We start from the raw sequence: 115,343 nt of genomic DNA, 5'->3' as shown, positions 1-115,343 counted from the left end.
GGCGTCGAGCTGGCCGGCGGCGAATCGAAGGAGTCGGCCGCAGCGGCCGCCTACAAGACGACGAGCCCCGTCGTCGCCGGGCGGACCATCGTCGACGCGCTCGCCAAGGGGAAGTACCGGGCCACGATCGGCCCCGACGCGGCCGCGATGGACCGCATCTCGCGCATCAACCCCCAGTACGCGACGAAGCTCATCGCGAAGCAGATGGGCAGCCTGCTCGGCTGATCCGCGGCTGATCCGCTGCTGGGCCGATCCGCTGATCGGCCGAGCCGACGGGGTGACGGTGCGTCGTGCACCGCCACCCCGTCGGGTCCGTCAGCAGCTGTGGGCCGGATACGGCGCCACGACGGTCTGGGTCACGCGCTCACCCTCGACGGTCGCGGTGAGCTCGACCGTCGCCTCGCCTGCAGGGATGCTCGTCGCGCGGGTCGTGAAGCCGTGGAAGGCGTTCTTGCCCGGCGCGATCGCCGCGAACGACCGGTTTCCGAACGTCGACGTGATGCCGACGTCGATGGGCACCTCGTCCTCGTTCTTCACCGTGACGGTCGAGACGACCTTCCCGGCCACGCACCGTGCGGCGGCCGTCGCCGTGACGGCGAGCGTCGGCGTCACGGGCGGGAACGCGAGCGCCTGCCAGCCGCCGACCTCGGCCGCGGTGAGCGCGCGACCGAAGATCGCGAGCCGGTCGACGCCACCCGACTGCCGTTCGCCGCCGTCGCGGTTCGCCCCGATGTGGAGCGTTCGCGACGTGCACGCGTTGGCGGCCTGGTACCCGCTGATCGTCGCCGTGGCGGCCTGCGACCCGTCGACGTAGACCGTGATGAGCCCGCCGGTGGTGAAGGTCACGGCGAGCGAGAACCATCGCCCGGTCGGCACGACGGCCGTGGTGGTCGTGCCCGTGCCCGCCGTGATGATGCGGACGTTGTTCGACGGGGTCAGGTCGATCAGGATGCCGTCGGAGTCGCTGTTCGCGGCCCGGTGGTCGAACAGCCGTCGGTGGCCCGACTGTCCGGGATCGATCTTGAACTCCGCGGCGAACGTCGACTCCTCGAGGTACCCGAGCGAGAACGGCGCGACGCTCGTGACGTACCCCGCACTGCTCATCCGTTGCGCGGTTCCAGTCGGCCCCTCGGCGATGGACGGGAGCGTGCCCTGGATCCGCCAGTCGCGGTCGTAGGGCGACGCGTCGCCGTCGGCGTCGCCGCCGAGGTTCCAGGCGACGAGCGGGTTTTCGGCGTCCGGGACCGGGCACGGGGTCGGCGGCTTCACGTTCACGACCGTCGTCGTCGAGACCGACGCGCCGTCGCGGGTGAGCGTCGCCGTGATCGGCGACTGCCTCGACGCGTTTCCGGCGCCGACGGTGACGGTGACGGTCCGTTCAGCGGATGATCCCGCCGCGATCGGGTCGAAGTCCACGGTGGCCGGCGTCGCCGACCAGGCGGGAACGCCCGGTGCCGTGTCGGCGGGTACGCTGACCGCGACGCTCGCGCCAGTGACGGGCTCCGAGCCGATCGCCTCGACGCGCACCACGACCGGGATCTCGTCGCCGCTCACGGCCGAGGCCGGTGCGCTGATCGCGAGGGCGACCTCCGCCGTGACGGTGTACTCCTCGCCGGCTTCGCCGTCGAACGTGGCGACCCCGTCGTCGAGTGTCGGCTCGATGATCGTGCCGTCCGCGTCCTTCAGGGTGAAGAAGCCCGGCTTGAAGATCTGGTTCGCCACGCGCACCTCGCCGTCGCGCGACGGGGTGAGCGTGATCTCGCGGACCGAACCGTCCTGCCAGGCTGCGCCGACCTCGACGTCGCCACGTGCCTTGAGCCCCGAGTAGGAGCCGTCGGGCCAGGCCGACGGCAGCGCCGGAAGGACGTCGATGCGCCCGGCCTGGCTCTGCAGCAGCATCTCGGCGACACCGGAGGTCGCGCCGAAGTTGCCGTCGATCTGGAAGGGCGGGTGGTCGTCCCACAGGTTGTCGAGGGTCGAGCCCTTGAGCTGCTCGCCGAGGAGCTTGTGCGCCCGGTCGCCGTCGAGCAGGCGAGCCCAGAAGTTGATCTTCCAGGCCTTCGACCAGCCGGTGCCGCCGTCGCCTCGACCCTCGAGCGACGTGCGTGCCGCCGCAGCGAGTTCGGGCGTCTCGGCGGGCGAGACGGCCGAGCCCGGGAAGAGCGCGTACAGGTGCGACACGTGGCGATGCTGGTTGCCCGGGTTGTCGAGGGCCTGCTCGACCTTCCACTCCTTGAGCTGCCCCCACGAGCCGATCGCGAGACCGGGGTAGACGTGGTCGAGCTTGTCGCCGAGCTCTCCGAGGTAGGTGTCGTCGTCCTCGCCGACGAGGTCGGCGGCGGCCGCGGTCGAGGTGAGCACCTCGGTCACGATCTGCTGCGAGATCGACGCACCGACCGTGAAGTCGCCCTGCTCGGGCGAGTAGCTGGGCGTGACGACGTAGGTGCCGTCGGCGTCCTCGACGAGGAAGTCGATCCAGAACTCCGACACCGACTTCAGCATCGGGTAGGCGCGCTCGCGCAGGAACTCCTCGTCCTGGGTGAACAGGTAGTGCTCCCAGAAGTGCTGCGCGAGCCAGGCCGCGGCGTCGGGCTGCCAGAACGAGTACGCGTAGTTGTGCAGGCCGGTGAACCCGTACGGGTTCGTCTCGTTGCCGACGACCCAGCCGTCGGCGCCGTACATCTCGGTTGCGGTCTCGGTGCCCGCGGGCACCATCGACTCGACGTAGTCGAAGAACGGTTCGGTCGTCTCGCTGAGGTTCGTCGTCTCGGCCGGCCAGTAGTTCATCTGGAGGTTGATGTTGACGTGGTAGTCGGCGTCCCACGGGGGATTGTTGACCCGGTTCCACACGCCCTGCAGGTTCGCGGGGAGCGAGCCGGCCCGGGAGGAGGAGATGAGGAGGTAGCGCCCGTACTGGAAGTACAGGGACTCGAGCGCCCGAGCGCTCTCGGCGTCGATCGTGCCGCGGTAGGCCGCGAGCAGTTCGTCGGTGGGGATGTCGGGCAGCTCGGCACCGCCGAGGTCGAGTCCGACGCGATCGAAGAGCGACCCGTAGTCGTCCTGGTGCCGCTCGAGGAGGGCGTCGTACGTGCGCGCGGTCGCTGCATCGACGGCGGCCGTGACCGGCACGTGCGGATTCACGCCGCTGCGGTAGTCGTCGGAGTAGTCCATCGCGAAGTCGGTCGCGGCGCCGAGCACGAGGGTGACCTCGTTCGCACCGCTGACCGTGACCGTGCCGTTGCCGTTGTTCGCGACGGTGCCGCCGTCGTTGTCGACGGCCAGCTGCGACTCGAACCGGAGCCCGTTGTTCGACAGGGTGCCCGACGTGGTCAGGCGTCCTGCCTGGGCCTGCTGGACGACGCCGCTCCGACCACCGGGAAGGGCGACCTGAGCGGTGAACCCGATCCGGCCCGGCTCGTCCGCGGTCAGGCGCACCACGAGGACGTCGTCGGCGGCGGAGGCGAAGTACTCCCGCGTGTAGTCGACGCCGTCGGCGGTGAAGCTCGTCGTGACGAGGGAATCCCCGATGTCGAGCTGTCGTCGGTAGTCGGTCGCCGCGCCGATGCCGGTCATCGTGAGGTTCAGGTCGCCGAAGGTCTGGTACGAGCCGAAGTTCTTCTTCGGCTGGCCGAGCAGGCTCGCGATGGCAGTGGGCGCGACGCCTCCCGTGGGCGACGCGGTGATGAGGTCGCGCGCCTGCTGGATCGTCTGCGGCCCGCGGCCGTCGGTCCAGTTGCCGTAGTCGTAGCCGCCCTGCGAGCCGGGTCCGCCCGACCAGAGCGTCTTCTCGTTGAGCTGGATCCGCTCGTCGGAGACGCCGCCGTAGACCACGGCGCCGAGCGCGCCGTTGCCGATCGGCAGCGCGCGCTGCTCCCAGTTGCGCTGGTGGTCGCCGACGGTCGACAGCGGTTCGTCGAACCACACGACATCCGGCGCCCCGGCGATGCGCGTCGGCTGCTCGGGCTCCGCGGCCGCGGCAGGCATGGCCGCGGAGGCGTACAGGGGGATCGACAGCAGGGCGGCGAGCCCTGCGGCCGTGGCGCCGCGCACCCTGCGCGGCGAACTCGGTCTTCCGGTCTGGCGGTGCGGTCGCGCACCGGCCCCGGTCTTGTGGTCTTCGGTCATCATCGGCCTCCGGACGTCGTCGTCGCGCGGCGGGCTCCAGCCCACCGTCGACACTCTGTGTATCGACCAGACATCCGATGTGTCAAGGACGCTTGGCGCTCAAAAGGGGTACTTCGTCATGAATTTGGGGATTTCTTCAACAAATACGTCGGTGCAAACGTGATCCTGAACAGAACGCGCTGAATGCCGTCGGATGATTCCGCCTGGCGGAGGCTGCGCTGATAATTTCGAAGGATTGAACGAAAGTCGCGACCCGTTCAATCGCGACCGCATCCCATCGAGGCCGTCGGTTGACGGCGGGTATAGATCCGATGTTTACTGAGCCCCGGAGGCCAGCATGGGTGCAGCATTCTCTTATCTCACGAGTGAAATACGATTCGCTTCCCCATCCCGGCTCGACGGCGCAGGTGCCGCGAGCCGTGATGCCGATTGTGCTGCCGCGTACCTGACGATCAGCGACGATGCGATCGACGGCGCGGAGGGGCACGGTTTCGTCTTCTCGGCCGGCGGCAGCGGCGACGTGCAGCTCGCGGCGATCGAGGCGGTGATGGCGATCATCGAGGATCGCAGGCTCGACTCCCTCCTCGCCGACATGGGCGAGACCTGGCGCACGCTCGTCGACCACACCCGACGTGGATGGCTCGCGCCCGACGGCGGCCTCGCGCATCGGGCGGCCGGCGCGGTGATCAATGCGCTGTGGGACCTCAAGGCGAAACGAGCCGGGCTCCCGCTGTGGCGTCTGCTGGCCGGCATGCCGTCGGCCGAGATCGTGCGGCTCGTCGACTTCCGCTACCTGTCCGACGCGCTGTCGGCCGAGGAGGCGCTGGCGATCCTCGAAGCGGTGCTGCCGCACCGGGCGCAGCGCGAGCGACGGTTGCTCGCCGAGGGGTATCCGGCTGCCGCCGCATCGCCGGGGGAGCTCTGGTACTCCGACGAGCTGCTCGAGCGGCTCTGCCGCGAGGCGATGGCAGACGGCTTCACGCAGATCAAGCTCAAGGTCGGCGCGAACCTCGTCGACGACCGCCGTCGGCTCGCGATCGCCCGCGAGGTGTGCGGGCCCGACATCGCGATCGCGGTGGACGCCGATCGGCGGTGGGGGGTCGACGAGGCCGTCGGCTGGATCTCGGCGTTGAGCGAATTCGACCTGCACTGGGTCGAGGATCCGACCAGCCCGGTCGACCTCCTCGGGCACGCCGCGATCGCCCACGCGGTCACGCCCGTGCCGATCGCCACCGGGGAGCACGCGCTCAGCCCGGTCATGGTGAAGCAGCTGCTGCAGCTGAACGCCATCGGCTACCTCCAGATCGATGCGACGGCCGTCAACGAGAACATCGCGAGCCTCCTTCTCGCCGCGGGCACCGGCGTGCCGGTCTGTCCGCGCGCTGGCGGCGCGGGACTGTCCGAGGTCGTGCAGCACCTGGCGATGTTCGACTACATCGCCGTCAGCGGGTCGATGGAGGGGCGTGCGATCGAGCACGTCGATCGGTACCACGAGCACTTCGTGACTCCCGCCGAGGTCCGCGACGGGCGGTACCGCGCACCGCTCTTCCCCGGCTCGGGGGCCGAGATGCTCCCGACCAGCCTCGGCGACCACATGTGGCCGATGCTCTCCGCGCTCGACGGCGTCGCCTGACCCGTTCCGTCCGGGCTCCGGCGCCTCCCATCTGCGGGTCCCGTAGCCGCTTCTCGTGCATCGGGCGGGTGGACGGAGCGCGCCGATCCAGGTCTGTGCGGCCGAATTGTTGTGAATCAGGATGATTCGCCCTGCACCGTGCATCGGCGCGCGTTTCGGCGTCGGGATCGGCTTGAATTCCGGCATCCGTTAATTCTGCTTGACAAACAACAAAAACCCTCCATAGCATCGGGCCGAGCGCTGTCACTGTCGACCGAGGTCTGGTCGACGCTGGGGCGCGACCGACCGACGACACTCAGGAGCGCATCGTGCACAGAGCAGTCCCCATCCCACGAACCCGTCGGCGAACGACGGCGTTCGCGACCGCGCTCGCGGTCGTCGCCGGCCTCGCGTTGCCGGCACTCTGGAGCCCACCACCAGCGGCGCAGGCCGCCGATCTCGAGGCGACGGCGGACTTCCGCGTCCTCGTGTTCTCGGAGACGGCCGGCTTCCGCCATGGTTCGATCACCCCGGCGAACACCCTCATCGAGGACCTGGCCGAGGAGAACGGCTTCGAGGCCGTCTTCACCGAGGACTCGAGCGTCTTCGCCCCCGCGAACGCGGCCGAACTCGCGCTCTTCGACGCCGTCGTCTTCAACTCGACGACCGGCGACGTGCTCACCGCCGACGAGCAGACGACCTTCGAGGAGTACATCCGCGGCGGCGGCGGCTACGCCGGCATCCACTCCGCGAGCGACACCGAGTACGACTGGCCGTTCTACGGCGGCCTCGTCGGCGGGTACTTCAACGGCCACCCCGCGCCCCAGCAGGCCACGGTGAAGATCGAGGACAAGGTCAACCCGTCGACCATGCACCTCGAGGGCGACACCTGGGTCCTCAGCGACGAGTGGTACAACTACCGCAACTTCACGCGCGACAACGTGCACGTGCTCCTCTCGCTCGACGAGACCAGCTACACGGGCGGCACCCAGGGCGCCGATCACCCGATCGCCTGGTGCCAGGCCGACTACGAAGGCGGCCGCTCGTGGTACACGGGCCTCGGTCACATCGAGTCGAACTACGAGATCCCGGCCTTCCGCCAGCACATCCTCGGCGGCCTCGAGATCGCGGCGGGCGTCGTGCCCTCCGGTTGCTCGGCGACGCAGAGCGCGAACTACGAGAAGATCACGCTCGACGACAACACGCAGAACCCGATGGCGATGGACATCGCGCCCGACGGCAAGGTGTTCTACGCCGAGCGCAACGGTCGCCTGCAGCAGATCGACCCCGACACCAACGCCACGACGACCGCGCTGACGCTCGCCGTGACCCAGGCCAACGAAGACGGCCTGCTCGGCGTCGTGCTCGACCCCGACTTCGCCGAGAACGGCTGGGTGTACCTCTACTACGCCCCGAACAACGTCGGCGGCGACGGCCCCCACAACCGGCTCTCGCGGTTCACGTACGACTTCGGCACGAAGACGGCGTCGCTCGCATCCGAGAAGGTGCTCATGAAGGTGACGACGCAGCGCAACACCTGCTGCCACGCGGGCGGCGACATGCTGTTCGACAACGACGGCAACCTCGTGCTCGCCACCGGTGACAACACCAACCCGTTCGAGTCCGACGGCTACGCGCCGATCGACGAGCGCACGGGTCGCTCGGACTTCGACGCGCAGAAGTCGTCGGCGAACACCAACGACCTCCGCGGCAAGGTGCTCCGCATCACGCCGCAGGCCGACGGCACGTACACGATCCCCGAGGGCAACCTGTTCGACGAAGCGGAGGACACCGCGAACAAGACCCGCCCCGAGGTCTACGCCATGGGCTTCCGGAACCCGTTCCGGATCGGTCTCGACCCGCAGACGAACAAGCTGTTCGTCGCCGACTACGGCCCCGACGCCGGAGCGGCGAACGCGAACCGCGGCCCCGGCGGCACGGTTGAGTGGAACATCGTCGACGAGCCGGGCAACTACGGCTGGCCGCTCTGCGTGGGCATCAAGTGCTACCGGGACTGGAACTTCGCGACCTCGACCGCGGGTGCCGCGTTCGACCCGGCCGCGCCGATCAACAACAGCCCGAACAACACCGGCCTGACGACGCTCCCGCCCGTAATCCAGCCCGAGTGGTGGACCGAGAACGGCACGGCGGCGCTCTACCCCGAGATCGGCAACAGCGGTGCCCCCATGGGCGGCCCCGTCTACCGGTTCGACCCCGACCTCGAGTCCGAGACCAAGTGGCCGGCGTACTGGGACGGCAAGGCGATCTTCGGCGAATGGAACCAGGGCAAGCAGTACTCGATCCAGCTCGACGAGGAGACCGGCTCCGAGATCGTCGACATCAACCGGATCCTGCCCGCCATCTTCGACGGCGGCGGTGACTGGCACCGTTCGATGGACTTCGAGTTCGGCCCGGACGGCGCGCTCTACGTCATCGACTGGGGCTCGGACTTCGGCGGCTCGACGGCCGACTCCGGCGTCTACCGCATCGACTACGTCCAGGGCAGTCCCTCTCCGATCGCGCGCGCCTCGGCCGACGTGACGAACGGTCCCGACGAGACGCTGACGGTCAACTTCAGCTCCGAGGGCACGCGTCATCCGCTCGCCCTCGACTACACGCTCGAATGGAACTTCGGCGACGGCACGGCGACCTCGAGCGCTGCCAACCCGACGCACACCTACGAGGGCGCCGGCCGGTACACGGCACAGCTCACGGTGACCGACGAGCTCGGCCACTCGGCGGTCGCGAACGTGCAGATCGTCGTCGGCAACGCGGTTCCGACCGTGGAGATCACCTTCCCCGAACAGGGCGGGTTCTTCGAGTGGGGCGACCAGGTGCGCTACGAGGTGACGGTGAACGACCCGGATGCCTCGGGCCCCATCGACTGCTCGAACGTCACGGTCGTCGCGGCCCTCGGCCACGACTCGCACAACCACGACTTCGGCGAGCAGCACGGCTGCGAGGGGAGCATCCAGACGATCCGCGACGCGGGCCACGGCCTCGAGGCGAACCTGTTCTGGGTGATCAACGTGAACTACGCCGACGACGGCGGCGCCGCAGGCGTCCCGCTCACCGGCTTCGGCACGAACATCCTCAACCCCAAGTACTTCCAGGCGGAGTACTTCGACGAGACCGGCCGCATCGGCGGAACCGGTGGAGCCGATGACGGGGTGCGCACCGAGACCACGGGCGACTCGGCCGGCGGCGGACGCAACGTCAGCCACATCGAGACGAACGACTGGTGGGCGTACGAGCCGATCAACCTGAAGGGCATCGACTCGGTGTCGCTGCGCATCGCGAAGGGCTTCGCCGGCGACGGCACCATCGCGGCGCGCTGGAACTCGCCGACCGGGCCCACGCTCGGCACGGTGACCTTCCAGCCGACGAACGGCTCGAACGGGCAGCCCGCGTGGCAGACCTATCGGGACTTCCCGATGGCGCTGGACACGTCGGCGACGAACGGCGAGACGGGCAAGTTGTACTTCGTGCTGACCTCGGGCGGCGCGAACGTCAACAACCTCGTCTTCGAGGGCGACGGCGTCGACACCAACGCCTCGCCGACCGGCGAGCTCACGGTCGACGTGACGAGCGGGGAGCCGCCGCTCGCGGTGAACGCCTCCATCGACGCGACCGACCCCGACGGCGACTCCAGCCTCCTCACCTACAAGTGGGATGCCGGAACCGGCGGCGGCTTCGTCAGCGGCACCTCGGAGTTCGCGACCACGTACACCACCCCCGGCGCGTACACCCTCACGGTGCGCGTGACCGACGGTGGCGGCGCGTACCGCGACTTCAAGCAGACGATCACCGTCGACTCGGCGCCGATCGGCATCTGCTACAGCGGTCGCTCCGACGGATTCGACGGCACGGCGCTCGACACGACGAACCGGTGGAACCGCTCGGTGCGCACCGACCAGTTCGCGCAGGTCGCGAACGGTGCGCTCACGATCCCGGCCTCGCTGACGGACATCCACGCCGCCGGCACGGGAACGTCGAACATCGTCCTGCAGGACATCCCTGAAGGTGCGTTCTCGATGACCGCGAAGGTGAACTTCCCGGCCCGGGTGCAGTACCAGCAGGCGGGACTCACGATCTACGGCGACGACGACAACTACCTGAAGCTCGTGCAGATGGCACGCGGTCAGGCGTCGGACCCCGCGAACCGTGTGTTCCAGTTCCTGAAGGAGGACGACGCGACGCCGGTCGAACGCAACTCGGCTGCGCTCGGAGCTGACTTCCCCGACACGTACTACGTGCGGCTCGCCAGCGACGGCACCACCGTCACCGCCTCGTACTCGGCGAACGGAACCGACTTCACCACGATGTCGGACACGTTCACCCTGGCCGGCATCTCGAACCCGAAGATCGGCCTGCTCGCGCTCGGCTCCAACAGTGCGCCCTCGCAGGCGTACGGCGTGGTCAACGCGAAGTACGACTGGTTCCAGGTGACGCCCGACGACACCGCCACCGCCGACACGCCGAACGACGAGTTCGACGGTGCGGCGCTGGACGCCTGCCGCTGGGAGGTCGTGAACGAGGATGCCTCCGGGTACCGCGTCGCCGACGGCCGACTGCAGATCGACACGTCGCCGTTCGACATCTACAACACCGACACCGGTGTGACGAACTTCGTCCTCCAGCCCCAGCCGGCCACCGACTGGGTCGTGGAGACGAAGGTCGACGCCTCGGAGTTCGACCGGCGCTACCAGCAGGGCGGCCTGATCCTCTACAAGGACTCGGCCAACTACGTGAAGCTCGACATCCTCGCGACGAACGAGGCCGGTCAGGCGATCGCACGCAACCTCGAGATGCGCAGCGAGATCGGCAACGCCGTGCAGAACCCCCAGCCGAACGCTCCGGCGCCGGCGAACGGGCTCGTGTGGCTGCGTCTGGAGAAGGTCGGAACGACCTTCACCGGGTACTCGAGCACCGACGGCGTGAACTGGACGGCGATCGCGCAGACGGTGTCGAACACCGCGCTCGCGGACGCCAAGGTCGGCCTCTACGCCCTCGGCAACTCGGCACAGGGCCAGGTGTCGAACACCGCCTACTTCGACTACTTCAAGGTGGTCGAGGACCCGCTGGAGGTCACGGCGTCCGTCACCCCCGAATCGCCGACCGGCGAGAACGGGTGGTACACGGGTGACGTCACCGTCGCCGTCGATGCCCAGGGCAGCAGCGGCACCGTCTACCGCGAGGTCAACCTCGACGGTGCGGGCTGGGTCGAGTACACGGCGCCCGTCGTCGTGACCGAGGAGGGCGAGCACGAACTGCAGTACCGTGCCTCGACGTCGTCGGCAGGCTCGACCGAGGCGCAGTCGGTCTCGTTCAAGATCGACCGGACGGCACCCGTGCCGACCGCATCGGTCGCGACCGACGAGGCCGACCCGACGCTGCGGACGCTCGAGCTCGCAGCCGAGGACGCGACGAGCGGCGTCGACTCGATCGAGTACCGCATCGGCGACGCCGAGTGGGCCGCCTACGGCGACCCGGTCGAGCTGCCGACCGGTGCCTCGACGGTCGAGTACCGCGCGACCGACGTCGCCGGCAACACGAGCGAGGTGGCGAGCCTCGAGGTTCCCGCCCTCGAGTCCCCGCTCGACGTGACCGTCGTGGCCGGCGCCCGTTGCGTCGCCGGCAAGGCGGTGCTCACGCTGCAGACGACGAACAACGAGGAGGTTCCGCTGACCGTCGCGTACACGACGGCCTACGGCACCAAGTCGTTCGCCGCCGTCGCGCCCGGCAAGAACGCGTTCCACGCGTTCACGACCCGCCTCGTCGAACTGCCCGCCGGGACCGCCACGGTCACGGTGACGGGAGTCGTCGCCGGCGAGTCGATCACCACCACGACCGAGGTCGAGTACCCCGCGTACCGCTGCGGCTGATCCGATGGGCGGTCCGCCGGAGACGGCGGGCCGCCCATCACCCCACCCCCCAACCTCCGGCGATCCTCGCCGGTCCATGAGAAGGAGAACCCCATGCGTAGGAGAGAAGTCGTCGCGAGGTGCGCACTGGTCACGGCCGGCGTGTTCGTGCTCGCCGGCGTCGCCACCGCGGCATCCGCCGAGGAGCAGTACGGTGGCGAGGACATCGACGTGTCGGTCGAGATCGCGCAGATCGACGAGCCCGGCGTGCTCGCCCTGACGGTCGCCGGCGGCGCCGTCGACCTGACCGAGTCGGGATCCACCCCGACCGTCCGCCAGTTCACCGGCACCCTGCCGACCGTGACCGTGACCGACACCCGTACGGCCGAGGAGATCCCCGACGACGCGGCCTGGTACGTGCTCGGCAGTGCGACCGACTTCCTCGGCTCCGCGGGGCAGCCCGCGATCCCGGCCTCCCTGCTCGGCTGGGCGCCGGAGCTCATCGACGGCGGCGAGTCGGGCCTCGTGGCCGAGGGCGACCCCGTCGACGGCAGCCTGGACTCCGGACCCGGCCTCGTCGACGTCGAGCTGCTCGCGATGGCCGCCTCCTCCGAGGTGATCTCGCCGGAGGGCCAGTGGACCGCGACCGCCGACCTGTCGCTGCGCACGCCCGCGACGGTGACGCCCGGGAGCTACACCTCGACCCTCACCCTCTCGCTCTTCGAGTGACGGACGTGGGTTCGACGATGATCGCGACGACGGGTTCGCGCAGGAGAGCAGCCGCGATGCTCGTCGCCGTCCTGGTGATGCTCTTCGCACAGTTGTTCGTGCTCGGGGCCGGTCCGGCACGCGCGCACGGCGGGCCCTTCGAGGGGCAGATCGCACAGGACGGCGAGGGCGGCGTGTACGTCTCGTTCGCCTACACGGAGGACGGACACCCCGTCGAGGCACTCCTCGTCGGCACGGTCGAGGGCCGCTCGGCGGCCGGCGAGGTGCTCGATCCCGTCCCGCTGGTCTCCGCCAGCCAGGGGTCGGGCATCTGGGGGGTGCCTGCGGGCACCTTCCCCGAGGGGGAGTGGGACATCACGGTCACGGTGACCGATCCCGTCGCCTACGAGACGAGTGCGCCGATCGAGATCGTCATGGCCGAGGTCGTCGCCGAGGACTACGTGGCGCCTGCGGCGGCGGCATCCGATGTCGCTCCGGCCGCGGAGTTCGGCTCGTGGTTCGCGGTCGGCCTCGGCGTCGCCGCGGTCGCGGCCGTGCTCGTGGTCGGTGCGCTGCTGTTCCGGAGGTCGCGCGTCTCGGCGTGACCTGCGGCGGAATGAAAGGAGACGGGGATGCCGCGGCATCCCCGTCTCCTTCTGCGTGCCGGCCGCGCCGCCGTCAGCGACCGGCGGCGGCGTCTGCCTCGACCGATCCGGGGCGGCAGGCGAGCACGGCGCCGTAGACCGTGAGGGCGAGGGTCGCGATCAGGCCGACGTACACGGGAATCCAGCTGCCCGTGGCGGTGAGCACCCAGCCGACGCAGAGCGGGCCGATGCACGCGACGCCGTAGCCGACGCCCTGCATCGAGCCGGACAGGAACGTGCCGCCCTCCGGGGTGGTCGAGCGCCGGTGCACGAGCGCGAGGCAGAGCGGGAAGGTGCTCACGCCGAGCCCGAGCGCGGCGGTCGCGATCCACGCGTTCGCCGTGGCGTCGACGGCCAGGAGCAGGTAGCCGCAGGCGAGCAGGGCGGCACACGCGACGACCACCCACCGCGGGTTCGCCATGCGGAGCGTGAGCCCGGGGATCACGAATCCGGCGGCGATGCCGAAGACCGAGAAGAAGGCGAGCAGGGCGGCGCCGGCGCTCTCGCCGAGCCCGGCGTCGATCGCGATGTTGGGGAGCCACGTGACGATCGTGTAGGTGTGCAGCGCCGTCATGGAGAAGAGGATGATGAGCCCGCGCACGGTCGGCGTCGACCAGTAGCGACGTCGGGTCGCGGCGTCGAGTCGATGCGGTGCGGCGCGGGTTCCGGTCCCTGTCGAGCTCGCCGCCGGCACCACCCAGAGCGCCGCCGCGAGCGCGAGCGGGATCGCCCAGATCGCGAGGGACCAGCGCCAGCCGAGGGATTCGGCCACGGCCACCGAAACGATGGGGGCGATGACCTGGCCGACCTGGAGAAGCACGGCGTAGACGGTGCTCAGGGTTCCGAGCTTCGATGGGAACCAGCTCTTGATGAGCGGGATCGTCAGCACGTTCGCCATGCCGATGCCGGCGAACAGCAGCACGCTCGACGCGAGCAGGAGGCCGGTCGACGGAGACGCCGATCGCAGCAGCGTGCCGAGCGTCGACACGACGAGCGCGAGCACCATCGCCCGCTCGAGGCCGATCCAGCGCGCGACCGTCGGGGCCACGAGGCCGAAGAACGCGAAGCAGGCGGTGACGATCGTCCCGATGGCGCCGATCACGGGTGCGCCGAAGCCGAGCTCCTCGCCGATCCGGTCGGCGAGCGGACTGAAGCCGGTCACGCCCGTCCTCAGGTTGAAGGCGGTCAGGGCGACTGCGCCGACGAGGAGTCCGACCCGCAATGGCGAGGCGGTCGGGGCGAGTGGGGTCGTGGTCATGGGTGCTCCTGTCTGGTGTCCCGGTCGTCGGGGTCGCCCGGACGTCGCCGAGACGAACCGGCATTCGGGTCGAGCGTGTCGTCGGACCGTCGTCGCATCGACGCGACGACAGCAGGCTATGGGTAATATGACTGGAGTCACAACATACAGACATCCGGTCGAGGGTCGAGGAGTGGACGATGAAGTCCTTCAGCAGGTTCGCGCAACGCGTCGGACTCGGCGTCATGGCTGCGCTGCTCGCGTCCGTCGCGTTCCAGGCAGCCCTTCCGCAGGCCGCATCCGCCGCTGAAGACCCCGCGGTGACGTGGTCGGTGACCCCGGCCGACGCCGATGGGCCCGATGACCGCTCGTGGGTCGAGCAGTCGCTCGATCCGGGGGAGACCCGCGTCGAGCACCTCGCGGTGCGCAACCTCGGGGCGTCGGAGGTCACCTTCGCGCTGTCGGCCGCCGACGGCTACTTCACCGAGACCGGTCGCTTCAACATGCTGCCCGCCTCGACGCCCTCGACCGCGGCCGGGCTCTGGATCGAGCTGCCGGAGAGCGTCACCGTGCCGGCGAACGGCACCGCGGTGGTGCCCTTCACGATCGCCGTTCCGGACCGCGCCGTGCCGGGCGACTACGCCGCCGGAGTCGCTGCGTCGATCACCTCGGTCGGGTCCGACGACGGCGCGACGATCGGCATCGAGAGTCGGGTCGGGTTCCGCGTGCTCACGCGCGTCGTCGGGGAACTGGCGCCCTCGCTCGCCATCGTCGACGCGACCTCGGACTACCGCATCTCCTGGAATCCGTTCGCCCCCGGCCGGGCGACCGTCGCCTTCGCCGTGGAGAACACCGGCAACACGAGGCTGTCGGTCACCGGGCAGGTCGAGGCGGCGGGTGGCGCTGCGGCGTTCGCGCCCTCGGATGAGGCGATCGAGCTGCTGCCGGGCGATCGGAGGGAGATCTCGGTCGTGCTCGAGGACGTGTGGCCGCTGCTGCTCGTTCCGACGCGCATCGCCGCCTCGGTCGAGGTCGCGGATGCCGCGGGCAGCTGGGAGCCGGCACCGGGCGCCGCCGAGTCGGTGTCGCTCACGACCTGGGCGCCGCCGCTGCCGCAGCTCGTGGTCCTCCTCGCGCTCGGGCTCATCGTGGTCGCCCTCGTCGCGCGGCGCCGCCGAAGCCGGAGGGAGGTCGCCGACCTCGTCGAGCAGGCGAGGGAGGAGGGTCGACGCGAGGCGTGGTCGACGTCGCCCTCGTCGGATCGGGTCGACGCCTGACGGACGCCGCCCCGCGTTGCATCGGCCGGTCTCGGCGATCGAGGCGCGATTTAGACTGGAATTACAACAAAATCGCGATCCGTCGTCATCCGACGCAATCACCCCTCCTTTTCAGGATCGTTCGGGGATACACTGGGGCGACTCGATGAGAGCGCTCTCAAGCAGTGTTCCGGCGGCGCTGGATGCGAAGGACCCGTGTCCACGCCGCCTGTGCTTTCGGCCTCGATTCCAACAATCCGAGTAGCATTCGGAGACAGTCCTCGTTCGCCAGGCATCGAGCCGCAGACGAGATCACCCATTGGAGGTGGGATGAAGGATCCGATCGGAGGCACCTCGCGTGTCGGATCCAAGGGCCGGAACCTCGAGGATCTCCGTCGGCAGAACCTCAGCACGGTGCTCTCCCTGGTCCACGCGAACCGCTCCATGACCCGTGCGGACCTCACGCACGCGACCGGCCTCAACCGGTCCACGGTCGCCACGATCGTCACCGAGCTCGAGTCGCTCGACCTCGTCACGGTGTCGCAGCCGGTCGACACGAAGCGCGTCGGCCGTCCGAGCACCGTGATCGGTCCCTCGCCACGCCACATCGCGGTTGCGGTGCACCCCGACAAGGACGCGATCGCGATCGGCGTGGTCGCCATGGGCGGTCGCGTGCTGCGCGAGTTCCGATTCGACGTCGAGCATGCGCCGTCGGCCGTGCACACGGTCAACACCCTGCACGCCCTCGTGCGCGGCCTCGAGCTCTCCGACGGCGGAACGGTGCTCGGCATCGGCATCGGCGTGCCCGGACTGGTCGGCGCCCGCGACGGCGTCGTCCGCGTCGCCCCGCACCTCGACTGGCGCGACGAGCCGCTGGTCGACATGGTCGCGTCGGCGACCGGCCTGCCGACCTGGGCCGCGAACGACGCCACGTGCGCCGTGGTCGCCGAGGGGCAGTTCGGCCAGGGCGTCGACGAGGAGAACGTCGTGTACCTGAACGGCGGCGCCGGCGGCATCGGCGGCGGCGTCATCGTCGGCGGGCAGCTGCTCTCGGGCGAGAACGGCTACAGCGGCGAGCTCGGTCACATGCTCGTCAACTCCGACGGCGGCCTGTGCCACTGCGGGGCGATCGGATGTCTCGAGACCGAGGTGAATCGCGACGACCTGCTCGGCGTGGTCGGCCTCGGCGATGCCGAGGCGAACCTGCTCGAGCAGCGACTTCGTGATGCCTACGGCACCGACCAGGACGTCACGGAGCTGGTCGACCGTCAGCTGACCTACCTCGGCGTCGCGATGCGGAACATCGTCAACATCTTCAACCCGGGCGTCATCGTGCTCGGCGGGTTCCTCGGAGCGCTGCGCAACGCGACCGACGCGCGCCTGCAGGACGACGTCGAGCGGTCAGCCCTCGCGGGGCCCGCCTCCGAGGTGAGGATCGTGTCGTCGACCCTTGAGGACAACGTTCTGATCGGCGCCGGCGAACTCGTCTTCCGCACGATCCTCCGCGATCCGACCTCCGCGTCGACGGGCATCATGCCCGGCGCGGAGCGCGTCGCAGCCGGCTGAGACGTCGGCACCCCGGCACGCCGACACGGCTGCGGCCCGCCCGGCACGCCGACACGGCAGCGGCCCGCCCGGCACGCCGACACGGCTGCGGCCCGCCCGGCTCGACCGAGCCGTGACGGGCCGCTGCGCGCGGGCTGCTGCCCGGGCTACTCGCGAGCCCCGGTCGGCTTCGAGAACCGCTGCTGGAGCAGCACCGCGACGACGATGATGACGCCCTTGGCGACGGCCTGCACGGACGACGAGAGATTGTTCTGCACGAACACGTTCGTCAGCGTCGCGAAGATGAGCACGCCGAACACCGTGCCCGTGACGGTGCCGCGGCCGCCGACCAGCAGCGTGCCGCCGACGACGACGGCCGCGATCGCATCGAGCTCGTACAGCGTGCCGTGCGTCGACGTGCCGGCCGTCGTGCGCCCGAGGATCATGACGGCCGCGATGCCCGCGCAGAGGCCGGCGATGGCGTAGAGCCACATGGTGTGCCGCTTCACGTCGATGCCGGCGAGGCGGGCGGCCTCGCGGTTGCCGCCGATGGCGACCGTGCGACGACCGAAGGTCGTGCGGTTCAGGATCAGCCAGCCGGCTGCCGCGACGAGCGCGAAGATCCAGATCAGGATGTCGACGCCCAGGAAGTCCGCGTTCATGAACTCGATGAAGCCGCGGCTCTCGACGACGAGGGTGCGTCGTTCGGCGAGGATCTCCGCGAGGCCGCGGGCCGCGACGAGCATCGCGAGCGTGGCCATGAACGCCACGACCTTGCCGTAGGAGATGACCACGCCGTTCACGAGGCCGGCGGCGAGGCCGATCGCGAGCGCGACGACCACCATGACGATCCAGTGCGAGCTGCCGGCGAGGTCCTGCGTCACGGCCAGGGTCGCGGCGATCGAGGCGAGGCCCATGACCGATCCGACCGAGAGGTCGATGCCGCCCGCGGTGATGACGAGCGTCATGCCGACGCTGATGACGCCGATGATCGAGGCCTGGCGCAGGATCGTCAGCATGTTGGACACCTGGAAGAAGGTGTCGCCGGCCGTGATCGCGCCGACCACGACGATCAGGAGCAGGGCGACGACGAGCCCGGCGTTGCGCCCGACAGGACCGCCCAGCAGGCGGCGGAGCGAGGATTGCTGGGGGATCTCTGCGACCGAGGTGGTGGTGGTCTCGGGACCGGGCGGGGTGGCGATGTCGGTGCCGGGGGTGGTCTGCTCGCTCACGCGGCAGCTCCTTTCATGACGAGTTCGAGCACGCCGTGCTCATCGATTGCGGAGGCGGGGAGGGAGTCGAGCACTCGGCCGTCGGCGACGACGAGCACGGTGTCGGCGAGGCCGAGGACCTCTTCGATCTCGCTGGAGACGACGACGATGGCGTTGCCTTCGGCGGCGAGGCGTCGGATGAGGGCGTAGATCTCGGTGCGGGCGCCGACGTCGACGCCTCGGGTGGGCTCGTCGAGCAGGAGCACGCGGGTGCCGTGCACGAGCCAGCGGGCGAGGAGGATCTTCTGCTGGTTGCCGCCGGAGAGGGTGACGGCGGCGCGGTCGGGGTCGGCGGGGCGGAGTTCGAGCGCCTCGATCTGCGCCCTCGCCGCCTTGCGCTCGGCTCGCGCGTCGAGCCATCCGGCCCGCGCGAAGCGGGAGATCGACGAGAGCGTGACGTTGACGTAGATGGGCTCCTCGAGCACGAGGCCCTGGCTCTTGCGCTCTTCGGGAGAGAGTCCCATGCCCGCGGCGACCGACGCGACGACCGAGCCGCGGCGGAGTGCCGTGCCGGCGACGGAGACGGTGCCGGCGGTCGCGCGGCGCGCGCCGTAGATCGTCTCGAGGATCTCGGAGCGGCCGGAGCCGACGAGCCCGGCGAGGCCGACGATCTCGCCGGCGCGCACCGAGAACGACACGTCGGAGAACACGCCCGCCAACTGCAGGCCGTCGACGTCGAGCATGACGGGTGCGTCGTCGCGGATCGGCACCGCCGGCGGGAAGACGTTCTCGACGTTCCGGCCGGTCATGAGCCGGATGAGCTCCGAGGTCGGCGTCTCGGCGACCGCGAGCCCGTGGGCCATGCTTCGCCCGTCCTTGATGACCGTGATGCGGTCGCCGATCTGGCGGATCTCCTCGAGGCGATGGGTGATGTAGACCACCGCGATGCCCGCGTTCGTCAGCTCGCGGACGACCGCGAAGAGGTTCTTGACCTCTTCGGAGTCGAGCACGGCGCTCGGCTCGTCCATGATGATGAGCTTGATGTCGTGCGAGAGTGCGCGCGCCATGCTCACGATCTGCTTGTTGGCCGCGCTGAGCGAGCCCACCTCGGTGTTCGGCGAGATCGATCCGTGGCCGAGGCGCTGCATGAGCTCCTTGGTGCGTCGATGGGCCTGGCTTCGACTGGTGAATCCGGCCTTCGCGAGTTCGTGTCCGAGGAAGATGTTCTCGGCGACGGTGAGGCCGTCGACGACGTCGAGCTCCTGGTACATGGTCGCGATGCCGAGTTCGAGGGCGGCCTGGGGGTCGGGGATCGACACCGGGTCGCCGAGCCACAGGATCTCGCCTTCGTCGGGTTGGTGCACTCCGGCGAGCGTCTTGATGAGCGTGGACTTGCCTGCGCCGTTCTGGCCGAGGATGCAATGGACTTCGCCGGCCAGGATCTCCAGGCTCACGTCTTTCAGCGCGTGAACGCCTGCGAAGGACTTCCGAAGCCCTCGGGCGTCCAGCAACACCGGGTGGTCGACTTTGATCATGGTCGCAACATATCAGACCTTTCGTGCGGCCGAAATCGGCAAATCTCCCGGGAGAGTGCGGGTGTGCGCGTGGTTCCGGGCCTACGGAAAATGCTTGTGGACAGCCAATGCGTGGGTTGGTATGGTTCCCACGGCGTATTTGATGTGACTAAAAACAAACACGCCGAACGGCGATGCCCACCCCGCATCGCCACGCGATCACACCAGCAATCACCTCAAAGGAGAGAACTCATGGCACGGAATCACACGCTCGCCAAGCGCGCGCTGTTCGGTGTGGGGGCGTCCGTCCTCGCCATCGGACTCCTCGCAGGCTGCACCGGCGGAGCCGAGCAGGAGAGCGTCACCGATCAGGGCACCAGCAGCGAGGAGAACGCGGCATCCGGCGACAACGTCGTGATCGGCTTCTCGGGCCCGGCCGCCGACCACGGCTGGCTCGGCGCCATCAACTCCGGCGCCCAGGCCGCAGCCGCGGGCTTCAGTGATGTCGAGCTGAAGGTCGCGGAGGGCACGAACGACGCCAACGCGCAGATCGCCGCCGTCGAGACCTTCATCAACGAGGGCGTCGACGCGATCGTGCTGCTGCCCAGCGATGGTGCGGCACTGACCGAGGTCGCGATCAAGGCGATGGAGGCCGGCATCCCGGTCATCAACGTCGACCGCGAGTTCTCCAGCCCGTTCGCCGCGCGCACGACCGTGCTCGGCGACAACTACGGCATGGGCGTCTCCGCAGGGACGTACATCTGCGAGCAGCTGAGCGATACCCCAGACGCGGTCGTCGCGGAGATCGCCGGCATCGACTCGCTGCCGCTGACGCAGGACCGCTCGCAGGGCTTCGCCGACGCGCTCGACGACTGCGGCCTCGAGGTCTCGGCCCGCGTTGCCGCCGACTTCACCGTGCAGGGCGGCGAGGCCGCCGCATCGCAGCTGCTCTCGGCCAACCCGAAGATCGACGCGATCTGGAACCACGACGACGACCAGGGCATCGGCGTGCTCGCCGCCATCAACTCGGCCGGCCGCGACGAGTTCTTCATGGTCGGCGGCGCCGGCTCGAAGAACGCCATGGAGGCCATCCAGGCCGACGACAGCGTGCTGAAGGCGACGATCATCTACCCGTCGACGCAGGCCGCCGACGGCATCGCCCTGGCCCGCCTCATCGCACAGGGCAAGACCATGAGCGACCTGATCACGCCCAGCGTGCCCACCCGCATCGTGCTCGACGCACCCGTGGTCACCAAGGACAACGTCGACCAGTTCATCGGCCTCGCATTCGAGTCCTGATCGAGTGATCGAGGTGCCCGGCCCCGCGGCCGGGCACCTCGATCCCACCGAATCGGACTGCAGAGTCCACCGAACCCGAAACACAGGAAGGACGACATGTCGGACACGCTCCGCGTCGCGATGATCGGCGCAGGCTTCATGGGCGCGGCTCACTCTCAGAGCTGGCGCGTCGCCCCCAGATTCTTCGATCTCCCCGTGAAGCCCACGATGCAGGTCCTGGCCGGGCGCGACCTCGCGGCCGTCGAGCAGGCCGCCGAGAAATGGGGCTGGGCCGAGGCATCCGCCGACTGGCGCGAGGTGATCGCGCGCGATGACATCGACCTCGTCGACATCGTCACCCCGGGCGACACGCACGCCGAGATCGCGATCGCCGCGCTCGAGGCGGGCAAGCACGTGCTGTGCGAGAAGCCCCTCTCGAACACCGTCGCCGAAGCCGAGGCGATGGCCGAGGCCGCGAACGCCGCCGCCGAACGCGGGGTGATCAGCATGGTCGGCCTCACCTACCGACGCGTTCCCGCCGTGACGTTCGCTCGCGACCTCGTGGCTGCCGGGCGCATCGGCGTCGTGCGGCAGGTGCGGGCCGCCTACCGGCAGGACTGGCTTCGCGACGAGACCGGTCCGATGACCTGGCGGCTCGAGAAGCATCGCGCAGGATCCGGCGCACTGGGCGACATCGGCGCCCACGCCATCGACCTCGCCGAGTTCATCACCGGGCTCCGACTCGAACGCGTCTCGGGAATCCTCGAGACCATCGTGACCGAGCGGCCGCTGCTCGGTGAACGGGTCGGGCTCTCGGGCACGGCCACCGACCGGCTCGGCACCGTGACCGTCGACGACGTCGCCCTCGTCACCGGCCGATTCGCGTCGCAGGACGGCTTCGCGCCGATCGGCACGTTCGAGGCGACCCGCTTCGCGACGGGCCGCAAGAACGCCCTGACCATCGAGGTGTCCGGATCGCGCGGCGCCCTCGCCTTCGACCTCGAACGGCTCAACGAGCTCGAGGTCTACAGCGCCGCGGACCCCGATCTCGAGCAGGGGTTCCGCAGGGTGCTGGTCACCGAGCCAGGGCATCCCTACCTGGCGCCGTGGTGGCCGCCCGGGCACGGGCTCGGGTACGAACACGGCTTCTCGCACCAGGTCGTCGAACTCGTGACGGCGATCGCCGCCGGCACGGCCCCCAGCCCGTCGTTCGCCGACGGCCTGCACCTCCAGCGCGTGCTCGACGCCGTCGAACGCAGTTCGGAGCACGAGGCCGTCTGGACCCCGGTCGGCTGACGCCGCCCAGCAGCACATCGATCACTCAAGCAAGGAGCATGCGCAATGACGCGACCGATCACCCTGTTCACCGGCCAGTGGGCCGACCTTCCGTTCGAGGACGTCGCCCGGCTCGCGGGCGAGTGGGGATACGACGGACTGGAGATCGCCTGCTGGGGCGACCACCTCGACGTCTCCAGGTGGGACGACGACGCCTATGTGCAGAGCCGCAAGGACATCCTCGAACGGAACGGGCTGAAGGTCTTCGCGATCTCGAACCACCTGACCGGGCAAGCGGTCTGCGACGATCCCATCGACGAGCGCCACCGCGACATCCTGAGCGACCGGGTGTGGGGCGACGGCGACCCGGAGGGTGTGCGGCAGCGCGCGGCCGAAGACCTGAAGGACACCGCGCGATTCGCGGCGAAGCTGGGCGTCGGGACCGTCAACGGGTTCACCGGATCGTCGATCTGGAAGGCCGTCGCCATGTTCCCGCCCGCCTCCGACGAGTGGATCGAGGCCGGCTATCGCGACTTCGCCGATCGCTGGAACCCGATCCTCGACGTGTTCGAGGAGGTCGGGGTGCGATTCGCCCTCGAGGTGCACCCCTCGGAGATCGCCTACGACTACTGGACGGCGAAGCGCACCCTCGAGGCCATCGGCCACCGCCGGAGCTTCGGGTTCAACTTCGATCCGTCGCACTTCGTGTGGCAGCAGCTCGACAGCGTCGCGTTCGTCCTCGACTTCGCGGAGCACGTCTTCCACGTGCACGTGAAGGAGTCCGTGACGAACCTCGACGGCCGGAACGGCGTGCTCGGCTCCCACCTGCCGTGGGCGAACCCGCGGCGAGGCTGGACCTTCGTGTCGACCGGACACGGGGCCGTGCCGTGGGAGCCCGTGTTCCGCGCGCTCAACGCCATCGGGTACGACGGCCCGACCAGCGTCGAATGGGAGGACGCGGGCATGGATCGGCTCCAGGGCGCTCCCGAGGCCCTCGCCTTCGTCCGTCGACTGAACGCGATCACCCCGCCCTCGGCCGCGTTCGACGCGGCGTTCAGCAGCAACTGACAGGCTGGGGGCGAGTCGTTCCGCCAGGGCGGCGGGCTGCCGCGCAGCCCGCCGCCTTGGCGTGCTGCTCGCGGTGAATCCGAAAGGGGTGGGTATGGACGGGGCGAGGATGGATTCGCCGAGCTCGACGCTCGGCGCGACGATCGACGACATCCGACGGCAGAACCTCGCGCAGGTGCTGCGCCTCGTGCACCGCGACGGTCCGCTCTCGCGGGCCGAGATCACGCGCGCGACCGGGCTGAACCGATCGACGGTCGGCGGGCTCGTGACCGACCTGTCCCAGCGCGGCCTCGTCGAGGAGAACCCGGCGACGGCGGTTCGCAAGGTCGGGCGTCCGAGCCCTTCGGTGACGGCCTCCGACCAGGCGGCCGCGATCGCCGTCAATCCCGAGATCGACGCGATCGACGTCGCGCTCGTCGGCCTCAGCGGGCGCGTGCTGCACCGAGTGCGGTACCGCAACGAGCGGACGCCGACGGTGGGCGAGTTCGTCAACGTGGTCAGCGCGATCATCGAGGGCATGCGGCCGGCGTTCGGCGACGCAGCGGTGCTGGGCATCGGCGTCGCCCTGCCCGGCCTGGTCAGGGAGGCGGACGGATCGGTGATCCTGGCGCCGCACCTCGGCTGGCGCGAGGCCGCCGTCGGGCAGCTGGTCGAAGAGGCGACGGGCATGCGGGTGGTCGTCGGCAACGACGCGAACTGCGGCGTCGTCGCCGAGAGCACCTTCGGGGCCGGCCGCGGCGACGGCGTGATCATCTACCTCAACGGCGGCGCGAGCGGCATCGGCGGCGGCATCGTGATCAACGGCCGCCTCGTCACGGGGGAGGGCGGCAACGCCGGCGAGTTCGGGCACACCGCGGTCTCGACCCGCGGTAGCCGATGCCACTGCGGGGCGACGGGATGCCTCGAGACCGAGGTGCGCCGGGACCGGTTCGTCGAGGCGGCGGGGCTCGGCGATGTCGACCCCGAGGCCGTGCTCGACGCGATGGCCGTGGAGTGGCTCGACCGCACAGGCGACGGCGGCCTGGAGATCGACCGCCAGGTGAGCCGCCTGGCCGTCGCGCTCCGATCGATCGTCAACATCTTCAACCCGCGCACCGTCATCCTCGGCGGCCATCTCGCGCACCTGCTCGCCGTCGTCGGGGAGGACGAGATCCACCGTCGGATCGCTCCCACGCTGCCGGGCGGCGGCAGCGAGCCCGAGATCGTCGGCGCCCGGCTCGACGACGAACTGCTGCTCATCGGCGCGGCGGAACTGGTGTTCGCGCAGGCGCTCGGCGATCCGACGGTGATGCCGTCGCGTGCGGTCGCCTCGGCGTTCGCGCGCTGACCGATCGTGCGCCGACCGTTCGCGCGCTGGCCGTTCGCGGGCTGACCGGTCGGGAGCCCAGGGCGAGCGGATGCCGCGTGCGGGCGTCGCTCGTCGTGGGCCCTACCCGGCCTGCAGCACCGGGCCCGACGAGCGCCGCACGACGAGGAGCGGCGGCGGCACCGTGACCGGGCGAGGCTCCGACTGCTCGATGAGGGCGAGGAGCTGGTGCACGGCCGCGCGGCCCTGCGCCTCGAAGTCGTTGCGGAGCGTCGTGAGCGGCGGATCGAGGTAGGCCGCCTCGGGGATGTCGTCGATGCCGACCACGCTCACGTCTTCGGGGATCCGCAGTCCGCGCTCCTTCAGGGCGAGCATCGCGCCGATGGCCATCTGGTCGTTGGCCGCGACGTAGGCGGTGGCGCCGGGCAGTTCGGCGAGGCCGGCGATCGCCTCGTATCCCGACCTGGCCGACCAGTCGCCGTGCAGGATCGCCTCGGAGTGCATGCCCTGCGCCTCGACGGCGGACTCGAACGCCCGCATGCGGTTGCGCGACGCCGACCAGGTGTGCGGCCCGGCGATGTGCACGACCCGGCGGTGCCCGAGCTCGGCCAGGTGCGCGACGACGGCCGGAAGTCCGACGCTCGAGAGCTTGGTGCGGGGGTCGTCGGGCACGCCGTCGGATTCGGCGGCGACGTACGCCGGCACCCGGAACGCGGTCGTCTCGAAGGCGTGGGTCATCTCGTCGGTCGACGCGAGTGCGAGTACGCCCGCGAGGTCGTGCTGGGTGATGATCGCGAGCGACTCCTCGATGGCCCGCGGGTTGCGGGCGTCGAGCGCGATGATGTCGAGCACGTAGCCGGCCTCGCGGGCGGCCGCGCTGGCCCCCTCGACGATGCGTCCGGGGCCGACCTGCGAGATCTCGTGGGTCAGGGCGCCGATGCGGTGCGAGCGACCCGACTTGAGGCTGCGCGCGGTGAGGTTCGGCCGGTAGCCGAGTTCGTCGAGGGCCTGTTCGACCTTCTCGCGCGTCTCGGGGCGGATGCCCTCGAACCCCTTGAGGAACCGGCTGACGGTCTGGTGCGAGACGCCGGCGGCCTGGGCGACGTCGTAGATGGTCGCCGCCTTCGGTGCGCGCGGCGGTGCGGTCGTCGAGTCGACAGCGCCCGCCGTCGCGGTCTCGGCGTCTGGCGAGACGGGACTCGTGCTCATCTTGACCTCTCCGGTGCCACGTTCGGCAGCGGGCTGCGCGTCTGCAGCCTGCGGTGCTCTTCCGCTGAAAATAGTGCTTGACAGATCGATGTTATCGGCAACATGCTTACTTCCACCCAATGTTGTCGAAAACATTCGGGTGAGAATGATCAGAGACGGCCCTGCCGACCTACAACGGAGTACGAATCAGATGAAGTCACCGCTGCCCGTCACGTCCCCGAGCGGACTCCTCTTCGGCGTCGCCTACTACCCCGAGTACCACCTCACCGATCGCGTCGAGACCGACCTCGACCTCATGCGCGAAGCCGGCATCAACGTCATCCGCGTGGGGGAGTCGGTGTGGTCGACGTGGGAGCCCCGCGACGGCGAGTTCGAGCTCGAGTGGCTCGCCCCAGTGCTCGACAGCGCGCACCGTCGTGGCATCCGCGTGATCCTCGGAACCCCGACCTACGCGGTGCCGCCGTGGCTGCAGGTCGCGCACCCCGAGATCGCGGCCGAGCGCCGCACGGGCGAACCGATCCCGTGGGGCGCACGCCAGGAGATGGACTTCTCGCACCCCGTGTTCCGCACCTACGCCGAGCGGGTCATCCGCGCCGTCGTCGGCCGCTACGCCGACCACCCCTCCGTCATCGGCTTCCAGGTCGACAACGAGCCCGGCATGGAGCTCTTCCACAACGACCACGTCTTCGAGGAGTTCGTGAACCGGCTGCGAGCGCAGTTCGGCGACGTCGAGACCCTCAACCGCGAATGGGGCCTCACGTACTGGTCGCACCGCCTGGCCGACTGGTCGGAGCTGTGGCGGCCCGACGGCAACTCGTTCCCCCAGTACGACCTCGCGTGGCGCCGGTTCCAGACCGAGCTCACGACCGAGTTCATCGCGTGGCAGGCCGAGCTCGTGCGCGAGTATTCACGTGACGACCAGTTCGTGACCACGTGCCTGCAGTACGGTCGACCGGCGCTCGACGACGAGCGGGTCAGCCGTGCACTCGACATCACGTCGGGCAACCCGTACTACGGCATGCAGGACCGCCTCGATGCGACCCTCGAGCGCTCGCAGCTCAGCCAGTGGACGACGACGGGCGTTCCCGCCCTCTTCCGTGCGGCCGACCGCATGTACTCCTCGAAGCAGGGGCGCTACCTCGTCACCGAGACGAACGCCCAGTCGATCGGGCACTCCGACACGAACTTCCCGCCCTACCCAGGCCAGCTGAAGCAGTCCGCCTACACGTTCATCTCCCGCGGTGCCGCGATGATCGAGTACTGGCACTGGCACACGCTGCCCTACGGCATCGAGACCTACTGGGGCGGCGTGCTCCCGCACAGCCTCGTGCCCGGCCGGGTCTACCGCGAGGTCGCCGAGATCGGCGCCGAGCTCGCGGCCATCGGCACGACGCTCGACGGCTTCGAACCCGATGCGGATGTCGCGATCCTCTGGTCGAACGCGAGCCGCTACGCCCTGCAGTTCACGCCGCCGCTCCGCGTCGACGAGGCGCCCGACCCCGAGTCCTACGAGAAGATCTTCGACGCGTTCCACCGCGGCGCCGTCGACGCCGGGCGCCAGGCGCGCCTGCTCCATCTCGACCAGGCCGCCGAGCTCGGCGCCGAGGCGCTCGCCGAACGCTTCCCGGTGCTCGTCGCCGCGGGCGTGTACGTGACCACGGATTCCGAACTGGCGCTGCTCCGCGACTACGTCGCCGCCGGCGGGCACCTCGTCGTCGGCCCCCGCACCGGCTACGCCGACGAGGAGGCCCGAGCCCGCGTCGAGGTCTCCCCGGTGCGACTGACCGACCTCGCGGGGGTCCACTACGACGAGTACTCGAACCTCGAGCAGGAGGTCGCGGTCGTCGCGACATCCGATGATCTCCACCTCGACGGCACGGCCGCCGCACGCCTCTGGATCGACGGCCTCATCGCCGACGACGCCGACGTGCTCGCGCGCTACGTGCACCCCCGATTCGGCGACTTCCCCGCCGTCACCAGCCACGCAGTCGGCGATGGTCGCGTCACCGTCGTCGGCTGTGTGCCCAGCCCTGCCCTCGCGAGCGGTGTCATCCGCTGGGCCGTCCCCGAAGCGACCTCGCACGAGCTCGCGGGCGAGACCGCCGGGCCCGTCTCCGTGACCTCCGGCACGCTCCCCGACGGGCGGCGCGCCTGGTTCGCCTTCAACTGGGGATGGGAGCCGCAGAACCTCGTGCTCGCGGCATCCGTCGCCGACACCGTCACCGGAGCGCAGCTCCAGGCGGGAACAGACGTCTCACTGGCCGCGTGGTCGACGCGGACCTTCCTCAGCCGGTGAGCACCACCGGATCCTGCGATCCGAACACACCCACAGAAAGAGTGATCATGATCAAGAAGACACGGAGAACAGCACTGGCGCTGGTTGGCGGCGCCGTGTCCATCGGACTGCTCCTGACCGGCTGCACGCCGAGCTCCGGCGGCGGCTCGACCGACACCGTCAGCCAGGACGACATCGACAAGGCGATGACCACCCCCACCAAGCTCACGTTCTGGACCTGGGTTCCCGACATCGAGAACGAGGTGAAGCTCTTCGAGGACAAGTACCCCGCGATCGACGTCACCGTCGAGAACGTCGGCCAGGGCCTGCCGCACTACCAGAAGCTCCGCAGCGCCATCGAGGCGGGCGAGGGAGCTCCGGATGTCGCGCAGCTCGAGTACCAGTACATCCCCTCGTTCGTGCTCAACGAATCCCTGCTCGACCTGACGCCGTACGGCGCCGACGACCTCGCCGGCGACTACGTGGACTGGGCGTGGAAGCAGGTCGCACCCGACGCGGAGGTCTGGGCGATCCCGCAGGACGTCGGCCCCATGGGCAACCTCTACCGCGAGGACATCCTCGCCGAGGCCGGCATCACCGAGCCTCCGGCGACGTGGGACGACTACGCGACCGCGGCGAAGGCCGTGAAGGAGAAGACCGGGTCGTACATCTCGAACCTCGGCGCCACCCAGGCCGGGCAGATGATCGGCTTCTTCTGGCAGGCCGGCGTCAAGCCGTTCGGCTACGACGGCAAGGAGACCGTGAAGATCGACGTCAACAGCGACGACGCGAAGAAGGTCGCCGGTTACTGGACCGACCTCGTGCAGCAGGACCTGATCTCGACCGACGTCGACTTCAACGACACCTGGTACCAGGGCCTCGCGAGCGGCAAGTACGCGGGCTGGCTCACGGCGGCCTGGGGGCCGATCTTCCTCCAGGGCACTGCGGAGAGCACCTCCGGACTCTGGCGTGCGGCCCCGCTGCCGCAGTGGACCGAGGGCGAGGAGGTCTCGGGCAACTGGGGCGGATCCTCCGACGCGGTGCTCGCCTCCAGCAAGAACCCGATCGCCGCCTACGAGCTCGCGAAGTTCATCAACAACGACGAGTCCTCGGCCATGAAGCTCGCGACGGAGCAGTTCCTGTTCCCGCCGCAGGTCTCGGTGCTGGAGGACCCCGCGTTCGCCGACCAGGAGTCGGAGTTCTACGGCGGCCAGCAGGTCAACAAGCTGTTCGCCCAGATCTCGACGACCGTCGACACCGACTTCCAGTGGGTGCCGTTCATGGACTACGTCTACTCGACCTATGAGGAGACGATGGGCACCGTGATCGCCGACAAGGGCGACATCGCCGCCGCGCTCGACACGTGGCAGGACCAGCTCGTGAAGTACGCGGAGGACCAGGGCTTCACCGTCGAGTGACGCCTGCGGGGCGCCCGCCGCACGCACGGCGGGCGCCCCGTTCCCCTCAGCATCATCCGCGACATCCCCGACCGCCAAGAGAAGGAGCCGCCATGTCAGCCACTCCGGCGCTCACCGCCGAGCGCCCCGCAGCCCCGCCGCCCCGGCGGCGCACGAGTACCACGAAGCGCCGGCAGTACCGGGCCGCCTACCTGTTCCTCGTCCCGTTCTTCGTCGTGTTCATCACGATGCTGGTCGTCCCGCTCGTCTACGCCGGCTACCTGAGCCTGTTCGAGAGCAAGCTCATCGGAGGCCAGGCGTTCAACGGCCTCGGCAACTACATCCGGGCGCTCACCGACCCGCTGTTCCTCGAGGGCCTCGGCCGGGTGGGCCTGTTCTTCATCGTGCAGGTGCCGATCATGCTCGGGCTGGCGCTCTTCTTCGCCCTCGCGCTCGACACCTTCCGGGCGCGGGGGTCGAAGGCGATCCGGCTGCTCATCTACATGCCCTACGCCGTGCCCGCGGTGGTCGCGACGCTCATGTGGGGCTACCTCTACGGCCCCGACTTCGGTCCGCTCGCGCAGATCGCGCGAGCCGCGGGCCTCGGGACGCCCGAGTTCCTGTCGGCCGAGAACATGCTCGGCTCGATGATGAACATCGTCACGTGGGAGTTCGTCGGCTACAACATGATCATCATGTACGCGGCCCTGCGGTCGATTCCGGCGGAGCTCTACGAAGCCGCCGAGATCGACGGAGCGGGGCAGTTCCGCATGGCGTGGAGCATCAAGATCCCGGCCATCCGCCCGGCGATCATGCTGACGGTCATCTTCTCCGTCATCGGGTCGTTCCAGCTGTTCGCCGAGCCGAGCCTGCTCTCGATCATCGCGCCGAACGTGGTGATCAACTCCTACACGCCGAACTTCTACGCCTACAACCTGGCCTTCGTGAACCAGGAGCTCAACTACGCGGCATCCATCGCGTTCCTGCTCGGAATCGTGATCGCCGTCGTGTCCTACATCGTGCAGCTCGGCGCGCAACGGCGCGAGCGACGTGAACGGAGCCTGTCATGACCTCGACCGAGACCCGGGCCGCCGTGACCATCGGCGCCACCGGATCGCGCCGTTCCCGCAACCGGTTCGCGCCCGAGCGGCGTCGGAGCACGCTCCTCACGGTGATCCTCTGGCTGTGCGTGCTGTACTTCGTGCTGCCGCTCTGGTGGCTGATCGTCTCCGCGACCAAGGACAACGCCGCGCTCTTCTCGACGTTCGGCCTGTGGTTCGGCGGCGACTTCTCCCTCTGGGAGAACCTGCAGACGCTGTTCACCGTGCGCAACGGCATGTTCGCCCGCTGGCTCGGGAACACCTTCGTGTACTCGATCAGTGCGGCCCTCGGCGCGACGCTGCTCTCCACCATGGCGGGTTACGCGTTCGCGAAGTACGACTTCCCGGGCAAGAAGGCGTTGTTCAGTGCGACCCTCGGCGCGATCATGATCCCGCTCACGGCCCTCGCGCTGCCGACCTACCTGCTGTTCACCGCGGCGGGCCTGACGAACACGCCGTGGGCGGTCATCGTGCCCTCGCTCGTCAGCCCCTTCGGCGTCTACCTCATGCGGGTGTACGCGGCCGACGCGATCCCCGCCACCCTCATCGAGGCGGCGCGGGTCGACGGCGCGGGCGAGTTCCGCATCTTCTGGCAGGTGGGGTTGCGACTGCTCGGGCCCGGACTCGTGACCGTGTTCCTCTTCTCGCTGGTCGCGACGTGGAACAACTACTTCCTGCCGCTGATCATGCTGAACAGCTCGGAGCTGTACCCCATCACGGTCGGCCTCGCGCAGATGCAGGCGGCCGCCAGCCAGGGCGGCGGCTCGCAGGCGCTGTTCTCGACGGTGATCACGGGCTCGCTGGTGTCGATCATCCCGCTGGTGCTCGCGTTCCTGTTCCTGCAGCGGTACTGGCAGTCCGGGCTGGCCAGCGGAAGCGTGAAGGAGTGATCATGACGATCTGGTACGGCGGGGACTACAACCCCGAGCAGTGGCCGCGGCCCGTCTGGGACGAGGACGTGCAGCTCATGAACCGGGCGGGCGTCTCGCTCGCGACGGTCGGCGTGTTCTCGTGGGCGCGGCTCGAACCGCGCCCGGGGGAGTACGACTTCGCGTGGCTCGACGAGGTGCTCGACCTGCTGCACGCGGGCGGTGTGCGCGTCGACCTCGCGACGGCGACGGCCTCTCCTCCGCCGTGGCTCGCTGCGCGGCATCCCGAGACCCTGCCCGTGACCGAGGACGGCGTGACCCTCTCGGTCGGCAGTCGGCAGCAGTACTGCCCGAGCTCGCCGGTCTACCGCGAGCGGGCCGGGGAGCTCGTGCGTCGCATGGTCGAGCGCTACGCCGACCACCCGGCGCTCGAGCTGTGGCACATCAACAACGAGTACGGATGTCACGTCAGCCACTGCTACTGCGACGTGTCGGCCGCGGCCTTCCGCGAGTGGCTGCGCGAGCGGTACGGCACGGTCGAGGACCTGAACCGGGCCTGGGGCACCGCCTTCTGGTCGCAGCGCTACGACTCGTTCGACGAGGTGCAGCCGCCGCGGGCCGCCCCGACGTTCCGCAACCCGACCCATCTGCTCGACTTCGACCGCTTCTCGAGCGACGAGCTGCTCGCCTGCTTCCGGGCCGAGAAGGCGATCATCCGCGAGGGGTCGGCGGTTCCCGTCACGACCAACTTCATGGGATTCTTCAAGCCGGTCGACTACTGGTCGTGGGCGGCGGAGGTCGACGTCGTGAGCGACGACACCTACCCCGACCCGGCCGATCCCGACTCGCCCGCGTACGCCGCGATGGTGCGCGACCTCATGCGCTCGCTCGGCGGCGGCGCGCCATGGCTGCTCATGGAGCAGTCGCCGAGCGCCGTGAACTGGCGGCAGCAGAACGCCGCGAAGGCGCCCGGCCAGATGCGGGCGTGGTCGTACCAGTCGGTGGCGCGCGGGGCCGACGGCATCCTCTTCTTCCAGTGGCGGCAGTCGGCCGCCGGCTCGGAGAAGTTCCACTCCGGGCTCGTGCCGCACTCGGGCACCGACACGCGCGTCTGGCGCGAGGTCGAGCAGCTCGGCGGGGAGCTCGCCGCGCTCGCCGCGCGCTCGGGCGACGACGCCGTGGCGGGCAGCCGGGTGACGTCGCGCGTGGCCATCGCGCTCGACTGGCACAGCTGGTGGGCGATCGAGCAGCCCGCATCGCCGACGGATGTCTCGTACCTGCGCGCCGTCGGCGCCTGGCACGCCGCGCTGACCTCGCTGGGACTCGTGGTGGACTTCGTGCGCGCCGAGGGCGACCTTTCGTCGTACGACCTCGTCGTGGCACCCGCGCACCTCGTCACGACCGACGCCCAGGTCGCGAACCTCGCGGCCTTCGCCGAGTCCGGCACGCTCATCGTCGGATTCGGCACCGCCGTGCTCGACGAGAACCTGCACGTGCGGCTCGGCGGGTATCTCGGCGAGCCGCTCCGCCGCGCGCTCGGCGTGTGGATCGAGGAGTTCGCGCCGCCGGCCGCGCCCGACCTCGCGAACGCGGGCGGCATGGCGGCTCCGCCGTTGGCGCTCACGGGCGACGTGGTCGGCGGTGCCGCGCTCGGCACCGTCTGGGGCGAGTTCGTGCGGGTGGAGGACGCCGAGACGCTCGCGACCTTCGACGACGGTGCGCTGAGCGGATGGCCCGCGGTCACCCGGCGTCGCACCGACGGCGGCAGCGCCTGGTACGTCGCGACCCTGCCGGAACCCGAGGCCCTGCGGCTGATCGCCGAGTCGGCGGCACGCGAGGCCGGCATCGGGCTGCCGCCCGCGGCGACGCGCGGCGGTCAGGTCGAGGCGGTGCGGCGCGGGCCCGCGCTGTTCGTGATCAACCACGGAGTCGACGAGGCGGAACTGCTCGTCGAGGGCACCGACCTGCTCAGCGGCTCACCGGCCGCGGGGCTGCGCCTGGCCGCGCAGGGCGTCGCGGTCGTCGTGGCCGATGCGGCAGACGGGGTCGACGTGGTCGATGCTGCGGACGGGGGCGCCGCCTAGGCCGACTCGCGCCAGACCACCGAGGTCTCGACCATGATGCCGTCGACGGCGGGCTTCTCGCCGCGGATCTGCGCGAGCACGCTCAGCGCGGCGGCGCGGCCGAGGCCGGCCGCCGGTTGGCGCACCGTCGAGAGCGGGGGATGGGTGCGTGTGGCCCAGGCGCTGTCGTCGAAGCCGACGACGCCGACGTCTTCTGGCACGCGCAGGCCGGCTTCGCGCAGCGTCTCGAGCGCTCCGGCCGCGACCGCGTCGGACGCGGCGAACAGGCCGTCGAGGTCGGGATGCCGCGCGAGGAGCGCGCGCATGCCATCGACGCCGGCCGAGTACGAGTAGAGCGGCACGGACTCGACGAGGTCGGCGTCGAAGCGGTCGCCGAGGGCGTCGGTGAAGCCCTGCAGGCGGTCGACGCCGGAGTCGCGGTCGAGGGCCGCGGCGATCATGCCGATGCGGCGGCGGCCGGTCGCGATGAGCTGCTCGGTCACGGCGCGCGCCGACCCGACGTTGTCGATGCCGACCCAGGCCGCGGTGAGCCCGGGCGGGTGGCCGACGAAGGCCGCCGGCAGCTCGAGCTGTTCGATCACGCGCGTGATCGGGTCGTTCGTGCGCGCCGAGACCATGACCACGCCGTCGACGAAGCCGCCGCGGAGGAAGCGCGCGACGCGCTCGGTGTCGCGTTCGGAGTCGACCACGATGCTCGCCATCTGGTAGTCGGCGTCGGAGAGCGCGGCGTTCGCCCCGAGCAGGATCTCGCCGATGTTGGGGTCTTCGACGAAGAGCGGGCCGGGCTCGTGCACGATGAACGCGACGGCCTGCGTGCGCTGCATGACGAGGTTGCGGGCGGCGGTGTTCGGCACGTAGCCGACCTTGACGATCGCGGCCTCGATGGCCTTGCGCGCTTCGTCGGAGACGTAGCGCTCGCCGTTGACGACGCGGCTCACGGTGCCGCGCGAGACGCCCGCCTCGACGGCGACGTCGTGCACCGTCGCACGCTTGCGACGGGCGGGGATCTCGGGCATGTGGCCCACTGTACCGGCGGTGCGCAGCGGCGTCGTGTTTGACATCCGGCGAAGGCCGTGGTTAGTCTGTGCACGTTCACAGAATCTCAGCGCGGAGTTCTCGCTCTCGAATCTGTGCACGTTCACAGAACACGGCAACGACACAGTCGGGGAGAGCATGCAGTCGCACACCGGGAACACCGAGCACCGCGCGGAACGCCGCACCTGGCGTCACGACGGCATCGCGTTCGGCTGCGACTACAACCCCGAGCAGTGGGACCCCGAGGTCTGGCCGGAAGACGTGCGCCTCATGCGCGAAGCCGGCGTCGACCTCGTCGCGATCAACATCTTCGGCTGGTCGCAGATCAACCCGCGCAAGGGCACCTTCGACTTCACCGCGCTCGACGCGGTCATGGGCCTGCTGGCGGAGGCCGGCATCCGCGTCAACCTCGGAACCGCGACCGCGTCGCCGCCCCCGTGGCTGTCGACGCTGCACCCCGAGATCCTGCCGGTCGCCGACGACGGCACGACCCGGTACCCCGGCGGCCGCCAGGCCTGGTGCCCCTCGTCGCCGGTCTTCCGCCGCTACGCGCTCGCGCTCGTCGAGCAGGTCGCCGAGCGCTACGGCTCGCACCCGAACGTCGAGCTCTGGCACGTCTCCAACGAGCTCGGCTGCCACAACGCGCTCTGCCACTGCGCGGAGAGCACGGCCTCGTTCCGCCGCTGGCTCGAGCAGCGCTACGGCACGATCGCCGAGCTGAACCGCGCGTGGGGCACGAGCTTCTGGAGCCAGCGCTACGACGACTGGGCCGAGATCCTGACGCCCATGCGCAACCTCTCGACGCGCAACCCCGGCCAGGTGCTCGACTTCCACCGGTTCAGCTCCGACGAGCTGCTCGGCTACTACCGCGCCGAGGCCGAGGTCATCCGGGCCCGCAGTGCGGCGCCGATCACGACGAACTTCATGGTCACGGCGCACATCCGCAACCTCGACTACTTCTCGTGGGCCTCCGAGATGGACGTCGTCGCGAACGACCACTACCTCGACAACCGCCTCGCCGACCCGACCACCGAGCTCGCGTTCGCTGCCGACCTCACCCGCGGCATCGCCGGCGGCGAGCCGTGGATCCTCATGGAGACCTCGACGAGCGCCGTCAACTGGCAGCCGCACAACATCGCGAAGGCCCGCGGCGAGATGACGCGCAACGCCGTGCAGCACATCGCCCGCGGCGCCGACGGCATCTGCTTCTTCCAATGGCGCGCCTCGGCGCAGGGATCGGAGAAGTTCCACTCCGCGCTGCTGCCGCACGCGGGCACCGACAGCGACGTCTGGCGCGAGGTCGTCGACCTCGGCGGCCTCATCGGCCGCCTCGACGAGGTCACCGGCACCCGCGTCGCCGCCGACACGGCCGTGCTCTTCAGCTGGGACGCATGGTGGGCGACCGACGCCGACAACCGGCCGAGCCACGCCGTCGAGTACCTCGAGCAGGTGCACGCGGCCTACGCCGCACTCCGCGCGACGGGCGCCACGATCGACGTCGTGCACCCCGGCGCCGACCTCTCGGGCTACAAGATCGTCGTCGTGCCCGCGCTCTACAGCGTGACCGACGAGGCCGCGGCGAACCTCGACGCGTTCGTCGCCGCCGGCGGCACGACGCTCGTGACCTTCTACAGCGGCATCGTCGACGAGTACGACCGGGTGCGCCTCGGCGGCTACCCCGGCGCGTTCGCCGAGCTGCTCGGCATCCGCGTGCAGGAGTTCGCGCCGCTCGGCCCCGACGACGAGGTGCGCCTGGCCTCGGGTGCGAGGGCGCGGCTCTGGTCGGAGCACCTCGCGCTCACGACGGCCGAGGCGGTCGACACGTTCGTCGACGGTCCGGCGGCCGGCATCCCCGCCGTCACCCGCAACGCCCACGGCGAGGGTTCCGCCTGGTACCTCGCCACCCGGCCGGATGCCGCGGACTACCGCTCCCTCGTCGCCCGCATCGCCGACGAGGCCGGCGTCACGCCGCCCGCCGGAGCGGGCGCCGACCTCGAGCTGGTGCGTCGCACCGGCGACGGCCGCAGCTACCTGTTCGCGGTCAACCACGGCGCCGAGCCGGTCGTCGTCGACGGGGTCGGGTTCGACCTCGTGACCTCGACGACCGTCGACGGCGACGTCACCGTGCCGGCCTTCGGCATCCGCATCATCAGAGAGGAGGCGGCATGACGACCGCACCCGCCGAGGTCGCCGCGCGCGCGGCCGAGAACCGACCGGCGCCGCGTCGGCGCATCCCCGTGCCGCACAAGGCCGCGATCGCCGTGTTCATCGCGCCGTTCGGCATCCTGTTCGTGCTGTTCTACCTGATCCCGATCCTCCAGGCCGTCTGGCAGTCGATGCTCGTGATCGAGCGCGACGGCACGTTCGGCGAGGCGACCGAGGTCTTCGGCGGTCTCGCGCAGTACGTGCTCGTGTTCCAGAACGCGCCGTTCTGGGCATCCGTCGCCCGAGTGCTGACCTTCGGCATCGTGCAGGTGCCGGTGATGCTGGGCCTCGCCCTGCTGTTCGCGCTGCTGCTCGACTCGCCGCTGGTGAAGGGCAAGAAGTTCTTCCGCCTCGCCTTCTTCGTGCCCTACGCGGTGCCCGGCGTGATCGCGGCGATCATGTGGGGCTTCATGTTCAGCCCGAACCTCTCGCCGTTCACGGCGCTCACGAAGAGCGTCGACTTCCTCGGCGCCGACCTCGTGCTGTGGTCGATCGCGAACGTCGTCACCTGGGTCTTCGTCGGCTACAACATGCTCATCATCTACTCGTCGCTGCTCTCGATCCCCACCGAGATCTACGAGGCCGCACGGCTCGACGGCGCGAGCCAGTGGCGCATCGCATGGGCGATCAAGATCCCGCTCGTGCGGCCCGCGATCCTGCTCACCGCCGTGTTCTCGATCATCGGCACGCTCCAGCTGCTCGCCGAACCGCAGGTGTTCGCCTCGTTCTCGTCGGCCGTGATCAGCACGTACACGCCGAACATGACGATCTACGCGACGGCCTCGGTGCCGAACTCCAGCCTCGCGGCCGCGTTCTCGGTCGTGCTCGCACTCGCGACGTTCGCCCTCAGCTTCACGTTCCTCAAGATCACCCAGCGCAAGGGGGCCGACGAATGACCGCCACGACCGCGATGCCCGGCGTCGTCGGGCCCAAGGGCGCCGGCAAGGGCGCGAGCTCGGGTGCGCCCCGCGCCCGCGGACCCCGCGAGAGCCTGATGTCGCGCACGGCCGCCATGCTCGTGATGGCCGTGTTCACGCTGTACTTCCTCGTGCCGATCTGGTGGCTGCTCGTCGCGTCGACGAAGAGCCCTGGACAGCTCCTCACGACGCCGGGCCTGTGGTTCGCCGACTTCAACTTCGTCGAGAACATCACCGCGCTCTTCGAGTACCGCGGCGGGGTGTACTGGCGGTGGCTCGGCAACAGCGTGCTCTACGCCGGCCTCGGCGGGCTCATCGGCACCCTGATCGCGGCCATGTGCGGCTACGCCCTCGCGAAGTACCGCTTTCCGGGGCGCGAGGTCATCTTCAACGTCGTGCTCGGCGGCGTGCTCGTGCCCGCGACCGCGCTCGCGCTGCCGCTGTTCCTCATGTTCAGCCAGGTCGGCCTGACGAACACGTTCTGGGCGGTGTTCCTGCCCTCGATCGTCAGCCCGTTCGGCGTGTACCTCACGCGCATCTTCGCGGCCGCCTCCGTGCCCGACGAGCTCATCGAGGCGAGCCGCATCGACGGCGCCGGCGAGGTGCGCACGTTCTTCACGGTGTCGATCCGGCTCATGTCGCCGGCGCTCGTGACGGTGTTCCTCTTCCAGTTCGTCGCCATCTGGAACAACTTCTTCCTGCCGCTCATCATGCTGCGCAGCGAGGAGCTCTTCCCGGTCACGTTCGGCCTCTACACGTGGAACTCGCAGCTCAACCAGATTCCCGAACTGCGCAGCTACGTGCTCATCGGGGCGTTGCTCTCCATCGTCCCCCTCATCGTCGCCTTCCTCGCCCTCCAGCGCTTCTGGCGCAACGGGCTCGGAGCGGGCGCGCTCAAGTAACACCGGTTCGAAACACCCAGTCCGCCCGCACTCCCGCGGGCGGCATCCCCACCAAGAGAAGGATCAGCATGCAGCACAAGAAGAAGGCCATCGCAGCGCTCGCGCTCGTCGGCACGCTCGCACTGGCCGGATGCTCGACGGCGAGCGGGGACGGCGGCACCAGTGCCGCCGGCGATTGCACGCCGAGCGACGGCAAGGTCGACCTCACGTTCACGTCGTGGATTCCGGGCATCGAGGATGCCGTGCAGCTCTGGAACGACGAGAACCCCGACATCCAGGTCGCCGTGCAGACCGGTCCGAACGGCAACTCGGGCACCTACCAGAACTTCTTCAACCAGCTCAAGGCCGGCAACGCGCCCGACCTCGGCCAGATCGAGTACGACGCGCTGCCGAACTTCCGTGTGCAGGACGGCCTCGTCGACCTCGCGGCCTGCGCCGACGTCGTCGCCGCCGAGGACGATTTCGTGCCGTGGACCTGGGGTCAGGTCACGCTCGGCACCGAGAAGGAGATCTACGGCGTGCCGCAGGACTCGGGCCCCATGGCCCTGTTCTACCGCTCCGACCTGTTCGAGGCCAACGGCATCGCCGTGCCCACGACGTGGGACGAGTACAAGAAGGCCGCGAAGCAGGTGCGCGCCGCCGGCGGGTACATCACGAACTTCTCGCAGACCGACATCAACCAGTTCGCCGGATTCGTGTGGCAGGCCGACGGCCAGTGGTTCCAGAACGACGGCGACGAGTGGACCGTCGACCTGACGGGCGACGCCTCGAAGACGGTCGCCGACTACTGGCAGGACCTCATCGACGAGGACCTCGTCTCGACGTACCCGGCCTGGACCGACGAGTGGAACAACGCCTACAACTCTGGCGAGGTCTGGTCGTGGAACTCCGCCGTCTGGGGTGCGAACTCCATCGCGTCTGGCGCTCCCGACACGGCCGGCAACTGGTCGGTCGCCCTCGCGCCGCAGTGGAACGCGGGCGAGGCGAAGGCGGGCAACTGGGGCGGGTCCTCGACGGCCGTCTTCAAGGGCACCGAGCACCTCTACGAGGCGACGAAGTTCGCGCTCTGGCTGAACACGTCCGACGAGGCGCTCACCGCGCTGAACACCTCGGCGAACATCTACCCGGCCACGACCGCGGGCCTCGACCTGCCGTCGCTGCAGGAGGGCGTCGAGTTCTACGGCGGCCAGAAGATCTACGACGTGTTCAAGGAGGCCGCGACGCAGGTCAACCCCGACTTCGTGTGGGGCCCGACCATGACGCAGACCTACGCCGACGTCGCCGACGGCTTCAAGGCCGCCGCGAGCGGCCAGGGCACCCTCTTCGAGGCGCTCGAGAACGGTCAGACCACGACGATCGACGCGCTGAAGGCGCAGTCGATCCCGGTCAAGGAGTAGTCGCGGCATGATCCACCACCTCCGTGCCTCGGGCGTCAGTGTGCTCGTCGATGCCCGAGGCGCGGGGGTTCCCGCGATCGTGCACTGGGGCCGCGACCTGGGGCGGCTCGACGACGCCGACCTGGCGTCGCTGGCCGACGCGTCGGTGCCCGCCGTGTCGCCCAGCTCGATCGACGTGCCCCTCCGGCTCTCGCTCGCGCCGTCGCTCTCCGACGGCTGGAGCGGTCGCCCCGGCCTCTCGGTCGCCGGCGAACGCCCGGTCGACCTCGCGCTCTCACTGCGGTCGTGCGAGCGGGTCGACGATGCGGCGGCGCAACGGCTGGCGATCTCGGTGACGGATGCCGCGGCATCCGTCGATCTCCGCATCGACCTCGAGCTCACCGCCCATGGCGTGCTGCGCATGCGGCACGTGCTGACGAACGTCGGCGAGGCGACGCTGCACCTCGGTGCCGCGGCATCCGTCGCTCCCGTGCCGGATCGCGCCCGCGAGCTGCTCGACTTCTCGGGCCTGTGGGCGAACGAACGCCGCCCGCAGCGCCTCACCCCGGGGCACGGCGTGTGGGCGCGCGAGTCGCGGCACGGCCGGCCGGGCCACGACGACGCGTTCCTGCTCGCGGCCGGCACCCCGGGCTTCGACTTCCGCACGGGCGAGGTCTGGGCCGCGCACGTCGCGTGGAGCGGCGATCGCTCCCTCTGGTTCGAACGCAGTGCGCTCGGCCCGACGACCATCGGCGGCGGCGAGCTGCTCGGGCTCGGCGAGGTCGTGCTCGCCGAGGGCGAGACCTACGACGCGCCGTGGCTCGTGCTCGTCTGGTCGGATGCCGGTCTCGACGGGGTCTCGGCGCGGCTGCACCCATGGGTGCGCTCGTGGTCGACGATCGACGGCCCGCGCCCGGTCGTGCTGAACACCTGGGAGGCCGTCTACTTCGACCAGTCGCTCGAACGCCTGCAACCGCTGATCGACGCGGCAGCCAAGGTCGGCGTCGAGCGGTTCGTGCTCGACGACGGCTGGTTCCGGGGGAGAGCCGACGACCGCCGGGCCCTCGGCGACTGGTTCGTCGACGCCGAGACCTGGCCCGACGGCCTCGACCCGCTCATCGACCGGGTGGTCGCCGCGGGCATGGACTTCGGCCTCTGGGTCGAGCCCGAGATGGTCAGCCGCGACTCCGACGTCGCGCGCGAGCACCCCGACTGGGTGCTGCAGCCGGTCGGTTCACCGACCTGGCGGTGGCAGAACACGCTCGACCTCGCGAACCCGGCGGCCTTCGCGTACGTGCTCGGGCGCCTCGACGCCCTGCTCTCCGAGCACCCGATCGCGTACCTCAAGTGGGATCACAACCGCGACCTGCTCGCGACCGATGCGCACCGGCAGACGCGCGCCTTCCTCCGGCTCGTCGACGCGCTGCGTGCGAAGCACCCCGACGTCGAGATCGAGTCCTGCGCCTCGGGCGGCGCGCGCATCGACCTCGGCGTGCTCGAGCGCGTCGACCGCGTCTGGACGAGCGACACCAACGACCCGCTCGTGCGCCAGCGCATCCAGCGTCACACCTCGCTCGTCGTGCCGCCCGAGTACCTCGGCGGCCACCTCGGCGCGGCGCGCGCCCACACGACCGAACGCACGTCGTCGCTGTCGTTCCGCATGATCACCGCCCTGTTCGGATCTGCCGGCATCGAGTGGAACCTCGCCGAGGCCGCGCCGCACGAGCTTGACGCGATCGCCGCCTGGATCGAGCTCTACAAGCGGGAGCGCGGGCTGCTGCACTCGGGTGTCGTCGTGCGCAGCGACGACGCCGACCCGGGCGTGCTCGGGCACGGGGTCGTGGCGGCCGACGCCTCGCGGGCGCTGTACGCCCGGGTCGCCCTCGACTCGGCCGAGGCCGCGCTGCCCGCTCCGGCCAGGTTGCCGGGCCTCGACCCCGACCGCCGGTACCGCGTGCGACCCCTGCCGGTCGGCGGGGAGGCGCCGACGATCGCCGATGCCCCGCCGTCGTGGTGGGCCGCCGGCGAGGTCGTGCTGACGGGCCGCGTGCTCGGCGAGATCGGGCTGCCGATGCCGCTGCTCGCGCCCGAGAACGCGCTGCTGCTCGAGGTGACGGCGGTCTGAGCCGGCGGGCGGATGTCGCGTCGGGCTGCTTCCGAGAGCTCACTCAGTTCGCGAGCAGCAGCCCGACGACCCCGAGCGCGACGCCCACGAACACGAGCAGGTCGGTCCACGTGGCGACCGTCTCCTCGGCGTTCTTGCCCCGCTTCGCGATGTGGCGCACACCCGCGAGTCCGAGGTAGAGGGCGCCCGGAACGGCCCCGAGCAGTCCCCACCCGGGCACGAACGCGGCGAACAGGGCCACCACGCCCAGGCTGAGGTTCGCGAAGCCGAGCTCGTGCACCACGAGTTCGGCGCTCGGGTCGTCGATGCCGAGGATGCCCCGGCTCGTGCGCCCCGGGTTCGCGAGCTGGCTGATGCCGGCCACCGTCAGCCGCGTGCCGACGCCCCAGAACGCCCCCAGATGCCGATGACGACGAGCGGCTCACCCCCGAACACCGCGAGGTGGATCACCGTCGAGACGAGCGGCAGCACGAGCGTCTGCGCCACGACCAGTGCGATGTACATCGTTGCCCCGTTCCCCGTCTGTCACGTCGTCAAGAGCACCGTAGCGCCGCCGGCGTTCGGCCGGCGGGATCGACTTCGGCGTACGGATGCCGCGTGGCGGCGCCGGTGCGTCGGTAGCCTCGCCGTATGAGCGCATCCGGCGACGCGAAGACGTGGCGACCGGGCACCGTGCGCGAGGCCGCCGGAGGCATCGTCGCGCTCACGATCGCGACGTTCCTCGCGGTGACGACCGAGATGCTGCCGGTCGGGGTGCTGCCGGCGATGGGCGCCGAGCTCGGCGTCACGGAGTCGATCGCCGGGCTCCTCGTGACCGTCTACGCGTTCATGGTCGCGGTGCTCGCCGTGCCGTTGACGCTCTGGACCCGTCGGCTGCCCCGCAAGGGCCTGTTGCTCGCCACGCTCGCCGCCTACACGGCGGGCAACGTGGTGGTCGCGCTCGCGCCGACGTTCGCCGTTGTCGCGGCCGGTCGTGCGATCGGCGGCGTCGCGCACGCGCTCTTCTTCTCGCTGAGCATCGCGTACGGGTCGAGGCTGGTGCACGCCGACTTCACGGGGCGTGCGCTCGCGCTCGTGACGGCGGGCGCCTCGGCCGGCTTCGTGCTGGGCGTTCCGCTGTCGACCTCGCTCGGCACGGCCGTCGGCTGGCGGGTCGCCTTCGGCGTGCTCGCCGTCGCCTGCGCGGGCACGCTCGTGCTCGTGGCGCTGCTGCTGCCGGCGGTGCCGGTCGCGGCGCCCGACGGGGCGGATCACCCCGAACGGCGCGTGCGACGCGGGCGCCTCGCGATGGTCTCGGTCGCGAACGCGCTCGTCTACCTCGGGCAGTACACGGTCTACACGTACATCGCGGTGATCCTGCTCGCGGCCGGGCTCGCGGCGAGCGGCGTCGGCCCGATCCTGCTCGTGCTCGGCGGACTCGGCCTCGTGGGCACGTGGTTCGCCGGCGTCACGCTCGACCGTCGGCCGCGCGCGAGCCTCCTCCTCGTGCTCGGCGTCATGGTCGTCGGGCTCGTCGCGCTCGGACTGGCGTTCCCCGGCTTCACGGGTGTGCTCGCAGCCTCCGCGCTCTGGGGTGCCGCGTTCGGCGCGGTGGCATCGAGCTTCCAGACCGCCGCGATCCGCACGCGCGGTGCGACGCCCGACCTCATCGGCGCACTCGTGAACGCGACCGCGAACATCGGCATCGGCGGCGGAGCAGCGCTCGGCGGTGCGGTGCTGGCCGGCTTCGGACTGGGGTGGGTGCCGTTCTGCGGTGCGGCGCTCGTGCTCGCCGGGGCCCTGGTCGTGCTCCTCGCGCGGCGGGCATTCCCGGAGATTCCGGGATAGCGGCACCATGAGCGCCGGTCGCGCGCCCTCCGTCAACGCCCGGCGCGATCGCCGCGAGACCTGCGCGCCGCCTGCGAATCCGAACCCGGCACTCACGTTTCGACGGAATCGGGGGTATCTTGGCGACACGCGTTATATCGCGTTCGTGACGAGGTCGTCGAGTGAGCAGGGGGTGGTGCCCGTGACCGGCATCGAAGTCGTGCTGAGCGTGCTCGGAGGCATCGTGCTGCTCTCGATCTGCACCGTGGTGGTGTTCGTGCTCGTCGTGCGCTCGGTCGTGCGGCGGGTCCGCCGCGACCGGGCGGTCAGCGGCGCGACGCTGCGAGCGCGGGCCAGGATGAGCCGCGGCCCGCAGCGCTCGGTGCTGGCCCTGCGCGTGCGTCTCGACGAGGCGCTCCGCAGCGGCGGCGCGGCCGTCGAACTCGTGCCCGGCGCGTCCCGCAGCGAACTGCCGAGACTGTTCGGGCGCATCGCCGAAGAGGGCCGCGTGCTCGACCTGCAGCTGCGCCTCATGGAGTCCGAGCACGACGGCGCGGTGCTCGCACAGGAGCTGCCCGCCGCGCGCCACCGCGTCGACCAGGTCGAGCAGCTCGTGCGCCATGTGCGGTCCGCCGTGGCATCCGGCCTCTCCGGAACGACCGACGACTCGTTGGCCGCGCTCAGGTCGGAGGTCGACCGCGAGGTCGCGGCGCTGCGCGCGGGCATCGACGAACTGCAGGCGCTCAACCGGCGCGACGGCCGCGCCTCGGCGCCGCCGTCATCAGCTTCAACCGTTCGAAACGAGGGGAACCGACTATGAGCAGCAGCAGTAACGGCGCGCGGGTGCGCACGATCTTCCGCAGCAAGACGACCAAGGCGCTCGACCGCATGGAAGACCCGCGCGAGACGCTCGACGACAGCTACGACCAGCAGGTCAAGCTCCTGCAGCAGGTGCGCGTGGCCGTCGCCGACGTCGCGACGGCCAAGAAGCGCATCGAGCTCCAGGGCGAGGAGATGGGCGCTCGCTACCAGCGACTCGGGTCGCAGGCCGCCGAGGCGCTCGCGCAGGGTCGTGAAGACCTCGCGCGTGCCGCGCTCGAACGCCGGGCGATGCTCGAGAGCCAGGTCGCGGCGCTGCAGCAGCAGTTCACCTCGCTCGACCGCCAGACCGCCCAGCTCCAGGAGCGCGAGCGCCGGCTCACCGACCAGGTCGCCGCTTTCCGCATCGAGAAGGAGACCATCAAGGCCACCTACACGGCCTCCGAGGCGCAGGTGAAGGCCAACGAGGCGGTCTCGGGCATCAGCAACAGCATCACGGATGTCGGGTCGAGCCTCGATCGCGCCCGCGACCGCGTCGCGCAGATGCAGGCCCGCGCGGCCGCGACCGACGAACTGCTCGCGAGCGGGGCGCTGACCGACCTCACGGCCGCGCCCGACGCCGACATCGAGCGCCAGTTGGCCGTCATCTCGGCGCAGGCCGAGATCGAGCGTCAGCTGGCGGCGTTGAAGGGCGGTGCCAGCGCCGCCGGCGGCGCATCCGAGCAGGCCGGCTCGGGCAGCTGGACGAGCATCGGGCAGGCGGGGTCGGCCGGTCAGGGCTGAGCCCGCGGTGCCCGCTCGGCGAGGCGTCAGCGCAGGATGCCGCGCTGACGGGCCGCGGCGACCGCGGCCGTGCGCGACGAAACGTTCAGTTTCGAGAAGACGTGCGCCAGGTGCGACTTCACGGTGGTCTCGCTGACGAAGAGCTCGGCGGCGATCGCGGTGTTCGAGCGCCCGGCGGCGACGAGTTCGAGCACCTCGATCTCGCGTGAACTCAGGCTCACCGAAGGTGCCCGCATGCGGTCGAGCAGTCGTGACGCGATGACCGGGGCGAGTGCGCTCTCGCCCGCTGCTGCGGCGCGCACCGCTGCGAGGAGTTCGTGCGGCGGGGCATCCTTCAGCAGGTACCCGCTCGCGCCGGCTTCGACCGCGCCGAGGATGTCGGCGTCGGAGTCGTAGTTCGTGAGCACCAGCACGTACGGCGGGGCGCTCAGCGAGCGGATGCGCCGGGTCGCGTCGGCGCCGGTGCCGCCGTTCGCGCCGAACTGGAGATCCATGAGCACCACGTCGGGATTCTCGCGCTCGGCGGCGCGCACGGCCTCATCGCCCGATGCGGCCTCGGCGACGACGTCGACATCGGGCTCCTGGCCGAAGAGCGCGACGAGCCCGGCTCGCACGATGGGGTGGTCGTCGGCGATCACGATGCGGATCATGCGACCCCCTCGAGGGCGATGGTCACGGCGAGCGTCGTGCCCAGACCCGGTGCGGAGTCGATGACGAGCACCCCGCCGAGCTGCTGCACACGCTCACGTGTGGCCCGCAGTCCGAACGAATCCGATCGGCCGTCGGTGTTCGTGCTCTGACGCGGATCGAACCCGTCGCCGTCGTCGACCACGGTGAAGCGCAGTTCGTCGTTCTCGACGGTCAGCGTGATCGTCGCGACCGAAGCGTGCGCGTGCTGGATGACGTTCGCGATCGCCCCCTGCGCGATGCGGAGCAGTGCGGTCTGCAGCTGCATCGGCAACGTCACCTCGTCGGAGACGCGCACGCGCACCTCGAGTCCGTCGGTCGCCCACTGCGTCTCGGCGAGACGGCGCAGCGAACCGCCGAACCCGTGGTCGTCGAGGTCGGGCGGGGTGAGCTCCCGGATGAAGCGACGCGCGTCGGCGAGGTTGGCGGCAGCGGTCTCCCGCGCCAGCCGGATGTGCTCGATGCCGGGCCGCTCCCCGTCAGCGCGTTCGGCCGCGTGCAGGAGGATCTGGATGCTCGAGAGCCCCTGCGCCACCGTGTCGTGGATCTCGCGGGCCAGCCGTGCGCGCTCGGCGAGCACCCCCGACTCGTGCTCCGTCGTCGCGAGTTGGTGGCGCGTCGCGAGCAGTTCGTCCATGAGAGCCTCGCGCTGTGCGGCTTCGCGGCCCAGCGCCTGGTATCCGAGTCCGATGAGGAGCGCGACCCCGGCGCCCACGAGCGGGCCGATCACGCCGCCGATCGTCCACCCGCCGTGCAGACCCAGCGCGCAGATCGCGATGACGGTCGCACCGAGGATCGAGGCGGACCCCCACCACCGGCCGAGCAGATGCAGGTAGAGGAAGAACATCGGGAACACGAGGTAGGCGGCCTCGGGGATGAGCCACACGAGCACGACCCACTCGAGGGTGAGTGCCGCGAGCCAGATCAGCGGGGTGATCCGCCGGCCCGTGCCTGTGGGTGCGCCCTCGGAGGTCCCCTCGTGCGCGCGATCGCGCGGCCGCGCGACCACGCCGCCGAGGCCGTAGGTGAGCAGCAGCACCGCCGAGATCGCGATGACCAGTCCGCTGGATTCGGTCGGGGCGAGGATCGCGCGCACGATCACGAGCACGGTGAGGGCTGCGAACAGCACGTGCAGCCCGGTTCGCAGACCCACGAAGACCGGGGTCAACGCGGTGTGGGCCATGGGGCCGACTCTACGGGGAGGTCGCGGCGGCGGCACCCTTCGAAAGGACGATTCCCGGGTCATCCGTTCGCCCGCCGAATCGTGTGCGGAGTGCGGATGACGCGGGCGGGTCCCGCGAGAAGAGTGGGACATGCCACCTCGTCGGGTGGTCATGCCGCCCCATCGGGCGGCCGGAAAGGACTCCACATGTTCGTCGCGATCCGCGACTTGCGCTTCGCCAAGGGCCGATTCGTGCTCATCGGCTCGGTCGTCGCGCTCATCACCATCCTGGTCGGGTTCCTCAGCGGGCTCACCGGCGGCCTCGCCACGCAGAACATCTCGGCTGTGCTCGCCATCCCGGGCGACCGCATCGTGTTCTCGGCGCCCGCCGACGGCTCCGACGCCGCGAGCTTCTCGGACTCCGCCGTCACCGCGCAGCAGGCCGATGACTGGGCCGACGTTCCCGGCGTGAGCGGCGTCGAGCCCATCGGCATCAGCCAGACGAGCGCCGAGGCCGGTGACGTGCGCACGGCGATCGCCGTCTTCGGGGTGCAGCCCGGGTTCGACGCCACGGCCCCTTCCGCCGACGGACACGTCGGGCTCTCGACGCCCGCCGCGAACGACCTCGGCGTCGGGAGCGGTGACGAGATCTCCATCGCCGGCACCGCGTACACCGTCGAGACGATCGCGGGCGACGCCTGGTACAGCCACACCCCGGTCGTCGAGATGACGCTCGCCGACTGGCAGTCGTACGCTGCCGCGACCGGCAATCCGGGGGCGGATGCCACGGTGCTCGCCGTGAGCGGCGACCCGGACTGGGACGCCGCCGACGCCACGAACGGCACGGTCTCGAAGACGACCCTCGGATCCCTGCTCGCGCTCAGCGCCTTCAAGTCCGAAATCGGGTCGCTGCTGCTCATGGTCGCGATGCTGTTCGGCATCTCGGGACTCGTCATCGGCGCGTTCTTCACCGTCTGGACCATGCAGCGCAAGGGCGACATCGCCGTGCTCAAGGCCCTCGGGGCGAGCACGGTGTCGCTCGTGCGGGACGCCTTGGGGCAGGCGCTCGTCGTGCTCGCGCTCGGCATCGGGGTGGGCCTCGCCGTGGTCGCGCTGTTCGGAGTACTCGTCGGTGGAAGTGCCCTGCCGTTCCTGCTCAGTCCTCTCACCACCCTCCTGCCGGCCGTCATCATGATCGTGCTCGGCCTCGCCGGAGCCGGCTTCGCGCTCCGCTCCGTCACCTCCGCAGACCCACTGACCGCCCTCGGGAGCAACCGATGATCACCCTCGACACCATCACACTGTCCTTCCCCGACGGCGACGGACGTCTCACGGCCGTCGACCGGGTGTCGCTCACCGCGCACCCCGGAACCGTCACGGGCATCACCGGCCCGAGTGGGTCGGGCAAGTCCAGCCTGCTCGCCGTGGCCGCGACGCTCATCCGGCCCGATGCCGGCCGTGTGCTGATCGACGACGTCGACGCGACGCAGCTCGACGCCGGCGACGCCACCGAGCTGCGACGCAGCCGGATCGGCATCGTGTTCCAGCAGTCGAATCTGCTGCCGTCGCTCACAGCGACCGAACAACTCACGGTGATGAACGAGCTCGGCGCGAAGCACAGCCGCCGCAACCGCGGTGCCGCGTCGGCTCGGGCCGACGAACTCCTCGACGCCGTGGGCCTCGCCGATCAACGGGGCAAGCGACCCCACCAGCTCTCGGGAGGTCAGCGGCAACGTGTGAACATCGCCAGGGCGCTCATGAACGACCCGAGTGTGCTGCTCGTCGACGAACCCACGAGCGCTCTCGACCAGGAGCGCGGTGCGAGCATCATCGAGCTGATCCTGCGGCTCACCGACGAACGCAACACCTCGACGCTGCTCGTCACCCACGACCTCGTGCATCTGCCGCGCATGCACGGCGTCGTGCACCTGGTCGACGGGCGGATCACCGAGGTCGCACGCGCCGCCTGATGCCACCATGGCGTCGGACCGAGCCTCGCCCTCGCGCGCGACCGCGTCGCCCGGATGCAGGTGCGAGCGGCCTCGATCGGCGAACGGCTCGTGCGCGGGGCCGCTCACCGACCTCACGGCCGCGCCCGACGCCGACATCGAGCGCCGGTTGGCGCCGCGGCGCCGGGCACCGATAGGCTCGGCGCGCCGCGCTCGTGCGGACCCGAACCCCCTACGTCGACGGAGCCCCCGATGCCGGACGCACCGACCGAGCCCGAACGCGCTCGAACGCCGCTCAAGCAGATCCTGATCCGAGATGTCGGACCCGTGCTCGCCGTGCTGCTCATCACGTTCGGCCTGTGGGTCGGATTCACGATCATCGCGCCCGAAGACGCCCAGGCGGCCGACCCCGCGACCCCCGTCGTCGTGTACGCGGCGGAGCGCGACGCCGCAGCCGACACCGCCCTCGCAGGTGCGCGTCGTTCGGCGCTCGAGGCGGCGCTGCCGCTGCGCGCGGCAGTACGCGACCTCACCGGATTCTCGGATGCCGCACTCCTCGCCGAGGTCGGCGGGGCCGTCGCGGCGCTCGATGCGGCGATCGCCGACGGCGAGCGTCCGGAGGTGCTCGCTGCTACTGCCGCCGCGCGCGCTGCGGTGCCCGCCTTCATCGAGCGACTCGCCGTCGACGCCGACGCGCGCATCGCGGGCGCGACCTCGGCCGACCCGGTCGCGCTCCAGACTGCCCGTGACACCGTGGGCGCCGTGCGCCAGGCGGCGCAGCACGGCCGGGCGGGGCTCGCCGCGACCTTCACGCCGATGCGCGGGGCCGTCGAGGCCGCCGTGGCGAGCCACGCCCAGGCGCTCGCGCGCACGACGGCCGAATCCGAGGCGGACGATTCGGAGGCCGACGATTCGGGGGCCGATCCCGTTCCGGCTCCCACAGAGGAGTGCGCCGGATCGCCCCTGTTCTGTGTGAAGCCGCTCGTCGTGACGACGCTCGGAGCCTATGTCGGCACCTGCCCGGCCGGAACGATGCCGCACGTCTTCGACCTCTGGTCGAATCCCGGTTCGATCACCCTCGACTACCCGTTCGACTACGTCTACACGGTGATGGACGGACACAACCTCGCCGTCGAGCACTGCGACCCCGAAGGCGTCCCGGGCGCCCCGCACGGGCCGGGTCCCGAGTCGCTGCCCGGCACCTGACGGCTCAGGCGGGAGCGCCCTCGCGGCGGCGCACGATCTCGGCGATCCAGATGGGCGCGAACGGCGACGTGCAGTTGGGCGGGGTCGCGTAGTCCTTCAGCACCTCGAGGCGCTCGCCGATGTCGATCGCCCTGGCGCGGAGCGCGGGTTCGTGGATTCCGATGTTCGCGAGGGTCTCGTTCATGGCCCACTGCAGGCGGTCGGGCGCGCCCTGCATCTGCGCCTCGATGAGGTCGAGCAGTCCCTCGAGGTCGAGTCCGTCGGGCGACTTCGCCACTCGCTCGGTCGTGAGGGCCCACCCGGCGCTCGCGACGACGGGGTCGGCGTCGGCGAACCACTTCGCGCGCAGCGCCTCGGCGTGCGGGCCCTTCTTGACGACGTAGTTGACAAGCCAGTCCTGCGTCTTGGGCACGCGCGCCTCGCGCAGCATGGCGTCGAGCTCGGCCTCGCTGTACTGCTTCGGGCGGCAGATGAGCAGCGCGACGAGCCGCGCCGGGGTCTCGTCGGTCTCCCAGAGCCCGATCGCGAGCTCGTGGTCGGTCTTCAGGCGCTTGGCCACGCCCCGCAGCTTCGTGAGGTTCACGCCGTGGTCGTCGCCGTGGCGCTCGTTGATCGCGCGCGCCTTCGGGTCTTCGAGGGCCGCCAGCTCGGCCAGCACCTCGTCGACGCGCGGGTCGGGCGCGGTGCCGGCCGCGGAGGTCGACGAGGTCGACGAGGTCGCGCCGGTCACCGGTCCAGCACCTCGGCCAGGCGCTCGAGCTCGCCGAGGCGGTCGTCGCCGACGGGCGTGAGCACGACGCTCGTCGCCCCGGCGGCGAACCGCGCGGCCAGGCGCTCGCGCACCTGCTCGGCCGTGCCCGCGAGCGAGAGCTCGGCGACCCACTCGTCGGGCAGGCGCTCGGCGAACTCCTCGGGCGACGAACAGGTCGCGCGCAGGCGTGCGAACTCCTCGGCGAACGGCTGCCCGACGAGGTGCGGCGCCCAGTCGGGCTCCCCGTACCACGCGAGACCCGGGCGCACCCGGGCGAGGGCGGCCCGCGGGTCGGCGTCGACCGCGGCGACGTCGTAGGTCACGACCCGGCGGCTCGCGGCATCCGTCGCTCCGCTGTTCATGTGCTCGATGGCCGCCCGGATGTACGGGGGTGCCGCCGGCTCGGCGAGCACGACGCCGTCGGCGGTCGCGCCGGCGACGGCGAGGGACTTCGGTCCGCGGACGCCGAGCAGCACGGGAGGTGCCGAGGCCGCGGGCTCCACGAGCTCGACGCCCTCGATGCGCACGTAGGTGCCCGCGGCCGGCCCGGGCTCGCCGCGCAGCAGCGTGCGCACGGCCGTCGTGTACTCGCCGAGCAGCGTCAGCGGGCTCTTCGGCCACGCGCCGACCTGCCGCATCCACACCGGCATGCCGTGCCCGATGCCCGCGACGAACCGGCCGGGGAACATGAGGGCGAGCGTGTTGAGCTCCATCGCCGCGAAGGCCGCGTTGCGTGCGCCGGCGGGCAGGATGCCGACGCCCACGGTGATGCGCTCGGTCGCCGCCAGCACGGCGCCGGTCTGGGCGAGCCCGCCGCGGAACCCGAGGTCCTCGACGAGCCAGACCTCGTCGAAGCCGAGCTGCTCGGCGCGCCGCGCATACGGCAGCACCTGGTCGACGGGGAGGTCACGGGGCAGGAGGACGCCGACGCCGGCGGCAGTGGGAGCGTTCACGGTTCCATCCTTCCAGAGCGGCCGCTCCGAGCGGGGCCGGCCCGACGACGGATGCCACGAGCGCCGTAGGATCGACCGGTGCCGTCACTCGTCATCGCCGCCGCCCTGCTCTTCGTCAACGCCGCGTTCAATGCCGTCGTCTGGCCGCGCTTCAACCCGCGCATCGCGAACGACCCGCGCGCCCGCGACGCCGGCGGTCGCCGCACGCCCTTCTACACCGTGCACGTCGTGCTGATCTCGATCGCACTCGTGCTCGCCGCGGCATCCGTCGTCGTCGGTGTGCTGATCCTGCTCTGATCATGGCCAAGCCCGCTCGCACCATCGCCCCGCGTCTCGACCGCATCCTGCTGCCCGAACTCGACGAGGCGGATGCCTCGGTGCTGACGCCCGGCGCCGACCTCGAGGGCGTGCGGGTCGCCGGCGGCGACCTCTCCGAGCGAGACCTGACCGGCATCCGGCTGCGCGAGGTCGAGATCGCGGGCGTCTCGGCGCACGACGTGCACCTGCGCGGCGCCGACATCGCCGAGTCCGTGCTCGACCGCTGGGATGCGCCCGTGCTGCGTGCGCCGCGCGCGACCCTGCGCGACGTCGTCGTCTCGAACTCGCGCGTCGGATCGGTCGAGTTCTACGAGAACACCTGGCAGGCCGTGCACTTCGTCGGCTGCAAGCTCGGATTCGTGAACCTGCGCGGCGCCACCCTGCGCGACGTGCGGTTCACCGACTGCACGGTCGACGAGCTCGACCTCGGCGGTGCGCGGGTCGAGCGCCTGGCCTTCACCGATTCCGACGTGCGCTCGCTCGACGTCACCGGCGCGAGGCTCAGCGACGCCGACCTCCGCGGGCTCGATCTCGACGTGACCGGGGTCGAGGGCCTGCGCGGCGCGACCATGGACGAACTGCAGGTCGCGCTCATCGCGACCCGGCTGGCCGAGCACGTCGGCATCCGCATCGTCGGCTGAGTCCCGCCGTCGTCGGCGGCAGGCGCGCTCCCGACGGGTAGCCTGAGAGATGCGCCCGCCGGTGCCTCCAACCGTGTCGGGTTCGGCCGCGAAAGGACGCCCCCTGATGTTGTACTCCCAGACCCCTGCCGCCGAGAAGCGCCGTCTGTTCCGCGAGCGGCTCGCCTCGGGCGAACTGCTGCGGTTCCCCGGCGCGTTCAACCCGCTGTCGGCACGCCTCATCGAGCGCAAGGGGTTCGAGGGCGTCTACATCTCGGGCGCGGTGCTCGCCGCCGACCTCGGCCTGCCCGACATCGGCCTGACCACCCTCACCGAGGTCGCCGGCCGAGGACAGCAGATCGCGCGCATGACCGACCTGCCGGCGATCATCGACGCCGACACCGGGTTCGGCGAGCCCATGAACGTGGCGCGCACCATCCAGACCCTCGAAGACGCCGGCATCGCGGGCGCCCACATCGAGGACCAGATCAACCCGAAGCGGTGCGGCCACCTCGACGGCAAGCAGGTCGTCGACGAGAACACGGCGATCAAGCGCATCCGCGCCGCGGCCGATGCCCGCCGCGACCCGAACTTCCTCATCATGGCGCGCACCGACATCCGCGCCGTCGACGGGCTGGATGCCGCGGTCGACCGTGCGAAGGCCCTCGTCGACGCCGGCGCCGACGCGATCTTCCCCGAGGCGATGCGCGATCTCGGCGAGTTCGAGGCGATCCGCAACGCGATCGACGTGCCGATCCTCGCCAACATGACCGAGTTCGGCAAGAGCGACCTGTTCTCGGTCGACCAGCTGCGCGACGTCGGCGTGAACATCGTGATCTGGCCCGTCTCGCTGCTGCGCCTCGCCATGGGCGCCGCCGGCCGCGGCCTCGACACGATCATCGACGAGGGCCACCTCACGTCGAAGCTCGGCGAGATGCAGCACCGGGCCGACCTCTACGACCTGCTCGACTACGAGGCGTACAACCACTTCGACCAGGACGTGTTCAACTTCGAGATCGCGCGCTGAGGGCCGGCGCCGAGGTCGGGCGCCGAACCACACGTACAGACAAGACGGACGAGGGGCGGATGCCGCGGCATCCGCCCCTCGTCGTTCTCCTGTTCGTGCCGAACGCGAGCCCTACCCGACCGGCGTCGGCTCCTGCTCGCGCTGCTGGAGGGCCTCGGCGACGGCCGCTTCGATGCGGGCGGCCTCGCGGCGCTTGCGGCGCCGACGCAGTGCGACGAACGCGACCGCGGCGGCCGCGAGCACGAGCACGATGACGAGCAGCGTCCACGGCACGGCCCAGCCGGTGGCCGACGCGTGAACCTCTGGCAGCGGCGCATTGCCGGTCGTGCTGCCCTCGACCGGCAGGCGCGGCGTGAGGTCGACGGTCGCGGTCAGGAGTCCGGTCGGCACGACGCCGGGAACGGTCGCGGTGACGTCCCACGTGTCGCCCGGAAGCAGTTCGGGCAGGGCCTCGAGCCGGGTCGCCTCGACGCTGAGCATGCCGAACGGCCCGGCGACGGCGATCGCCTGATCGGCTGCGAGCCGCGCGTTGCCCGTGTTGTGCACGGTGTACGTGACGGTGGTCGATCCTGCGGCGAACGGGTCGGCGCTGCCGGAGTACTCGACCCGCAGGTCCTCGATCGCGAGCGCGGGGGCGAGCTCGCCGCCGACGCGGAGCTGCACGCGGATGCCGAGACGGCGGTCGACGCTGACGCCCGACGCGGCCTCAGGCGTGGGCAGGGCGGTCACGATGCCGCCGGCGTAGTCGCCCGGAGTGATGCCGGCCGGCACCTCGACGCGGAACGGGATCTCGGCCGACTCGCCGGCCTCGAGGTGCACGCTCGGCGCCGAGAGGGTGATCCAGGAGCCGACCGCGGTCGACGGGGTCTCGCTCGTCACGAGGTCGAGCACACCGGTCTCGGTCGTGAAGCCGTCGGCCGCCGAGAGGTCGAGGTCGACCGCCACGTCGTCGTTGTTCGTGACGACGATGGCGTCGTCGAGGCCGGTGCCAGGGTCGAGCACGTAGGCGTAGTTCGCGCGCTCGGCGCCCTGGTCGTTCGCGGCCGTGCGCACGCCCCAGCTCACGGGGTCCTCGGCTGCGGCGGCGGGGCCGGCCGCGACGCCGGTGAGCGCGGTGAGCGCGGCCGCGAAGGCGACCACGAGGGCGACGGCGGGACGGCGACCGCTCGCGTGGCGCGGCCGGCTCGACCTGCGGGCGAGCGCGGCAGCGGGGGAGGGCAGGTGCAGTTCGGGCATGTGGTCCTCGATGAATCCGGTGGATCTGGTGGAACGGGGGTGGCCGGGGCGGGGATCGCCCGCCCCGGCCGGGAGACGACTAGCTCAGCGCCGTGAGCGTGAGCGTCGCCGTGTAGGTGCCTTCGGCGATGTTCGAGGGGACCTTCAGGAACAGGTCCGCCCCGAGCTTGGCCGCACCGAACGCGTGGCCGGCCGTGGCCGAGCCGAGCGTCGAGGCGACCGAGAGGCCGTCGCCGCCGTCGAAGCCCGAACCGACGGGAGCGCCGGCGTTCGCGCCGCCGCCCGCCTCGGTGACCTTCGGGCTCCAGCCGAGGTACTTGCCCGAGAAGGTCTCGCCGCCGGCCGCGAACTCGCCGGCCTGCGCCGAGATCGACCAGACGGGAGCGCCGCGACGGGTGTCGGAGACGCGGATCGGGTTGATCGCGCCGTTCGCCTCGAACGCGTCGGCCTTCTGCACGGCCGTGCCGAGGTCGACGAGGCCGTTGGTGCCGTCGATGCTCCACGCGAACTCGCCTGCAGCGGCCTCGGGCACGGTGACCTGGACCTGCTGGGCCACACCGGAGTCGTCGCCCTCACGCGTGAGCGTGACCTGGTCGACGACGCTGTTCACGGGGTTCGCGTCGCCCTTCGCCTGCGAGCGAAGCGTCTTCACGGTGATCGCGGCGTCGCTGATCTCGACGGCGGAGTAGTTGCGCACGTTCTCCTGGTTCGAGACCGAGAGCCACGGGAAGCCCGACGCCTGCAGGCCGTAGTACTTCGAGCCCGACGCGGAGTTCGCGGTCACGTACAGCACGCCGCCGGGGCCGGCGACGACCTGGTCGGCGCCCGCGGCCTCGTCGGCGTTCGCCTTCTCGCCGTTGCGCAGCAGGTAGCTGCGCGCGTAGCTGTGGTCGTGGCCCTGGAGCACGAGGTCGATGCCGAGGTCGGAGATCACGGTCGGCAGGTTGGCGCGGCGGTCGGCCACGTCGCTGTCGGTCGCGTGCGGTCCGGCCGAGTAGATCGAGTGGTGGAAGGCGAGCACCTTCCACTTCGCGTCGTCGCCGTGCTCGGCCACGACCTGCTGCATCCACGGGATGTGGGTGCTGTAGTCGCGGCTGTTCGAGTTCAGGTTCATGAACAGGACGTCCTTGTAGATGAACCAGTAGTCGCCGCCCGAGGCGCTCCCGGTGCCAGCGCCGGCCGTGCGGTCGGTGTTCGGCGTGTTGAAGTGCTGCTCGTAGGCCTTCGAGCCGACGTCGTGGTTTCCGTTCGTCGCGACGAACGGCACCTCGCGCAGCTGGTCGGGGCCGAGGAACGCCTGGTACTGCGCCTCGCTCGAGGCAGACTCGACCTGGTCGCCGGCCGAGAAGAGCAGCTCGGCGTCGGGGTAGGTCTGCGTCGCCACGTTGACCGTGTCGAGCCATCCGGCTGCGTCGTTCGCGACGTTGCCCGACGAACCGATCTGCGGGTCGCCGAAGAACAGCAGGTCGAACGCGCCCTCGAAGTCCTGCGTGCGGAACGACTCGACGGCCGACCAGGCGCCCTCGGCGCCCACGCGGTACACGTAGGCCGTGTTCGAGGCGAGGCCCGAGATCGTGGCGAACCGGTTGAACTCGCCGCTCGTCGTCGGTCCGCCGGTCGCGGCGACGCTGGTCGCCGAGGCCGGGAAGGCGCCGCCCGTGTACGCGGCGGCCGGTGCGAACTGCACGACCTGCGCGGTGTCGGCCGAGGAGTACCACGCGAGGTTGCGCTGCGTCTCGTCGGATCCGACGCCGAGCACGAGGTCGGAGAGCGAGGCCGCACCGACCTGCTCGGCGACGGGCGCGAGCGACTTCAGGTCGAGGTAGACGTCGCTCGAGGTGGCGCGGTCCTGGTAGAGCGCGATCGCGACGGTGTTCGTGCCGGAGTGCAGCACCGCGTTGGGCACCGTGAAGGCGCTCGTCACGGGGTCGCTCAGGCCGTTGCCCGCGTAGGTGAGGTTCTGCGTCGCCGGGTCGGCGGCGTTCACGCGGTCGTCGGCGAAGCCGGCGACCTTGGTGCCGTTGATGAAGATCTGCACGGCGTCGTCGTAGACGACCGAGCCGGAAAGGCCCGAGATCGCGCCGAGCTGGTCGTTCGTCAGGTCGAACTTCGTGCGGAAGTGGTACGTCGGAACGTCGACCTTGGTCGCCGCGGTCGGGTCGAGGTACTGGTTCACGACCGTCGTGACGGGGAACCCGCTGCCGAGGTTCGGCACCGCGGCGCCGTTCTTGGCGCCGAAGGCCCCGGCGCCCGACTTCCAGGCGCTGTCGTCGAAACCGGCGACGGTCCAGGCGAGCCGGTTCGCGTTGCCGGCGGCCGGGTCGGTGCCGTTGTCGGAGAACTTCCAGGTGGAAGCCGTGGTGAGCAGGGTCGCGGGCAGCTCGGCCGCGTTGGCCGAGACGGCGCCCATGGCCACCGATCCCGCGACGAGCGTGATCAGCGTGCCGGTCGCGATCGCTCTGCGTGAGGGACGGGACATCCGCCCGCCCGCTTCGCTTGTCATCTTCATGAAGGGGTGCAACACCTTTCGGATGCGTGTGAGGTGCGCGGAGTGCGCGGCCCAACGGTCGTCCCGCGGCGTGAACCGGACCTGAACATCCGTCCGACGGTCGATGGCCCGCAACCGAATCCCGGGCGGATGCCGCGTGGCGTCAGCCGAGCCCGAGCAGGCGCTCGACGAACCAGAGGAGCCCCATGAGCGCGACGCCGGCCGAGACGATGACGCCCACCCAGAGCCCGGTGCGCGGAGCCCGGGAGCGGGTCGTCGCCAGCAGCGGGAACACCACGAGGATGATGGCGATCTGCACGGCCTCGATGCCGACGTTGAACACCAGGAGCGAGCCGAGCAGCGACCACGACCACGGCTCGTCGATGCCGAGCGCGCCGGCGAAGCCGAGGCCGTGGATCAGGCCGAAGCCGAACACCACGGCGAGCCGCAGCCAGTCGGTGCGCGTGAGCCCGAGGCGGCCGGTCGGCGCGGTCGGCGTCACGAGCGCCTGGCCGCGCTGCCGCCAGACCTGCCAGAGGTACACGAGCGCCACGACGGCGATCGACAGCGCGATGATCGGTTCGACGACCGAGGCCGGCACGTTCACGATGCCGACCGCGGCGAGCAGGAACGTCACCGAGTGCGCGATCGTGAAGCTCGTCGCCGCCAGCACGACGTCGCGCAGGCGCCGGGAGCCGACGATGAGCGCGAGCAGGAACAGGATGTGGTCGGCGCCCGAGAGCAGGTGCTCCGCGCCGAGCACGAAGAACTCGCCGAAACGCTCGGTCCACGCCTGCCCCGTCGAGAACTCGGGGTCCGCGGCGTCGAGCGCCGCGCTGCCGACGGCGTCGCCGAACGCGTAGTCGAGGATCGTCTCGGTGCCGGTGACGTACCCCTCGTCATCGGCGAAGAGGGTGCTGCGCACCGCGATGGTCGGCTCGTTCTCGGCGGCATCGGTTCCGGATGTCTCGGGGCACGCGTACTGCAGCGTCAGCTGCGCGTACGGCACGCCGTCGCGCTCGTGCGCGCCCAGCTCGCCGACGCGCCTCGGCGCGCAGGCGGTGCCGCCGGACGAGACCGTGAACCGCTCGGCGACGTAGCGCACGACCGTGTCGGCGTGCTCGTTCAGCGCCTCGGCCTCGCTGCCCGTCTCGAAGAGCGACATCCCGTCGTCGAAGAATGCGTCGTCGTGCTCGTTCTCGGCGGCCGAGACCACGAGCAGGTCGTATTCGAGATCGAGCTCGGCGCGGATGCCGCCGCCCTGCGCCTCGGTCGCGTCGACGTAGACCGTGGACGAGAACCCGTGCGCCGCAGCCGGGGTCGCGCCGACGAGCACGCCGGCCGTGCCGAGCGCGGCGAGCGCGACGGCGATGCCGGCCGCGGCGAACCTCGAGACGGCACTCCTCTGGACGGCGCTCCTCGAGGCGTCGCTCCTCGATGCGGCTCGTGCGGTCGGGCTGGGGGTGGCGTGGCGCATCGGGCAGTGCTCCTTCGGGGTCGCCGGGTACCCTGCCGCAGCGAGGTGAACGTGCGGCGACCGCGAGACGAACGGCCGAGCGTTCGCTCGCCGTTCACCTCCGCTGCACCGCGGGGTCGGCACCGGGTCGGGTGGAACGGGCACGATCGCCGGGTGCCTCGTTCCCTCCCTCGCAGTCCATTGCCCGGCCTCGGACGTCCGGCGGCCGGACCCGTCGCGGTCGGCCTCCTGCTCGCGGTCGGCCTCGGCGTCGCGCTCGGGGCGAGCGCGTGCTCGATCGCAGGCACGGCCGTCGGCGGTTCGGGCGCGACTGCGCCGGGAGTCGGCGGCTCGATCGGGGTGCTCGACGCCGGCTTCCTCGGCGATGACGTGAGTCCGTCGCCCGAGGCGACGATCGCGCCGGAGCCGGGCTCATGGGGGCGGGTCGAGGTGCCGGCCGGCTTCCGGGTCGTCGTGGTGCGGGCGAGGGATGACGCGGCGACCGACACGATCGTCGGTGCGGTCGAGGCGTGGGCCGTTCGCGTGGGCGCCGAGTCCACCGTCCTTCCCGCCGCCGCGGACGCCGAGGAGCTCATCGCGACGTTCGAGCAGGCCACCGCCGCCGACGCCGACCTCGTGATCGGCGCGGGCGACGGCGTGGTCGACGAGTTCGCCTACGGCACCGCCCAGCACCTCGACCAGCAGTACCTCGTGCTCGGCGCGCAGCTCGGCGAGCCCACCGAGAACGTCACATCGGTCGTCTGGCCGGGCGCGACGTTCCGCGGCACGGGCATCACCGACGACGTGCAGGATGCCGCGGCGGTCACGCCTGCACGGGCCGGCGACGCGGTCGCGGCGGGCGTCGCCGCGGTGCTGCACGGCGTGACCGGCGTCGTGGTCTCGCTGCCCGAGCCGCGCGCGTAGGCGGGCCTTCGGAGCACCCGCCGGATGAGCGGCGGCGACTAGTCGGTCGTCGGCCTCGCCGTCGATCCGGGTGATCCGGGCTCGGGCGCCTCATCGGTCGTCGCCCCGGCCTCGCCGTCGGCGAGCGAACTCGATGCGGCGGCCTTGGCGGCCTTGGCCTCGGCCTTCGCCAGCTTCGACGCGGTGTTGTCGCCGAGCAGGGGCCTGATCCACGGCATGCGCGGATTGGTGTCGACGAGGAGCATGCGCACGAGCAGCGTGAGCGGGATCGCGAGGATCGCGCCGGTCGGCCCGAGCACGATGGCCCAGAAGAGCACCGAGAAGAAGGTGATGCTCTGGCTGAGGGCGACCGCGTTGCCGACCACTCGAGGCTGCACGATCGACTGCACGCCGGCGTTCACGACGCCGTACAGCACGATGACGGCGATGACCGTCGGCCATCCGCCCGTGAGACCGCCGAAGATGATCGGCGGGATGATCGCGATGAAGTAGCCGACGTTGGGGATGAAGCTGCAGATGAACGACAGCAGTCCCCAGATGAAGGCACCCGGCACGCCGAGCAGCACGAGCACGAACCAGTTGATGAGACCCTGCGCGACGCCGAGCGCGGTGGTGACGACCATGTAGCGTCGCACGTTCCTCGCGTAGTCGCGGAGGGAGTGCACGAGCAGGGCCCGGTGCGGCTCGATCTGCCGGAGCACCCCGGGCAGCAGGGCCGAATCCATGGCCATCAGCAGCACCATCGTGAAGATGATCACGAACGTCGTCGTGGCTCCGGCGAGCCCGCCGATCAGCCCCCACACGACATTGACGATCGAACCCGCGTCGAAGCTGCCGATGACGGAGGAGATCTGGTCGGAGCCGATGCCGATCTTCGCGAGCGCCGCGCCCAGGCTCTCGACGGCGGCCTGGATCTGGGGGGCGAACTGCGGCAGGAGGCTGGCGAACTGGCTGAAGGCGACGGCCACCGCGTAGCCGAACACCACGATGAGCGCGAGCACCGTCACGATGGCGACCCCGGTGGCGATGCCGGTGGGCACGCGGCGACGCTCGAGCGCGGTGCGCACGGGGTTCGCGCAGATCGTGAGCACGAGGGCGAGGAAGACCGGGGCCACGATCGACGAGATCGCGGCGAGCCCGAACACCGCGAGCACGCCGCCGCCGAGGCCGGCGAGCAGGAGGGCGTTGCGGTTCACGGTCGAGGGCACCGCGTCGGCCGTGGGCGCCGCCTCGGGCGCGGGTTTCGGGTTCTTCCGATTCCACCACATCGAGGTCAGGCTAGCGCTCGGCGGGCCTCCGGTGGCGGATTCGATGAGGATTCGTCAGGCGCGGCGTCGTGCGTCATGGGCGGCGACACGACGAAACGGGCGGGGCCGCATCTGCAGCCCCGCCCGTTCGGGTGGTTCGTCCGGTCGGCCGTCGACTATGCGGCGAGCGGGAACCCGCCGGTCCAGGAGATCTTCTCCTGCACGGCGAGGGTGAGCTGGAGGAACCCGAGCGACTCGAGCTCGCGGGCGCGCTTGAGCGAACCCGCGTCGACGGCCTTGACGCCGCCGGCGCTGACGACCGAGGCGAGCAGCGCCTTGGCGTCGGCGTCGTCGCCCGCGATGAGCACGGTGGTCGCAGCCTCGCCGATGGTCTTCGACGCGAGGGTGCTCGCGAAGTTCGTGTTGAAGGCCTTGAGCACGCGCGACTGGGGGAGCGCGGCGGCGAGGTCTGCCGCGGCCGAGCCGTCGGCGTCGACGACGAGGCCGTCGAAGGTCGAGAAGTCGAGGGGGTTCGTGATGTCGACGACGACCTTGCCGGCGAGCTGGTCGGCGCGCTCGGCCACGATCTGCGCGAGAGCGGGGTGCGGCACGGCCAGCACGACGATGTCGCCCGTGATGTCGGTGGTGGCGCGGTCGACGTACTCGACGGTCGTGCCGCCGTCGGCCAGCAGGCCGCCGATCGCGGTGCCCATGTTGCCGTTTCCGATGATGCTGACCGTGGTCATGTGGTTCTCCTCGTGATGCCGATTCGGCGGTTTACTTGTTGGAACAACTAAACCGTAGCACGACATTGGTTGTCATGACAACCAATGCGCTAGAATCGATCCATGACCTCGACCCAGCCCTTCTCTCCGGCCGAAGCCACGGCATGGGCCAGGCTCGTCGCCGTGAGCGAACTGCTGCCGACCATGCTCGACGCGCAGCTGCTGCGCGACGTCGAGCTCACCCACTTCGAGTACCTCGTGCTCTCGGTGCTCGCGGCCTCGCCCGAGCAGACCAGCCGCATGACCCGGCTCGCCTCGCAGACCAACGCCACGCTCCCTCGGCTCTCGCACGTCGCCCGGCGCCTCGAGCAGAAGGGCCTGCTCGAGCGCTTCCCGTGCCCCCAAGACAAGCGCGCGACGAACGCGCGCCTCACGGCTGCAGGCAGCGCCGTGCTCGAGAAGGCGGCTCCGGGTCACGTGGCGACGGTGCGCTCGAACGTGCTCGATGCCCTCGCACCCGACGAACTCGCCCAGCTCGCGGCGATCAGCGCGAGCATCCTTGCCCGGCTCGACCCAGAGGGGCGCATGTCGGCGACGCAGTGCCATGCGGGCCTGAGCGAGGCCGCGGCATCCGATGCGAAGACGACACCCGACGCGGCCGCGTAATCGACCAGCCGAGTGCCCCGAAGCATCCGCCGCCTCTGAACTGCACGAACGCGACCTCGCCCGAGGGATTCGGTCGAGGTCGCGTTCGTGTGAATGCGGCGCGGAGCACCTACGGGCGCAGCAGCACCTTGCCCACGCGGCCGGCGGTCGTGCTCGCCTCGAAGGCACCCGCGATGTCCTCGAGCGAGAAGATGCCGGCGACCGGCAGGGTGAGTTCGCCCGAGAGCACGTGGCCCATGAGCTGGCCGAAGAGCGCGGTGCGCGTTTCGGCATCCATCTCGCGGCTGACCGTGCTGCCCCAGAATCCCTTGATGGTGACCTGCTTGAAGATGATGTCGCCCGAGGCGATCTTCATCGTGGGCGACTCCATGGCGCCGAACACGACGAGCGTGCCGTTCGCGGCGAGCAGCGACAGCACGTCGCCCGCCGAGGTGCCGCCGACGGAGTCGACACCGGCGATGATCGGCGCGCCACCGGTGATGGCGGCGACCTGCTCGCGCCAGTCGGGGGAGTCGGTCGCGACGATGTTCACGATGCCCTGCTCGCGCAGTTCGGCGACGCCCTCGGCGCGCCGCACGAGCCCGACGACGTTGAAGCCGCGCGCGGCGCCGATCTGGGCGACCATGCGGCTGACCGCGCCGTTGGCGGCGTTCTGCACGAGCCAGTCGCCCTCCTTCAGGTCGAGGGAGTGGAGCAGGCTGAGCGCGCTGAACGGCATCGACACGAGCTGGGCGGCCGCCTCGTCGGAGAGGGCGTCGGGCACCGGGATGAGTCCGGCGGCGCCGGCCACGAAGTACTCGGACCAGACGCCGAACGTGCCGCCCGTGGCGACGCGCTGACCGACCTGCAGGTTGGTGACGTCGGCGCCGAGCGCATCGACGACGCCGACGGCCTCGGTGCCGGCGCGTGCGGGGAGTTCGGGCTTGAACCCGTAGGTGCCGCGCACGGTCCACAGGTCGTGGTTGTGGATCGGCGAGAGCAGCGTACGCACGCGAACCTGGTTCGGCCCGGGCTCGGGTAGCGGAACGTCCTGCACCGCGAGGACGGTCTCGGGGGCGTCGAAGGTGGAGTGCATGAGTGCGCGCATGAGGCGGCTCCGTTCGTTGGTCTTCGGATGCCGACACGAACGTGTCGGCGAGGTCAGCGGTCGCGCGTGGGTGCGCCCGCAGTGCCCGCCGCAGCGCCGGTCGGAGCGCCGGTCGCGCCAGCGGCCGCCTCGGTGGCGGCCTGCATCGTGGCGGTGAGTTGCTGCAGGGTGCGGATGAGCGACGCTGCGGCTTCGGTGGTGCCGAGCCCGGTTCCGGCGGCGATCTGCGCCGGGATGTGCTCGAGTTCGGCTCGCAGTTCCGTGCCGCGCGAGCCGATGACGACGTTCACGATGCGTTCGTCGGTGGCCCGTCGCTCTCGGCGCACGAGCCCGGAGACCTCCATGCGCCGCAGCAGTGGCGACAGCGTGCCCGAGTCGAGCTGCAGGTGCTCGCCGAGCGAAGAGACGGTCTGCTCGCCCTCGCGCCAGAGCGTGACGAGCACGAGGTACTGCGGGTACGTCAGGCCCCACGGCTCGAGCAGAGCGCGGTACGCCTGCGTCGTGGCGCGGGAGGCGGCGTAGAGGGAGAAGCACACCATTTCGTCGGTCACGGCCATCCCAAGAGTATTGCACGCAATTCAGTTGTGCACAATTCTATGCGCGGATGACGCTGCCCGGGGATGCGAGCGGCAACGCGCGTCGCGGATGCGCGACGCGCGTGAGGCGTGACGGGACTCAGCCGATGGGGGCTGTGGAGGTCCGCTCGATCAGGGCGACGCGAAGCTCCGGCCCGGCGGTCGGTTCGGGCCGGTCTTCGACGGAGCTCAGGGCGAGTTCGGCGAAGAACCGGCCGAGGCCGACGGTGTCGACGCGGATCGTGGTGAGGCGCGGTTCGAAGGTCGATGCGAGCGGGGTGTCGTCGTGGCCGATGATCGAGAGGTCGCCGGGAACCGTGAGGCCCAGCCGGAGGGCGGCGCCGGTGAGGGCCGCGGCCACGTCGTCGTTGTAGGCGACGATGCCCGTGACGCCGGCGGCGCGCCAGTCGGCGATGGCGGCGCCGGCGGAGGCATCCGTCAGGTCGAGATCGGCCGTGGGCAGTTGGTCGAGCCCCAGGTCGCCTGCGGCGGAGTTCGCGAGCGCTCGCCGCATCGTGACGAGGTCGGCGATGCGGGGGTCGGCCGATCCGGCGAACGCGATGCTGCGGTGGCCGAGATCGACGAGGTGCTGCACCTGCAGGACCGGCCCCTCTTCGTGCCACTCGGCAGCGGGTGGCGCCTCGGGGTCGGGGAAGATGCGGGTGACGCCCGCGGCGCGAAGCGACTCGACCTGCCCGGGGGCCCAGGTGGTCATCGCCATCACGACGTCGGCCTGCAGGGTCTCCCAGAGTGGTCGGGCGCGACCGGTGGGGTGGGGCGTGTAGGTGATGAGCGCGTACCCGGCCTCATCGAGGGCGAGCGAGGCCTCTTCGATGTTGCGGCGCAGGTTGAAGTCGAGCGGCCAGTCGGGCAGCACGAGCATCACGATGCGCGTGCGCCCGCTCGCGAGCGCGCGCGCGGCGATGTGCGGGCGGTAGCCGAGCCGGGCCGCTTCGTCGAGCACGCGGGTGCGGGTCGCGGGCGAGATCGTCTGGCCCGGGGTGTCGTTCAGCACGAACCCCACCGTCGCGCGCGAGATGCCGAGCGAACGTGCGATGTCGGCGGCGGTGACTCGGCGAGTCTTCGTCGTCTGCGGCATCCGCATCTCCTTCGATTTCGTGCACTTGCGCGCGCTAGCCACCCTAATGTAGCATCGCCGTCATCCGCTAGCACGCGCTAGTGATCGCAGGCCGAACCAGCCGAGCCGACCAGGCGAGCCCGAGCGGATGCCCCACCCCCACGCATCACTCATGACAATGGAGTCCGCATGACCACGAACGAGACCACGACCGTCGATGAACCAGATGCGGTGACCGACCTGCCCAAGGTGAACGCCAGATACATCTGGTTCATGGTCCTGGCGCAGTTCGGCGTCTTCATGGCCTTCATCACCCCGCTCGCCATCTCGCTCTCGATCCGGGTGAACGAGCTCGCCCCGGGACACGAGGAGACGCTCGGCTACATCACCGGCGCCGGCGCCCTCTTCGTGATGCTCACCTCGCCCTTCATGGGCATCTGGAGCGACCGCACGCGAACCGCGCTCGGTCGTCGTCGCCCGTTCATGATCGGCGGCATGGCCGTCGGCGTGGTCTCGCTCGTCGTCATGGCGCTCGCGCCCACCCTGTTCGTGCTCGGCCTCGGCTGGGTGCTCGCCCAGTGGGGCTGGGGCACGGTGCTCAGCAACCTGCAGATCTCCACGGCCGACCGGCTCCCCGAAGCGCAGCGCGGCAAGGTCGCGGGCCTCACCGGGTTCGCGACCCAGGTGGCGCCCGTCTTCGGGGTCATCCTGACGTTCGGCGTCACCGGCAATGCGCTCCTGTTGTTCCTCATCCCCGGCATCGTGGGCGTCGTGCTCGTCACGCTGTTCGTGACGCTCGTGCACGAAGACGACAGCCGCGGCATGGTCAAGGACACCATCACGCTCGGCGGTGTGCTGCGCAAGTACCTCTACAACCCCAAGCTGTACCCCGACTTCTCGTGGAACTGGCTCGGACGATTCCTCTTCTACTTCGGTCTCACGCTCAACACCACGTTCACGGCCTTCTTCTTCTCGGCTCGGCTCGACATCTCGCTGGCCGAGGTCGCCGGCATCATCGCCGCGCTCGGCGGCGCCGGAGTGCTCGCGGTGACGGTAGGGGCTCTCGGCGGCGGCTTCCTCTCCGACCGCTTCCGCCGGCGCAAGGTGTTCGTGCTCGCCGGCGGCGTGATCATGGCTGCGGGCATGCTCCTCATGGCACTGTCCGCCGACGTCACCGCGCTTATCGCCGGCTCGCTCATCGTCTCCGTCGGCATCGGCCTGTTCTCGGCCGTCGACCAGGCGCTGTTGCTCGATGTGCTCCCCGAGAAGGCCACGGATGCGGGCCGCTTCATGGGCATCACCGGGTTCGCCACCTCGATTCCCCAATCGGTCGCACCGCTCGTGGCGCCCGCCGTGCTGCTCATCGGCGTGACCGGAGGCGAGAAGAACTACTCGCTGCTCTACCTCATCGCGGCGGCCCTCGTGCTCGCTGGTGGGCTCGTGATCCTCCGCATCCGCTCGGTGCGCTGAGCACCGGCACTCCGAGGCAACCCCGACCGCAAGCTGAAGGCACTCCATGGGCACCACCGCACCGCACACCGCATCGCCGACCGAGTCGTCCGCCACCATCGACGACCTGATCGCGCAGCTCAGCCTCGACGAGAAGGTGCTGCTGCTCGAGGGCGTCGACTCGTGGAACACGAACGGCATCGAGCGGCTCGGCATCCCGCGGCTGTACGTCACCGACGGCCCGCACGGGCTCCGCAAGGTGCGCGATGCGGCGGGCGCCTTCGGGCTGGCCGACAACGAGCCGACGACGGCCTTTCCGACGTCGGTCACGGTGGCGAACACGTGGAACCCCGAACTGGCCCGGCGTATGGGCCAGGCGATCGCCCGCGAGAGCGTCGACCACGACGTGCACGTGCTCCTCGCCCCCGGCGTGAACATCAAGCGCAACCCGCTGTGCGGGCGCAACTTCGAGTACTCCTCCGAAGACCCGCTCGTCTCGGGGGCGTTCGGGAGTGCCTTCGTGCAGGGCGTGCAGGGCGAGGGCGTCGCGGCATCCGTCAAGCACTTCGCCGCGAACCAGAACGAGAACTTCCGCTTCGTCGGCGACAGCCTCGTGGACGAGCGGGCGTTCCGCGAGATCTACCTGCGTGCGTTCGAGCGCATCGTGAACGAGGCGAAGCCGGCGACGGTCATGTGTGCCTACAACGCGATCAACGGCACCTTCTGCTCCGACAATCGGATGCTGCTCACCGGCATCCTCCGCGAGGAGTGGGGGTTCGACGGGGTCGTGATGACCGACTGGGGTGCCACCCACGACCGCATCGCGAGCCTGAACGCCGGGTGCGAGCTCGACATGCCGGGCGAGGTCCGGTACAACCGGGAGCAGCTGCTCGCCGGCGTGCGCGACGGACGCATCGCGCCCGAGACGCTCGATGAGGCGGTGCGGCGGATGCTGCGGCTCGTCGAGCGCACGACGGGAGCCGCGAGGGTGGCGGGCGCGGCTGCGGGGAACCGTTCCGCGCCACTGAGCGACCCCGCCGCGCACGCCGATCTCGCGCGCGAGATCGCGACCGAGGGTGCCGTGCTGCTCGCCAATGACGGCACGCTGCCGATGAACGCCGCGGCCGTCGCGGGTTCGCTCGCGGTCGTGGGCGAGATGTTCGAGAAGATGCGCTTCCAGGGCGCGGGCTCCTCGCTGATCAGCCCGCCCGAGGTGATCGCCCCGAAGGACGCCTTCGACCGCCGCGGCATCGAGTACGCGTACGCCCGGGGGTATCGCAGCCTGTCGAAGACCGCTGATGCCGCGCTCGAACACGAGGCGGTGGCGCTCGCCCGGTCGGCGGGCACCGTGCTGTTCTTCGGCGGTCTCGACGACCTCGAGGAGAGTGAGGGCTTCGACCGCGAGCACATGCGACTCGGCGAGCACCAGACGGCACTGTTGCGCCAGGTCCTCGACACCGGCGCGCGCGTCGTGCTCGTGCTCTTCGCGGGGGCGCCCGTCGAACTGCCGTTCGTCGACGAACTCGCGGCCGTGCTCAACCTCTCGCTGCCGGGCATGTACGGCGGCGAGGCGACGGCCGCGCTGCTGTTCGGCGAGGCGAACCCGTCGGGCAAGCTCGCCGAGACCTGGACCCGAACCCACGCCGAGTCGAGCTCGTGCGCCGACTTCGATCGTGAGCGCATCTCGCAGTACGCCGAATCGATCTACGTCGGCTACCGCTTCCACGACCGGGCCGGCACCGCGGTTCGCTTCCCGTTCGGCCACGGGCTCTCGTACACGTCGTTCGCCTACCGCGACCTCGACGTTCGCGTGAGCGACGACCGGGTCGAGGCCGCCGCGACCATCGCGAACACGGGGGAGCGCGACGGCGCCGAGGTCGTGCAGCTCTACGTGCGCAACAACGACGGCGCCGTGTTCAAGGCCGAGAAGGAGTTGCGCGCGTTCACCAAGGTGCGACTCGCGGCCGGTGAGTCCACGCGGATCGCGCTCTCGTTCGACCTCGCCGACCTCGCCTACTGGGACGTCGCGCAGCATGGCTGGGTGCTCGAGAACGGAACGTACGAGGTGGTGCTCGCGGCATCCGCAGCCGAGGCCCGACTCGCGGCACCGCTCGTGGTGACGACCGGGCAGGACTCGCGTTCGCCTTACTCGGCGGCGGTCGATGCCGACTACGCGATGCCTCCGGCCACGATTCCGGCGAGCTTCCCCGAGCTGCTCGGATCGCCCGTGCCGACCCCCGATCGTTCGCGGCGGCTGAGCCTCGAGACGCGATTGGTCGACGCGAAGCGCTCGGTCATGGGCGCCATCATGCACGCGGTCGTGGTCGGCGCGGTGAGCCGCGGCTACCGGTCGGCGATGGCGATGCCCGAGTCGCTCGAACGCGATGCCCGGCTGAAGAGTTCGCACTTCGTGATGCGGATGATGCCGTTCATGTCGCTGCGGAGCATGACCATGTCGTCGTCGGGCGGCCTGTCGCACGAGGTCGCGGCCGGCATCGTCGACATCGCGGCGTGGCATCCGGTTCGCGGACTTCGGCGCATGCTGAAGCGAAGCCCAACCACCGCAGCCCGAACCACCGAACGAATCGAAAGCTGAACCATGCAGATCACCCGCCTGACCGTCGATGGACTCGAATCCGGCTGCGTCACCGACGAGGCACCGGCCTTCGCCTTCGCGCTGGCCTCGACGACCCCCGGTGAGGCACTCGCGTCGGCCGTGATCCGCGTCGGCGACTGGCAAGTGACCACGCACGAGCAGGTCGGCATCCGCTACGAGGGGGCACTCGCGCCGCACACCGACTACCCGGTGCGCGTCGAGGTGACCGGTACGAGCGGCGCGACCGCGGTCGCCGAGACCTCGTTCCGCACCGGCCGCCTCGAACGGCCGTGGATCGCCCGTTGGATCACGGATGCCGCGTACCGCACGCCGAAGAAGCAGTCGCCGGTGCCCATGGTGTTCCGCACGAGCTTCGAACTGCCCAAGCCCGTGCGGCGCGCGTGGATCGAGGCGACCGCGCTCGGCGTCTACGAGCTCGACCTCAACGGTGCGAAGGTCGGCGAGGACTACTTCGCGCCCGGGTTCACCTCGTACGCGAACCAGATGCAGGTGCAGACCTACGACGTGACCGACCGGCTCGCGAGCGGTGCGGATGCCGCGAACACCCTCATCGCGACGGTGGCCGGTGGCTGGGCCGTCGGGTCGTTCACGTTCGCGCGCAAGAACATGATCTACGCCGACCGGCAGGCGCTGCTCCTGGAGGTGCACCTCGAGTTCGAGGACGGATCCCAGGACGTCCTGGCGACCGGGCCCGACTGGCAGGTCAGCACCGACGGCCCCGTGCGCATGGCCGAGTGGTACGACGGCGAGACCTTCGACGCGACCATGACGCCCGAAGCCATGACGTGGAAGTCGGTGGACCTCACGTCACCGCGCACGACCCCGAAGCTGCTCGCCCAGTACGGTGCGCCGGTGCGCGTGCAGCGCGAGTTCACGCCCGTGACGCAGACCGTGAGCCCGAGCGGCGAGCTCGTCTACGACTTCGGCCAGAACTTCGCGGGCGTCATCCGGGCTCGCATCAGGGGCACGCACGGGCAGACCGTGGTGTTCCGCCACGCCGAGGTGCTCGTCGACGACGAACTGTTCGTGAAGTCGCTGCGCACGGCGAAGGCGACCGCGACGTACACCTGCGTCGACGGCGAGCAGGAATACTCGCCGCGGCAGACGTACATGGGCTTCCGGTTCGTGGGCGTGCGCGGCATCGACCCGGCCGACCTCGAACTCACGGCCCTCGTGCTGCACTCCGACCTGACGCCGACGGGCGAGTTCTCGTGCTCGAACGAGCTGCTGAACGGGCTGCAGAACGCGATCGAGTGGGGCGGCCGCTCCAACCTCGTCGACATTCCCACCGACTGCCCCCAGCGCGACGAGCGCGAGGGCTGGACCGGCGACTACGCCGTGTTCGCGACGACCGCGAGCTACAACTTCGACATGAGCCGGTTCCTCGACAAGTGGCTTCGGGACGTCTCGGCCGAGCAGTCGCGCGGTGGCGGCATCCCCATGGTGGTGCCGCGGTCGGGCAACGGCTTCCCGGTCATGGCGACCTCGTGCTGGGGCGACGTGTGCGTGCTCGCGCCGTGGGCCGAGTACCTCGCGCGCGGCGACCTCGGGCTGCTGCGTCGCCAGTACCCCACGATGACCAGGTTCCTGAAGGCCGCCGAGTGGTGGTCGGGTCTGCTCTCGGTCGGTGATCAGCGCAACATCTGGCAGTACCCGTTCCACTTCGGCGACTGGACCTCGCCCGATGGCTCGGCGAAGGACTGGATCAAGAAGGGCAAGTGGATCGGCACGGCCTACTTCGCGAACTCCTGCGGCCTGGTCGCGCAGATCGCCGACCTGCTCGGCGAACACGCGGATGCCGCGCGCTACCGCGCCCAACGCGACGAGGTCGTGAAGGCGTACCGTTCGGTGTTCACCGATGGCCACGGCCTGCTGAAAGAAGAGTTCCAGACGGCCTATGTGCTGCCGTTGCACTTCGGCATGACCGAGGGCGACGAGACCGAGGCGATGGCCGCGAACCTCGTGCGGCTCATCGACGAGGCAGGCGGCCACCTGCGCACCGGATTCCCCGGAACGCCGTACATCCTCTTCGCGCTCTCCGATCACGGTCGCGTCGATGAGGCGTACGACCTCCTGTTGCAGACCGGTGCTCCGTCGTGGCTCTACATGATCGAGGCCGGCGGCACCACGATCTGGGAACGCTGGGACGCGCTGCGCCCCGACGGCACGGTGAACATCGCCGACCTCGGCTCCGGCAAGGACGGCGAGGACTCCAGCGGCGGCATGGTCTCGTTCAACCACTACGCGGCCGGTGCGGTCGGCGACTGGCTCTACCGCCGCGTCGCCGGCATCGAACCCGTCGAGGGCGGATACCGGTCGTTCCGCGTGGCGCCGATCCCCGGCGGCGGCCTGACCTCGGCGAGCGGCGCCGTGCAGACGCCGTACGGGCGGGCCTCCTCGGCCTGGACCGTCGACGGCACGAGCTTCGAGCTGCATGTCGAGGTTCCGGTCTCGACGCGGTGCACGATCGAGCTTCCCGACGGCAGCCGGCACGAGCGCACGAGCGGCACGCACGTGTTCACGTGCGAACTCGTGCGTGACACGGCCGGCGTGATCGGCTGACCTGACCCGCCGACCGGCTGATCGCCCGGAGCGCGTCTCCGCGAGGCGGAGCCGGAGTCGGTAGCGTTGCCGTGTCCGACGACGGAACCCCGGAGACCACGAGCGTGTCATCGCAGCAGCCGAACCAGCAGCACAGGGTCGACCGAACTCTGCATGACGGATGGCGCGTGCGCGCGGCATCCGGACCGGTGCCAGATGACGTCGGGGCAGGCGAGATTGCCGCCGAGATGCCGGGCGTCGTGCACCTCGACCTGCTGCGCGAGGGGCTCATCCCCGATCCGTACCTCGACGACAACGAGGCGGCGCTGGCGTGGATCGGCCTGGTCGACTGGACCTACGAGACCACGTTCGAGCCGACGCCCGACGAGCTCGCCGCGGCATCCGTGCATGAACTCGTCTTCGACGGGCTCGACACCGTGGCGACCGTGACGCTGAACGGCGCGGTCGTCGCCGAGGTCGCGAACCAGCACCGCACGCACCGGTTCGATGTGTCGACGCTCGTGCAGGCCGGCGCGAACGACCTCGTGGTGGCGTTCCGCAGTCCGGTGAAGTACGCGAACGCGCAGAGCGTCGTGCTCGGCGCCCGCCCGCGCCCGTACCCGACGCCGTTCGATGCGATCCGCAAGTCGGCGTGCAGCTTCGGCTGGGACTGGGGCATCGCGACGGCCACGAGCGGCATCTGGCGGCCGGTGCGGTGGGAGCGCTGGTCGACGGCGCGGTTCGACCGGGTGCTCGTGCGCGCCGAGACCGCTGGGGAGACCGCGGCGGAGGGTGCGGGCGGCAGCGTCGTGGTCGAGGTCGCCATCGCGCGTGCGCCCGGGGTCGTCGAGAGCTCGCCCCTCGTCGTATCGGTCGCGGTGAACGGCCCGGGTCTGGCCGAGGCGATCCCGTCGACCGTGGTTGCGGTCGTCGGCGATCGCGCGAGTGTGCGCCTCGAACTCGACGAGGTCGAGCGATGGTGTCCGGCGGGCTACGGCGAGCAGCCGCGCTACGTCGTCGACGTGCGGCTGCATGGCGAGCAGGTCATCGATTCGACCCACCGGGTAGTCGGCTTCCGCGACCTGCGCTGGAACACCGAACCGGATGCCGACGGCACCCCGTTCCAGCTCGTCGTCAACGGGCAGCCGATCCTCGTGAAGGGCGTCAACTGGATTCCCGACGACGCGTTCCCCGTGCGGGTCGACGCCACGCGGTATCGCGAACGGTTGACGCAGGCGGCATCCGCAGGGCTCAACCTCGTGCGCGTGTGGGGCGGCGGCATCTACGAGTCCGACGACTTCTACGACCTCTGCGACGAGTTGGGACTGCTGACGTGGCAGGACTTCCTGTTCGCGTGCTCGGCGTACGCCGAGGAGGAGCCGCTGCGTTCGGAGGTCGCCGCCGAGGCGCGGGACAACATCGTGCGCCTCGCGCACCATCCGTCGCTCGCCCTGCTGACGGGCAACAACGAGAACCTCTGGGGCTACGAGGATTGGGGCTGGAAGCTCGCGCTCGACGGCCGCACCTGGGGCGCGTACTACTACCACGAGCTGTTTCCGAAGCTCGTGGCCGAGCTCGCACCGCACGTGCCGTATGCGCCGGGCAGCCCGTTCAGCCCAGGCGGCGAGCACCCGAACGCCGAGGCGCACGGCACGATGCACGTCTGGGACCTGTGGAACCAGAAGGACTGGCCGCACTACCGCGACCTCGAGCCGCGGTTCGTGGCCGAGTTCGGCTGGCAGGGTCCTCCCGCGTGGTCGACGCTCACCAGGGCGATCGGCGACGACCCGCTCACCCCCGAGTCGCCCGGCATGATCGTGCACCAGAAGGCGATCGACGGCAACGCGAAGCTCACCGCGGGTCTCGTGCGCCACTACCGGGTGCCGAACGATATGGAGACGTGGCACTGGGCCATGCAGCTCAACCAGGCCAACGCGATCTCGTGCGCTCTCGACCACTACCGGTCGCACTGGCCGAAGACCGCGGGCGCCGTCGTGTGGCAGTTGAACGACTGCTGGCCGGTCACCTCGTGGGCCGCGATCGACGGTGACGGGCACGCCAAGCCGCTGCTGCACGCGATCCGCAACGCGTTCGCGCCGCGCGTCGTGTCGATCCAGCCGCGGGGCGACGGCTCGGGGGCGCCCGGCCTCGCCGCGATCGTCGGCAACGACACCGACGACGCCTGGTCGGGCGAGGTCGTGCTCGAGCGGCGCGGCTTCGACGGGTCGGTGCTGGCGCGAGCCGCGGCATCCGTCGAGGTGCCCGCACGTTCGGCGCTCACCGCGCCGGTGCCCGTCGAGGTCGCCGAGGCGACGGATGCCGCGGGCGAGCTGCTCGTGGCCTCGCTCGGCGACGTGCGCGGGCTCTGGTGGTTCGCCGAGCCGCGCGACAGCGCGCTCGCGGCGGCCGGCCTGACGGTCGAAACCGCCTCGACCGGTGCCGGGGTCGTCGCCGTAACCGTCACGGCCGGGAGCTCCGTCGTGCGCGACCTGACGCTGCTCGTCGACAAGCTCGACGCGCACGCCTCGGTGGACTCGGGCCTCGTGACGCTGCTGCCGGGGGAGTCGTGGGTGTTCACCGTGAGCGGAGTCTCGTCGCCCGATGCGCCCGGCGCGCTCGGCGCGTTCTCGGCCGAGGCCGTCGCCGACCCGCGCGTGCTGCGCAGCGGCAACCAGCTCGTGGCCCCGGTGCCGCCCGCCTGAGCGGCACTCCGCTCCTCCCTCGGTTGCGCCACGGGGGTTCGCCGAATCCGGGCGCGGTTCATCGGGTCCCGGATGCGTCGAACACCCGTGACGCGGGCGACCCGTCGCGCGTCCGCCCCCCCTTGACAAGGAATTGTGTTTGTTCCAAACTCAATTCACCACTTGCAAGGAGGCAGCGTGAAGATCGTCATCATCGGAGCCGGCATCGGCGGGCTCGCGACCGCCCTGAGTCTCGGGCGTGCGGGGTTCGAGGATGTGACGGTGATCGAGCGGGCCTCCGAGCTGCGCCCACTCGGCGTCGGCATCAACCTGCTGCCGCACGCCGTGCGCGAGCTCACCGAGCTGGGCCTCGCCGATCGGGTCGCCGCGATCGCCGCAGCGCCCGGGCGCCTCGCCTACTTCAACCGCTTCGGCCAGCCCGTGTGGAGCGAACCGCGCGGGCTCGACGCCGGCTACCGGTGGCCGCAGCTGTCGGTGCACCGCGGCGAGTTCCAGCTGCTGCTCGTCGAGGCGGTTCGCGAGCGCTTCGGCGCCGACGCGATCCGGCTCGGCTGGCGCGCGACGGGCGTCGAGCACGGCGTCGAGGTCGCCGAGGGCGGGGCGGAGGGCGCGGGCGGCGCGGTCCGTCGCGTCGAGCGCGTGCGGTTCGCGGATGCCGCGGGCGACGAGCTCGTGCTCGACGCCGACGTCGTCGTGGCCGCCGACGGCATCCACTCCGCGATCCGCGCGCAGGCGAACCCTGGCGAGGGCGCGCCCCCGTGGAACCGGCTCGTGCTCTGGCGCGGCACCGCGGTGGTCCCGACGTACCTCGACGGCCGCACGATGATCATGGCGGGCGACGCCGAGCAGAAGTTCGTGGCCTACCCGCTGGCCGCCGGCGCGACCGGCGAGGCAGCGCCCGAGGGGTTCGCGCGCGTGAACTTCATCGCCGAGCGCCGTGCACCAGAGGGCGTCGACGAGACCGCCGACTGGAACCACGCCGTCGACCCCGCGCCCATCGTCGAGCTCTTCGCCGACTGGCGCTTCGACTGGCTCGACGTTCCGGGCGTGATCGCGGCGGCCGACGAGATCCTCGAGTACCCGATGGTCGACCGCGACCCGCTCGCGAGCTGGACGGTCGGCCGCACGACCCTGCTCGGCGACGCCGCGCACGCGCTGTATCCGAACGGGTCGAACGGTGCATCGCAGGCGATCCTCGACGCGCGCACGCTCGCGTTCCACCTGGCGGGGGCGGCCGGCGAGGCCGCCGACGACACCGCGATCGACGCCGCGCTCGCCGCATACGAGGCAGACCGTCGCCCCGCGACGACGAAGCTCAGCGACATGACCAGGCAGCTCGGCCCCGAGCGCGTGATGCAGCTCGCCCATGAGCGCGCACCGCAGGGGTTCGCCGACATCCACGACGTGATCCCCGAGGCCGAGCTGCGGCAGATCGCCGACTCCTACAAGGTGGCGGCCGGATTCCACCCCGAGCTCCTCAACCAGCGCTCGTCGTTGACGCCGCAGGTGCACGCATGAGCGGCCTCGACGGCGCCCGACCCGAGGGCCTCGACGTCGCGCGCCTCAGCGGCCTGATCTCGCCGCTCCGGCGGAGCCTCCTCCGCGCCGCGCGCGCGGCCGAGCACCTGCCCGACATCCCCGACGCGCAGATCGAGGTGCTCCGCGCACTGCCCGCCGGCATCACGCGCAGCCCGGTCGAGCTCGCCGACGACCTCAGCCTCAATCGCACGACGGTGAGCAACCTGCTGAAGTCGATGGAGGCCGCCGGGCTTGTCACGAGGGCGACGGATGCCGCCGACCGCCGCCGCGTCGAGGTGCGCGCCTCGGCCAAGGCGCACCGACTGCTCGAACGGTTCGACGCAGCCAGCGCCGACCTCGTCGGCGACGCGCTCGCCGACCTCGATCCGGCCGACGCGGCGGCGCTCGCCGCCGCGCTGCCCGCCCTCGAACGGCTGCGCGACACGTTGCAGGAACGATCACGGGCCGACCGCGGCATCCGCCCGACCTCCGAAGCCGGTTAGCCGAACACTGCAGCACCCGAACACTGCAACACCCGAAGCACCGCAACACCCGAAGCACCGCAGCACCCGAACACCCCAGCCTGCACGCCCCACCCCCATCCCGAGCCCGCCCCACCCGACCGTCAAGGAAGACGAATGACCCGACGCACCCTCTCCGACCGCATCGCCGACGCGACCATGCGCCGCACCCTCAGGGGGTTCGAGCCGGGCGACCGGCACGTCGAGATCTCGCGCGTCGAGACCCCGATGCGCGACGGCACGGTGCTCGTCGGCGACCTGCTCATGCCCGATCGCATCGAGCCGGGCACGCCGACGGTCGTGATGCGCACGCCGTACGGCCGTTCGTCGACGTTCCGCGCACGGCTGCCCATGCCGCTCGCGAGCCGCGGGTTCCCGGTGCTGCTCCAGAGCGTGCGCGGCACGCACGGGTCCGGCGGCGAGTTCGTGCCGCAGCGGAGCGAGGCGTCCGACGGGCTCGACACGCTGCGCTGGGTGCGCGCGCAGTCGTGGTTCACGGGACACCTCGTGTCGGCGGGCGGCAGCTACCTCGGATTCACGCAGTGGTCGGCGACCGCCGCGGCGATCAGGGCGGGTGAGCCAGAGACCGCCGCCGAGTCGATGTCGCTCGCCGTGACGATGCCCGACTTCGGCGCGATCACGTGGGACCACGGCGCGTTCGCGCTGCGCAACTCGCTCACGTGGAGCCGCATGATGACGGTCATCGAGAGCCCGAAGATCATCCTCACGATGATCGGCCCCGACACGAGGTTCACGCGTGCGCTCGGGCACACGCCGCTCGTCGAGGGCGACCGGGCCGCGACCGGCGAGACGATCCCGTGGTACCCCGACTGGCTGCACCACGAGGACCTGCGCGACCCCTACTGGGCCGAGCAGTCGTACCGGGCGGATGTCGCGAGCGTGACGGCACCCGTCAGCATGACGACCGGCTGGTACGACATCTTCCTGCCGTGGCAGATCGGCACCTATGAAGACCTCGTGGCGCAGGGGAGGCAGCCGCTGCTCACGATCGGACCGTGGGGCCACGACTCGGCCGACTCGTCGATCGCCGACATCGAGAACGCGATCGCGATGTGGGACGAGCAGTTCCGCGGCGTCCCGAACCCGCGCGCGGCCCCCGTGCGGTTCTTCCTGCAGGGCGCGGGCAGCGGCAGCGGCAGCGGCAGCGGCAGCGGCAGCGGCGGCGGCTCGGGCGCGGGGGAGTGGCACGACTCGTCGGCCTGGCCGCCGGTCGGCACGCGGCCCGTCGAGTGGTACCTCGGGGCCGGCGGACGCGTCGGGCCCGAGGCGCCGACCGCGCCCGGTGCGCCGACGGCGTTCCGCTACGACCCGGCCGGCGACCCGACGCCCTCGACCGGCGGTCCGGTGCTGCGCGGCGACGGCGGCGCGGTCGACGACCGCGAGCACGAGCAGCGGAAGGATGTCGCGTGCTTCACGAGCGAGCCCCTCGCCGCGGATCTCGACGTCACGGGCACGCCCGTCGCGAAGGTCTGGCTGCGCAGCGACCGCCCGAGCGTCGACGTGTTCGTTCGGATCACCGAGGTGCACCCCGACGGCCGTTCGCTCAGCGTGACCGACGCGATCCGTCGCATCGGCGCTCCCGGCACGCGGCACACCGACCCGCCGCGCACCGACGACGGCGCGTGGGAGGTCGAGGTGCCGCTCTGGCCGACCGCGCATCGCTTCGCCGCCGGCAACCGCGTGCGCGTGCAGGTCAGCTCCGGCGCCTACCCGCGGTACGCGCGCAACGGCGGAACCGGCGGCCCGGCCGCGACCGAGGTCGAACTGCTGCCCGCGAACCAGGAGGTCTTCCACGAGCCGGTCCGCCCGTCGTCGATCACGCTGCCCGTCTGGACCCGGGCATGAGCGGCGTCGAGCCGCCGGCCACCCGGCTCGTGAAGCTGTTCCGCGCCGAGGTGCTCGTCGACGGCATCGAGGACCACGGCGTGACGAGTGCCGGCCACCGCCGGGTCGTGCCGATCCTCGGCGGGCGCCTCAGCGACGGACTCGACGCCGAGGTGCTCCCGGGCGGTGCCGACTGGCAGGTCGTGCGCCCCGACGGCACGATCGAGATCGACACGCGCTACTCGGCGCGCACGGGCGAGGGCGACCTGCTGCACCTGCGCACGCACGGCATCCGCTCGGGGTCGCCCGAGGTGCTCGCGGCGCTCGGGCGCGGCGAGGTCGTGCCGCCCGAGCGGTACACGTTCCGGCTGCACGTCGAGGTCGAGACCTCCGCCCCCGACCTGGCTCACCTGCAGCGGCAGCTCATCGTCGGCGTCGCCGCGCGCGGCCCACGCGAGGTCGTGTACGACGCCTACCGGGTCGACTGACCGCCGCCGCACATGGGCCCGACGGCGGAGCCCGCGGCCGGGCCGACGGCGAGCGTGGCGACGGGCGCCGCGCCGCGGCATCCGCTCGCCCGACTCAGAGCGGCTCGCCCGGGCCGACGAGCACGCGCCACACCCACTCGGCGGCCGTCTCGACGCTCGGGCGCGGTTCGAGCTCGAGCCACGCCTGCACGACCGCGAGGCACGACCCGGCGATGCCCGCCGCGACGATGTCGATCGGCAGCCCCTCGAACGCGGTCGTGCCCGACGAGATGACGCCCGCCCGGGCCTGCGCCTGGAACCGGCCCCGGATGCGCGCCGTGACGATGGGGGAGCCGCGCTCGCCGAGGAGTCGGCGGTAGAGGTCGGCGTCGGCGTCGAAGTGCGCGAGGAACGCGACCATCGACGTCGGCAGCTGCGTCGGGATGGCGGTCGGCACGTCGAGGCCCGCGACGGCCTCGATCTCGGCGGCCTCGATCGCGTCGGCGAGCAGCGTGTCGCGGTCGTCGTAGTGCTGGTAGTAGCTCGAGCGGTTGACGCCCGCGGCGTCGGTGATCTCGGCGACGGTGGCCTCGTCGAAGCGGCCCGCGCGCGCGAGCTCGAGCGCCGCCTGCTGGAGGGCGCGCCTCGTGCGCTCGACGCGTGCGTCGACGCGCTGCTCGCCTCGGTCGTCGGTCGCTTCACTCACTCCCGCATTGTCGCACTGGATCGACGTCGAAACCGTGACTTCGCCGACAATTGTCGGATATCCGACAGATGTTGTTTAGGCTGGAGGTGTCCAGTTCGGAGCAGAAAAGGAACACCTCATGGCCCTCACCGCCAACTCCACCATCGCCGAGTGGCTCGCCGACCCCGCAGGTGCGGCAGCCCTTCAGGGCCTCGTCGGCCAGGGCGGCGGCTCGACCGACCAGCTCGCGCCCATCGCGGGCCTCCCGCTCCAGCAGCTCGTCGTCATGAGCCAGGGCCAGATGCCCCAGTCGGCCGTCGACGAGCTCGTCAAGGCGGTCAACGGCGGCGTCATCCCCGAAGACGACGGCGACTCCAAGGTCTGGGCCGAGAAGATCACCTCCGGCCGTTTCGCGGGCAAGACCGTCATCGTCACGGGCGCCGCCTCCGGCATCGGCCGTGCCACCGCGAGCCGCATCGCACGCGAGGGCGGCCGTGTCGTCGCCGTCGACATCTCGGCCGAGAAGCTCGACGAGTTCGCCGCCTCGATCCCCGGCGCCGAGATCGTGCCCGTCGCGGGCGACATCACCAAGCAGGAGTCGATCGACGCGATCGTCGCCGCCGCAGGCGACTCGATCCACGGCCTCGCCAACGTCGCCGGCATCAACGACGACTTCTCGCCGATCCACGAGACCCCCGACGCCATCTGGGACAAGGTCATCGCCGTCAACGTCACCGGCACGTTCAAGCTCACGCGTGCGGTCGTGCCCTTCATGCTCGAGGCCGGCAAGGGCTCGATCGTCAACGTCGCCAGCGAGGCGGGCCTGCGCGGCAACGCGTCGGGCAACGCCTACACGGCCTCCAAGCACGCGGTCGTCGGCCTCACGAAGTCGGCCGCCTTCATGTACGCGCTCCAGGGCGTGCGCGTCAACGCCGTCGCCCCGGGCGGCGTCGCCACCGGCATCCCGTTCCCCCCGCACGTGTCCGAGGTCGGCTCGGCCCGCCTCGCGCCGTTCCAGGGTGCGATCCCGACGGTCGCGACCGCCGAGGCCCTCGCCGCGTCGATCACGTTCCTGCTGAGCGACGACGGCGTCAACATCAACGGCGCGATCCTCGCCTCCGACGGCGGCTGGTCGGTGCAGTAACCCGGACAGTCGCGACGCCTCACGGCGTGCACGAGGGCGGGGCGGATGCTGCGGCATCCGCCCCGCCCTTTTTCGCGCGCCCGGCACCGGGTCGCGCGCGCGGCCGTCGGCCCGCCCGCGGCATCCGGAGCCCGCTTTGCCACTTTCTGCGGCTTGCTTGACAGATGGTCAGACCAATGCCTACACTCCTTGAAACGGTGATGGTCTGACCATCATTCCGATACGAAGTTTCCGCAAGATCCGCAAGTTCCGCCTGGCATCGCCCTCGTCGGGAGCACTACAAAGGAGTGGTTCGTGAATCTCTTCACGCTCATGCAGCAGCGCACGGCCGAGGCCGGCCCGATCCGAGTCGGCGTCATCGGCGCAGGCAAGTTCGCCTCGATGTTCCTCACCCAGGCCGTCGGCAGCGCCAACATCCACGTCGTCGGCGTCGCCGACATCAACGTGCCCAAGGCGAAGGACGCCCTCGCCCGCACCGGCTGGCCGGCCGAGCGCTACGCGGCCGGCTCGCTCGACGAAGCGGTCCGCACCGGCGGCACCGCGGTCATCGACGACTCGACCGCCCTCATCACCCATCCCGGCGTCGAGGTCATCCTCGAGATCACCGGCAACCCGCTCGTCGGCACCTACCACGCCGTCACCGCGATCGACCACGGCAAGCACGTCATCATGGTCAACGTCGAGGCCGACTGCATGGTCGGGCCGATCCTGCAGCGTCGTGCGCAGGCCGCGGGCGTCATCTACGCAATGGCCTACGGCGACCAGCCCGCCCTCATCTGCGAGCTCGTCGACTGGTGCCGCACCGTCGGCTTCGACGTGGTCGCAGCGGGCAAGGGCACCAAGTACCTGCCCGAGTACAACTACTCGACGCCCGACACCGTGTGGAACTACTACGGCTTCAGCGACGAGCAGCTCGCGAGCGGCGACTACAACCCCAAGATGTTCAACTCGTTCCTCGACGGCACCAAGTCCGCCATCGAGATGGCGGCGGTCGCCAACGGCACCGGCCTCATCCCGCAGGACGAGGGCCTGCTCTTCCCGGCGGCCAGCAAGGACGACCTGCCTACCGTGTTCCGCGAGAACAGCCTGCGCGGCGGCAGCCTCACGCGCCGCGGCACGGTCGAGATCGCGTCGAGCATGTACCGCGACGGGCGCGAGGTGCCCGACAACCTGCGCTGGGGTGTCTACGTCACGTTCGAGGCGACCACCGACTACGCCGTGCAGTGCTTCAAGGAGTACGGCGTGCACACCGACGAGACCGGCCGTTACGGCTCGCTCTACCGGCCGTACCACATGATCGGCCTCGAGCTCGGGGTCTCGATCGCGGCCGCGGTGCTCCGCAACGAGGCCACCGGCGCCCCCACCGGCTTCCGCGGCGACGTCGTGACCACGGCCAAGAAGGACCTCCGCGCGGGCGACACGCTCGACGGCGAAGGCGGCTACACGGTCTTCGGCAAGCTCGCCCCCGCGCACATCTCGCTCGACCGCAAGGCGCTGCCCCTCGGGCTCGCGCACGGCGCCAAGCTCATCCGCGACGTGCCCAAGGACCAGACGGTCTCGTGGGACGACGTGCAGCTCGACGAGTCGCAGTTCGCGGTGCAGATCCGCCGCGAGCTCGAAGCCGAGTTCCGCGCCGAACACGCTGTCGTCGCGGCCTGAACCGGTCTGACCGTCCGACCATGGAAACTACGATGGAGTCACCGGACTTCACCGCTCGTGGCCTCCGGCAATCGGAGGGGATGACGCATGGCATCGAACGACGCGTGGGAGCCCGTGCAGCGGATTCGAACCTACGAGCAGGTGATGGGTCAGATCGAGGAACGCATCCTCGACGGTCGGCTGAAGGCCGGCGATCACCTGCCGAGCGAACGCGAGCTCGCGGTCTCGCTCGGAGTCTCCAGGCCCTCGCTGCGGGAGTCGCTCCGAGTGCTCGAAGCGCTCGGGGTGGTGGAGATCCGTCGAGGCGGCGGACCCGACGGGGGAGCGGTGCTCCTCTCCACCCCCGGCGACGGCATGGTGAACCTGCTCAAGCTGCAGATCGCCCTCGCGCACTTCAGCTGGAACGACGTGCTCGAGACCCGGCTCACCCTCGAGGTGTGGAGCGTCGAGGAGGCCGCCTACCGATCCACGGATGACGACCACCAGGAGCTCCAGGCGATCCTCGACCGCATGGACGACCCCCGCATCGACTCCGCGGAGTTCAACCGCCTCGACGCCGCCTTCCACCTGAGGATCGCCGAGGCCACGGGCAACGCACTCACCGCCCACTTCATGGGCTCGCTGCGCACCGCGATCCATCGCCAGATGGTGCAGGTGTACGCCGAACTCGACGACTGGCGCGAGACGGCCAAGACCGTCCGTGCCGAACACCGCGAGATCCTCGCCGCGATCGTCGCGGGCGACGGCCGCGCGGCGGCCGACCACGTACGGCGCCACATCACCGATTTCTACAAGATCACCGCTCACGGCGGGGCACCCCGAACCTAGGTCACCCGGTTCGGCTCCCGCCGGAACGAGGCCGAATGGCTTCAGTATCAAGGGAGATATGAACCGACCATGACGACCATGACCATCGAACCAGCGCAGCGGGCCAAGGACGGCTCGCCCGACAAGCTCAAGACCGCCATCGGCAGTGCCGTCGGCACGACGATCGAGAACTACGACTTCCTGGCGTACGGCACCGCTGCGGCGCTGTACTTCAACACCGTGTTCTTCCACGCCGAGGACCCCGTCGTCGGCATCCTGCTCGGCTTCGCCACGTTCGGCATCGGCTTCGCGATGCGCCCCCTCGGCGGCGTGATCGGCGGCTACCTCGGCGACCGCATCGGCCGCAAGCCCGTGCTCGTCGGCGCGCTCCTGCTCATGGGCATCTCGACGGTGCTCATCGGCATCCTGCCCACCTACGAGCAGGTCGGGTTGCTCGCGCCCATCCTGCTCGTGCTCATCCGCGTCATCCAGGGCATCGCGTTCGGTGCCGAGTGGGGCGGCGCCATCCTCATGACGTTCGAGCACGCGCCGTGGAAGAAGCGCGGCAAGTACACCGCCATCCCCCAGGCCGGTGTGCCGCTGGGCCTGCTGCTCGCCAACCTCGTGTTCCTGTGGTCGACGAACCTCGACAGCGAGCTCGCGTGGCGCCTGCCGTTCCTGCTCTCGTCGGTGCTCATCGTCGCGGGCCTCATCATCCGGGCCAAGGTCTCGGAGTCGCCCGAGTTCGTCGAGACGAAGACCGCCGGCCTCACGGTGAAGAACCCGCTCAAGGAGGTCTTCAAGAACGACTGGCGCACGATCCTGCGCGTCATCGCCCTGCGTCTGGCCGAGTCGGGCGGCTTCTACGTGATCGTCACGTACATGCTCTCGTACCTCACGACGGGCGACGAGCCGATCACCGACCGCGCGACCGCGCTCACCGGGCTCGTCACCGCCGCGGCCCTCGGCCTGTTCACGACGATCCTGTTCGGAGCCCTCACCGACCGCGTCGGCCGGAAGCCCGTGTACCTCGTGGGCACGATCGCGCTCATGGCGTTCGCGTTCCCGATGTTCCTGATGGTCAACACGGGCGTGCCGTACCTCATCGTGTTCGTCTACATCATCGCGATGTCGATCATCCACGACGCTCTCGCCGGCACCCAGGGCGCCTGGTTCTCCGAGCTGTTCAGCACGAACGTGCGCTCCTCGGGCGCCTCGATCGGCTACCAGTTCTCGGCGGCGATCTCGGGCTTCATCCCGCTCATCGCCACGGCCGTCGCGATCCCGCTCGGCTGGGGCGGCGTCGCATGGGTCTACCTCGCCTGCGGCCTGCTGGGCTTCATCGGCACCCTGCTCACCCGCGAGACCTGGGGCAAGAAGGAGCGCGCCGAGGTCGACGCGATCATCGCCCGGTCCTCCTGAACGAGCGGTGGGGCGGATGCCGCGGCATCCGCCCCACCCGCTCCTCTCCGCGCACCCGCCACACCGAAGGAAGCACCGCCATGAAGACCATCGTCCTCGACGACGACCCCACCGGCACCCAGGCCGCGACCGGCGTCGCGGTGCTGCTCGAGAGCAGCGCCGATCTGCTGACCGAGGCGCTCGGCCGGGCCGACAGCGTCTACGTGCAGACGAACAGCCGCGCGCTGCCCGAGGCCGAGGCGGTCGAGCTGACGCGTCGCATCCGGGCCGACGGCGAGGCCGCGGCCGAACGTCTCGGCGCCGACGTGCGATTCGTCCTGCGCGGCGACTCGACGCTCCGCGGTCACGTGTTCGCCGAGACCGAGGTGTTCCTCGACGGCGACGCGGTCATGCTCTTCGTGCCCGCGTTCCCCGACGGCGGGCGCACGACGCGCGACGGCGTGCACTACGTGCGCGTGGCCGGCGTCGACGTGCCCGCCCACCAGAGCGAGTACGCCGCCGACCCCGTCTTCGGCTTCACGACCGGCGTCATGCTCGACTACCTCGCCGAGAAGTCGCCGCGCGCGGCCCGCACCGTGGGCCTCGACGAGGTTCGCGCGGGCGCGCTCGCCGGCGTGCTCGCCGGGGCGACGCCCGGTACCGTCATCGCCCCCGACGCGGTCACGGCCGACGACATCTCCGCGATCGCCCGAGCCGTCGAGGCGGCCGCCGCCGGCGGCGCGAACGTCGTCGTGCGGAGTGCTGCTCCCCTCGCGGCCGAGCTCGCCGGCGTCGCGAGCCGGGGCCTGCTCGAGACCCCGCTCGTGGCCGAGCCCGGCCCCGTGCTGCTCGTGTGCGGTTCGCACACGGCCGGCGCGACCGCGCAGCTCGAACCCGTCGTCGCCGCCTGGGGCGAGGCGTCCGTCATCGACACGGACGCGGCACTCGCCGACGCCGTCGCCGCCGGGCACACGGCCTCAGCCGCGGCGCACGCCCGCCTGGCGACCCGACCGCTCGCGATCGTCACGACCGAGCGCGAACGCTCGGCGACGCACAACACCCTCGATCACGGCGAACGCGTGATGCGCGCCCTGACGACGGCGGTGCGCGACCTGCTCCCCGAGGTCTCGGTGGTCGTGTCGAAGGGCGGCATCACCTCGGCCGAGGTCGCGCGCACCGGCATCGGCGCGACCTCCGCGGTCGTGCTCGGCCAGGTCGTGCCCGGCGTCTCGGTGTGGAGCCTCGAGGCCCACGACGGGCGCGAGGTGCTCTACGTCGTCGTGCCCGGCAACGTCGGCGACCCCGACACCCTCGTCACGGTGCTCGACGCGCTCTCGCTGCGCGCGCCCGTGCGCGCCTGACCACCCGCGCCCCGCACGGACGCCCCTGACCCCAGGGCGGATGCCGCGGCATCCGCCCTCCCGTTCGCTACTGTCGAGAGCGTGAACCCCAGACCGAGCGAGCGCGACGACGAGGTCGACCTGCTGATCGACGCCTGGTCGCGCCGTCTGCCCGACGCCGACCTCTCGCCGCTCGACGTGATGTCGCGGCTGCGCCGTGCGGCGAACCGGCTCTCGAAGCTGCGCGCCGCCGCGTTCCGCGACGCGGGGCTCGCCTCATGGGAGTTCGACGTGCTCGCGGCCCTGCGCCGCCAGGACGAGCCGCACGAGCTCAGCCCGGCGCACCTCATCGCCGCCACCATGATCGGCAGCGCCGCGATGACGAACCGGCTCGACAACCTCGCCGTGCGCGGACTCGTCGAGCGCCGCCCGAATCCCCGCGACGGGCGCAGCGTGCTCGTGCGCCTCACCCCCGAGGGCGCGACCCGGGTCGACGAGGCCATGCGCGGACTCGTCGCGCGCGAGGCCGTCGAGCTCGAGACCCTCACGCGCGACGAGCAGGCGACGCTCGCGCGGCTCCTGCGCCGGCTCAGCGACGATCCCGCCTGACCTCGCGGCGCGCGGTTCCCATCCGGGCCGCCGAACCGGGACAATGGGTGAGGAATGCAGGAGGAGCACACGCATGAGTGACCAGACGGATGCCGCGACGAACGGCCGCGCCGAGGCCGCAGGAGTGAGCCGCACGGCCGCCCACACCCACGTGCACGAGGCCGAGGGCTGCCCCGAGTGCTTCATCGAGCTCCAGCCCGACGGCGAATGGTGGAAGGCGCGCCCCGAGGGCTCGCGCCTCGTCGGCCTCGTCGTCGCGCGCCCCGACATGCCGTCGGTGACCGAGCAGCGCGACGACCTCGCCGCGTTCGGCGTCGCGATCTTCGACTTCCGCCACCCGGCGCCCGAGAGCGTCGAGAACTGGGAGCAGCGTCTCGAGCGCTTCTTCGGCACGCTGCGCGCGGGCGACGTGCTCGTCGTCTCCAACCAGCACGCCCTCGGACGCACCGCCGACGAGGAGGTGCGCACGATCGCGGCGCTCCGCCGGCGCGGCATCGTCGTGAAGGTGCTGAACCACGGCGCCCGGCACCTCGCCGACGCCGCTGCGGTCACCGAGTAGCCGGGTCGTCCTGGGCGATCGGGCCCTCCGATCGAGCATCGTCGTGTGCCTCGACGCGCGCTGAAACGGTGCGTCGATTCGGCGCTGATTCGCAGCAATCCACGCCGCTGAGCAGCATCCGCGCAATGCAACCGCTATCCAAGCGAAATACGTCGCCGATATGGTGAGCGCACGGATGGCCCGAAGTGCGGCCTCTGCGACGAAGGAGAGCTGATGACGTTCCGACCCCTTCCCGACACCAGGCCGAGGCGACTCGTCGCGCTCGCCCTGCCCGGCCTGCTCGCGGCGGCGCTGCTGACGACGGCGCCGGCCATGGAGGCATCCGCCGACGAGCCGATCGACGGGGCGCGCACCTCGACCGATCCGATGTTCCCGAACGTCGGCAACGGCGGGTACGACGCGCTCGACTACGACGTGGCGATCGCGTGGACCCCGAACGCCACGCAGTCGGGCTCGACGATCGCCGGCACGATCCAGGCCACCACCACCATGACGGCGACCGCGCCGCAGCCGCTGAAGAGCTTCTCGCTCGACTTCGAGGGGCTCGAGGTCGACGCCGTCACGGTCGACGGCGTTGCGGCCGCCTGGGTGCGCGAGGTCGACCCGAGTGCGATCAAGTACAAGCTGATCGTCACCCCGACCACCCCGGTCAGCGGCGAGTTCTCGGTGGCCGTGGCGTACCACGGCACCCCCAGCTCGCACACCGATCTCGACGGCTCGTCCGAGGGCTGGAACCGCACCTCCGACGGAGCCACGCTGCTCGGCCAGCCGATCGGCATGATGACGGGATACCCCCACAACAACACGCCGGCCGACAAGGCGACGTACACCTTCACCATCGACATCCCGACGATCCTGAACACCGTCGCCGGAACCGCGCCCGCCGAGGCCGCGGCGGTGAGCAACGGCGAGCTCGCGTCGAAGACCGCGTCGCCCGACGGCACGCGCACCACGTGGGTCTGGGAGCAGACGAAGCCCATGGCCTCGGAGCTGGCGGTCATCTCGATCGGCCGCTACGACGTGATCCAGTCGGAGGTCGCGCTCAGCGACGGCAGCACGATCCCGTCGTGGTCGTTCATGGACTACGCGCTCGCCGCGGCGAACAAGAACACGATCCGCACGCGCGAGGCGCAGCTCGGCACCATCATCCGCAACCTCGAGACGCTCTACGGGCCCTATCCGGGTAAGAGCACCGGCGTGATCGTCGACACCGTTCCGAGCGGCATCAACTACGCGCTCGAGACGCAGGACCGGTCGTTCTTCCCGTCGGCCGGCTCGGTCGGCGGCAACACGCTCATCCACGAGCTCGTGCACCAGTGGTACGGCGACAACGTGTCGCCGGTGACCTGGACCGACATCTGGATCGGCGAGGGCATGGCGACCTGGGGCCCCGCGTTCTACAACACGGCGGAGGGCTTCGGCGCCGGCGCGACCCCGACCGAGACCACGTACTACAACTCGTGGAACGCCTCGGCGCCGACCAGCGCGAACTGGTCGACCGCACCGGGAGCCCAGACGAGTTCCGCCAACCTCTACGGCTACCAGACCTACACGCGCGGCGCCCAGTTCTGGGCCGCACTGCGGGTGGCGATCGGCGACGACGCGTTCTTCGAGCTGATCGAGGAGTGGCAGACCCGCTATGCGGGAACGAGCCGCACCGGAGCCGACCTGAAGGCGCTGGCCGAGGAGATCTCGGGTCGCGACCTCACGGCGTTCTACACCGACTGGATCCTCGAGCCCGGCAAGCCGGCCTGGCCCGAGAAGCTCACCGCCGCCCTCACGAGCGATCCCTCCACGGGCGTCGTGCGTGCCGGCGACGTGGTCTCGTACACGCTGAGCGCGACGAACACCGGTCGCGTGCCGCTCGCGACCTCGGTCGTGAAGGTCGACCTCGCGGGGGTGCTCGGCCAGGCGACGATCGACCCGGCCTCGCTGCCGGCCGGCGTCACGCTCGACGGCTCGACGCTCGTCTGGGCGGTGCCGGCCACGGCCGTCGGTGCGCCGGCGGCGACAGTCTCGTTCGCGGCGACGATCTCGGGTGCCGCAGCCGGAGGGCCCCTCACGGCGACCGCGTCGGTCGCGACGCTCGGCGGCACCTGTGCGAGCTGCGCCGTGACCCTCGACGTCGCCCGCGACACCGAACGCCCGACCGCGACGCTCGTCACTCCGACGACGTCGGGTCCGTTCTCGGCGCTTGCCGTGCGGGTCGACGCGACCGACAACGCCGGGCTGAAGCGCATCGTCGCCAACGTGTACCGCGGAACGACACTCGTCAAGAGCACGCAGACCGCGGTCGCGGGCGGGGCGAAGAGCGGAACCCACACGGCCACCGTGGTGCTGCCCGACGGCGACTACACGGTGAAGTACAACTCGCAGGACCTCGTCGGCAACATCTCGGCGACCTCGACGTTCGCGTTCACCATCGACGCGACCAAGCCGACGGTCACCGTGAAGGACGGCGCGTCGTTCACGGTGCAGACCGGTAGCTCGTACGACCTCGTGAGCTACAAGCTCTTCGACGCCGGCAAGATCGACCGGGTGGTGATCAACGGCGTGGTCAAGAACCTGACCGACAACCAGTGGTCCGACGTGAACTTCCTCAAGCCGGGCGTCTTCGGCGCGGTGAAGGGCCAGAACACGATGCTCGTCTACGACGTCGCGGGCAACGCCCAGACGGTGCTGTTCACGCTGAATTAGCGCGACGTCACCCGTCAGTGCAGCAGTGAGGCCCCTCCGTTCGGAGGGGCCTCATCGCGTTCGCACGGTTCCGTTGCGAAAGGCTACTCGGCCAGTGCCGCCGCGAGGCTCTCGCGGACGATCGCGAGGCCCTTCAGGAGTTCGTCTTCGGAGATCGTGAGGGCCGGCAGGAACTTCAGCACCTCGTCGTGGGCGCCGGAGGTCTCGATCACGAGGCCGCGCGTGAAGGCCTGCTTCGAGATGCGGGCCGCCAGGCCGCGGTCGGCGTCGCACGCGAGGCCGTACATGAGTCCGCGGCCGCGGACCACGAACCCGAGCTCGGGGTTCTCGGCGGCGATCTGCTCGAGCTCGCCGCGCAGCAGCGCCGACTTCGCGGCGACGCCGTCGACGAGCGCGGTGTCGGCCCAGTAGTTCTCGAGCGCCGCACGGGCCGAGACGAACGCGAGGTTGTTGCCGCGGAAGGTGCCGGTGTGGGCGCCGGGCTTCCAGACGTCGACCTCGGGGCGCAGCAGCACGAGCGACATGGGCAGGCCCGAGCCCGAGATCGACTTCGAGACCGTCACGATGTCGGGCACGATGCCCGACTCCTCGAACGCGAAGAACGCGCCGGTGCGGCCGACGCCGGCCTGGATCTCGTCGAGGATCAGCAGGATGCCGCGCTCGGCGGTGATCGCCCGCAGGCGCTGCAGCCACGCGGCGCTCGCGACGTTGATGCCGCCCTCGCCCTGCACGGCCTCGACGATGACGGCGGAGGGCAGGTCGACGCCCGAGCCCGGGTCGTCGAGCATCTTCTCGAGCAGGTCGAGCGTGTCGACATCCGCCCCGAGGTAGCCGTCGTACGGGAGGCGCGTGATGTTGTCGAGCGTGATGCCCGCGGCGCCCCGGTAGTGGCTGTTGCCCGTGGCGGCGAGCGCCCCGATGCTCAGGCCGTGGAACGCGTTCGTGAACGCGATGACGTTGGTGCGGCCGGTGGCCTGACGTGCGACCTTGAGGGCCGCCTCGACGGCGTTCGCCCCGGTCGGGCCGGTGAACTGAAGCTTGTGGTCGAGCCCGCGCGGTTCGAGCACGAGGCGCTCGAACGCCTCGATGAACGCCTTCTTTGCCGAGGTGGCCATGTCGAGGCCGTGGATGATGCCGTCGCGCTCGAGGTACTCGACGAGCGCACGCGTGAAGAGGGGGTTGTTGTGCCCGTAGTTGAGCACGCCGGCGCCCGCGAAGAAGTCGAGGTACTCGCGGCCGTCTTCGCCCACCAGGGTCGAGCCGACGGCCCGATCGAACACGACCGGGAACGCGCGCACGTAGCCGCGCACTTCGGATTCACGGCGGTCGAAGACTTCGAGTGCATCGCTCATGGCAGGCAGGACCTCTTTCTGTTCGGCGTCGGCGGTGCTACGAGCCTAAGCCTCTTGGCTGGGCGTCGACGCCGAGGCATCCGGCAGGCACGGGGCCGCCGTTCGCGAACGCGCTCGGACCGACGAGCGGGCGGCGCTACACCTGCGTCGCGCGCGCCTCGGCCTCGATGAGGCAGGCCTCGAGCGCGACCCACGAGAGCATCGCGCACTTGACGCGCATGACGTACTTCGAGACCCCGTGGAACGCGATCGCATCGCCGAGCAGGTCTTCGTCGGGCTCGCCGGCACCCTGCGAACGCAGCATGGCGCGGAACCCGTCGATGAGCTCGCGCACGTGCGCCGTGTCGGTGCCGACCACGAGCTCGGTGAGGGCCGAAGCCGACGCCATCGAGATGCTGCATCCGTCGCCCTCCCACCCGAGGGCCTCGACCTTCGTGCCGGATGCATCGAGGCGGATGCCGAGCGTGATCTCGTCGCCGCAGGTGGGGTTCAGCTCGTGATGCGACGCGTGCGGCGCCTCGAGGGCGCCGTCGCCGACGCGACGCTTCGAGTGGTCGAGGATCAGCTCCTGGTAGAGCCCGGACAGGTCGCTCATGCGGTGACTCCGAAGAAGGGGCGGACCTCGGCGAGGGCGGCGGTGAAGCGACGCACCTCGTCGGCGGTCGTGTAGACGTAGGCGCTCGCGCGGGTCGTGGCGCGAAGGCCGAGGCGGCGGTGCAGCGGCTGCGCGCAGTGGTGCCCGACGCGCACGGCGATGCCCCGCGAGTCGAGGAACTGGCCCACGTCGTGGGCGTGCACGCCCGGCACGTCGACGCTCGCGAGTGCGCCGCGCTCGACGCCGGCCCCGCTGCCGACCAGGCGGATGCCGGGAATGCGCGACACCTCGTCGACGAGCAGTTCGGCGAGCTCGACCTCGTGCTCGTGCACGCGCTGCATGTCGAGGCGCTCGAGGTAGCGCACGGCCTCGGCGAGGCCGACGGCCTGCGACACCGGCTGCGTGCCCGCCTCGAAGCGCTGCGGCGACGGCAGGAACTGCGCGGACTCCATGGTCACGGTCGTGATCGTCGAGCCGCCCGTGCGGGCCGGCGGCAGCGCGTCGAGCAGGTGCTCGCGCCCGTAGAGCACGCCGATGCCGTTCGGGCCGAGCATCTTGTGCGCCGAGAACGCGGCGAAGTCGACGCCGAGTGCGGCGAAGTCGGTCGGGCGGTGCGGCACCGACTGGCAGGCGTCGAGCAGCACGAGCGCGCCGTGCCGGTGGGCGAGCTCGACCACGTCGGTCACCGGCGCGATGTGGCCGGTCACGTTCGAGACGTGCGCGAAGGCCACGAGCTTCGTGTTCGGGCCGATGACGGATGCCGCGTCGTCGATGCCCCACGTTCCGTCGTCGTTCACGGGCACGAACCGCAGCGTCGCGCCCGTCTTCGCGGCGAGGCGCTGCCACGGGATGAGGTCGGCGTGGTGCTCGGCCTCGGTCACGACGATCTCGTCGCCCGCGGCGAGCCGGAACACGTCGGCCTCGGGGCCGCCGAGGCCCGCCGCGGCATCCGCCATGCCGAGCGCGACGATGTTGATCGCGTCGGTCGCGTTCTCGGCCCAGACGATCTCGCGCTCGCCGGCGCCCACGAAGCGGGCGACGGTCGCACGGGCGTCTTCGAAGGCCGTCGTCGACGTGCCCACCAGGGTCGAGGCGCCGCGGTGCACGGCCGCGTTCGCGTGCTCGAGGAACGCGCGTTCGGCGTCGAGCACCGCCACGGGTCGCTGGGCGGTCGCGCCCGAGTCGAGGTACGCGAGCGGGAAGCCGTTGAGCTCCTGCGCGAGGTACGGGAAGTCGCGGCGGATCGCGGCGACGTCGAGCCCGCGGCTCGGGGCCGGTGCGGACTGCTTGGAATCGAGGGTCACGGTTTCTCCTGTGCCGATCCGGAAGTCGATCTCGACGGCGCGCGACGCGCGCGGGGCACCCTTCGATTCTCCCGCACTCAGCTGGGCGGGCGCCCTGATCAGGCCAGATCGGCCGTGCGGCATCGATCAGGATTCGAGAAGCGGGGCGGTGCGGCACGTTCGTAGTGTGGGCGCATGAACACGGAAGCAACGACCACCACCATCGACCATCTCGTCGTCGAGACCGACGACACCGAGCGCGCGCGGGCGTTCTACGCCGCCGCGTTCGACCTCGGCGACCGGATCCGCGTGCGGCGCTCGGAGGCGCCGACGAGCGGATTCCGCGGGTTCACGATCTCGCTCCTCGCCTCGCAGCCCGCGAACGTCCACGCGCTCTACGACTCGGCGATCGCCGCCGGGGCCACGGCCGTGAAGCCGGTCTCCAAGTCGCTGTGGGGCGTCGGCGGCACGTTCCGGGCCCCTGACGGCTCGGTCTGGACCATCGCGACCTCGTCGAAGAAGGACACGACGCCCGCCGAGCGCGAGATCGACTCGATCGTGCTGCTGCTCGGCCCCGCCGACGTCGGTGCGGCCAAGCGCTTCTACACCGAACGCGGCCTGCGCGCGGGCAAGAGCTTCGGCGCCTATGTCGAGTTCGAGCTACCCGGGAGCCCCGTGCAGTTCGGCCTGAACGCCCGCAAGGCGCTCGCAAAGGCGGCGGGCGTTCCGCTCGACGGCGACGGCTCGCACCGCCTCGCCATCGGCGGCGGCGCCGCGGCGTTCTCCGACCTCGACGGCTTCGCCTGGGAGCCGGCGGCGGACGCCACGTCCGTCGCGCCCGTCTCGCCGGTCGAGTAGGCGCCCCGGCGCCGTATCGAGACCCGCCCGCCGCTGGTCTCGATACGCTGCGCTACTCGACCGGCGATCGCGCCGGAGCCACCTGCGCCAGGCGCGCCTCGACCGCCGGTCGGAACGCGTCGGCCCAGATGCGGTACCCGCGGTCGTTGGGGTGGAACAGGTCGCCCGCGAACTGGGTCGTGACGCCCCACATGCCCTGGCGGTTCGTGCGGGCGAAGAGCGGCACGACCGTGAGCCCGCGCTCGGCGGCGGCCGCCCGCAGCAGCCGGTTCGCCGTGCGCACCTTCGCCTGCGCGGGCGGGAAGTAGTAGCTCGGCAGGTCGGCGACGATCGCGTGGTCGGGCAGCGCGGCGAACAGCTCGCGGATCTCGCGATCGAACCGGGCGGCGTCGAAGTCCGCGATGTCGTTCGCGCCGATGCAGACGGTCAGCACGTCGGGCGCGAGGCGCGAGAGCACCGGCAGTTCGTCGTCGAGGGCGATGCGCAGCGTGGCGCCGGAGATGCCGAGGTTCACGGTTCGGACAGGGTGGGCGGATGCCGCGGCCAGCGCCTGCGCGATGAACCCGACGTAGCTGTGGCCCGGCCTGCTCGCCCCGATGCCCTGGGCGGCCGAGTCGCCGATCGCGACGTAGAGCAGCTCGCCGGGGCCGGCGCGCTGCTCGCGCCAGTACGCGGAGTTCACCGGGATCGACTCGGCCAGCGCGGCGCGCCAGTGGTGCTGGCGTCGCGCGAGCCAGCGCCACCAGAGCGCGACGCCGCCGGCGGCGAGGGCGAGCAGGGCCCCGCTGATGAGCGTGCGAAGGGAGCGTCGGGACACGGAACTGAGGGGGGTCTCGATACGCCGCGCTACTCGACCGGCCCGCCCGACGGGCGCGCCCACTCGAGCACGCGCAACGCGCGCAGCGTGTTCCACGGGCTCGGGTCGCCGGCCTTGGCGTCGATCGCGAAGAACACGGCGCCGTTCCACGGGTCGCCCGCGGCCCAGCGGCCGTCGGCGCCCCGATGCTCGAGCAGCAGGTCGACGGCCGGCCCCAGACGAGGGTCGGGCGGCGTGCCGTCGGCCAGGCCGGCGGCCCTGAAGTGGTCGAGCGAGCGCAGCACGTCGTACACCCAGTACGGCGGGAAGATGAAGTTCTCGTACCGCTCGCGCACGATGCCGCCGGTCGACTTGCGCCGGTACAGGTTGCGTTCGAGCAGATACTCCTCGCCGCGCAGCCGGGCGTCGACGACCGCGGCATCGGTCGCGTCACCGACGGCGACCTGGTAGGCGAGCAGCCCCTCGAGCACGCACAGCGTCGAGTCGAACGAGGAGCGGTCCGACTCCTCGGGCGGTTCGCAGTTCCAGCCGCCGTCGTCGAGCTGCCCGTCGAGCAGGAGGCCGATCATGCGGTCGGCGCCCTCGCCGAGCACGCCGAAGTAGGAGGACGCGGCGAGCACGCCGCCGTTCACGCACGCCTCGACCTCGCCGTCGAAGAACGCCGGTACCTCCGGCGCGAAATCGTCGAACCGCACGCCGTCACGAACCCGCCCGATGGCGGTGCGCGTGGCCGCGGCATCCGGATCGACGCCGAAGAAGCGCAGCGCCTGGAGGGTCCACATGACGCTGCGGCGGTCGCCGTTCTGCCCGTAGGCCTCGCCGCCCCAGTAGCCGTCGGCGGTCTGCAGGTCGAGCAGTCGTGCACCGTCGCCCTCGACCGCGACGCGGGAACGCTCGGTCGCGACGACGTCGTCGGGCTCGCCGGTCAGGTCGCGCATCACCTGCCAGCGCACGGAGGGGTCGGACTCGAGCAGCCAGTCGGTGACATCCATGGGTCAATGCTGTCGGTCCCGGATGCCGCTGCCAAGGGGTTGCGACGGCAGACTGGTGCGCATGCTCGCCTCGCTCGACCTGCCCACCGCCCTCGACTCGCGTCTCGGGCCCGTCGTGCTGCGGCGCGCGGGCGTCGCCGACCTGGCGGCGCTCATGGAGCTCCTCTCCGACGACACCATCAGCGCGTCGCGCGGCGACGTTGCCTCGGCCGACGACGAGCCCGCGTACCGGGCGGCGCTCGAGGAGATCCTCGGCGACACGGGCAACGACCTGCTCGTGGTGGGCGACGGCGACGGCCGGCTCGTCGCCACGATGCAGCTGACCCGCATCCCGGGCATGGCGAGGCGCGGCAGCACGCGACTGCTCGTCGAGGCCGTGCGGGTGCGCAGCGACCTGCGTTCGGCCGGCATCGGGGGAGCGATGATGCGCTGGGTGACGGAGGTCGCGGCGCCGACGCTCGGCTCGAGCCTCGTGCAGCTGACCTCCGACGCAGCGCGCGTCGACGCGCATCGCTTCTACGAACGGCTCGGCTTCGCCGCGTCGCACGTGGGATTCAAGTACCGGGTTCCGCGGGTCGAGCAGGGCTGACCGGCGGCCGGGCGTCCGGGGCGGCTGGGGCGTCAGCCCGCGGTCAGGTCGAGCCGCATGAGCACCCGGGGGAACCCGTTGATGACCGACGTCGTGTCGGCGGCCTTGCGAAAACCGGCCTTCTGGAACAGCGTGCGCGTGCCGACGTAGGCCATCGTCAGGTCGACCTTCTCGCCCTGGTTGTCGACCGGGTAGCCCTCGATCGCCGGGGCTCCGCGCTCTCGCGCGAACTCGACCGCGCCCGCGAGCAGCTCGTGCGAGATGCCCTTGCCGCGATGCCCGGGACGCACGCGGATGCACCACACCGACCACACGTCGAGCTCGTCGACGTGCGGGATCTTGCGGTTGCGGGCGAAGCTCGTGTCGGCACGTGGATGCACGGCGGCCCACCCGACGACCTCGTCGCCGTCGTAGGCGAGCACTCCGGGCGGCGGGTCTTCGGCGCAGAGCTCGCGCACGCGCTCGCCGCGGGCCGGGCCCACGAGCGCGAGGTTCTCCTTGGAGCCCACCCGGTAGCTCAGGCAGAAGCACACGTTGGCGTCGGGCCGTTTGGGCCCCACCATCGTGGCCACGTCGTCGAACACGGACGCCGGTCGCATCTCGATCCCCATGCGCCCACGATGCCACCGGCCGCCGACATCCGGGTTCCGCCCGTCAGCCGCCGATCGCGGGTCGGCGCTCGAGCCGCACCACCGGGATGGTTCGGTCGACGTCGGACTGGTGGGCGGCGAAGAAGGGTGCGATCTGCAGGATCGAGTTCCATGCGGACGCGCGCTCGGCGCCGCGCAGCACCACGGCCACGGCGTCGTACTCGCCATCGAGCACCTCGACGTGCACGTCGGGGTCTTCGACGAGGTTCAGGAGCCACTGCGGATGCGTCGGCGCGGCGTTCGCCGAGGCCACGACGTGGTCTGCGTCGGGCAGCGCCAGCCGCATCATCGGCGTCGTGCGCCGCTCGCCGGAGGTGCGGCCGGTCGTGGTGAGCAGCAGCAGCCGTTCCCGATGCATGCCGGGCGGCGTCTCGCCCGCCCGGAACGCCGCCACGACGCCGTCGTCGATCTCGGTCATGCGTCCATCATGCCCCTCGGGCGATCGCCGAGCGGAGGGCGGGCGCTACCGGTTCGGGTTCGTCGCGGCGCCGTCGAGCCAGAGCAGGTTGCTCGGGTCGCTGTGCGCGGTGCCGGTGCCGACGTGCTTGTCGCTGATCTGCGGGCCCTTGGTGATGACGTGCACGAGCGCCATCGCGTGCCCCTGCCCGAGGCCGTAGTCGGCCTTCAGCCAGGCGACGATCGGGGCGGACTTCGTGGTCTCGTCGAAGCCCTGCTCGTGCGCGAGCTCGATGAACTGGCGCGGGGTGATGCCGGTCTTGGTCTCGATGTTGTCGAGGTAGGCCTGGAAGGTCATGCGTCGATCCTCTCGGCGGATGCGGTGGGCGCGGGCTCGTCGGCCCACGTCTGGATGATGACGGCCGAGGCGTGGATGCACAAGACCTTGAGCCGTTCGGCGCCGGCGTTGACGAACTGGTGCCAGGCGCCCGTCGGCACGGTCGCGGTGTCGCCCGCGGTCGCGGTCAGCTGTCGATCGCCGATGGTGAGCGTCGCCTCGCCCTCGAGCACGACCCAGGTCTCGGGGTACGGATGCCAGTGCAGGCCGGTGCCCTGACCCGTCTCGTAGTCGACGAGGAAGTACGAGACCGCGGCGCCGTGCTCGATGCCGACGAACCGACGCGTGCGGCCGGTGCCGATGACGAGGTCGGCGCCGTGCACGATCTCGGAGGTTCCGGCGTGCTCGGACGGCGCGAGGAGGATCTCGGCCGGCGTGGATGACGTGATCATGTGGTGCCTCGATTCTGCGTTCCGGTGTGTCTCAAGGCTCCGCCCGCGGCATCCGTCGGCGTTAGAGTTTCGATGTGGATCGAAACATCGTGGAGTTCCGCCTCGCGCCCGGCGACATCTCGGCCATCCGGTTCGGCGTCTCGCCCGGGCACGAGCTCTGCAACGCGATCCGCGTGATGCAGCGCCCCGACGACCATCCGCTGCAGTGGGGCTGGCTGCGCAGCGTGAGGTCGCGGATGCCGCGGGAGCCGTTCGACCTGCTGCGCACCGTCATCGGGGCCGAGGGGTACTTCCCCGACTTCTTCACGACGACCCCGTCGTGGGACATGCAGCCCGAGGACGAGTTCGCGCGCCTGCGGGAGGTGCCGCCGGAGCTCATGCGCGTCGACCTGGCGAAGATGATCGCGCGGTCGACCGGCGAGCGGCAGCGGGCGATCCGCCATATGCACGACGACCCCCTGCGGGCGCGCGCGATGCTCGCCGACGCGTTCGAGGCGACGTGGCACGCGGTGCTCGCGCCGGTCTGGCCGCAGCTCGAGCGCATCCTGCGGGCCGACATCGCCGTGCGATCGCGTCGCATCGCGACCGACGGCCTCGGCGGCATGGTCGGCGCGCTGCACCGCAGCGTCGAGTGGAGCGACGATGCCGTGAAGGTCGAGCTGCGCATGCACCGCGAGGTGCTGGACTGCCGGGGGAGCGGGCTCGTGCTCGTGCCGACGGTGATGAACTGGACCCACGGATGCTCGGTGCTCAGCGAGCCGCCGGCCCAGCCGACGCTCTTCTACCCGGCGCAGGGCGTGACGGAGACCTGGGCCCGTGATCCGCGGTCGGCGGCCGCTGCGCTCGGCGCCCTGCTCGGGCCCGCCCGCGCCGGGATCCTGCTCGCCGCGCACGTCGAGCGCACGACGTCGCAGGTCGCGGCCGACGCGGAGCTCGCGATCTCGACGGCCTCGCATCACCTCGCCGTGCTCCGCGAGAGCGGACTGGTCGCGAGTCGCCGCGACGGTGCCCGCGTGCTGCACCTGCGGACGCCGCTGGGCGAGGCGGTGGTCGGCGCGGCGCTGTAGTCGCGATGCCGGCTGGGGGAGCGGGCGCAACTCCGGATGGCGGGCGGGACACGCCGCGTCGACCGGTCGCGTCGTCGGCGTGCCGCGCCCGCCATCCGGAGTTGCGCAGGCGGTGGTTGACGCTTCGGAGTGCCGAGCGTATATTCACCCGCATGGGTGAATATCAGTTGGACGTCGTGCTGAGCGCCGTGGCCGACCCCACGCGACGCGCGATCCTCGATCGACTGCTCGTCGGCGATGCGCGGGTCACCGACCTCGCGAGCGCGTTCCCGATCTCGCTGAACTCCACGAGCAAGCACATCAAGGTGCTCGAGCGCGCCGAACTCGTGCGGCGCGAGGTGCGCGGGCGCGACCACGTGCTGTCGCTCCGGGGCGAGGCGCTCGGCGAGGCGGTCGCGTGGATGGAGCAGTACCGGGCGTTCTGGGAGGACCGGCTCGCGGCCCTCGAGGCGTTCGTGCTCTCGGACCCCGTCGGCGACGTTCCCGACGACGAAGATCCCGCTGACGGCGGTGGCGCACGATGACCGCCGTCGTCACGGTGACCCGGCGGATCGCGGCATCCGCAGACCGCCTCTTCGACGCCTGGCTCGACCCCGAGGCGCTCGCCGTGTGGATGCGCCGCGAAGGCGGCGAGGCCACGACCGCGCTCACCGACCCGCGGGTGGGCGGCGATTTCACGATCACCATGCGCGACGCCGCGGGCACCGTCGTGCACTCCGGTACCTACACGGTGATCGATCGCCCGCGCACGCTCGAGTTCACGTGGCGCTCGCACGCCACGCACCGCGTCGACTCGATCGTGCGCGTGAGCTTCGAGCCCGACGGCGACGCCACGCGCGTCGAGGTGCGCCACGAACGGCTTCCGGATGCCGAGGCGGTGCGCCTGCACACCGAGGGCTGGACCGAGATCATGTCCCGATTCGCGGGGCTTTACACAGAGGGGGAGGCGGCCTGATGCTGCTCGAGGGGAAGGTCGCCGTGATCCACGGCGGCGGGGGATCGATCGGTTCGGCGACGGCGCGGGTGTTCGCCCGCGAGGGCGCACGTCTGCACCTCGCTGGGCGCAGCCGGCCACGGCTCGAGGCCGCGGCATCCGCCGTTCGAGAGCTCGGCGGCAGCGTCGAGATCGCAATCGTCGACGCGATGGACCAGGCCGAGGTCGACGCCCACGTCGACGCCGTCGCCGAACGCGAGGGCCGCATCGACATCGCGCTGAACGCCGTCGGCTTCGATCACGTGCAGGGCCTCGCGATCGCGGACACCTCGCTCGACGCCTACCTGCATCCCGTCACGGGCTACCTGCACACGAACTTCGTGACCGCGAAGGCCGCGTCGCGCGTCATGATCGCCCAGGGCAGCGGCGTGATCCTCACGATCTCGACGCCCGGGGCCCGTCTCACCGGTCGCGGCCTCATCGGCAACGCCGCCCAGAGTGCGGGGCTCGAGGGGTTCTCGCGGGCGCTCGCCGGCGAGCTCGGACCCGACGGCGTGCGCGTGGTGTGCGTGCGGCCGCACGCGTTCCGCAACGCATCGGCGTCGTATACCGCCGACATGTTCGGGCGCATCGCGGATGCCGGTGGCACGAGCCTCGACGACTGGTGGAACGGCCTGGCCGCCACCACCCTGCTCGGGCGCCTGCCCGAACTCGCTGAGGTGGCCGAGTATCTCGCGTTCGCGGCATCCGACCGTGCGGCGTCGATGACGGGAGTCGTCTCGAACCTGACGGCAGGCGCGCTCGTCGACTGAGCGGGGCGCCTGCCGTTCTCCGGAGATTCCGAGCGGCACGCCGCAGCGACGCTCGTGATTGCGGCGTGTCATGGTGCGGATCCGGAGTTCGGTCGGCGCGCTCGTCGATTGAGCCGCCCGCGCCGGCGGCGCGTCAGCGCTTCGGGCTCGGCGGCCGGCGCCGCTCCCATGCATCGAGGATGTGCGCCCGCATGGCGGCCTCGGCCTCGTCGGGGTCGCGGGCCTCGATCGCGGCGAACACGCGTTCGTGTTCGCGCAGCGTCACGTCGAGCTGACTGTGCAGGTGGAAGCGGGCGCTCTCGCGCGCTTCGGCGAAGAGCGTGCGCACGATGCTGTCGGCGAGCCGGTTCGAGGTGATCTCGCCGACGCGCTGGTGGAATTCGACGTCGGCCTGACTGAACCGGGGCTCGTCGTCGACGGTCGCCCGCATGAGTTCGAGGGCCTCGCGCAGGCGTTCGAGTTCCGCTGGTGTGCGCCGCGCGGCGGCGTCGCGGGCGATGACGGCCTCGAGCGCCGCGCGCACGGCGCTCAACTCGTCGAGCACGCCGAGCGTCGCGTCGTTGGCGACGAGTGCGGCGAGCACGGTCGCATCGACCATGTTCCACGAGGCCGGGGGCAGCACGAGCGTGCCCCTGCCCTGGGCCACGGTCACGAGGCCCTTCTCCTCGAGGCGCTTGGCGGACTCGCGGATGACGGTGCGGCTCACGCCGAACTGCTCGCAGAGCACGGCCTCGGGCGGCAGCGAGCTGCCGGGTGCGAGGTCGCCTCGCACGATCGCGTCGACGAGCGCGCTCACGACGGTCACCCCGAGGCGCGGCGCGCGCGTGCGCGCGGCAATCGTGGGGTACTCGGCGACCGGCCCCGGCGCGGCGAACGTTTCGGACATGGGTCACAGCATACCGACGAATATTCGTAATACCTATGACGTCTCTTGTGGAGTTGATAAGACGTATGATGTAATCACTTCTGCCCCCGCCCCTGGGTGCATTGTCGTCAGAGACGCCGACCAGAACAGGATGCGAAATGTCACAGCACTCGTCCTCCCACCGCCGGGCCGCTCGGTTCGTCGCGGTGGCCGCCGCAGCCACCGCGGGCCTCCTCGCGTTCAGCGGTTGCTCCACAGACGCATCGGGCGGCGGTGACACGTCACTCGGCTTCACCCAGGCCGAGCAGGTCGCCGACAGCCCGATCACCGTGTGGGTCGACGCCTCGCGCGAACCCGCCGTCACCGCTTTCCAGGCCGCGAACCCCGACATCGAGGTGAACCTCGAGACCTACGACGGCAACGCCGGTGGCAGCGGTTCGTTCCAGAGCAAGATCTCGCTCATGGACCAGGCCGGCGAGGGCTGGCCCGACGTGGTGTTCTCGACCCAGCAGAACGACGCGATCTGGGCGTCGAAGCAGACCACGAGCGGCGAGCAGGGCTTCGCCGCCCCGCTCAACAAGGGCTTCATCGAGCAGGACTTCCTCGACGGCTTCGCCGCGGGCTCGCTCGACTACACGACGATCGACGGCACGGTCTACGGCCTGCGCAACGACCTCGCGCAGACCGTCTTCTACTACGACCAGACGCTGCTCGACGAGTTCGGCTACGAGGTGCCCACCACGTGGGAGGAGTACGGCGAACTCGGCGACAAGCTCGCCGCCGAGCACCCGGGCTACATCCTCGGCAGCATGGGCGACAGCTTCATGACCTACGTCTACTACGGCGGCTCCGAGTCGCCCGTGTTCCAGTCGCCCGAGGCGAACGTCTTCCACTCCGACACCGCCGACGCGAACTCCGAGGGCATCTCGAAGATCATCGACGGCATGCTCGCCAACGGCACGCTCGTGCAGGACAGCTTCTTCAGCGCCGACTTCGCATCGAAGTACGCGGGCAAGCTCGTCGGCGTCCCCGGCCCCGTCTGGTACACCGGTGCGATCTTCCAGGGTGCGCTCGCCGTTCCCGCCGGGCAGATCGGCGTCAGCGCTCCGCTCAAGTGGGAGGGCGGCGACGTCGCGGCCGGCAACGTGGGCGGCGGCGTCTGGTACGCCTCGAGCCACTCGAAGAACCTCGATGCGGTCAAGACCTTCCTCGAGTTCGTCACGAGCGCCGACGAGTTCCAGGTCGACGCGTCGTCCGGCTACCCGGCGTACTCCTCGGCCGCCGAGAAGTGGCTCGACAAGCAGGCCGAGGCCGGCTACTTCGTGAACGACGACTTCAAGACCGTGATGTCGGATGCCGCGGGCCAGGTCTGGTCGGGGTGGAACGTCACCTCGTGGAGCCCCGAGACCGCGTGGGCCAAGATCGTGATCCCCGGCATCGCCGACGGCCAGACCGTCGAGTCGCTCCTGCCCGCATGGCAGAAGGAGCTCGAGAACGAGGCCACCGTCAACGGGTACTCGGTCGACTGATCGTGACCGTCACTGCACCTCCGGTTCCGGTCGACGCCGTCCCCTCGGGGCGGCGCCGGCCGGAGCGCCGGCGCGCATCTCGCGTGAACGCGGGGCAGTCGCGCTACGGCTACGTCTTCGTCAGCGGGTACACCCTGCTGCTGCTCGCCTTCGGCCTGCTGCCCACGCTCTACGCCCTGTACCTCTCGTTCACGCGCAACGGCGCCTTCGTCGGCGTCGACAACTTCGTGCGGGTCTTCGGCGACTACCGGTTCCTTCCGGCGGTCATGCACGTGGCCCTCTACGTGCTCTTCTGGCTCGTGAGCCTCATCGTGCTCGTCGTCGTGCTCGCCATCGTCGTGCACGGCATCCGGGTGCGCTGGCTCGGCAACACCGCGCGGTTCCTCTTCTACATCCCGGGCGCCATCGCCGGCGCCTCGAGCGTGCTGCTCTGGCTCTTCGTGCTCGACCCCTCGGTCAGCCCCGTCTCGGCCCTGCTGCACGCCATGGGCTACGAGTCGCTCATCAACGTGGTCGCCGTCGGCAACCTGCCCGTGGTCTTCACCGTCATCGCCTTCTGGGCCGGAGCGGGCTCGTGGATCGTCATCATGTACGGCGCGCTCAACAACGTGCCGGTCGAGGTCATGGAGGCCGCCCGCATCGACGGCGCCGGCCCGGTGCAGACGGCCTGGCACATCCAGCTGCCGATGCTGACCAAGTGGATCAGCTACATGGGCGTCATGTCGCTGGCCGCCGGCACCCAGCTCTTCGTCGAGCCGAAGATCCTCGCGCAGGCGACGAAGAACATCGTGCCCGAGGACTACTCCCTGAACCAGCTCGCCTACCTCTACGCCTTCCGCCAGAACGACTTCTCGGGGTCCGCAGCGATCTCGGTGATGCTGCTCGTGGTCGCGCTGGGGCTCTCGGCGATCTTCATCTTCCGAGGAAAGCTGTTCGAACGTGACTGACCAGACCACTCGCGCCATCGTGACCAACGGGGCCCCGCGGCGCCGGGAGCGCCACGCCCTCACGCCGGGGCAATGGATCGGCCGGGCCGTCGTCGTGCTCGTGCTGCTCGTGTTCGCGGCCTTCTTCATCCTCCCGATCATCTGGCTCGTGCTCGCACCGACGAAGACGAACTCGCAGCTGCTGCAGGAGGGCCCGTTCAGCTTCGGGTCCTTCGACCAGCTCGCGGCCAACTGGAACGAGCTGTTCGCGTTCGGCAGCGGCGTCTTCACGACCTGGATGGGCAACTCGGCGTTCTACTCGTTCACCGCGCTCGTGATCACGCTGATCGTGAGCGTCCCGGCGGGGTACGCCCTCGCACTCATCGAGTTCAAGGGCCGCCGGCTGCTGCTCGTCACCACGCTCATCGTGATGCTCATCCCGAACACGGCGCTCGTGCTGCCGATCTTCCTCGAGCTGAGCGCGGCGAAGCTCATCGGCAGCCCGCTCGCGGTGATCCTGCCGTTCTCGTTCTTCCCGTTCGGCGTGTACCTGACCTACATCTACTTCTCGACCGCCGTCTCGCGCGACCTGCTGAACGCGGCCCGCATCGACGGCGCGGGCGAGGTGCGGGTGTTCGCCCAGGTCGCCATGCCGCTCGCGACGCCCGTGATCGCGCTCGTCGGCTTCTTCAGCTTCGTGGCGAACTGGAACAACTACTTCCTGCCGTTCCTCGTGGTCGGCGGAACGAAGATCCCCGTGCAGGTGGGGCTCGCGAACCTGCTCGCGAACGTGCCGGCCTTCAACCCGACCACGGCGTCGAGCATCGTGATCCAGTTGCCGACGCTCGCGCTCGCGACGCTGATCTCGGTGGCCCCGATCCTGCTCATCTTCCTGTTCGCGCAGCGTTTCCTCGTCGAGGGAATGACGGCCGGCGGAACCAAGGAATGACGGCGAGGACGACATGAAGATCACCGGATACCGCACCGTCACGGCCCAGCACCACTGGCGTCGCTCCATCGGCGACGTGAACGGCCACATCACCGAGGCCGTCACCGAGGTGCCCATCGTCATCCTCGAGACCGACGAGGGCATCGAGGGCATCGGCATCGGCTCGCACGCCGACCTCCACCGGCTGTTCCCCGCGATCGAGGGCGAAGACCCGAGGAGCGCCGCGGCGCTCTTCGACCGCATGCTCGCCCAGGTGTTCAAGAGCGGCCACGCGGGCGCGACCTACGGCGGCGTCGCGACGCTCGACGCCGCGCTCTGGGACCTCAAGGCGAAGGCCGCGGGCGAACCGCTCTGGCGCCTGCTCGGCGGGCGCGACCGGTTCGTGCCGGGGTACGCCTCGGGGCTCGACATCGCCCTCGACGACGACGAGCTCGCGGCGTTCTACGCCGAGTTCGCCGAACGCGGCTTCGTCGCGGGCAAGCTCAAGGGCGGGCTCGACCTCGACGCCGACCTGCGCCGTCTCGGCATCCTCGCCGAGGCGCTGCGCGTGAACACCGGCCGCCCCGGCCTCATGCTCGACGCGAACGAGTCGTGGCAGCTCAAGCAGGCGGTTCGCTACGTCTCGGCCATCGAGGAGCAGGTCGACCTGCTCTGGGTCGAGGAGCCGCTGCGCCGATGGGATGCCACCGGGCACGCCCGGCTGAGCAGCGGCATCAAGGCGGCCGTCGCGACGGGCGAGAACCTCACGGGCGTCGACCAGTTCCGCCCGCTGTTCGACGCCGGCGCGCCCGACATCGTGCAGGCCGGCGCGATCTGGGGCGTCTCCCACCTGCACCGCCTCTCGTTCGCGGCCGCGGCCCGCGACCTGCCGGTCAGCCCGGTCGGCTACAACGCGAACCCGGCGGTCGCGCACGTCATGACGGCGGTGCCGAACCACCTCACGACCGAAGTGCAGGCGCTCGACTTCGCCGACGGCGTGCTCGTCGACCACGAGTTCGTCGACGGCGGCATCGTGCTGAGCGACGAGCCCGGTGCGGGCATCGCCATCGACGAGGCCCTCATCGACGCGCGTCGCGACGGCGGAGGATGGGCCGACCCGGCCGGCCCCCACATGCGACCGACGCGAGCGGGCCTTCGCGTCGTGCTCGACGGCGTCGAGCGCTGAGAAGGAAGAACGGCATGGAACTGCGCCCCGGACTGCACCGCATCCAGGCTCCGCTCGGCGAACGATTCGTCGCCCTATACCTGCTCGTCGGCGACGACGCGGCACTGCTCGTCGACACGGGCGTGCGCGACAGCATCACCGAGTCCCTGCTGCCCTACCTCGACGCCGCGGGCATTCCGCGCGAGCGCGTGCGCTGGGCGGTCAACACCCACTGCGATTTCGACCACACGGGCGGCAACGGTGCGCTGAAGGCCGCGATCCCGACCGTGCAGATCGTCGCGCACGACCTCGACGCCGACCTCGTCGAAGACGTGCAGCAGCTCATCGACGTGCGCTACGGCGAGTTCCGCGAGACCGACGGCTTCGACGACCCGCCCGAGACCACGACGTACCTTCGGAGCGTCTCCGACCTCGTGCCGGTCGACCTGCGGGTCTCCGGCGGCGAGGAGTTCGACCTCGGCGGTCGCACGGTCCGCGTGCTGCACGTGCCCGGCCACAGCCCGGGTCACGTCGCGGTGCTCGACGAGCGCAACCGCGCCCTCCTGATCGGCGACGCGACCCTCGGCGCCACGGTGCCGTTCGCCGACGGCCGACCGGCGTTCCCGCCGACCTATCGCGACACCGATCCGTACGTCGAGAGCCTGCGCTCGTTCCGCGCGCTCGACGCCGACCTGCTGCTCACCGCGCACTACCCGGTGTACGAGGGCGAGGGCGTCGCCCGGTTCCTCGACGAGAGCGAGGCGTACACCGAGCGCGTCGACGAGGTCGTGTCGGCGCTGCTGCGCGACCGCACCGAACCGGCGACCACGCTCGAACTCGTGCGCGAGGCGGGCGCCGCCCTCGGGCCGTGGAACGCCGAGGCGCTCGACTACGCCGTCTTCCCCGTCACGGGCAACCTCGAACGGCTCGAACGGCGCGGGCTCGCGACATCCGTCATCGAAGCCGGCGGACGCCGCACCTGGCGGTGGGCGCGATGACCGGCCGGGTGCGCCTCGGGGCCGTCGGCGCCGGTTGGTGGGCGACGAGCAACCACTTCCCGATCTTCGCCGCCCGCGACGACGTCGAGCTCGTCGGCGTCTGCGGCATCGGCCCCGAACTCGAGACCGTGCGCGAGCAGTTCGGCTTCGGCATGGCCACGACCGACTACGCCGAACTGCTCGACCAGCCGCTCGACGCGATGGTCGTCGCGACCCCGCACGACCTGCACCACCCCCAGGCGGTCGCCGCGATCGAGCGAGGCCTGCACGTGCTCGTCGAGAAGCCCGTCACTCTCGACGCCGCGCAGGGCTGGGACCTCGCAGCCAAGGTGCGCGAGCACGGCGTGCACTTCCTCGCGCCGTACGGGTGGAACTACAAGCCGTTCACGGTCGCCGCCAAGCGCCTCGTCGAGGCCGGGCACCTGGGCGAGATCCAGCACGTGCTCTGCCACATGGCCTCGCCCACCCGCGGGCTCTTCGCGGGCGACACGAACCACATCCGCGCGCTCTGGGACTCCGAGACCAGCGGGCCCGAGCCCAGCACCTGGCAGTCGCCCGCACGCGGCGGCGGCTACGCCCACGGCCAGGTCACCCACTCGAGCGCCCTGCTGTTCTGGCTGAGCGGCCTGCGCGCGGCATCCGTCATGGCGAAGGTGTCGACGGGCGGCGCCGCGGTCGACCTCTTCAACGCCGCCGTCGTCACGTTCGACACCGGTGCGATCGGGGCGCTCTCGGGCGCGGCGACCGTGCCCGACGGCGACCCCTACCAGGTCGACATCCGCATCTTCGGCACCGAGGGCGTGCTCATGCTCGACACCGAGCGCGAGCGCGCCTGGCTGCACCGCTACGACGGAACCCGGTTCGACCTCGAGGTCGAACCCGGCGACGGCGCCTACGAGTGCATCGTGCCGCCCAACCGGTTCATCGACCTCATCACCGGGGCGAGCACCGAGAACAACTCCGACGTCGAGGTGGCGGCCCGCTCGGTGGAACTGATCGACGCCATGCTGCGCAGCGCCGCAGCGGGAGGAGCAGAAATGAACGTGCACGACGAGGAGCAGGCGGCATGACCGGGGCTCGAGGCGTCCTCGACGGCTACCGGGTGATCGACTGCTCGATCGCGATGGCCGGGCCCTTCGCGGCCCAGCGCCTCGGCGACCTCGGCGCCGACGTCATCAAGGTCGAGCCGACGACGGGGGAGTGGCAGCGCCACGCCGCCGCCGGTGGGGCCGCGGGCAACGAGATCAACGTGTCGTTCCTCTCGCTGAACCGCAACAAGCGCTCGGTCTCGCTCGACCTCAAGTCCGACGGCGGCAAGGCCGCGCTGCACGAGCTCATCGCCGGCGCCGACGTGTTCCTGCAGAACTACCGCCCTGGCGTGGCCGCCAGGCTCGGCGTCGACTACGCGTCGCTCCGCGAGATCAACCCGTCGGTCGTCTACGTGTCGATCTCGGGATACGGCGAAGACGGCCCCTACCGCGACCGCCCCGGCCAGGACCTGCTGCTGCAGGCCATGTCCGGTGCCATGTACTCGGCCGGACGCGACGGCGACGAGCCGTCGCCCGCCGGCCAGTACCTCGCCGACGCCATCACCGCGTCGACCGCGTTCGAGGGCGTGCTCGCCGCGCTGCTGCACCGCGAGCGCACCGGTGAGGGCCAGCTCGTCACCGTCAACATGCTCGACGCGCTCACGACCCTGCAGATGCAGGAGCTCTCGGTGTTCACGGTCGGCCGCAAGGCGCAGCAGCGCTCGGCCGAACCGCACGCCCACGTCTACATCCGTGCGCCCTACGGCGTCTTCGAGACGAGCGACGGCTACGTCGCGCTCGCCTTCGCCGACCTGCACGAGCTCGGCCGCCTCATCGACGAGCCCGCGTTCGAGGGCTGGTCGAGCGAGGTCGAGGGCTGGACCCGACGCGACGAGATCCACGCGCGCACGGCCGCGAAGCTGCGCGAGGCCACCGCCGCGCACTGGATCGCCACGCTCGGCGCCGCCGGCATGTGGATCGGGCCCGTGAACGACTACGCGAAGCTCGTCGAAGACCCGCAGATCGTGCACAACGGCACTTTCATCGAGTACGAGCACCCCACCGAGGGCGCCGTGAAGACGCCGGGCTTCCCGTACCGGTTCTCGGCCACGCCGCCGCAGCTCTACCGCGGTGCGCCGCGCGTGGGCGAGCACACCCGCGAGGTGCTCGCCGAGGCCGGGTTCGACGCCGACGCGATCGAGGCGCTGCTCGTCTCGGGGGCGGCACGGGCGACGGATGCTGCGGCCGCCGTCGCCGGCGTCGGATGACCGGGTACCGGGGGCTCACGTGGGATCACCCGCGGGGGCGCCGCGCGCTCGAGGCGGCTGCGGCCCGTTCGGGCGGCGGTGACTCGGCCGACGGCACGACCGTGCCGATCATCACGTGGGACGTGCACTCGCTCGAGGGCTTCGAGTCGGCGCCGATCGAGGAGCTCGCCGAGCGCTACGACGTCATCGTGCTCGACCACCCGCACCTCGGCGACGCGCTCGCGGCGGGGGTGCTGCGGCCGATCGACGACCTCTACCAGGCGGCGTTCGTGGTGGGGCTCCGCAGCGGTGCGGTCGGCCCGAGCACGGCGTCGTACACGGTCGACGGCCGCCTCTGGGCGCTGCCGCTCGACGCCGCGACGCAGGTCGCCGTGCGCGATCCCGAACGGCTCGACGCCTCACCGGCGACCTGGACCGAGGTGCTCGCGCTCGCGGAAGGCGGCGGGGCGCCGGTCGCCCTGAGCCTCGCCGGGCCGCATGCGCTGCTGAGCGTCATGTCGATGTGCGTCGCGTTCGGGCGGGAGCCCTCGGTCGTGCCCGGTGCAGGCCTCCTCAATGCCGACGTCGCGGCCTCGGCCGTCGAGCTGCTCGCCGCGATCGCGAGCCGCGCGCCGGCCGGGAGCGCCGACCTCAACCCGATCGGCCTGCTCGAGCGCATGCGCCACGACCGCGACATCGCGTACATCCCGCTCGTCTACGGCTACGTGAACTACGCCGTCGGCGACCGGGCGCTGCGCTTCGACAACGCGCCCGCGACCATCGCGTTCGGCCGTCGCGGCTCGACCATCGGCGGCACCGGCATCGCCTTCACGACGCGCAGCACGCCCGACCGAGCCCTCCTCGCGCACCTCGGCCACCTGCTCGACCCGGCGGTGCAGGCCGGGTTCATCCCCGAGCACGACGGGCAGCCGAGCCTGCGTGCCGCCTGGCGCGACGACGCCCTGAATGCGGCGTCCGGCGGGTTCTACCGCGACACGCTCGCGACGATCGAGCAGTCGTGGGTGCGACCTCGAGTGCCCGGCTTCACGCCGTTCCAGTCCGAGGCGTCCGCCCTGCTCCGAGACGCCATCCTCGGCGGCGCCTCGCCGAGCGCGACGATCGCCGCCGTCAACGCCAGCTTCGACGCCCTCGCGTCGACCACCGAACGGAGACACGCATGACCGCACCGCAGCACGAGCACGTGAGGGCCGTGGTCGACGGCGCCGTCGTCACGATCACGATCGCGCGCCCCGAGAAGCTGAACTCCGTCACGCAGGAGATGTCCAAGGCGCTCGTCGCCGTCATCGAATGGGCGGATGCCGCCGACGAGGTCCGTGCGATCGTGCTGACGGGCGACGGCGACCGCGCCTTCTGCGCCGGCTCCGACATCCGCACCCTCGACGCGTACGCGACGCCGTGGGAGTTCCGCAACCGCACCGACTACTGCGATGCGATCCGCGCCGCGCGCAAGCCCGTCATCGCGGCCGTCAACGGCTACGCGTTCGGCGGCGGGCTCGAGACGGCGCTGAGCTGCGACATCCGCATCGCCTCGACGACCGCGAGCTTCGCCGCCCCCGAGATCAAGCTCGGCTGGATCGGCGGCGGCGGCATGAGCACGTTCCTCGCGCACTCCGTCGGTCCGTCGAACGCGGCCGTGATGCTCATGACGGGCGACCCGATCGACGCCGAGACCGCGGTGCGCTGGGGGCTCGTGACCGAGCTCGTCGAGCCCGACCGGCTCGTGACGCGGGCGCGGGAGCTCGCCGCGGTCATCGCGACCAGGCCCCCGATCGCGGCCGAGACCGCGAAGGCCAACCTTCGCGCCGCCTTCAACATGACGCAGGACGAGTCGATCCGCTACGAGCGCGACCTGCAGACCGTGACGTTCGCGACCGCCGACGCCGACGAGGGCCGTGCCGCCTTCGCCGAGAAGCGTCCGGCCACCTTCCACCGACGCTGAGGAGCCCACGTGACCACCTGGCCCGTCGCCCGCGACCTGCTGCCCGCCGACGCCGACCACGCGACCCTCGTCGGGCGCGTCTGGCTGCCCGCGGGAGGTGAGCCCGCATTCGCGGGGCCCGCCGTCGTCGCCCTGCGCGGCGACGACGTGCTCGACGTCTCGACCGCGTTCCCGACCGTTCGGGCGCTCACCGAGACGCCCGACCCGGCGGCCGCCGTCGGCGCCGCGCTCGACGCCGGTCTCGGGGTGCGCATCGCCGGACTCGACGAGCTCGTCGCGAACACGCCGCCCGAGACGCGCGACCCCTCGAAGCCGTGGCTGCTCTCGCCCATCGACCTGCACGTGGTCAAGGCCGCGGGAGTCACGTTTCCGGTGTCCATGCTCGAGCGCGTCATCGAGGAGCGGGCGCGCGGCGACCAGGATGCCGCCGCGACGATCCGCCGCGACATCCTCGACACCATCGGCGGCAGCCTCGACGACCTGAAGCCGGGCTCCGACGAGGCGGCCGCACTGAAGGCCCTGCTCCTCGAACGCGGCTGGTGGAGCCAGTACCTCGAGGTCGGCATCGGGCCCGATGCCGAGGTGTTCACGAAGGCGCCCGTGCTCGCCACGGTCGGCACGAGCGTCGACGTGGGCGTGCACCCGGCCTCGCAGTGGAACAACCCCGAGCCCGAGATCGTGCTCGTCGTCAGCTCCGACGGCCGCATCGTCGGGGCGAGCCTCGGTAACGACGTGAACCTCCGAGACGTCGAGGGGCGCAGCGCGCTGCTGCTCGGCAAGGCGAAGGACAACAACGCGTCGGCCTCGGTCGGGCCGTTCGTCCGCCTGTTCGACGACGGCTACTCGCTCGACGACCTGCGCGCCTCGGTCGTCTCCCTCACGATCGACGGCGCAGACGGCTACCGCCTCGAGGGCACGAGCGAGCTCGCGCGCATCAGCCGCGACCCGGCCGACCTCGTCGCGCAGGTCGTGGGCGTGCACCACCAGTACCCCGACGGATTCGTGCTCTACCTCGGCACCATGTTCGCGCCGGTCGACGACCGCGACGTGCCCGGCCGGGGCTTCACGCACCACGACCACGACCTCGTGCGCATCGCCGAACCCCGTCTCGGGGCGCTCGTGAACCGCGTGCGCTCGACCGCCGATGCCGAACCGTGGACGTTCGGCATCGACGCCCTCTACCGATCCCTCGCCGCGCGCGGCCTGCTGCGCTGACCCCGGAGACCCATGCTCACCACCACCGACCCCCGCACCGGAACCGCCACCCCGACCGGGCTGCTGCCGACGACCGCGGAGCAGGCCGACGAGATCGTCCGGGCCGCCCGCGCCGCGTTCGCCGAGGTCTCGACCCGCGACCGCGCCTGGCGGGCGGGCCTGCTCGACGCGCTCGCCGACGCGCTCGAGGCCGACCGCGCCGGCCTCGTCGCCGTCGCCGACCGCGAGACCGGTCTCGGAACCGCCCGTCTCGACGGCGAGGTCTCTCGCAGCGCCTTCCAGTTCCGGCTGTTCGCCGAGGCCGTGCGCGAGGGCGGCTACCTCGAGGTCGCGATCGATCACGGCGGGCCGACGGCCCTCGGCCCGGCACCCGAGATCCGGCGCCTGCTCGTGCCGATCGGCCCGGTCGCGGTGTTCGGGTCGAGCAACTTCCCGTTCGCCTTCTCGGTCGCCGGCGGCGACACCGCCTCCGCGCTCGCGGGCGGCAACGCGGTCGTGCTGAAGGCGCACTCCTCGCACCTCGAGACCTCCGCGCGCTCGTTCGCAGTGCTCTCGGCGGCCGCGGCGGCCTACGGGGCTCCCGACGGCCTGCTCGGCATCGTCTACGGCACCGCGGCCGGAGCCGCGCTCGTCACGCACCCGCTCGTGCGCGCGGTCGGGTTCACGGGGTCGCTCGGCGGCGGGCAGGCGCTCATGGACCTCATCGCCGGTCGCGACGAGCCGATCCCCTTCTACGGCGAGCTCTCGAGCCTCAACCCGCTCGTCGTCACGCCGGGCGCCGCAGCCGCACGGGGCGAGGGCATCGCCGACGGTCTGTTCGGCTCGTTCACGCTCGGCAGCGGCCAGTTCTGCACCAAGCCCGGGATCGCCTTCGTGCCGAACGGCCCCGACGGCGACGCGCTCGTCGCACGACTGGTCGAACGGGCGACGGATGCCGCGGCATCCGTTCTGCTCAATGCGCGCATCGCGACCTCGTTCGACGAGATCCGCGACCGGCTGGTCGCCGAGGGCGCGGTCGAGCTGCTCGCCCGCGGCAGCGAGGCGGGCGACGGAGCCGGATTCACGGCGGCGCCCACCGTGCTCGGCGTCGACGCCGCACGGCTCACCGCCGCGGTCGCCGAGGAGGCGTTCGGCCCGCTCATCGTGGTCGCCCGCTACGACACGCAGGCCGAGATCGTCGCGGCCCTCGACGCGGTGCCCGACTCGCTCACGGCGACCGTGCACAGCGAGGCCGACGAGATCGATGCGGTCACGGCACTCGTCGCCGAGCTCGAGCCGCGCGTCGGACGCCTCGTGTTCGGCGGCTACCCCACGGGCGTGCGCGTGTCGTGGGCCCAGCACCACGGCGGACCGTGGCCGGCCACGAACTCGCAGCACACCTCGGTCGGCGTGAGCGCGATCCGTCGGTTCCTGCGCCCGCTCGCCTACCAGGACGCGCCGGAGGCCGTGCTGCCGGTCGAGCTGCGCGACGGGTTCCGCGGCGTTCCGCGGCGCGTCGACGGGGTGCTGCAGCTCGGCTGATGCGCGTGCTGCGCGGACGCGAATGGTCGCTCACTAGCCCGTGAAGCGACCATTCGCGTCTGCACGACGTCTGCACGACGCCCGACCGGCGTCAGCGGCCGAGCCAGCCTCCGTCGACGGGCAGGATCACGCCCGAGACGTAGTCCGACGCGGGGGCCGCGAGGAACACGGTGGCGCCGGCGAGGTCGTCGGGCCGACCCCAGCGCCCGGCCGGGATGCGGTCGAGGATCGCCTTCGAGCGGTCGGGGTCGTCGCGCAGGTTCTGCGTGTTGTCGGTGGCGATGTACCCGGGCGCGATGGCGTTGACCGTCACGCCGCGCGAGGTCCACTCGTTGGCGAGCGCCTTGACCAGGCCAGAGATGCCCGACTTCGCGGCCGCATAGCCGGGCACGTTGATGCCGCCCTGGAAGCTCAGCAGGCTCGCCGTGAAGATGATCTTGCCGCGCCCGCGTTCGAGCATGCCCGCGCCGACCGCCTGGGTGAGCACGAACTGGCTCGACAGGTTGATCTCGAGCACGCGATCCCACCAGTCGAGCGGATGCTCAGCGGCGGGCGCCCGCTCGATG

Annotated in this window: 97 protein-coding genes (2 of these 97 only partly in view); 65 read left to right on the top strand and 32 right to left on the bottom strand. The window is 70.9% G+C overall.

Annotated elements, in window-relative coordinates:
• A protein-coding gene (locus GQR16_RS14800) for an SDR family NAD(P)-dependent oxidoreductase (protein ID WP_157415924.1) crosses the window boundary here: on the top strand, positions 1-225 show its 3' end. Its footprint begins 585 nt before the window's first position; only the last 225 of its 810 coding nucleotides appear in the window; the start codon falls outside the window, past its left edge; it ends in the stop codon at positions 223-225.
• A 90-nt stretch (positions 226-315) separates the two neighbouring features.
• Here the strand turns inward: GQR16_RS14800 and GQR16_RS14795 are convergent, their stop codons facing one another.
• Positions 316-4,125: a glycosyl hydrolase family 95 catalytic domain-containing protein gene (locus tag GQR16_RS14795; protein WP_157415923.1), complete on the bottom strand. Its 3,810-nt coding sequence runs from the start codon at positions 4,123-4,125 to the stop codon at positions 316-318.
• A gap of 337 nt (positions 4,126-4,462) precedes the next feature.
• On the opposite strand from GQR16_RS14795, the gene GQR16_RS14790 reads away from it, so the two are divergent.
• The 4 genes from GQR16_RS14790 (at position 4,463) to GQR16_RS14775 (ending at position 12,914) form a co-directional block, all read left to right on the top strand.
• Entirely contained in the window at positions 4,463-5,758 is a 1,296-nt protein-coding gene (locus GQR16_RS14790) for an enolase C-terminal domain-like protein (protein WP_157415922.1), read from the top strand.
• 308 nt (positions 5,759-6,066) lie between these two features.
• Complete coding sequence (locus tag GQR16_RS20080; RefSeq protein ID WP_157415921.1) at positions 6,067-11,622, top strand: ThuA domain-containing protein; 5,556 nt, start codon at positions 6,067-6,069, stop codon at positions 11,620-11,622.
• Between the two features lie 93 nt (positions 11,623-11,715).
• The gene (locus GQR16_RS14780) at positions 11,716-12,330 is read left to right on the top strand and encodes a hypothetical protein (RefSeq protein ID WP_157415920.1); all 615 of its coding nucleotides are present in this window, start codon (positions 11,716-11,718) and stop codon (positions 12,328-12,330) included.
• A 5-nt stretch (positions 12,331-12,335) separates the two neighbouring features.
• Positions 12,336-12,914, top strand: coding sequence for a hypothetical protein (locus GQR16_RS14775; protein ID WP_157415919.1), 579 nt, complete (start codon positions 12,336-12,338; stop codon positions 12,912-12,914).
• A 73-nt stretch (positions 12,915-12,987) separates the two neighbouring features.
• Here the strand turns inward: GQR16_RS14775 and GQR16_RS14770 are convergent, their stop codons facing one another.
• A complete protein-coding gene (locus GQR16_RS14770; protein ID WP_157415918.1) occupies positions 12,988-14,211 on the bottom strand; it encodes an MFS transporter in 1,224 nt (407 codons plus the stop codon).
• Positions 14,212-14,390: 179 nt separating this feature from the next.
• Between GQR16_RS14770 and GQR16_RS14765 the strand changes: the two genes are divergently transcribed.
• On the top strand, positions 14,391-15,467 hold the full coding sequence (locus tag GQR16_RS14765; RefSeq protein ID WP_157415917.1) for a hypothetical protein: 1,077 nt from the start codon (positions 14,391-14,393) through the stop codon (positions 15,465-15,467).
• A gap of 309 nt (positions 15,468-15,776) precedes the next feature.
• Positions 15,777-17,012: an ROK family transcriptional regulator gene (locus GQR16_RS14760; protein WP_157415916.1), complete on the top strand. Its 1,236-nt coding sequence runs from the start codon at positions 15,777-15,779 to the stop codon at positions 17,010-17,012.
• Positions 17,013-17,158: 146 nt separating this feature from the next.
• Here the strand turns inward: GQR16_RS14760 and GQR16_RS14755 are convergent, their stop codons facing one another.
• Positions 17,159-18,223: an ABC transporter permease gene (locus GQR16_RS14755; RefSeq protein WP_157415915.1), complete on the bottom strand. Its 1,065-nt coding sequence runs from the start codon at positions 18,221-18,223 to the stop codon at positions 17,159-17,161.
• Positions 18,220-19,737, bottom strand: coding sequence for a sugar ABC transporter ATP-binding protein (locus tag GQR16_RS14750; RefSeq protein ID WP_157415914.1), 1,518 nt, complete (start codon positions 19,735-19,737; stop codon positions 18,220-18,222). Before GQR16_RS14750 ends, GQR16_RS14755 begins: the two co-directional genes overlap by 4 nt.
• A 231-nt stretch (positions 19,738-19,968) precedes the next feature.
• On the opposite strand from GQR16_RS14750, the gene GQR16_RS14745 reads away from it, so the two are divergent.
• From GQR16_RS14745 to GQR16_RS14730, 4 genes are all read left to right on the top strand, one after another.
• Entirely contained in the window at positions 19,969-21,015 is a 1,047-nt protein-coding gene (locus GQR16_RS14745; protein WP_157415913.1) for a substrate-binding domain-containing protein, read from the top strand.
• Positions 21,016-21,135: 120 nt separating this feature from the next.
• Complete coding sequence (locus GQR16_RS14740) at positions 21,136-22,290, top strand: Gfo/Idh/MocA family protein (RefSeq protein WP_157415977.1); 1,155 nt, start codon at positions 21,136-21,138, stop codon at positions 22,288-22,290.
• A 45-nt stretch (positions 22,291-22,335) separates the two neighbouring features.
• A complete protein-coding gene (locus GQR16_RS14735; RefSeq protein WP_157415912.1) occupies positions 22,336-23,337 on the top strand; it encodes a sugar phosphate isomerase/epimerase family protein in 1,002 nt (333 codons plus the stop codon).
• Between the two features lie 94 nt (positions 23,338-23,431).
• Positions 23,432-24,664, top strand: a complete 1,233-nt coding sequence (locus GQR16_RS14730) for an ROK family transcriptional regulator (protein WP_157415911.1) — start codon at positions 23,432-23,434, stop codon at positions 24,662-24,664.
• 102 nt (positions 24,665-24,766) lie between these two features.
• Here the strand turns inward: GQR16_RS14730 and GQR16_RS14725 are convergent, their stop codons facing one another.
• Positions 24,767-25,852, bottom strand: coding sequence for a LacI family DNA-binding transcriptional regulator (locus tag GQR16_RS14725; protein ID WP_170298516.1), 1,086 nt, complete (start codon positions 25,850-25,852; stop codon positions 24,767-24,769).
• A 190-nt stretch (positions 25,853-26,042) separates the two neighbouring features.
• Between GQR16_RS14725 and GQR16_RS14720 the strand changes: the two genes are divergently transcribed.
• From GQR16_RS14720 to GQR16_RS14700, 5 genes are all read left to right on the top strand, one after another.
• Positions 26,043-28,148 carry a beta-galactosidase gene (locus GQR16_RS14720; protein WP_157415909.1) on the top strand — a complete coding sequence of 702 codons (2,106 nt, stop codon included), beginning with the start codon at positions 26,043-26,045 and terminating at the stop codon, positions 28,146-28,148.
• A gap of 47 nt (positions 28,149-28,195) precedes the next feature.
• Entirely contained in the window at positions 28,196-29,545 is a 1,350-nt protein-coding gene (locus tag GQR16_RS14715; protein ID WP_246200865.1) for an ABC transporter substrate-binding protein, read from the top strand.
• 92 nt (positions 29,546-29,637) lie between these two features.
• Positions 29,638-30,594: a carbohydrate ABC transporter permease gene (locus tag GQR16_RS14710; RefSeq protein WP_157415908.1), complete on the top strand. Its 957-nt coding sequence runs from the start codon at positions 29,638-29,640 to the stop codon at positions 30,592-30,594.
• On the top strand, positions 30,591-31,514 hold the full coding sequence (locus tag GQR16_RS14705; protein ID WP_092964314.1) for a carbohydrate ABC transporter permease: 924 nt from the start codon (positions 30,591-30,593) through the stop codon (positions 31,512-31,514). Before GQR16_RS14710 ends, GQR16_RS14705 begins: the two co-directional genes overlap by 4 nt.
• A gap of 2 nt (positions 31,515-31,516) precedes the next feature.
• Entirely contained in the window at positions 31,517-33,577 is a 2,061-nt protein-coding gene (locus GQR16_RS14700; RefSeq protein WP_157415907.1) for a beta-galactosidase, read from the top strand.
• On the opposite strand, the gene GQR16_RS14695 is transcribed toward GQR16_RS14700, so the two are convergent.
• Positions 33,574-34,593, bottom strand: a complete 1,020-nt coding sequence (locus tag GQR16_RS14695) for a LacI family DNA-binding transcriptional regulator (RefSeq protein WP_157415906.1) — start codon at positions 34,591-34,593, stop codon at positions 33,574-33,576. The genes GQR16_RS14700 and GQR16_RS14695 overlap by 4 nt on opposite strands.
• 157 nt (positions 34,594-34,750) lie before the next feature.
• Here GQR16_RS14695 and GQR16_RS14690 point away from each other — a divergent pair, with 157 nt between their 5' ends.
• From GQR16_RS14690 to GQR16_RS14670, 5 genes are all read left to right on the top strand, one after another.
• Positions 34,751-36,781: a beta-galactosidase gene (locus GQR16_RS14690; RefSeq protein ID WP_157415905.1), complete on the top strand. Its 2,031-nt coding sequence runs from the start codon at positions 34,751-34,753 to the stop codon at positions 36,779-36,781.
• The gene (locus GQR16_RS14685) at positions 36,778-37,713 is read left to right on the top strand and encodes a carbohydrate ABC transporter permease (protein WP_157415904.1); all 936 of its coding nucleotides are present in this window, start codon (positions 36,778-36,780) and stop codon (positions 37,711-37,713) included. The genes GQR16_RS14690 and GQR16_RS14685 overlap by 4 nt, the downstream gene beginning before the upstream one ends.
• The gene (locus tag GQR16_RS14680) at positions 37,710-38,636 is read left to right on the top strand and encodes a carbohydrate ABC transporter permease (RefSeq protein ID WP_246200864.1); all 927 of its coding nucleotides are present in this window, start codon (positions 37,710-37,712) and stop codon (positions 38,634-38,636) included. Before GQR16_RS14685 ends, GQR16_RS14680 begins: the two co-directional genes overlap by 4 nt.
• A gap of 68 nt (positions 38,637-38,704) precedes the next feature.
• Positions 38,705-40,033 (top strand): ABC transporter substrate-binding protein, encoded by a 1,329-nt coding sequence (locus tag GQR16_RS14675; RefSeq protein WP_157415903.1) that lies wholly within the window; start codon positions 38,705-38,707, stop codon positions 40,031-40,033.
• Between the two features lie 7 nt (positions 40,034-40,040).
• Entirely contained in the window at positions 40,041-42,137 is a 2,097-nt protein-coding gene (locus GQR16_RS14670; RefSeq protein WP_157415902.1) for an alpha-galactosidase, read from the top strand.
• 43 nt (positions 42,138-42,180) lie between these two features.
• Here GQR16_RS14670 and GQR16_RS14665 read toward each other — a convergent pair whose 3' ends face one another.
• Together GQR16_RS14665 and GQR16_RS14660 are read right to left on the bottom strand one after the other, a co-directional pair.
• Complete coding sequence (locus GQR16_RS14665; protein WP_157415901.1) at positions 42,181-42,501, bottom strand: hypothetical protein; 321 nt, start codon at positions 42,499-42,501, stop codon at positions 42,181-42,183.
• 2 nt (positions 42,502-42,503) lie between these two features.
• The gene (locus tag GQR16_RS14660; RefSeq protein WP_157415900.1) at positions 42,504-42,641 is read right to left on the bottom strand and encodes a hypothetical protein; all 138 of its coding nucleotides are present in this window, start codon (positions 42,639-42,641) and stop codon (positions 42,504-42,506) included.
• Between the two features lie 126 nt (positions 42,642-42,767).
• Here GQR16_RS14660 and GQR16_RS14655 point away from each other — a divergent pair, with 126 nt between their 5' ends.
• From GQR16_RS14655 to GQR16_RS14645, 3 genes are all read left to right on the top strand, one after another.
• A complete protein-coding gene (locus tag GQR16_RS14655) occupies positions 42,768-43,964 on the top strand; it encodes an MFS transporter (RefSeq protein WP_157415899.1) in 1,197 nt (398 codons plus the stop codon).
• A gap of 181 nt (positions 43,965-44,145) precedes the next feature.
• Entirely contained in the window at positions 44,146-44,763 is a 618-nt protein-coding gene (locus GQR16_RS14650) for a hypothetical protein (protein ID WP_157415898.1), read from the top strand.
• Entirely contained in the window at positions 44,760-45,545 is a 786-nt protein-coding gene (locus tag GQR16_RS14645; RefSeq protein ID WP_157415897.1) for a PspA/IM30 family protein, read from the top strand. Before GQR16_RS14650 ends, GQR16_RS14645 begins: the two co-directional genes overlap by 4 nt.
• A 26-nt stretch (positions 45,546-45,571) precedes the next feature.
• Here the strand turns inward: GQR16_RS14645 and GQR16_RS14640 are convergent, their stop codons facing one another.
• Together GQR16_RS14640 and GQR16_RS14635 are read right to left on the bottom strand one after the other, a co-directional pair.
• On the bottom strand, positions 45,572-46,195 hold the full coding sequence (locus GQR16_RS14640; RefSeq protein WP_055855238.1) for a response regulator: 624 nt from the start codon (positions 46,193-46,195) through the stop codon (positions 45,572-45,574).
• A complete protein-coding gene (locus tag GQR16_RS14635; RefSeq protein ID WP_157415896.1) occupies positions 46,192-47,415 on the bottom strand; it encodes a sensor histidine kinase in 1,224 nt (407 codons plus the stop codon). Before GQR16_RS14635 ends, GQR16_RS14640 begins: the two co-directional genes overlap by 4 nt.
• Before the next feature lie 186 nt (positions 47,416-47,601).
• Between GQR16_RS14635 and GQR16_RS14630 the strand changes: the two genes are divergently transcribed.
• The 3 genes from GQR16_RS14630 to GQR16_RS14620 all read left to right on the top strand — a co-directional run bounded on the left by GQR16_RS14630 (position 47,602) and on the right by GQR16_RS14620 (position 50,549).
• A complete protein-coding gene (locus GQR16_RS14630) occupies positions 47,602-48,675 on the top strand; it encodes an ABC transporter permease (RefSeq protein ID WP_157415895.1) in 1,074 nt (357 codons plus the stop codon).
• The gene (locus GQR16_RS14625; protein ID WP_157415894.1) at positions 48,672-49,364 is read left to right on the top strand and encodes an ABC transporter ATP-binding protein; all 693 of its coding nucleotides are present in this window, start codon (positions 48,672-48,674) and stop codon (positions 49,362-49,364) included. Before GQR16_RS14630 ends, GQR16_RS14625 begins: the two co-directional genes overlap by 4 nt.
• Before the next feature lie 231 nt (positions 49,365-49,595).
• On the top strand, positions 49,596-50,549 hold the full coding sequence (locus tag GQR16_RS14620; RefSeq protein WP_157415893.1) for a hypothetical protein: 954 nt from the start codon (positions 49,596-49,598) through the stop codon (positions 50,547-50,549).
• Between the two features lie 4 nt (positions 50,550-50,553).
• On the opposite strand, the gene GQR16_RS14615 is transcribed toward GQR16_RS14620, so the two are convergent.
• The gene (locus tag GQR16_RS14615) at positions 50,554-51,279 is read right to left on the bottom strand and encodes a DNA alkylation repair protein (RefSeq protein ID WP_157415892.1); all 726 of its coding nucleotides are present in this window, start codon (positions 51,277-51,279) and stop codon (positions 50,554-50,556) included.
• On the bottom strand, positions 51,276-52,253 hold the full coding sequence (locus tag GQR16_RS14610) for an LLM class flavin-dependent oxidoreductase (RefSeq protein WP_157415891.1): 978 nt from the start codon (positions 52,251-52,253) through the stop codon (positions 51,276-51,278). The genes GQR16_RS14615 and GQR16_RS14610 overlap by 4 nt, the downstream gene beginning before the upstream one ends.
• 78 nt (positions 52,254-52,331) lie before the next feature.
• Between GQR16_RS14610 and GQR16_RS14605 the strand changes: the two genes are divergently transcribed.
• The 3 genes from GQR16_RS14605 to prpB all read left to right on the top strand — a co-directional run bounded on the left by GQR16_RS14605 (position 52,332) and on the right by prpB (position 54,218).
• Positions 52,332-52,550 carry an SCO4848 family membrane protein gene (locus GQR16_RS14605; RefSeq protein WP_157415890.1) on the top strand — a complete coding sequence of 73 codons (219 nt, stop codon included), beginning with the start codon at positions 52,332-52,334 and terminating at the stop codon, positions 52,548-52,550.
• A 2-nt stretch (positions 52,551-52,552) separates the two neighbouring features.
• Positions 52,553-53,212 carry a pentapeptide repeat-containing protein gene (locus GQR16_RS14600; protein WP_157415889.1) on the top strand — a complete coding sequence of 220 codons (660 nt, stop codon included), beginning with the start codon at positions 52,553-52,555 and terminating at the stop codon, positions 53,210-53,212.
• A 106-nt stretch (positions 53,213-53,318) separates the two neighbouring features.
• Positions 53,319-54,218: a methylisocitrate lyase gene (prpB, locus tag GQR16_RS14595; RefSeq protein ID WP_157415888.1), complete on the top strand. Its 900-nt coding sequence runs from the start codon at positions 53,319-53,321 to the stop codon at positions 54,216-54,218.
• A gap of 111 nt (positions 54,219-54,329) precedes the next feature.
• On the opposite strand, the gene GQR16_RS14590 is transcribed toward prpB, so the two are convergent.
• The 3 genes from GQR16_RS14590 to GQR16_RS14580 form a co-directional block, all read right to left on the bottom strand.
• Positions 54,330-55,454: a WxL protein peptidoglycan domain-containing protein gene (locus GQR16_RS14590; protein WP_157415887.1), complete on the bottom strand. Its 1,125-nt coding sequence runs from the start codon at positions 55,452-55,454 to the stop codon at positions 54,330-54,332.
• Between the two features lie 79 nt (positions 55,455-55,533).
• Positions 55,534-57,933 carry a purple acid phosphatase family protein gene (locus tag GQR16_RS14585; protein ID WP_246200863.1) on the bottom strand — a complete coding sequence of 800 codons (2,400 nt, stop codon included), beginning with the start codon at positions 57,931-57,933 and terminating at the stop codon, positions 55,534-55,536.
• 172 nt (positions 57,934-58,105) lie between these two features.
• The gene (locus GQR16_RS14580; RefSeq protein WP_157415885.1) at positions 58,106-59,419 is read right to left on the bottom strand and encodes a HupE/UreJ family protein; all 1,314 of its coding nucleotides are present in this window, start codon (positions 59,417-59,419) and stop codon (positions 58,106-58,108) included.
• Between the two features lie 180 nt (positions 59,420-59,599).
• Between GQR16_RS14580 and GQR16_RS14575 the strand changes: the two genes are divergently transcribed.
• Entirely contained in the window at positions 59,600-60,322 is a 723-nt protein-coding gene (locus tag GQR16_RS14575) for a BMP family ABC transporter substrate-binding protein (protein WP_170298515.1), read from the top strand.
• Between the two features lie 38 nt (positions 60,323-60,360).
• On the opposite strand, the gene GQR16_RS14570 is transcribed toward GQR16_RS14575, so the two are convergent.
• Together GQR16_RS14570 and GQR16_RS14565 are read right to left on the bottom strand one after the other, a co-directional pair.
• The gene (locus GQR16_RS14570; RefSeq protein WP_157415883.1) at positions 60,361-61,590 is read right to left on the bottom strand and encodes an AI-2E family transporter; all 1,230 of its coding nucleotides are present in this window, start codon (positions 61,588-61,590) and stop codon (positions 60,361-60,363) included.
• 155 nt (positions 61,591-61,745) lie between these two features.
• Entirely contained in the window at positions 61,746-62,315 is a 570-nt protein-coding gene (locus GQR16_RS14565) for an NADPH-dependent F420 reductase (RefSeq protein ID WP_157415882.1), read from the bottom strand.
• Between the two features lie 102 nt (positions 62,316-62,417).
• On the opposite strand from GQR16_RS14565, the gene GQR16_RS14560 reads away from it, so the two are divergent.
• Complete coding sequence (locus GQR16_RS14560) at positions 62,418-62,960, top strand: MarR family winged helix-turn-helix transcriptional regulator (RefSeq protein WP_157415881.1); 543 nt, start codon at positions 62,418-62,420, stop codon at positions 62,958-62,960.
• 109 nt (positions 62,961-63,069) lie between these two features.
• Here the strand turns inward: GQR16_RS14560 and GQR16_RS14555 are convergent, their stop codons facing one another.
• The 3 genes from GQR16_RS14555 to GQR16_RS14545 form a co-directional block, all read right to left on the bottom strand.
• Positions 63,070-64,047 (bottom strand): zinc-binding dehydrogenase, encoded by a 978-nt coding sequence (locus GQR16_RS14555; protein ID WP_157415880.1) that lies wholly within the window; start codon positions 64,045-64,047, stop codon positions 63,070-63,072.
• 53 nt (positions 64,048-64,100) lie between these two features.
• On the bottom strand, positions 64,101-64,604 hold the full coding sequence (locus GQR16_RS14550; RefSeq protein ID WP_211373526.1) for a MarR family winged helix-turn-helix transcriptional regulator: 504 nt from the start codon (positions 64,602-64,604) through the stop codon (positions 64,101-64,103).
• Positions 64,605-64,722: 118 nt separating this feature from the next.
• Positions 64,723-65,721, bottom strand: coding sequence for a LacI family DNA-binding transcriptional regulator (locus GQR16_RS14545; protein ID WP_157415879.1), 999 nt, complete (start codon positions 65,719-65,721; stop codon positions 64,723-64,725).
• 168 nt (positions 65,722-65,889) lie between these two features.
• Here GQR16_RS14545 and GQR16_RS14540 point away from each other — a divergent pair, with 168 nt between their 5' ends.
• The 8 genes from GQR16_RS14540 (at position 65,890) to GQR16_RS14505 (ending at position 79,381) form a co-directional block, all read left to right on the top strand.
• Positions 65,890-67,170, top strand: coding sequence for an MFS transporter (locus GQR16_RS14540; RefSeq protein ID WP_157415878.1), 1,281 nt, complete (start codon positions 65,890-65,892; stop codon positions 67,168-67,170).
• Between the two features lie 46 nt (positions 67,171-67,216).
• Entirely contained in the window at positions 67,217-69,745 is a 2,529-nt protein-coding gene (locus GQR16_RS14535; protein ID WP_157415877.1) for a glycoside hydrolase family 3 N-terminal domain-containing protein, read from the top strand.
• A 3-nt stretch (positions 69,746-69,748) separates the two neighbouring features.
• Positions 69,749-72,328, top strand: coding sequence for an alpha-L-rhamnosidase (locus GQR16_RS14530; RefSeq protein ID WP_157415876.1), 2,580 nt, complete (start codon positions 69,749-69,751; stop codon positions 72,326-72,328).
• 104 nt (positions 72,329-72,432) lie between these two features.
• Positions 72,433-75,009 (top strand): glycoside hydrolase family 2 protein, encoded by a 2,577-nt coding sequence (locus GQR16_RS14525; RefSeq protein WP_157415875.1) that lies wholly within the window; start codon positions 72,433-72,435, stop codon positions 75,007-75,009.
• 177 nt (positions 75,010-75,186) lie between these two features.
• Positions 75,187-76,527, top strand: coding sequence for an FAD-dependent oxidoreductase (locus GQR16_RS14520; protein WP_157415874.1), 1,341 nt, complete (start codon positions 75,187-75,189; stop codon positions 76,525-76,527).
• Entirely contained in the window at positions 76,524-77,030 is a 507-nt protein-coding gene (locus tag GQR16_RS14515; protein WP_157415873.1) for a MarR family winged helix-turn-helix transcriptional regulator, read from the top strand. Before GQR16_RS14520 ends, GQR16_RS14515 begins: the two co-directional genes overlap by 4 nt.
• Before the next feature lie 135 nt (positions 77,031-77,165).
• A complete protein-coding gene (locus GQR16_RS14510) occupies positions 77,166-78,914 on the top strand; it encodes a CocE/NonD family hydrolase (RefSeq protein ID WP_157415872.1) in 1,749 nt (582 codons plus the stop codon).
• A complete protein-coding gene (locus GQR16_RS14505) occupies positions 78,911-79,381 on the top strand; it encodes a DUF3237 domain-containing protein (RefSeq protein ID WP_157415871.1) in 471 nt (156 codons plus the stop codon). Before GQR16_RS14510 ends, GQR16_RS14505 begins: the two co-directional genes overlap by 4 nt.
• Before the next feature lie 94 nt (positions 79,382-79,475).
• On the opposite strand, the gene GQR16_RS14500 is transcribed toward GQR16_RS14505, so the two are convergent.
• A complete protein-coding gene (locus GQR16_RS14500) occupies positions 79,476-80,066 on the bottom strand; it encodes a TetR/AcrR family transcriptional regulator (protein ID WP_157415870.1) in 591 nt (196 codons plus the stop codon).
• A 118-nt stretch (positions 80,067-80,184) separates the two neighbouring features.
• Between GQR16_RS14500 and GQR16_RS14495 the strand changes: the two genes are divergently transcribed.
• The 8 genes from GQR16_RS14495 (at position 80,185) to GQR16_RS14460 (ending at position 90,261) form a co-directional block, all read left to right on the top strand.
• Positions 80,185-81,189 (top strand): SDR family NAD(P)-dependent oxidoreductase, encoded by a 1,005-nt coding sequence (locus GQR16_RS14495; protein ID WP_157415869.1) that lies wholly within the window; start codon positions 80,185-80,187, stop codon positions 81,187-81,189.
• A gap of 294 nt (positions 81,190-81,483) precedes the next feature.
• Complete coding sequence (locus GQR16_RS14490; protein WP_157415868.1) at positions 81,484-82,848, top strand: NAD(P)H-dependent oxidoreductase; 1,365 nt, start codon at positions 81,484-81,486, stop codon at positions 82,846-82,848.
• 87 nt (positions 82,849-82,935) lie between these two features.
• Positions 82,936-83,676 carry a FadR/GntR family transcriptional regulator gene (locus tag GQR16_RS14485; protein ID WP_157415867.1) on the top strand — a complete coding sequence of 247 codons (741 nt, stop codon included), beginning with the start codon at positions 82,936-82,938 and terminating at the stop codon, positions 83,674-83,676.
• Positions 83,677-83,754: 78 nt separating this feature from the next.
• Positions 83,755-85,077: an MFS transporter gene (locus GQR16_RS14480; RefSeq protein WP_246200862.1), complete on the top strand. Its 1,323-nt coding sequence runs from the start codon at positions 83,755-83,757 to the stop codon at positions 85,075-85,077.
• Between the two features lie 80 nt (positions 85,078-85,157).
• Positions 85,158-86,417: a four-carbon acid sugar kinase family protein gene (locus GQR16_RS14475; protein WP_157415865.1), complete on the top strand. Its 1,260-nt coding sequence runs from the start codon at positions 85,158-85,160 to the stop codon at positions 86,415-86,417.
• A gap of 81 nt (positions 86,418-86,498) precedes the next feature.
• Positions 86,499-87,005 carry a MarR family winged helix-turn-helix transcriptional regulator gene (locus GQR16_RS14470; protein WP_246200861.1) on the top strand — a complete coding sequence of 169 codons (507 nt, stop codon included), beginning with the start codon at positions 86,499-86,501 and terminating at the stop codon, positions 87,003-87,005.
• Between the two features lie 73 nt (positions 87,006-87,078).
• Positions 87,079-87,564, top strand: a complete 486-nt coding sequence (locus tag GQR16_RS14465) for a recombinase family protein (protein WP_157415864.1) — start codon at positions 87,079-87,081, stop codon at positions 87,562-87,564.
• Between the two features lie 213 nt (positions 87,565-87,777).
• The gene (locus GQR16_RS14460; RefSeq protein ID WP_157415863.1) at positions 87,778-90,261 is read left to right on the top strand and encodes a M1 family aminopeptidase; all 2,484 of its coding nucleotides are present in this window, start codon (positions 87,778-87,780) and stop codon (positions 90,259-90,261) included.
• Positions 90,262-90,344: 83 nt separating this feature from the next.
• Here the strand turns inward: GQR16_RS14460 and ectB are convergent, their stop codons facing one another.
• The 3 genes from ectB to GQR16_RS14445 all read right to left on the bottom strand — a co-directional run bounded on the left by ectB (position 90,345) and on the right by GQR16_RS14445 (position 93,512).
• Positions 90,345-91,613, bottom strand: coding sequence for a diaminobutyrate--2-oxoglutarate transaminase (ectB, locus tag GQR16_RS14455; protein ID WP_157415862.1), 1,269 nt, complete (start codon positions 91,611-91,613; stop codon positions 90,345-90,347).
• Between the two features lie 136 nt (positions 91,614-91,749).
• Positions 91,750-92,208, bottom strand: coding sequence for a Fe-S cluster assembly sulfur transfer protein SufU (gene sufU / locus GQR16_RS14450; RefSeq protein WP_157415861.1), 459 nt, complete (start codon positions 92,206-92,208; stop codon positions 91,750-91,752).
• Positions 92,205-93,512, bottom strand: coding sequence for a SufS family cysteine desulfurase (locus tag GQR16_RS14445; protein WP_246200860.1), 1,308 nt, complete (start codon positions 93,510-93,512; stop codon positions 92,205-92,207). Before GQR16_RS14445 ends, sufU begins: the two co-directional genes overlap by 4 nt.
• A 174-nt stretch (positions 93,513-93,686) precedes the next feature.
• Between GQR16_RS14445 and GQR16_RS14440 the strand changes: the two genes are divergently transcribed.
• Positions 93,687-94,349 (top strand): VOC family protein, encoded by a 663-nt coding sequence (locus tag GQR16_RS14440; RefSeq protein WP_157415859.1) that lies wholly within the window; start codon positions 93,687-93,689, stop codon positions 94,347-94,349.
• A gap of 52 nt (positions 94,350-94,401) precedes the next feature.
• On the opposite strand, the gene GQR16_RS14435 is transcribed toward GQR16_RS14440, so the two are convergent.
• Positions 94,402-95,166, bottom strand: a complete 765-nt coding sequence (locus GQR16_RS14435; protein ID WP_157415858.1) for an SGNH/GDSL hydrolase family protein — start codon at positions 95,164-95,166, stop codon at positions 94,402-94,404.
• Positions 95,167-95,195: 29 nt separating this feature from the next.
• Positions 95,196-96,158, bottom strand: coding sequence for a hypothetical protein (locus GQR16_RS14430; protein WP_157415857.1), 963 nt, complete (start codon positions 96,156-96,158; stop codon positions 95,196-95,198).
• A 61-nt stretch (positions 96,159-96,219) separates the two neighbouring features.
• Between GQR16_RS14430 and GQR16_RS14425 the strand changes: the two genes are divergently transcribed.
• The gene (locus tag GQR16_RS14425) at positions 96,220-96,747 is read left to right on the top strand and encodes a GNAT family N-acetyltransferase (protein WP_157415856.1); all 528 of its coding nucleotides are present in this window, start codon (positions 96,220-96,222) and stop codon (positions 96,745-96,747) included.
• Between the two features lie 32 nt (positions 96,748-96,779).
• Here GQR16_RS14425 and GQR16_RS14420 read toward each other — a convergent pair whose 3' ends face one another.
• The 4 genes from GQR16_RS14420 to GQR16_RS14405 are packed head-to-tail and all read right to left on the bottom strand — an operon-like array spanning position 96,780 to position 98,582.
• On the bottom strand, positions 96,780-97,358 hold the full coding sequence (locus GQR16_RS14420; RefSeq protein ID WP_157415855.1) for a GNAT family N-acetyltransferase: 579 nt from the start codon (positions 97,356-97,358) through the stop codon (positions 96,780-96,782).
• A 43-nt stretch (positions 97,359-97,401) separates the two neighbouring features.
• The gene (locus GQR16_RS14415; RefSeq protein WP_157415854.1) at positions 97,402-97,815 is read right to left on the bottom strand and encodes a nitroreductase/quinone reductase family protein; all 414 of its coding nucleotides are present in this window, start codon (positions 97,813-97,815) and stop codon (positions 97,402-97,404) included.
• Between the two features lie 45 nt (positions 97,816-97,860).
• A complete protein-coding gene (locus GQR16_RS14410; RefSeq protein WP_157415853.1) occupies positions 97,861-98,151 on the bottom strand; it encodes a DUF4287 domain-containing protein in 291 nt (96 codons plus the stop codon).
• Complete coding sequence (locus GQR16_RS14405) at positions 98,148-98,582, bottom strand: cupin domain-containing protein (RefSeq protein WP_157415852.1); 435 nt, start codon at positions 98,580-98,582, stop codon at positions 98,148-98,150. Before GQR16_RS14405 ends, GQR16_RS14410 begins: the two co-directional genes overlap by 4 nt.
• A 74-nt stretch (positions 98,583-98,656) precedes the next feature.
• Here GQR16_RS14405 and GQR16_RS14400 point away from each other — a divergent pair, with 74 nt between their 5' ends.
• The 4 genes from GQR16_RS14400 (at position 98,657) to GQR16_RS14385 (ending at position 101,395) form a co-directional block, all read left to right on the top strand.
• Entirely contained in the window at positions 98,657-99,649 is a 993-nt protein-coding gene (locus GQR16_RS14400) for an ArsR/SmtB family transcription factor (protein WP_157415851.1), read from the top strand.
• A gap of 152 nt (positions 99,650-99,801) precedes the next feature.
• Positions 99,802-100,173 carry an ArsR/SmtB family transcription factor gene (locus GQR16_RS14395; protein ID WP_157415850.1) on the top strand — a complete coding sequence of 124 codons (372 nt, stop codon included), beginning with the start codon at positions 99,802-99,804 and terminating at the stop codon, positions 100,171-100,173.
• Positions 100,170-100,604: an SRPBCC family protein gene (locus GQR16_RS14390; RefSeq protein WP_157415849.1), complete on the top strand. Its 435-nt coding sequence runs from the start codon at positions 100,170-100,172 to the stop codon at positions 100,602-100,604. Before GQR16_RS14395 ends, GQR16_RS14390 begins: the two co-directional genes overlap by 4 nt.
• Entirely contained in the window at positions 100,604-101,395 is a 792-nt protein-coding gene (locus tag GQR16_RS14385; protein ID WP_157415848.1) for an SDR family NAD(P)-dependent oxidoreductase, read from the top strand. The genes GQR16_RS14390 and GQR16_RS14385 overlap by 1 nt, the downstream gene beginning before the upstream one ends.
• 133 nt (positions 101,396-101,528) lie before the next feature.
• Here GQR16_RS14385 and GQR16_RS14380 read toward each other — a convergent pair whose 3' ends face one another.
• Complete coding sequence (locus GQR16_RS14380; protein ID WP_157415847.1) at positions 101,529-102,281, bottom strand: FadR/GntR family transcriptional regulator; 753 nt, start codon at positions 102,279-102,281, stop codon at positions 101,529-101,531.
• 137 nt (positions 102,282-102,418) lie between these two features.
• Between GQR16_RS14380 and GQR16_RS14375 the strand changes: the two genes are divergently transcribed.
• The 11 genes from GQR16_RS14375 to GQR16_RS14325 all read left to right on the top strand — a co-directional run bounded on the left by GQR16_RS14375 (position 102,419) and on the right by GQR16_RS14325 (position 114,777).
• On the top strand, positions 102,419-103,789 hold the full coding sequence (locus GQR16_RS14375; protein WP_157415846.1) for an ABC transporter substrate-binding protein: 1,371 nt from the start codon (positions 102,419-102,421) through the stop codon (positions 103,787-103,789).
• An 83-nt stretch (positions 103,790-103,872) separates the two neighbouring features.
• A complete protein-coding gene (locus GQR16_RS14370; RefSeq protein ID WP_246200859.1) occupies positions 103,873-104,736 on the top strand; it encodes a carbohydrate ABC transporter permease in 864 nt (287 codons plus the stop codon).
• Positions 104,729-105,664 (top strand): carbohydrate ABC transporter permease, encoded by a 936-nt coding sequence (locus tag GQR16_RS14365; protein ID WP_246200858.1) that lies wholly within the window; start codon positions 104,729-104,731, stop codon positions 105,662-105,664. The genes GQR16_RS14370 and GQR16_RS14365 overlap by 8 nt, the downstream gene beginning before the upstream one ends.
• A 13-nt stretch (positions 105,665-105,677) precedes the next feature.
• Positions 105,678-106,829 carry a mandelate racemase/muconate lactonizing enzyme family protein gene (locus GQR16_RS14360; protein ID WP_157415844.1) on the top strand — a complete coding sequence of 384 codons (1,152 nt, stop codon included), beginning with the start codon at positions 105,678-105,680 and terminating at the stop codon, positions 106,827-106,829.
• Between the two features lie 14 nt (positions 106,830-106,843).
• Positions 106,844-107,806, top strand: a complete 963-nt coding sequence (locus tag GQR16_RS14355; RefSeq protein WP_170298514.1) for an MBL fold metallo-hydrolase — start codon at positions 106,844-106,846, stop codon at positions 107,804-107,806.
• Entirely contained in the window at positions 107,803-108,876 is a 1,074-nt protein-coding gene (locus GQR16_RS14350) for a Gfo/Idh/MocA family protein (RefSeq protein WP_157415842.1), read from the top strand. The genes GQR16_RS14355 and GQR16_RS14350 overlap by 4 nt, the downstream gene beginning before the upstream one ends.
• A complete protein-coding gene (locus GQR16_RS14345; RefSeq protein WP_157415841.1) occupies positions 108,873-110,102 on the top strand; it encodes a CaiB/BaiF CoA transferase family protein in 1,230 nt (409 codons plus the stop codon). Before GQR16_RS14350 ends, GQR16_RS14345 begins: the two co-directional genes overlap by 4 nt.
• A complete protein-coding gene (locus GQR16_RS14340) occupies positions 110,099-111,262 on the top strand; it encodes a type 2 periplasmic-binding domain-containing protein (protein WP_157415840.1) in 1,164 nt (387 codons plus the stop codon). The genes GQR16_RS14345 and GQR16_RS14340 overlap by 4 nt, the downstream gene beginning before the upstream one ends.
• The gene (locus GQR16_RS14335; protein ID WP_157415839.1) at positions 111,259-112,041 is read left to right on the top strand and encodes an enoyl-CoA hydratase/isomerase family protein; all 783 of its coding nucleotides are present in this window, start codon (positions 111,259-111,261) and stop codon (positions 112,039-112,041) included. The genes GQR16_RS14340 and GQR16_RS14335 overlap by 4 nt, the downstream gene beginning before the upstream one ends.
• 9 nt (positions 112,042-112,050) lie before the next feature.
• On the top strand, positions 112,051-113,256 hold the full coding sequence (locus GQR16_RS14330; protein WP_157415838.1) for a fumarylacetoacetate hydrolase family protein: 1,206 nt from the start codon (positions 112,051-112,053) through the stop codon (positions 113,254-113,256).
• 12 nt (positions 113,257-113,268) lie between these two features.
• Entirely contained in the window at positions 113,269-114,777 is a 1,509-nt protein-coding gene (locus GQR16_RS14325; RefSeq protein ID WP_157415837.1) for an aldehyde dehydrogenase (NADP(+)), read from the top strand.
• A 91-nt stretch (positions 114,778-114,868) separates the two neighbouring features.
• On the opposite strand, the gene GQR16_RS14320 is transcribed toward GQR16_RS14325, so the two are convergent.
• On the bottom strand, positions 114,869-115,343 hold the 3' portion of the coding sequence (locus GQR16_RS14320; RefSeq protein WP_157415836.1) for an SDR family oxidoreductase. 284 nt of this gene lie beyond the right edge of the window; only the last 475 of its 759 coding nucleotides appear in the window; the start codon falls outside the window, past its right edge — the gene reads right to left on this strand; its stop codon occupies positions 114,869-114,871.

This window comes from Agromyces allii, from assembly GCF_009749385.1.
GTDB lineage: Bacteria > Actinomycetota > Actinomycetes > Actinomycetales > Microbacteriaceae > Agromyces > Agromyces allii.
The sequence above is the reverse complement of the archived record's forward strand: the minus strand, read 5'-3'. Positions and strand labels throughout refer to the sequence as shown.

Coding starts and splice junctions, on each gene's coding strand:
- GQR16_RS14795 (WP_157415923.1), bottom strand. CDS start 4,125: ATGACCGAAGACCACAAGACCGGGGCCGGTGCGCGACCGCACCGCCAG.
- GQR16_RS14790 (WP_157415922.1), top strand. CDS start 4,463: ATGGGTGCAGCATTCTCTTATCTCACGAGTGAAATACGATTCGCTTCC.
- GQR16_RS14780 (WP_157415920.1), top strand. CDS start 11,716: ATGCGTAGGAGAGAAGTCGTCGCGAGGTGCGCACTGGTCACGGCCGGC.
- GQR16_RS14770 (WP_157415918.1), bottom strand. CDS start 14,211: ATGACCACGACCCCACTCGCCCCGACCGCCTCGCCATTGCGGGTCGGA.
- GQR16_RS14765 (WP_157415917.1), top strand. CDS start 14,391: ATGAAGTCCTTCAGCAGGTTCGCGCAACGCGTCGGACTCGGCGTCATG.
- GQR16_RS14760 (WP_157415916.1), top strand. CDS start 15,777: ATGAAGGATCCGATCGGAGGCACCTCGCGTGTCGGATCCAAGGGCCGG.
- GQR16_RS14750 (WP_157415914.1), bottom strand. CDS start 19,737: ATGATCAAAGTCGACCACCCGGTGTTGCTGGACGCCCGAGGGCTTCGG.
- GQR16_RS14745 (WP_157415913.1), top strand. CDS start 19,969: ATGGCACGGAATCACACGCTCGCCAAGCGCGCGCTGTTCGGTGTGGGG.
- GQR16_RS14740 (WP_157415977.1), top strand. CDS start 21,136: ATGATCGGCGCAGGCTTCATGGGCGCGGCTCACTCTCAGAGCTGGCGC.
- GQR16_RS14735 (WP_157415912.1), top strand. CDS start 22,336: ATGACGCGACCGATCACCCTGTTCACCGGCCAGTGGGCCGACCTTCCG.
- GQR16_RS14730 (WP_157415911.1), top strand. CDS start 23,432: ATGGACGGGGCGAGGATGGATTCGCCGAGCTCGACGCTCGGCGCGACG.
- GQR16_RS14725 (WP_170298516.1), bottom strand. CDS start 25,852: ATGAGCACGAGTCCCGTCTCGCCAGACGCCGAGACCGCGACGGCGGGC.
- GQR16_RS14720 (WP_157415909.1), top strand. CDS start 26,043: ATGAAGTCACCGCTGCCCGTCACGTCCCCGAGCGGACTCCTCTTCGGC.
- GQR16_RS14715 (WP_246200865.1), top strand. CDS start 28,196: ATGATCAAGAAGACACGGAGAACAGCACTGGCGCTGGTTGGCGGCGCC.
- GQR16_RS14710 (WP_157415908.1), top strand. CDS start 29,638: ATGTCAGCCACTCCGGCGCTCACCGCCGAGCGCCCCGCAGCCCCGCCG.
- GQR16_RS14705 (WP_092964314.1), top strand. CDS start 30,591: ATGACCTCGACCGAGACCCGGGCCGCCGTGACCATCGGCGCCACCGGA.
- GQR16_RS14700 (WP_157415907.1), top strand. CDS start 31,517: ATGACGATCTGGTACGGCGGGGACTACAACCCCGAGCAGTGGCCGCGG.
- GQR16_RS14695 (WP_157415906.1), bottom strand. CDS start 34,593: ATGCCCGAGATCCCCGCCCGTCGCAAGCGTGCGACGGTGCACGACGTC.
- GQR16_RS14690 (WP_157415905.1), top strand. CDS start 34,751: ATGCAGTCGCACACCGGGAACACCGAGCACCGCGCGGAACGCCGCACC.
- GQR16_RS14685 (WP_157415904.1), top strand. CDS start 36,778: ATGACGACCGCACCCGCCGAGGTCGCCGCGCGCGCGGCCGAGAACCGA.
- GQR16_RS14680 (WP_246200864.1), top strand. CDS start 37,710: ATGACCGCCACGACCGCGATGCCCGGCGTCGTCGGGCCCAAGGGCGCC.
- GQR16_RS14675 (WP_157415903.1), top strand. CDS start 38,705: ATGCAGCACAAGAAGAAGGCCATCGCAGCGCTCGCGCTCGTCGGCACG.
- GQR16_RS14670 (WP_157415902.1), top strand. CDS start 40,041: ATGATCCACCACCTCCGTGCCTCGGGCGTCAGTGTGCTCGTCGATGCC.
- GQR16_RS14660 (WP_157415900.1), bottom strand. CDS start 42,641: ATGTACATCGCACTGGTCGTGGCGCAGACGCTCGTGCTGCCGCTCGTC.
- GQR16_RS14655 (WP_157415899.1), top strand. CDS start 42,768: ATGAGCGCATCCGGCGACGCGAAGACGTGGCGACCGGGCACCGTGCGC.
- GQR16_RS14645 (WP_157415897.1), top strand. CDS start 44,760: ATGAGCAGCAGCAGTAACGGCGCGCGGGTGCGCACGATCTTCCGCAGC.
- GQR16_RS14640 (WP_055855238.1), bottom strand. CDS start 46,195: ATGATCCGCATCGTGATCGCCGACGACCACCCCATCGTGCGAGCCGGG.
- GQR16_RS14635 (WP_157415896.1), bottom strand. CDS start 47,415: ATGGCCCACACCGCGTTGACCCCGGTCTTCGTGGGTCTGCGAACCGGG.
- GQR16_RS14630 (WP_157415895.1), top strand. CDS start 47,602: ATGTTCGTCGCGATCCGCGACTTGCGCTTCGCCAAGGGCCGATTCGTG.
- GQR16_RS14625 (WP_157415894.1), top strand. CDS start 48,672: ATGATCACCCTCGACACCATCACACTGTCCTTCCCCGACGGCGACGGA.
- GQR16_RS14620 (WP_157415893.1), top strand. CDS start 49,596: ATGCCGGACGCACCGACCGAGCCCGAACGCGCTCGAACGCCGCTCAAG.
- GQR16_RS14600 (WP_157415889.1), top strand. CDS start 52,553: ATGGCCAAGCCCGCTCGCACCATCGCCCCGCGTCTCGACCGCATCCTG.
- prpB (WP_157415888.1), top strand. CDS start 53,319: ATGTTGTACTCCCAGACCCCTGCCGCCGAGAAGCGCCGTCTGTTCCGC.
- GQR16_RS14590 (WP_157415887.1), bottom strand. CDS start 55,454: ATGCCCGAACTGCACCTGCCCTCCCCCGCTGCCGCGCTCGCCCGCAGG.
- GQR16_RS14585 (WP_246200863.1), bottom strand. CDS start 57,933: ATGTCCCGTCCCTCACGCAGAGCGATCGCGACCGGCACGCTGATCACG.
- GQR16_RS14580 (WP_157415885.1), bottom strand. CDS start 59,419: ATGCGCCACGCCACCCCCAGCCCGACCGCACGAGCCGCATCGAGGAGC.
- GQR16_RS14570 (WP_157415883.1), bottom strand. CDS start 61,590: ATGTGGTGGAATCGGAAGAACCCGAAACCCGCGCCCGAGGCGGCGCCC.
- GQR16_RS14565 (WP_157415882.1), bottom strand. CDS start 62,315: ATGACCACGGTCAGCATCATCGGAAACGGCAACATGGGCACCGCGATC.
- GQR16_RS14560 (WP_157415881.1), top strand. CDS start 62,418: ATGACCTCGACCCAGCCCTTCTCTCCGGCCGAAGCCACGGCATGGGCC.
- GQR16_RS14555 (WP_157415880.1), bottom strand. CDS start 64,047: ATGCGCGCACTCATGCACTCCACCTTCGACGCCCCCGAGACCGTCCTC.
- GQR16_RS14550 (WP_211373526.1), bottom strand. CDS start 64,604: ATGGCCGTGACCGACGAAATGGTGTGCTTCTCCCTCTACGCCGCCTCC.
- GQR16_RS14545 (WP_157415879.1), bottom strand. CDS start 65,721: ATGCCGCAGACGACGAAGACTCGCCGAGTCACCGCCGCCGACATCGCA.
- GQR16_RS14540 (WP_157415878.1), top strand. CDS start 65,890: ATGACCACGAACGAGACCACGACCGTCGATGAACCAGATGCGGTGACC.
- GQR16_RS14535 (WP_157415877.1), top strand. CDS start 67,217: ATGGGCACCACCGCACCGCACACCGCATCGCCGACCGAGTCGTCCGCC.
- GQR16_RS14530 (WP_157415876.1), top strand. CDS start 69,749: ATGCAGATCACCCGCCTGACCGTCGATGGACTCGAATCCGGCTGCGTC.
- GQR16_RS14515 (WP_157415873.1), top strand. CDS start 76,524: ATGAGCGGCCTCGACGGCGCCCGACCCGAGGGCCTCGACGTCGCGCGC.
- GQR16_RS14510 (WP_157415872.1), top strand. CDS start 77,166: ATGACCCGACGCACCCTCTCCGACCGCATCGCCGACGCGACCATGCGC.
- GQR16_RS14505 (WP_157415871.1), top strand. CDS start 78,911: ATGAGCGGCGTCGAGCCGCCGGCCACCCGGCTCGTGAAGCTGTTCCGC.
- GQR16_RS14495 (WP_157415869.1), top strand. CDS start 80,185: ATGGCCCTCACCGCCAACTCCACCATCGCCGAGTGGCTCGCCGACCCC.
- GQR16_RS14485 (WP_157415867.1), top strand. CDS start 82,936: ATGGCATCGAACGACGCGTGGGAGCCCGTGCAGCGGATTCGAACCTAC.
- GQR16_RS14480 (WP_246200862.1), top strand. CDS start 83,755: ATGACCATCGAACCAGCGCAGCGGGCCAAGGACGGCTCGCCCGACAAG.
- GQR16_RS14475 (WP_157415865.1), top strand. CDS start 85,158: ATGAAGACCATCGTCCTCGACGACGACCCCACCGGCACCCAGGCCGCG.
- GQR16_RS14465 (WP_157415864.1), top strand. CDS start 87,079: ATGAGTGACCAGACGGATGCCGCGACGAACGGCCGCGCCGAGGCCGCA.
- GQR16_RS14460 (WP_157415863.1), top strand. CDS start 87,778: ATGACGTTCCGACCCCTTCCCGACACCAGGCCGAGGCGACTCGTCGCG.
- ectB (WP_157415862.1), bottom strand. CDS start 91,613: ATGAGCGATGCACTCGAAGTCTTCGACCGCCGTGAATCCGAAGTGCGC.
- sufU (WP_157415861.1), bottom strand. CDS start 92,208: ATGAGCGACCTGTCCGGGCTCTACCAGGAGCTGATCCTCGACCACTCG.
- GQR16_RS14440 (WP_157415859.1), top strand. CDS start 93,687: ATGAACACGGAAGCAACGACCACCACCATCGACCATCTCGTCGTCGAG.
- GQR16_RS14430 (WP_157415857.1), bottom strand. CDS start 96,158: ATGGATGTCACCGACTGGCTGCTCGAGTCCGACCCCTCCGTGCGCTGG.
- GQR16_RS14425 (WP_157415856.1), top strand. CDS start 96,220: ATGCTCGCCTCGCTCGACCTGCCCACCGCCCTCGACTCGCGTCTCGGG.
- GQR16_RS14420 (WP_157415855.1), bottom strand. CDS start 97,358: ATGGGGATCGAGATGCGACCGGCGTCCGTGTTCGACGACGTGGCCACG.
- GQR16_RS14415 (WP_157415854.1), bottom strand. CDS start 97,815: ATGACCGAGATCGACGACGGCGTCGTGGCGGCGTTCCGGGCGGGCGAG.
- GQR16_RS14410 (WP_157415853.1), bottom strand. CDS start 98,151: ATGACCTTCCAGGCCTACCTCGACAACATCGAGACCAAGACCGGCATC.
- GQR16_RS14405 (WP_157415852.1), bottom strand. CDS start 98,582: ATGATCACGTCATCCACGCCGGCCGAGATCCTCCTCGCGCCGTCCGAG.
- GQR16_RS14395 (WP_157415850.1), top strand. CDS start 99,802: ATGGGTGAATATCAGTTGGACGTCGTGCTGAGCGCCGTGGCCGACCCC.
- GQR16_RS14390 (WP_157415849.1), top strand. CDS start 100,170: ATGACCGCCGTCGTCACGGTGACCCGGCGGATCGCGGCATCCGCAGAC.
- GQR16_RS14385 (WP_157415848.1), top strand. CDS start 100,604: ATGCTGCTCGAGGGGAAGGTCGCCGTGATCCACGGCGGCGGGGGATCG.
- GQR16_RS14380 (WP_157415847.1), bottom strand. CDS start 102,281: ATGTCCGAAACGTTCGCCGCGCCGGGGCCGGTCGCCGAGTACCCCACG.
- GQR16_RS14375 (WP_157415846.1), top strand. CDS start 102,419: ATGTCACAGCACTCGTCCTCCCACCGCCGGGCCGCTCGGTTCGTCGCG.
- GQR16_RS14360 (WP_157415844.1), top strand. CDS start 105,678: ATGAAGATCACCGGATACCGCACCGTCACGGCCCAGCACCACTGGCGT.
- GQR16_RS14355 (WP_170298514.1), top strand. CDS start 106,844: ATGGAACTGCGCCCCGGACTGCACCGCATCCAGGCTCCGCTCGGCGAA.
- GQR16_RS14350 (WP_157415842.1), top strand. CDS start 107,803: ATGACCGGCCGGGTGCGCCTCGGGGCCGTCGGCGCCGGTTGGTGGGCG.
- GQR16_RS14345 (WP_157415841.1), top strand. CDS start 108,873: ATGACCGGGGCTCGAGGCGTCCTCGACGGCTACCGGGTGATCGACTGC.
- GQR16_RS14340 (WP_157415840.1), top strand. CDS start 110,099: ATGACCGGGTACCGGGGGCTCACGTGGGATCACCCGCGGGGGCGCCGC.
- GQR16_RS14335 (WP_157415839.1), top strand. CDS start 111,259: ATGACCGCACCGCAGCACGAGCACGTGAGGGCCGTGGTCGACGGCGCC.
- GQR16_RS14325 (WP_157415837.1), top strand. CDS start 113,269: ATGCTCACCACCACCGACCCCCGCACCGGAACCGCCACCCCGACCGGG.